The organism is Aliiglaciecola lipolytica, from assembly GCF_018860635.1.
Classification (GTDB): Bacteria; Pseudomonadota; Gammaproteobacteria; order Enterobacterales; family Alteromonadaceae; genus Aliiglaciecola; species Aliiglaciecola lipolytica_A.
The window spans coordinates 230,686-312,211 of the sequence record NZ_JAHKPT010000035.1 but is presented as its reverse complement, the minus strand read 5'-3'; the positions used below and the strand labels follow the sequence as shown (position 1 = coordinate 312,211).

Below are 81,526 nucleotides of genomic sequence, written 5' to 3'. Positions count from 1 at the left end.
CAGCTGAGCTACACACGCGTAAAAGACATTTGTTCCATTCCCGATAAAAAGGAATGGCGGAGAAGGAGGGATTCGAACCCTCGATAGGGCTACAAACCCTATACTCCCTTAGCAGGGGAGCGCCTTCAGCCACTCGGCCACCTCTCCAAATGTGGGAGCGAAGTTTACTGAATCACAAAAGGAAGTCAAACCTTTTTTTACACTTTACTACCTGTATGCTGGGATTTTAGACGATCAGCGTAAAACTGCAATAATATGATGGTATTTTGTACGAATTGATATGCTTATATTTTCGAGATAGTTAAAACAATTATTAAAAATAAAATAAAAAAAAAGGCTGGTTAACCAGCCTTCTTAGGTTTTTCACTTTACTTTATTCTACATCTTCGCTCGAATTGCCGGAACGTTCACTCGCAGTTCCATTTTTTTCTGCTTGAATGCGCATATAAATTTCTTCTCGATGCACAGATACTTCTTTGGGGGCGTTAACCCCTATTCTTACCTGATTCCCTTTAACACCCAATACAGTTACGGTGACTTCATCACCTACCATCAAGGTCTCACCTACACGACGGGTTAAAATTAGCATTCTATTGCTCCTTTTGCGTTATTCCACAATATTCCCTAATTAAAATTAGCGTATTTACCAGTTAACTCCAGAAAAATACACAATTAGCATTCCATGTTTTTGTCGTCACTTACAAAAACTCACTAATTAACACTTATAAGCGCTCTTCTAACCAACTATGTACAGAGTTAATAGCGGCATCAAGGTTTTCAGGTTGACTCCCTCCGGCTTGCGCCATATCGGGTCTCCCGCCGCCTTTACCGCCTACTTGACTGGCTACATAATTAACTAATTCACCAGCTTTAACTTTGCCAACTAGATCTTTAGTCACACCAACAATAACACTCACTTTGTTATCTGCTGGTAAACCTAAAACAATGACACCACTGCCGATTTGGTTCTTTAAGTCATCGACCATTGTACGTAAAGTTTTAGATTCTACACCTTCAACTTTAGTCGAAAGTACTTTCACCCCCTTTACATCAGTAGTCTTAGACGCCAAATCAGTTCCAGCTTGAGCAGCCATTTTCTGCTTAAGCTTAGATAATTCCTTCTCCAACTCTTTGGTGTGATCAACTACAGCAACGATTCTATTTTCTAAATTCGCAGCCTCTGACTTTAATAGACCAGAGATGCTGCTAATTAATTTCGATTGATCTTGCACATATTGTAATGCTGCTTGACCAGTAATCGCTTCTATTCGTCGTACGCCAGATGCAATGCCACTTTCGCTGACTATTTTAAATAATCCAATGTCGCCTGTTTGGTTGACATGAGTACCACCACAAAGTTCCAATGAAAACGGTCCCATCGATACTACGCGCACGTTTTCGTCGTATTTTTCACCAAACAACGCCATAGCACCGGCATTTTTAGCTTCTTCTAAGCCCATTAGTTTAGTATCTAGACGATGATTCAAACGAATGTGCTGATTGACGAGTGACTCGATTTCCAAAATTTGCTGAGGCGTAACCGCTTCAAAATGAGAAAAATCGAAACGTAAACGCTCTGCGTCCACCAATGAACCTTTCTGGTTAACATGCTCACCTAAGATAGTTTTTAACGCCGCATGCATTAAGTGAGTAGCACTGTGGTTTAACTTAATTGCTGAGCGACGTTGAGCTTCAACTTGAGCATCAACAACATCGCCAATTTTAATATCTTTATTCGCGATACCTTTGTGAGCAACAGCATCATTTAGCTTAACGGTGTCTAACACGTTAAATTCTGCAGAGTCACCTTTGAGTAATCCAGTATCCCCGACCTGACCACCAGATTCCGCGTAGAATGGCGTTTTTGAAAGCACTACAATACCAGAATCACCAGCTTTGATTTCAGTGACAGCGCCTTTGTCATTGAATAACTCGACAACCTCAGCGCGATCAGCTACTAATTCGTAACCAACAAATTCACTGCTTGATTTAGCATGAATCGCTTCATTGTAATCTTTACCGAAGTTGCTCGCTTGCTGAGCACGTTCCCGTTGTTGCGCCATCGCTTGATCAAAACCATCTTGATCGATAGTAAAACCTTTTTCACGGGCTACATCATTGGTTAAATCAGCAGGGAACCCATAAGTGTCATAAAGTTTAAATGCCAATTCTCCAGGAACAACTTCTCCCTCTAATTCTGACAATGCTTCATTGAGTATAGTCATACCTCGTTCCAAGGTACGAGAGAATTGCTCTTCTTCAACTCTGAGCACTTTTTCAAGGACCGGTTTTTGATCAATGAGTTCAGGGTAAGCTTCACCCATTTGAACTCCTAACTCGTCAATCAACTTGTAAAAGAAAATATCTTTCGCGCCCAACTTATATCCATGTCTTACGGCACGACGAATAATACGTCGCAATACATAACCGCGACCTTCATTCGATGGCATAACGCCGTCACAAATTAAAAATGCACATGAACGAATGTGGTCTGCAATCACTCGTAAGGATTTGTCTTCTAAGTCCGTTGAGCCCACAATTTTTGCTGCAGCGGCAATAAGCTTCTGAAAGATATCAATTTCATAATTGCTGTGAACGTTCTGCAAAATCGCGGAAATACGCTCAAGCCCCATACCCGTATCAATTGAAGGTTTAGGTAGCGGGTGCATGACGCCATCGGCAGTTCGGTTGAACTGCATAAAAACTAGGTTCCATATTTCAATAAAACGGTCACCGTCTTCTTCAGGCGTACCTGGACGTCCACCCCAAATATGTTCTCCGTGATCGTAAAATATTTCGGAGCACGGTCCGCAGGGGCCAGTATCTCCCATTGACCAAAAGTTATCTGAGGTTGCGATGCGTATAATTTTATCTGCTGGAATACCAATCTCTTTGTTCCATATATCAAAAGCTTCATCGTCTTCATGATAAATGGTGACTAATAGTTTCTCTTTAGGTAGGCCTAATACTTCGGTTAGGAACGTCCAAGCATGGTGAATAGCTTGTTGTTTGAAATAATCCCCAAAGCTGAAATTCCCCAGCATTTCAAAAAATGTATGATGTCGCGCTGTGTAGCCAACATTTTCCAAATCGTTATGCTTTCCACCCGCTCTGACACAACGCTGAGAAGACGTTGCTTTGTTGTAGCGTCGCTTTTCAGTACCAAGAAAAACATCTTTAAATTGGTTCATGCCTGCATTGGTAAATAAAAGCGTAGGGTCATCCGCCGGGACCAATGAAGAACTGGGAACAATTTGATGACCATGATTGGCAAAATAATCCAAAAAGGCGCGTCTAATTTCAGCGGTAGTTTTACTCATTCATTTTCCTGATTTAAAAGTTGTCGGACAAGCACAATGCTTGCTAATTAGGCTATAGGCGGCGAACGATACCACAAATGAGGGAACCTTGTTAAGCCGTGAATTTGTCAAGCTGTATTGATCATTCTCATTCATTAGGTTCGCCTTTTAAAGCAATTCGAATTTGTTCGTGATTAAAACCACGATATTGCAAAAAACGCATGCGCTTTTGTTTGTCTTGCCAATCCCGTATCGGCGTATCACCGTATTTTTTACGATAAGCTTGAATGGCTGTCTCAGCAAAATCTGTTTCACAGTCGGCAAAACTGTTTGATACTATCATTTCGTCAATATTATGTTGTTGTAACTCAACTTGGATACGTTTAAGCCCCTGCCCTTTCAACACTCTATTTCGAATAAATGCTTCGACAAAACGTTTATCACTTTGAATATCTTTTTCTGCAAATAAGGCGATTTGCTGTTTAACTAAACCGCTATCTAAGCCTTTTAATGTGAGCTTTGTGACTAACTCATGTTGACTATGTTCTCGACGAGCTAACAGACGAGTAATAGAATGATTGATGATCTTCACATCATTGTCTGACATATTAATAGCCTATCAACTTGATTCATCGGAACCTTTGTATTGTTTTTTCAATTTATTCATTCAATCGACGAAGTACCTAAACAGATCTGGGATGATTTAAATCAAAATCAAGCGCTGTTTTGTAGTTACCCATTTTTAGCGGCCTTAGAGCAATCCGGTTCTGTTGGCGGTGACACAGGATGGATACCTCATCATTTGGTAGCTTATCAGGATGAGGCGGTTATCGGTATCCTACCAATGTACAAAAAAAGCCATAGTTATGGCGAATATGTGTTTGATTTTGCTTGGGCAGAAGCATATCAGCGTTATCACAAACAGTATTACCCCAAATTAGTCAATGCAATTCCCTTTACACCTGTTACCGGTACGCGTTTGTTAACCAATAATAAAACTGACCCAGTAAAGTTATTGGAAAAAATGTACCTGTATATAAAACAACAATTGCCTGCCCTGGACGCATCTTCTGTACACTTTCTGTTCCCCTTTGAAAAAGTCAGTCAACAGTTGCAAGGCCTTGGTGCAGTGGAACGAAGAAGTGTCCAGTTTCAATGGTTTAACCGTGGCTACCAGCATTTTGATGATTTCATAGCCACCTTTACCGCCCGACGCAGAAAAAGTGTGCGCAAAGAAAGACAAAAAATTGCGCAGCAAGAATTAACCGTCAAACGCTTTCATGGCGAAACCTTAACCTCAGTAGAAATGGATTTCTTTTATCTTTGCTATTGCCAGACCTATTTAAAGCGTAGCGGTCATAGTGGTTACTTAAACAAATCTTTCTTTACAAATATTCTCGAAAATATGCGACAGAACATCTTATTGGTGATTGCTTCGCACAATGACACCCCCGTGGCTGGGGCACTTTATTTATATGATCAAACACAGTTGTGTGGTCGATATTGGGGCGCAATAGAAGACTTTGATGGTCTGCACTTTGAATGTTGTTATTACCAAGGCATTGAATTCTGTATCCAGCAAAACTTAGCCAGCTTTAACCCGGGCACTCAAGGAGAACATAAAATTCTAAGGGGATTTGAGCCGATATTTTGTTATTCAAATCACTGGTTAGATGATCCCTCCTTCCAAGACGCAGTATCACGTTTTGTTAAGCAAGAAGCCCCTGGGATTGAAGCCTATAAAATTAGTGCAGCTGAAGTCTTACCGTTTAAAAAATCACAAGACTAACGAAGTTACTACTTACGCCAGACTAACAGATGATTATTGGCCGTCATCTGAATCATATCGTCTAAGGTTAATGGCGTGGCCCAGTTTTTTAACTCAGCAATGTCACGGATACCGCCAAAACCTCTTTGTTGTAGGCTTTGGTCAAACTGCGCATTACTCTGACTAGTATATTTACCGTCAAATTTAAATGGGCCATACTGACAGAAAACCCCAGTTTCAGGTAAATTTAAAGCGACAGTTTGCATCATCAATTGGGCTTCATGAGGCTGCATAATGTGAGTGGTATTCGCACTAAAAACGCCGTTTACGTCTTGAAAAGACCAGCTATCTTTGCCAATGAAGAATTCTTCAGGAGGCAACACATTTGTGCATTTTGCTTCCTCTAACCACGCATTAATACTGGCGTGGTTGTCAGCAATATCTGTCGGTTGCCAAGTTAGATGTGGCAATGCAGGTGCAAAAAATGCAGCATGCTGCCCTGTGCCAGAACCAATTTCCAATACCTTGGTTTGATTGGCAAAATGCACAAGCAGTTGCTCTAAGATAGGTGCCTTATTATTCTCACAAGGTTGTGAAAAGTTTTTGTTATCGAACATCCGTCACCTACTATTTATAAGGTTAGCCGTTTAGATTCGGAGCAAGCCACTTCTGAGCATACTCCAAGCTCCATCCTTTACGCTGTGCGTAATCCTCAAGTTGATCTTGTTGAATTTGAGCGACTGCAAAATAGCGTGCATCAGGGTGTGAGAAATACCACCCAGATACAGCCGCGCCTGGCCACATCGCGTATGACTCAGTAAGCTGCATACCGGTCGCATTTTCAGCGTCCAATAGATCCCAAATAACTTGTTTTTCAGTATGTTCAGGACAGGCAGCGTAGCCAGGTGCAGGGCGAATACCCTGATACTTTTCGCGAATCAAATCTTCATTAGTTAACTGTTCGTCTGCAGCATAACCCCAGATTTCTTTTCTGACTTTTGCATGCAAATACTCAGCAAAGGCTTCTGCTAAACGATCAGCAATGGCTTTGACCATAATACCGTTGTAGTCATCACCATCATCAATGTAAGCTTGAGCTAATTCATCTTCACCTATGCCAGCAGTAACGGCAAAAGCGCCAATATAGTCGGCTTTTTTACTGGCTTTGGGCGCAATGTAATCGCTTAAACAGTAATTAAACCCTTTTGGCTTTTGGGTTTGTTGACGCAAATGATGAGCTACCTGAATCGTTTTCTGGCGACTATCATCGGCATAAATTTCAACATCATCACCTACACGGTTCGCAGGGAAGATGCCAACCACGCCTTTGGCAGCCAAGCTACCTTCTTCACACAGCTTTTTCAGCATAGTAGTGGCATCGTGAAACAGCTTTTTAGCTTCTTCGCCAACCACTTCATCATCTAAAATTCGTGGGTATTTACCCGCAAGCGACCAAGTTAAAAAGAAAGGTGTCCAATCAATGTAATCAACCAATTCCGATAACTCAACATTTACCGTTTGCACACCTAAAGTTTTGGGTACTGGAGGATGATATACCTGCCAATCACAATCAAAACGATTTTCTCTTGCGGCAGCTAAACTTACAGGTTTAGAACGGGGCTTTTTACGTGCATGCTGCTCTCGGACGACGTCGTATTCTTTTTGCAATTGCGCTACGTATTCAGGTCTAAATTCATCCGAAATCAACTTCTGACAAACCCCGACGGCTCGGCTGGCATTAGGCACATAAACCACAGGTCCGTGATAGTTTTGTTCAATTTTTACCGCAGTATGGGCTTTTGATGTGGTGGCACCGCCGATTAATAACGGTAGATCTAATTCTAAGCGTTGCATTTCTTTTGCGACGTGTACCATCTCATCCAAAGAAGGAGTGATTAACCCTGACAGTCCGATCATATCGACGTTTTCATCTTTGGCCACTTGCATAATTTTAGCAGCCGGCACCATTACGCCTAGATCGATAATTTCATAGTTATTACATTGCAAAACCACACCAACAATATTTTTACCTATGTCGTGCACATCGCCTTTTACTGTTGCCAACAATATTTTACCGTTGCTACTGCTTTGGTCTTTTTCAAGTTCGATGTAAGGTTCAAGGTAGGCCACAGCCTTTTTCATCACTCGGGCAGATTTTACCACTTGAGGTAAAAACATTTTACCTTCGCCAAATAAATCACCTACCACGTTCATGCCGTCCATTAATGGACCTTCGATAACATGCAAAGGTTTCTCAGCTTCTAAACGTGCAGCCTCAGTATCTTCAACGATAAAGTCGGTAATACCTTTAACTAAAGCGTGCTCTAGACGCTTACTAACTGGGAATTCACGCCACTCTAGATTCTCTTTTACAACCGCTTTGCCGTCACCTTGATATTTGGGTGCCAGCGCCAATAGATTATCAGTGGCATCTGGGTGGCGATTAAGAATCACATCTTCAACAGCGTCTTTTAATTCCTTAGGGATATTGTCGTAAACTTCTAACTGGCCGGCATTAACAATCGCCATGTCCATGCCTGCTTTAATGGCATAATACAAAAACACCGAATGCATTGCTTCGCGAACTGGGTTATTGCCGCGAAATGAAAAGGAAATATTCGATAAACCACCAGAGATATGACAGTGCGGTAGATTTTGTTTTATTTGACGAGTCGCTTCGATGAAATCAACCGCATAGTTGTTGTGCTCTTCAATTCCGGTTGCTACGGCAAAAATGTTCGGATCAAAAATAATATCTTCAGGTGGAAAGCCGATTTTTTCAGTTAATAGTTTATAACTGCGCTCACATATCTCGTATTTTCTAGCTTGTGTGTCGGCTTGACCTTTTTCATCAAACGCCATCACAACAGTCGCTGCACCATATCGTTTCAATAATTTAGCTTGCTTTAAAAAGGGTTCTTCACCCTCTTTTAAGCTAATCGAATTGACTATCGCTTTCCCCTGAACACACTTTAAGCCAGCTTCGATGACGCTCCATTTAGAAGAGTCAATCATAATAGGTACGCGAGAGATGTCTGGTTCAGAGGCAATTAGACATAAAAATCGTACCATGGCAGCTTCGGAATCCAACATGGCTTCATCCATGTTGATATCGATGACTTGCGCACCATTTTCAACTTGCTGACGAGCCACATCTAACGCTGCTTCATAGTTATCTTCGAGGATCAGACGTTTAAACATTGCTGAACCTGTAACGTTGGTACGTTCCCCTACGTTTACAAAGGTAGCACTGGTATTTTGTTGTTCTTGTGACACGAAAAACTCCTGTTAATGCACAAAGGGTTCTAAACCAGACAAGCGCATTTTAACTTCTTTTTTGACTGGAACCCGAGGCGCAATGCCTTCTACGGCTTTTGCAATTGCAGCAATATGTTCTGGCGTACTGCCGCAACATCCACCGACAATATTCACCAATCCTGATTTCGCCCATTCTTGGATATGTTCTGCCATTTCGTCTTCTTCCATGTCGTATTCCCCAAACTCATTCGGTAAGCCCGCATTAGGGTGCGCAGAAACCAGACACTCAGCTTGGTTAGCAATCTCTTCTACATACTGACGTAATAGATCCGGTCCAAGGGCACAATTGAGCCCAAATGACACAGGGTTGATATGTCGCAGTGAATAGTAAAAAGCTTCAGCAGTTTGCCCTGATAAAGTACGGCCAGAGGCATCAGTGATAGTACCTGAAATCATAACGGGTAGAGTAATACCTAACTCATCAAACACAGTGTCTACTGCGAAGGCAGCCGCTTTAGCGTTCAATGTATCAAAAATAGTTTCAATTAGAATTATGTCAGCTCCGCCCTCAATCAAACCGTGTGTCGCTTCTGAGTAGGCTGCTACCAGTTGATCAAAATTCACATTACGCTTGCCCGGATCATTTACATCGGGAGAAATTGAAGCCGTGCGGTTTGTGGGTCCTAAGACGCCCGCAACAAAACGAGGTTTATCGGGCGTTTTTGCGGTGTATTCATCGGCCGCTTTACGGGCTAACTTGGTTGCTTCAATATTAATTTCTTTGGCCAGGGATTGCATATCATAATCAGCCATGGCGATAGTGGTAGCATTAAAGGTATTGGTTTCGATTATGTCAGCGCCAGCTTCGAAATATTGGCAATGAATATCATAAATAATTTGGGGTTGACTCAATACAAGCAAGTCGTTATTGCCTTTGACATCACAATGCCAATCGACAAATCGATCACCGCGGTAATCATCTTCTTCCAGTTTATGCCGTTGAATCATAGTTCCCATTGCACCGTCAAGAATAAGAATTCGTTGCTGTGCAATGGAGTAGAGTTGTTCGGTGTTATTTTGCGCCACGCAATTACCTCTTATTTTTTACTTGGAAGATCAGCAAGATCAAACGGTGTCGTCTGATAAACATAATAGTTTAACCAGTTTGTAAACAGAAGCGAACCATGGGAGCGCCATGTTACATGATAGGGCTGACTGGGATCATCATTTTCGTAATAGTTTTCTGGAATTTTCGGCGCTAATGCATTATTACTATCACGCTTAAACTCCTGATCCAGTGTTTCAGGATCATATTCTGGGTGCCCAGTAACGCATACCATTCGTTTATCTTTTGAGGCGACTAAATACGCCCCAGTTTTTTCCGAACTGGCTAATACATTTAGCCCCTCAACACTTTTATATATGTCGATGGGAATTTCCCCAAAACGAGAATGGGGTGCATTGAACTGCGGATCAAAGCCGCGCATTAACGCATCGTGTGGTTCGTTCACATTATGGGTGTAAACACCGGAAAGCTTGTCGTTTCGAAGTTGACGATTGTGCCCGTAAAAATGAAACATGGCAGCGTGGGCCGCCCAACAAGAATATAAAGTAGACTGCACATGACGTTGTGTCCACTCCATAATAGTGGTGATTTTGTCCCAATATTTGACGTCAGCATAATCGAGGTGAGCAATGGGTGCACCGGTGATAATAAACCCATCGTAATTTTTATGAGCCACGTCATCAAAAGACAAATAAAAGGCATCCATATGGGCTTTAGGTGTATTCTTAGGTGCCTGATTATCGATGCGAATAAGATCAATATTAATCTGTAATGGCGTATTGGAAAGAAGTCGTAAAATCTGAACTTCAGTTTCAATCTTATTCGGCATTAAATTCAAAATGCCCACTTCTAGAGGACGAATGTCTTGCTTAGCAGCGGCTTCGCTGTCCATAACGAATATATTTTCCGCGTTCAAGACCCCTTGGGCGGGAAGATCACTAGGTATTCGAATAGGCATAAGTTCTCCAATGTGGTTGTAAGAAAACAAATTTCGCCTATTCACACTCAAAAGTCAACATCTTTACGTCTAGACGTCTAAACGTTTATCCGGCCTATACACTTTATACCTGAGAATTTTTATTTCACATATTCGAAATAACCTTAATTATTCTTATTCCTCACATAAAATTGGTTAACTGAAATTGGAGCAAATAATCAACTTTTAGCCATTATTGTTGTTGTTCTACACTGCTGAAATATATCCATTTCTGGTTGATAAATGCTGCTTTTTACATTGGTTAAACCTAACAGGGTGTCAAAAATATTGTCTTGTGAGAAATCAGAATTCAATTTGCTGGAAATACAGTCTTTAAAATTAGCATCCGCTAATTCAGTACTCCAGTACAACATAGGCACATGAGTTTGCTCTTCAGGGGCAATGCTGTAGGGAAAGCCATGCAAATAAAGTCCATTTTCACCTAATGACTCGCCATGGTCTGAAATGTACAGCAAGGACTTATTGGCTACATTACTTTGCTGCAGAACCGCAATAACTTTACTTAATACAAAGTCGGTATAAGCAATAGTATTGTCATATGTATTTTTTAACTGGTTTTCGCTGCAATGTTGAATATCACTTTGCGGACAATCTGGCATAAAAGGTTTAAATGTATCGGGATAGCGCCGGAAATAAGTAGGACCATGGGAACCGATCATATGTAAGACGATAAGTTTATTGTCGGATTTATGCTGGCTAATTTGTTGTTGCAATTTTTCGATAAGAATTTCATCAAAACAATAATCACCATCACACAACGGTGAGTCTTGAGTTGGATCAAAACGAATTTCACTCACTCTTTCACATACCCCTTTACAAGTACTGTTATTATCAATCCAAGTGACGTCCACGCCTGCTCGATGAATTATATCTAAAGCATTATCTTGACTACTCGCCACTCGACTTTCGTATTTGCTTCGTGGTAAACGAGAAAACATACATGGCACAGACACTGCGGTAGCAGTACCGCAAGAGCTTACCTGTTTAAAACTGAGTATTGGGGTTTGCGCCAAAAACTTATTGGTATTGCGAGTATAACCATTCAACGAAAAGTTCTGTGCACGGGCAGTTTCCCCGACCACAACTATTGTTAAGTTTTGTTGTCCTTGTTTTGACGGCTTGATCGTTGGCGATTTATCTAAAACTTTAAAGGGCAAAGGGGGATAAAAATAATTATCTCGTAAATACCTAAATCCAGAATCATAAAATGCAAAAGGGACAATATACTTAAATAAATTATGATTATTTCTGCCTACCGCTGCGTAATCTTTATACAGGAAAGTAACAGTCGAAGCAGTGACGATTAGTGCAAGCAGATTTATCGTTAACACACTTTTTATTCGGCTTTTTAAATCTCCTTTAACCTTTATTTTAAACATCAATATTGCAGGGACAACTCCCAGCAGAATAAAGTAGATAAGAAAACTAATATTCAAATAAGATGAGGCTTCACCAGAATTGGTTTCAGCAATGTTTTGAATCATGCTTTTATCAAAAATGACACCGTATTGAAAAGTTGCATAAAACAATAAGCATGACACTAGCACTGTGACCGCAGATATAGTTCTGGGAAAAACTATTCCTCCCAAAATACTAGTGATTATAATGGTTAGACTAAACAATAATAGAATAACTGAAGCGTAAAAACTCCATTGTGACAAGTTGTTAGGTTGAATGGCTGCAAATACACCATTTAAAAAACAATAATTAAATACAAATACAATAAATAACGAATTTATCGCGATAATTTGTGCGCCAGTATATTCATGTCGCATTAGCTTTAAAATTACATTCATCTTGTTTCATTTATGGTTGATTACACAAGCTATTTTAGAAGCCAAACCTTAGCTGAAACTGAAGATAAACTGATGTTTTGCAATAATTTTTTAAATAAAAACAATTCTATAATTTAATTTAAAATCTCTACTGTCTGAGTTGAACTTTTTGCAGTTATTGATATGTTTTTTTGATTCAAATAGGCACTTAGGGTTTGGGAATATACTGATATTCAATAATATTGCCCTGTGGTTTATGAAGCTGTGGTTTAGGACACCCATTTACGCGACTAGCGGTATTTAATAATACCCAATCAGTGCGGTGGGCAAACCCAAGATGTATGGCTTTATTTTTATCAAAACAAAGCCCCTCGACTAACTCAAAACTTAGCAATATAAATCGGTTTTTACTGGTTCCTATCCACTGGTAAGCCGCTTTAACTTGCTCTGCATTGTCAGTGTGATAACCAAAATGAGTAATAGGATAAGGGGAAAATAGAATAAATTGCTCGGCAAAATCGACTAGCCCAACTTCAGCATTTTGCGGAACAATATGTTGCATTTGTTGAAATATTTTTTTCGGCGTTTTAACCACTTCTAATAAACCGTATCCCCAAGTAGAGTACAAAATCCATGCCACAGATATAAATAGCGGCCAGCTCCGCCACTGCTGTTGTTTGACTGTGATAAGTGTGCCCAGGAGTCCAGCCAAACCAATTGATATAAAAAAGTACCAAGGTGAAATAGCGTATTCAGTCACTAGCTTTTGGGTAAAACTGGCATTGCTTAATCCAGCCAATGCGAAAGCTAATAAGCCTAAAGATATACCAGTCACCAGTGCCCATAAAATCCAATTGACGGCCCGTCGCTGTAAAATTTGTCGCACATAAGGTGCACTGATTAAGGCTAACATTGGCAAAGCTGGCAATATATATACGCCTCTTTTGCCTGGGCTGATACTGAAAAACACTAACACGAGTACAATCCACGTTAGCGGCAGAATTACCCGGGCATCCTGCTTTTTGATTGCGCGTATCCAATGAGGAATTAACCACGGAATGAAAATGCTTAGGGGTAACCAAAAGGCAGGGATTACGGATACGAAATAATACCAAAATGGTTTAATATGATGCCAAGAATCAGCATAACGAGTAACTGTTTGTTTAAACAAAATATTATCGCGATATTGTTCTAATAACGGATTGTGGCTTAATTCAACTAATACCAACATAGGTACAAACCACAAACCTATTGCTAAAAGCATGACCAATAGTCCCAGCACCCACTTAACAATAGACTCATTATCCGGCTTAAGTATTGAGTGATAATTGCAAATAAAGCGCATAAACATATACGGAATCAATATCAATATAGGTAAAAAGCCTACGCCTTTAGTGATAACACCGATTCCCATAAAAAAACAGGCTAAATAGAACCATCGCCATTTAGCGTCAAATAGCAAAAACCTCAAGAAACCATAACAACCAAGGGTGATCCACGCACAAACCATTGCATCAATTTGCGCACTTTTAGCTTGCAGCATAAATTGAAAGCTAAACACTAGTAGTAAACCTGCTATAAAACCAGTTTCTGGGTTCCATAGCTTACGTCCAATATCAAATACTAAATAAATAGTCAGTAGTGAACACAGCGCAGAAGGCAATAAGAAAGCTATATTTAAAGAGCCGAACAATGCGTAAAAAATCGCGATTGACCACATAAATACAGGTGGTTTATCAGGATAAAACTCTGCCGCTCTGGCCGGGAAAAACCATTGACCAGTTTCTACCATCTCTTTAGCAATTTGTGCGAAACGAGGTTCATCTGCAGGCCATGGATCGCGAAATCCTAATCCCACAAAAATTAAGATGATCGAAATGAACAAAAGTACACCCAAAAGCTGCAGTTCGCGCGCATGTTTTTGAGAAGATAAATGGAACTGAATTAAATGCGTAATCATGTCACTATTTATGACCGCTCGTGGCAGCAAATTGAGCAGTATTTTGTGCACCGGTGCTAGTGATTAAGTACTTATCAGCCTTAAACTTTTTATAGACATAAAGACTTAACAAACTGGATATGGCGAGAAATACAACACTGAGAGTGATCTTCCAATAAGATTGCACCACAACCCCCTTTCCCATAAGCGCAAAAATAGCCATCTGAGGGATGTAACCAAACATAGATCCCATCACAAATGGCCAAATTTTAATAGTGGTTACTCCCGCCGTTATATTGGTAATGAGGTTATTGCCAACTGGCAACAACCTAACAATAATTGTTTTTATAAAAACTTGATTAGTCAAAAACCGATTGAGACCGATCACTTTGTTTGGGAAAAAGTGCGTGACCACAGGTTTGGCATAAAAACGAGAAAGAAGCATGGTGAGTAAACAACTCAACGTAATCGCAAACGTCGAATAAACTACACCTTCAGCAAAGCCAAAGGCATAGCCGCTTAGAAAAGCGATGAATTGTCGAGGAGCGCCCAAAGACGCCAGTAAACCGCTAACTAAAATAAAGTTAATAATCCCCTGCCATCCATTGTCTCGAGTGTGAGCATCTATCCACGATTGATTAAATGTATTAATCGATGGGATCTGAGCTAGTAGCTCACTACCAATTAAACAAATCAATAATAAAGGTATTAGACGTACAAAAACGTTGAGAAACAACTTCAAAATTTATTGCTCATGAGTTGTTTCAAGCAAAGCAATTTTACCTCGTCGTTGTAGCCACATCACACCAAGAAGATCGACAATTCCCACTCGTAGTCTTCCCAACATATTATACTTGGAAGTGCCATATTGACGATCTCTATGGCTGACTTCAACAACCACAATCTTTCCTCCAAGACGACGCACTAAGGCAGGAAGAAAGCGGTGCATATGATCGAAGTATGGGAGTTGTAAAAAGGTACTTTTGGGAAAGATTTTTAAGCCACATCCCGTGTCAGGGGTATTGTCCCGCAAAATTCGACTGCGTATATTGTTAGCAATCTTAGACTGCATGCGTTTCCATGCCGTATCTTTACGATTTTTCCGATAACCGGCGATACAAAAATGAGCACCAACTGGAAATTTTTGAGCTTCTTTTAACAAATCTGGAATGTCAGCAGGATCGTTCTGACCATCTGCATCTAGGGTTATTATCAGCTTTCCTTTGGCAAAACTGACACCGGTGTGAATCGCTTTGCTTTGGCCAACAGAATACTTATGTCGAATAGGTTTTACTTGAGGGTAATCACTTGACGCGGCTAAACACAAGTTACTATAGGTATTATCATCGCTACCATCGTCCACATAGACAATTTCAAACTCATTATTACGATTAAGAACAGCAACAATTTCTTCTATCAACGGAATGATATTGTCTTGTTCATTTTTAGCGGGGATAACTACAGAAATATCCACAATATCAACTCTCCCAGACTTATTACTTTAAGTTTTTAGCAATATATCCGAGCAACCTTAAGATTAACTGAAGATTAGATTTAATATTGTTTAACACATACAAGTTTACGATCTTAAGTAAACCTTAAGATTGGAAGCGTAAAGTTGTCACTTACTAGCATTCAGTGGCGAACAATAAATTGTGCGATTATTACTAATTGAAGATTCGGAGTCTTTGCGACGCAGTTTAAAAATAGGTTTAGTCAAACTAGGATACTCTGTAGACACCTCAGGAGATGGCGCTGAGGGCTTAAGCATGGCCTTGATGTGTGAGTACGACGGCATAATACTTGACCTAATGCTCCCTAGTATTGACGGCATGACAATTCTCGAAACACTGCGAAAAAGTAAAAATGACACTCGCGTATTAATTTTATCAGCTAGAGCCGAACCTGAAACGAAGATCACTGGGATTTTATCAGGCGCGGATGATTATTTATCTAAACCGTTTTCGTTCGATGAATTGCACGCAAGATTAATCAACCTTATGCGACGAGGTTCAACTCAGAATCATTTTGACAAAATTAAAGTCAAGGGGTTTGAGCTTAACTTGCAATTAAAAAGCATTAGTTTTGCAAATCAAAATATTGATTTAACCCCCAATGAATACAAAGTTTTAGAGTGTTTATTTGTTAACCGAAACAGAATAACCACCGCAGAGAAACTGAGCGAATATATATCAGGGCAATACGACAGTATTTCTAAAAATGCGATTGAAGCACACCTGTCATCTGCTAGAAAAAAGGCTAGAAAACTCGGTGCTGATCTCCCGATAAAGAACAAACGTGGATTTGGTTATCAAATGCTGGAAGGTGAATGAAATCCATCCGCAAAACACTAACAAGACGGTTATCGTTTTTTATTTCACTCATTGTTTTAATTGTACTTTTAGCTGCAGATATTACTGTAGATACTTGGATATCTGACGAATTTGAGCGTTCCATGATCAACAAGGCTGGAATGCTCATGACATTTGTACGGGAGGATCACGACGGTCTTGAATTCGAATTTGCCGGCGAGTTTTTACCTGAGTTTGAAGGTACAACGGAATCAGAGTACTTCCAAATATGGCACGGAGAGGATATTTTCGAACGCTCAGACACACTGACAATGCACACAATAAGAAGTTTAGCCTACAAATCAATCCCTGTTGATTCAATCCTATCTGAAGATATCAAATTACCCGATGGCCGTTCAGGCAGGGTAATCTATTCACGTTTTATCCCACAAATTGATAGTGAATATAGAAGTGAATTACTCAACAACAAACAAGCAGACGAAAATTTTCAAAAACCCGTGTTACTCGCCTATGCAGCTTCCGTTGAAAACCTGAACTTTTATCTCTGGTTTATTGATTTAGCCTTTATCATTGCCGTAATAACTATCCCCCTACTTATCAGGTTAACCGTTAGAAGAGTGGTATCCTCGGCACTAAAACCAATCGATGAATTAAATAAAGAAATTAAAGCCATACGATTTTCGGAACAAAACCAATGCTCAAGAATAAAAGACACAGCTTCAGAACTAGTGCCTATAGTAGAAAGCTTAAATCATTTTATTAATGAAAATTACTCTCTATTTCTTCGGGAAAAAAGGCTGACATCCGATATTGCTCACGAGTTAAAAACCCCAGTTACCGAGCTGATTAACTTAGCAGAAATAGCCATTCGTTTTCCTGAAGAATATAACCTTAACTCGGAATTTAAACCGGAAGTGCTTAAAATCAGCGAACGAATGAAAAGTATCATTTCAAATCTAATGCTGATCCATAAATATAGCGTGCAAACCTTACAATGTACTGATGAGATTGACCCGTTATCGTTAGTTCAACAACTTAGTACTAAGCTTAACCAAAAGCGTATACAGATAATTAGCGCGGATCATTCACACAGCATACTAACCAATGCATTTGCATTGGAGTCAATATTAACAAACCTTCTGACCAATGCATTGCAACATAGCGTTGAAAACTCCACTGTGACAGTCGCTATTAAACACGCTAACAAAGACCCGCTAGTGATTGATATAAGTAATATTTGTATTAACCACTTAAACAATGAAGAACTTGCAGGGATGTTCGAACCACTGTGGCAAAAAGACACAGCCAGGACTTCAACCGAAAACTTTGGGTTAGGACTGACAATAGCCAAAACGCTAGCTAATGGAATTGGTGCAGAACTTACGGTGACAGGCGATATGCAACATATTACATTTCAATTAATCTTAAATCAGCAGAGCACTAATTAGAATGCCTATGCAACCTAGTAACTAGGCTGCACTTTATTCAAAAAACTTGGGGTTAAAAGTAAAGTCACTAATATGAGGCGCCCACTAAATAGCAGTTTTAAGATTGCTTTTCTTCATCACGTAATGTTAGCACTTCATATCCAGTTGGAGTCACTAACACAGTGTGTTCCCATTGGGCTGACAACTTTTTATCTTTGGTGATAACCGTCCAGCCATCTTTTTTCAATTTGGTTTTAAATGAGCCTTGATTGATCATAGGTTCAATCGTAAATGTCATACCTTCTTGCAATACAACACCTGAGTTAGGTTTTCCTATATGTAAAACCTGCGGTTCTTCGTGCATCTCGCGACCTATTCCATGTCCGCAATAATCGCGCACCACACTGAATCCATGTTTTTCTGCATGTGTTTGAATTGCATGCCCAATATCGCCAAGGGTATTACCAGGCTTGACCGATTTGATGCCTTGCCACATTGCTTGGTAAGTAACATCGACTAGTTTTTTAGCAATAGGCGATACATTGCCAATCATATACATTTTGCTACTGTCAGCAATATAGCCATTTTTCTCTAAGGTAATATCAATGTTAACGATATCTCGTTCCTTAAGCTTTTTCCCTATCGATGGTACGCCGTGACATACAACCTCATTGATAGATGAATTTAACGTATATTGATAACCGTATTGACCTTTACTGGCAGGCCTTGAATGCAACGAATTTACAATATAATCATCAACCAAATCATTAATTTCCATGGTGGTCACGCCTGCTTTTATAAAGCTATCTAAGACTGCAAAAACACTTGCTAATAGCCTTCCTGACTCACGCATAAATGCTATTTCTTGGTGCGACTTGATGTTGATATTACTCATTGACTAATTTCACTGTGGTGACATTTTGACTACGCATTTCACGCTGCAGAATTTGTTCGTAAGTTAAAGTTGGATTTTGCTCCGCTAAGCGCCCGATTTTCAGCCAAAATTCAGCCTGTGAATTGATTGACCTTTCCATTACAGCACTATTTTTTCGAACTTCTTCATGCAATTCATTCGAAATTTTTACTATGCCCATACCTCCCCCGGATATACATTATGCTACAAAACGTAGTATATCGTATATTTATTGAAAAAGTTAAGTGAAATGAATTATAAATTAGCGGATCAGGAAAATTCCCATTTCTTGGTTTTCATATAGGCTTTTGAAAACAAGCCTCTAATGTAATGACTTGTGTGAAATAAAAGGTGAAAATATACCGTCAATGATTTCCTCGGTCGGCACTTGTCCACCATACACTCTTATATAAGTTCGAAGTCCTGAAAAGTTAATCTGTACATGGCGAGCAATGTTTTTACTGTGATAATTTTTATCTAACTCCCCTAAAGATTGCGCTTCAATAATCAGTGACTCAAAACTGCTTTCCATGGCTTTTAATGACATTCTGGCTTGTTCTAATAACTCCGAATTATCATCGGTTAACTCTGCTATCGTTTTAGCCAATAAACAAATACTGCAAGGAGAAGACATTTGATTTTCAGCGACTCTGTGTAGCATAAACATTTTGAGTGCCGCCAGCGGAGAGGTAGCTTTGTTGCGACATTGTTTAAGATGCTCTGACCCTATCTGGGTGTAACGAATAAGCGCTTGTTTAAATAAACCTTCTTTGCTACCAAATGCTGCATAAATACTGCCTGGACGCATATCAATTTCATTCTGTAATGTGCGCATGGAAGTGCCATGAAAGCCTCGATTCCAATAAAGTTGTAGGGCTTTATCAATCACTTCATCTCGGTTAAATTTTGTATTACTTGCCACTTACAACCTCCTTTTGAACAACTGTTCAATATTAACTTGAACGATTGTTCAAAGCCAGATATATTGCGCTAATCAAGTTAATCGTTTTAACTTGATATTATTCAACAGATTTAAATTCGAACCGATTATGGTTGTCTTCGGTGAAATTTAATCACCCAAGTTCAACTAATTTCCCACCTAAATTAATGTAGCGAGTATCCATGTATTTTAAAGTGTTATCCCAATACTTCCGTTTTTTACTATTGAGCCTAGTTTTAGTTGGTGTGAGCTTTAACAGCCAAGGCGCAAGCAAACCTAAGATCATTGTTTTTGATGTTAATGAGACCTTGCTTGATCTGGAATCCATGCGCACATCCATTGCAAAAGCATTGCATGGAAACGACGATTTAATCAGCTTGTGGTTTTCAACTATGCTGCATCATTCACTGGTCACCACTGTGACGGGCGAATATCATGATTTTGGTAAAATTGGCGTCGCAGCATTGATGATGGTTGCAGAGAGTAACAATATCGAGATTACCCAAGAGCAGGCCTTAACAGCAATTAAAAGCCCGTTGTTATCGTTGCCACCTCATCCCGATGTGAAAGCAGGTTTAGCCGCATTAAAAGCCGAAGGCTACATGCTCGTCAGCTTAACTAATTCATCCAACAAGGGAGTAGAGACACAGTTCAAGAATGCCGGTTTAACCGAGTTTTTTGATAAACGTCTAAGCATCGAAGATATTAAAATCTACAAACCGGACTTAAGATCATATGCATGGGCATTAGAAACCTTAGGGGTAAAACCTGAAGAAACAATGATGGTTGCCGCCCATGGCTGGGATGTGGCGGGAGCTAAAGCCGCTGGCATGCAGACCGCGTTTATTGCCCGTAAAGGCAAAGCACTCTATCCACTTGCTGAAAAGCCAGATTATATTGTTGAAGATCTGCAGCAACTGGTAACGATTTTGGAATCAAAATAAAAACGTCAATAATGCAAATGAGCAATCTGAATTATTCAACAATGGGTGTTAATAGGCACTGATAACATTCGCTGATATCAGATATTACAGTTTGAATGAATAGACCTTTTTCCTTCAACTAAGCTGATATGAGCGAATAACAACACCGACCTTTGTTTCACCTAACCTAATAATGCCAGTGTTAAAACTTTTTTGTAAAGTGCATTTGTTTAAAAAGACGTTTTATCTATTTATTTCAAAAGCAGAATCTTTTCGAGTAAGCCAGTCTTTTAATATGGCTTGGGTAATTATCGGCCGATCAGAATAGAAGCCATGTGCTCCTCCTGGCACCACAGCCAGTTCAGCACCCGACGTCAGTTTGATATAGTCTTGCACGGTATCAATGCGCGCCGAGTCATATTGGCCAATCATAAAAAGAGTGCGGCTGCCATCAATCTCAGTCAATAAATGGGTGGCATCGTAGTGTTTAAGCACACCTGTAGAAGAAAACTCACTTGGTCCCCACATTTGATTATAAATAAGCGGATTAAACCCTTTTCCACCAACGTTTTCGTAGTACGCTAAAGCCGCTTCAGTGGTTGGTTTAGGCTGGTAATAAGGTGAATACAAAACGGTATAGGCATTATCACAAATATCTTTTTTCGGAGGCGAGTCAGATTCACATTGTTTAAGGGTTTCTCTTATTGTTTCCGGGGCTGCTTTTACAAGCAAGTTGGCATCCATGATCCAGTGCGGCGTAGAGATAAATGTCCCCCCCAAAACTGTGGAGACAGTATGCTGCGGGTATTTAGCCGTATATTCGAGGGCCAGCGCAGAGCCCCAACTATGTCCAACCACATGCCAGCGTTCAATTTTAAGTGCTAGGCGTATTTTATCCAATGATTCAACAAAGCGTTCAACTCGCCAATTTTCGGGATTGTTAGGCTGTTCAGATTTACCACTGTCGAGCTGATCATACATTATAACCATACGCTCATTCGCCAGCCCCAGCATTTCAGCAAAGCCGTTATGTGCGCCACCAGGCCCTCCATGAACAAAAATAACAGGATAAGCATCACTGTGAGACAGGCCATTTAGCCGGACATACACTTTACCGCCTTCGACTTCGACCATTAATTCCTGTTCAGGTGGACCAAAAGGCTCTGTGATATTTGTGCTGCTTTGGGCCTCAGTACCTGTTGCTACCAATGGCACCAGGGTGAATTGAACAGCCATTAAAAAAGCCAGTAGGTGTAAAACAGTGGTTTTCATAAATGTATATCTCATTAGAGGAATATTAGTGACTGCATAGCGGAATAACACCATGTTAAATCAACTTATCAACGATAAAGGTAATCTGCTGATATTACACAACACATTGATTAGTTATCCCATAAACCAACAACCACGACAAGGGAAAAAGGTTTTTAAGAGTAGATTGAAATAAATGCCGATAACAGAGGTTAGGGAAATTTTACTGGGATTTTTTCACCGCAATTAACAATTCAGCTTCTGCCCGTGGAAGCTCACATTCTCGCATAAGTTCTTCTACGCTTGCGCCTGCGTCGGCCATTTTAGCAGCTTGGGAATACAATTTAGTTTCTGGATCTAGATACTCAATTTCTTCTAACTTATCTTGCATCAATCCGATTTTAAGCACTAAATCCTTTACTTTCGCTGCAACACCCATGGCTCCGGAGCGCACTTCATGCAACTCTTCTTGTGCGTGTGAAATTTGCTGTTGTAGAGTGTGAATTTGCAGCATTAACTCATCGACACGCTGCTTGTTTTTTTTATCTCGATTAGCAAAAACGTAAGTAACGATGCCAATCAGAATAACCAAAAACACCAACGTTGCGATGGATGCATATTGCCAAGTAAGCATTTAGGTATGCCTTTTACACAAAATCAAACGAATTATAATCCACTAATTTCGTCCCACTCTTCATCACTTAGCAATTTATTTAAATCTACTAATATAAGCAATTCGCCGTCACGATTACTGACACCTTGAATAAATTTAGCACTTTCTTCGGTGCCAACATTGGGTGCGCTATCAATTTCAGAAGAACGTAGGTAAACAACTTCAGCGACACTATCAACCAAAATGCCCACCACTTGTTCTTCAGACTCAATAATGACTATACGGGTGCTGTCAGTGATGTCATGGGGTGGAAGACCAAAACGAGTTCGAGTATCAATCACAGTTACAACATTGCCCCGCAAATTGATAATACCAAGCACATAATCTGGTGCACCGGGAACAGGAGCGATTTCTGTATGCCTAAGTACTTCTTGTACTTGCATGACATTAATTCCGTAGGTTTCGTCACCTAATCGATATGTTACCCATTGCAGTACTTCATCGTTGCTATCGGCGGCTACATTTTTAGTACTTCTTTCATCACTCATATGACTCGCTCCCTACAAGCTGCGTCTACTTATCATTGCTATTTTGGCCCTTGTCGAGCAATTTAATCAACTGCTTCACATTAACAAGTGCACACATTTTATCTTTTACCATGCCAGCCAGCCAAGGGCGTTTATTATTCGCTTTTCGCCACTTCACATCAGTGGGTGCTAACGTCGATGTGGTAATCAAACGTTCGCAAGCCAATCCCCAGCCACTTGAATCTAGCATAATAAGATATTGATAATTTAATGATTCTGCCAGTTCATCATTATATTTTTCAGGCATTACCCACAATGCGGTATCAACAACGCTTAATTTTTCATCTCTATGCAGCATAACACCTTTAAACCATTTAGGTTTACCAAACAAGGGGCCTACTTTTTGGATTTTATGTATGCCGCCTAACTCCGTTAAAGGTAATGCTAAGGTTAATCCTGCCACTTCAAAAAATAGTGCTTGAAAATCTTTAGTCGGAATAAAAGACGCTTCAACTTCCTTTGCCTTGACTGACGAAGACTCTTTATTTTCGACCAAAACACTGGTTTCTTTAATTTCCGGCAACGGATTCGGTTCGCAGAAAGTCGGCTCTTCAAGGGATTCTTGAACGGCCGCAACATCTGCTGTGGCCAAGAGCTTAGCAACACTTTCGAGTTGCTCCCTATCCTCTTCTACCTCTTCAGTCAGTAATGATGTTAGATAATCTTCTACAACGTCTTCTTTTGCAAAGGTACCTTTACTCATGTGATGTAATCGACTTTAGTTTGAAGTTGCGACAATAAATTTTTATACGCAAAAACGCCTCGGGTTTTAGGACTAAATAACGACGGAGGAGATTGTGCCTGACTCGCGTCTCGAAAGCGCGTATCAACAGGAATGATTCCAGACCAAACTCTGCCTTTGTTATTATCGCACAGATCTTTATATGCATCTGACGCCGCGTTAACACGCTTATCATACATTGTAGGTACAATAATATAATCAAAATCGCGTTTTTGCGACCTCGACATAATTTTTAATGTATGCATCATTCGCTGCAACCCTTTAAGCGCAAGAAACTCGGTTTGCACTGGCACTATTAATTTGTCACATGCGGCTACAGCATTCACCATCAATACACCTAATACAGGAGGACAATCAATTAAAACATAATCAAATTCATCTTCAATTTTTGCAAATGCTTTTTTTAATATCAGACCCATGCCAGGCCTAGTACCCATGGTTCGATCTAACGTTGCCAGCGCCATTGAAGATGGCAAAATAAATAGCGAATCGAGTTTGGTCGAACACAAACTATCCAACACTTTATCTTTGTCTAACCCGTCACCAGCAATAAAAACATCATGGACACTATGCGATAACTCCTCAGCATCCACACCAAAATAATAGCTCAAAGATGCTTGCGGATCCGTGTCAACCAATAGAACACGTTTCCCTTGTTGTGCCAGAATTCCACCTAAAGTGACAGTCGTGGTGGTTTTCCCAACTCCACCTTTTTGGTTAGCAACAGCCCAAACTATCACAAGCGCTCTCTTTCTACTCGATATCCAATAGTGTTCATTTTATTTGCATTTCCAACACTATACTCTTGGCAATATCAAATATTGGTATGTTTCGTTCTGAGATGTTGGCTTTCGTCACGGCTTGTGGCATGCCATAAACCACGCAAGTTTGCTCGTCTTGTGCCCAAATTTTAGCGCCTTTTTGTTTTAATGCTGCGCAGCCTTCTTTCCCATCAGAGCCCATTCCCGTTAATATTATGCCCAACACATTGCCAGCGTAAACCTGACTTATCGACTGAAACGTTAAATCAACGCTAGGTTTAAACAGATGATGAGCCTGGTCGTGAGTTTCTACGATATTAACGGTGGCATTGCGACTTGAACCTTCAATTAACATTTGCTTCCCGCCGGGAGCTAAATACGCACAACCTTTGACTAAACGTTCTCCATGAATCGCTTCTTTGACGGTAATTTTACAATTGTGATTTAATCTATCAGCAAAGGCTTTAGTGAAACTACCGGGCATATGTTGTACAAGAATAATCGGATGTGGAAATGTTTCAGGCAGTTCAGTAAGTATCTTCTGTAAAGCCACTGGTCCCCCAGTAGAAGTACCAATTGCTAATAGTTCGTAACGTTTACCTGATGAACGGCGAATAGTTGAAAATGACTCTTTAACATCAGTTTGCGATGCCGCCGGTGCAACGGCAACACTTGAACTTCGCATAAATATTTGGGTTTTTGCCGTGGTTCCGGGAGAATTAAACGCTGTTTTCGAGGCTGTTGAATAACGTCTTGCCACAAGTCCACGCTTTGCAGCAAGAGTCCGTACCCTATTTTGCAACAATTCAACAGACTCTTTGCTATTTCTGGCAATGTCTTCAAACTTTTTAGGTAAAAAGTCCAAGGCTCCAGCATCTAACGCGTCTAAGGTTGCTTTCGCGCCATCAGATGTCAACGACGAAAACATTAGAATCGGTAAAGGCTGAATTTGCATGATACGCTTGACCGCGGTAATGCCATCCATTACTGGCATTTCAACGTCCATAGTGACAACGTCGGGTTTTAGCTCAGTCACCATTTTAATGGCTTCTTCACCGTTTCGAGCAATACCAATGACTTCCAACAGACGATCTTGATTTAGGATATCTTTTACGCGTCGGCAAAAAAAACTTGAGTCGTCAACTACTAATACCCTGTATGCCATCGCGAAAAAGCGTCCTCTTATGAATTTGGTTATTATTTCTTTTTAGCGTATCGCTTTAATAAGCTTGGAATATCAAGAATTAAGGCAATCCCGCCATCACTTGTAATTGTAGCGCCAGCCATGCCAGGGGTACCTTGTAGAAGCGCATCTAGGGGCTTAATAACCACTTCTTCTTGCCCTATTAAGCCATCAACAACAAAGCCGACTTGCTGGGTGCCTATTTGCACGACGACCACATGTCCTTGATTTTTATCCACCGTTCCAGGTTCTTTTCGCAACCAGTCTCGAAGATAAAAAAGCGGAATGGCTTTAGAACGAACAATCATAGTCAATTGACTATCAACCGTATTGGTTTTGCTCAAGTCCATATTAATAATTTCGTTTACCGCACCTAAAGGTAGTGCAAACGTTTGCTCTCCAACAATAATCATTAATGTCGGCAGGATAGCTAACGTCAGTGGTACTTTGATTTCTAAGCGTGTGCCTTTACCCAATTCGGAATTGATATTAACCGTGCCATTAAGCTGGTTAATCTTGGTTTTCACCACATCCATGCCAACACCACGTCCAGAAATATCAGATATCTCTGTTTTAGTGGAAAATCCTGGAGCAAAAATGAGATTGAATGCTTCTTCATCCGACATTCGAGCCGCCGCGTCAGCGTCTAACACACCTCGACTTATGGCAATATCTTTTAACTTATCGGGATCCATGCCTTTACCATCATCTTCAATGGTAAGCAGTATGTGATCCCCTTCCTGAGACGCAGCGAGCTTTACAGTGCCTAGTGACGGTTTACCTGCAGCCAAGCGTTCATCTGGCATTTCGATTCCATGATCGACTGAGTTTCGAACCAAATGAACCAAGGGATCTGCCAAAGCTTCGACTAAATTCTTATCTAAATCTGTTTCTTCACCCTCAAGGACCAAAGAAATTTCTTTTTTGAGACTACGTGCCAGATCTCGCACTACTCTGGGAAAGCGACCAAAGACTTTCTTAATAGGTTGCATGCGCGTTTTCATCACCGCGCCTTGCAAGTCACCTGTCACAACATCAAGATTCGCAATCGCTTTGGTCATGCTTTCATCATTGATATTGACACCTAAACTTAACAGTCTGTTCCTAACCAATACCAGTTCACCAACCATATTCATGATCTGATCTAGGCGCTTGGTATCGACTCTTACTGTTGTTTCACCCTGGGCACTGGCAACTGGTTTTTTGTCATCTTTTTTGACGACAGCCTTGGCAGCTGCTGGCGAATTTGCTGGTTTTACAGCCACTTCTGCTTTGGCTGCTGGAGGTGGTGGCTGTATTGATGACGGTTTTGGCGCTGGTGTAGGTGAAGGCGCTGCTGTTGGCGTCGGCGTCGGCGTCGGCGCTGGTGTAGGTGTTGGCGCTGAAGCTTGCGCTTTTACAGCAGGTCCTTTCCCTTCACCATGCAATTGATCTAACAATGCTTCAAACTCATCATCTGTAATATCTTCAGAATCAGAGGTCTCTTCTGGTGCGGCACTCACTGGTTCTGGCGTCGGCTCTGGAGCTGGCTGGACTGCTTCAAATTTATCGTTTGAGAAGCCACCTTCACCGTGAAGTTGATCAAGTAAGGCTTCAAATTCATCGTCAGTAATATCTTCATCACTGGCACCAGTGATTAAGTCGGCGGGGGGAGTAACTTCTGCAGGCATTGACTTAGCTGTACCATGCAGTTCATCCAATAGAGCTTCAAATTCGTCTTCAGTGATGTCTTCCATGTCGTCGTTCGACTCTGCACTAGAGTCGGTCTCGACTATCTCTTGAGGCGCTTCAAAGGCCGCTGGGGGTTCTACACTTGACTCATCTTTTGATTCTGGTTTACTCAATCGATGTAACGTTTCTAAGAGTTCAGGGGCGGCAGCTTCAAGTGGCACGCGTTTTTTGACATCTTCGAACATCTGCACAACCACATCTGTGGCTTGTAAAATAACATCCATTAACTCTGGCGTCAGAGTGCGTTGTCCATTACGCATGGTATCGAAGACATTCTCAGCACCATGGCAAATATCGACTAATTCTGTAAGTGATAAGAATCCAGCGCCACCTTTAACTGTGTGGTAACCGCGGAATATCGCATTCAGCAAATCAGAATCTTCTGGATTGTTTTCAAGATCAACAAGCTGCTCTTGCAGTTGCTCTAATAATTCACCTGCCTCAACTAGAAAGTCTTGTAGAATATCCTCGTCAACTTCAAAAGACATGAATAAGTTCCTCTTAAAACCCTAAGCTAGATAATAAATCATCTACATCGTCCTGATTGGACACCACATCATCGCGTATTTCAGCATCAATGATTGGACCTTCAGCTTTCACTGTATCGGACTCAGCTTTAGATTTATGAGCATTTTCATCTGCTTTTGAAATTAACGAACTTGTTTCAGAAGCACCAAAAACAGTCAACATATGCACTAAACTGTCTTCAACTTCTTTCACCAATTCGATAACTCTGCGAATAACTTGGCCAGTGATATCTTGATACCCCTGTGCCATCAATATATCTGTTAAGAATGCAGTTAATTGTTCGGTGTCTTTAGATGACTGTTCTAATAATCCATCTAAGTCCGAGCAAAGAGATTTAAATTCGCCAAGTTGTAACTGCCTAGTCATCAACTTTTTCCACTCGGGGAGCAAATTATTAATACCTGTATGCAGCTTTTCAGCAATAGGCATACTTGCTTCCACGGCATCCATCGTTGTGTTAGCCGCTTTTTCGGTCGTTTCTATAACATAGTTCAGGCGACTTTGCGCATCAGGTATTTCTTCATTGGCTAAATTCGAAATGCGATCATCAAGTTGAAAACTATTCAGAGAGTCATGGAGCTGGCGGGTTAATTTGCCCACCTCTGCAAATAATTCAACAGAATTGGTTAAAGAGGCTTCTTCGAGCAATTCGCTAGCAGCTTGGTTATCTCCGCTTTCCAGCAATTCAACTAATTTTTTAGCGTCATCAAGAGACATTGGAGCTTTATTAGAGCCGGTCATTTAGACACTCCTAATTTTCAACACAGGTTAAATCTTAACCCAGTCTCTCAAAAATCTTGTCTAGCTTCTCTTTAAGCGTAGCCGCCGTAAAAGGCTTAACAACATAACCGTTCACTCCAGCCTGAGCTGCCGCCACAATTTGTTCTTTTTTCGCTTCAGCCGTTACCATTAAAACTGGTAAATGCTTTAAACTATCATCTGCACGAATGGCTCTAAGCAAGTCAATTCCTTGCATGCCTGGCATATTCCAGTCTGTTACTACAAAATCAAAATCACCTTGTTGCAACATAGGTAACGCAGTGCTGCCATCATCGGCTTCTTGAACGCTTGTGTAACCTAAGTCTTTAAGTAAATTTTTGATGATGCGTCTCATCGTTGAAAAGTCATCAACAACGAGGATTTTCATATTTTTATCCAAAACTGCCTCCAATGAGGATTAAATCAAATGGTGTTTTATTATTCTTCGTTAACTCGCCAAGATTGCATTTTGCTTTTCAATTTTAACATTGCTTGGCTGTGAATTTGGCTGACTCTGGACTCGCTAACTTCGAGTACCTCGCCAATTTCTCTGAGATTCAACTCCTCATCATAATACAATGACAGTACGATTGCTTCTCGTTCCGGCAAAGTAGTAATAGCATGTGCTAATGCTTTTTGAAATGAACCTTGTAGTAAATCCTGAAAAGGCGTGTCACTACCTTTATTTTGCTCAGTGGTAATCACATCTTCGGTAATACCTAAATCTTCAATACCGATAATTTTTCCAGCGTTGACTTCATTCAACATCTGATGGTATTCGGGTAGGCTTACTTCTAACTTTTCCGCGATATCTATATCTCTAGCATCTCTGCCCGTTTCACGTTCTACTTGATTAATTGCTTGGGTAATTGCTCTGCCATTTTTATGCACAGATCTGGGTGTCCAGTCGCCTTTGCGGATTTCATCAAGCATGGCTCCGCGGATACGGATACCTGCAAAAGTTTCGAAACTTGCGCCTTTTGAGCCATCGAAGTTTTTTGCGGCCTCGAGCAATCCAATCATTCCAGATTGAATTAGATCATCCACTAATACACTGGCAGGTAATCTGGCTAATAAATGATGGGCAATTCGCTTAACCAAGGAAGCATGTCTTTCTACAAGTTGAGCCAAATCGGCTTGTTGTTGATAAGCTGCTGCCTTTCTAATCACCTTTGTCCACCTACCACTTTTTCGGCGACAAGTTGTTCTAAGAAAAACTCTAAGTGTCCACCAGGTTGGTTGGGAATTGGCCAATGCATTGCTTTTTCTGCAAGGCCTTTAATAGCGATAGAAGCTGGCGATCCTGGAAATGCATCTACAATTGCTTTTTGTTTTCGAACTGACTTACGAATATTCTCATCGTAAGGAACCGTTGCTACTAGTTCTAAAGCAACATCTAAGAAACGGTTAGTCACTTTAGATAACTTTGCAAATAACTCTTGTCCTTCGCGCATGTTACGTACCATGTTGGCAACGATCTTAAAGCGAAACACGCCGTGTTCTCTGTTCAGTAGTTTGATCAACGCGTATGCATCAGTTAAAGAGGTGGGTTCATCACAAACAACCATCATTATATCTTGTGATGCTCTGGAAAAACTGAGCACCATATCTGATATGCCCGCGGCCGTGTCTACAATAAGCACATCTATATTGGTACGCAACTCACTAAACGCGCGAATTAGTCCTGCATGTTCAGTGGGGCTGAGTTCGGTCATTGATTGTGTTCCGGAGGTTGCCGGTGCAATCAATACCCCATGAGGGCCCACAACTAAAACTTCATCCAGCGTACATTCACCAGATAAAACATGGGATAAGTTTTTTTCTACTCGCAAGCCTAACATGACGTCGACGTTTGCCAACCCTAAGTCGGCATCTAACACCATGACGCGCTTGCCCATTTTAGCCATCGAGATAGCCGTGTTTAAGGTAATGTTCGTTTTACCGACCCCACCTTTACCACCGGTTACCGCAATCACTTTGATTAATCGAGATTGATTCATTCGTCTTAAGCTACTCGCTTGGTCGTCAATCATATTGCTAATGCCGATTTGTTTAGTTCTGGCTTAGCAGTATGAATCAAACCATATTTTTTATAAAGCTTAGCCGCTGCAGAGATTAAAAACTTTGCGTCTGCAACTTTAATATCTTCAGGGACTCGTTGTCCATCCGTCAAATAACTAACGGCTAACTCATGTTCAATTGCCACACTTAACGCTTCTCCGAGACTATAACTCTCATCGAGCTTGGTTAAAATACATCCCTGCAAATCAATATTGCTAAATGCACTCAAAGTATGCTGCAGCACTTTGTATTGTGCATTGGCTTGAATCACAACATACTTCTTGATATTAGCACATGAATGCTGATTTAAGGTATCTAACTGCTTGATTAGTCGAGAATCTCTTTGACCAAAACCTGCAGTATCTATTAAAACCAATCGCTTGTTACGCAGTTGGAAGAGTATATCTGACAATTCTTCCGCATTTTGCGCTTTTTTTACGTTACAGCCAATAATTTTTCCATAAGTCGCCAATTGTTCAAACGCCGCTATACGATAGGAATCAATTGTTACCATCGCGATTTGGTCAGCGCCATACTTTTGCGCTGCTCTGGCCGCCAATTTGGCTATGGTTGTGGTTTTTCCTGTCCCTGTGGGACCAACTAATGCAACAACACCTTTGTCGGCCAGAATAGCATTGCCAGTGGTTTGGATACGATTAGACAATAGTTTAAGTAAAAATAACCAAGCCTGCCTTTCATCTGCGTTTTCGGGAGTATAAGAGACTATGTCATCGGCAATGTGACTACTAATGCCCATTTCAATCAGTCTTGAGGTTAAATACCCGTGCATAGGATGAGCACTTTGACGTTGTTGTTTTAGCAAACCAGAAACTTGAAATTGAAGTACATTGCGCAGCGAATTTAACTCATTTTTTATTTCACTAATGGCAGAATTCGAAACGTCTTCAGCCTGTGCCGTTTTTACCTCATGACTATTAGCTTCATTTTGTGACGTTGGCACGGCTGCTGCGGCTTGTTTTTCGAGTAACTCACGCAGGCTATCTGGCCCCGAGTCGCCAATAATTTCACTCAGACTCGGCACTTTTTGTTGTGCTGCTCGCAGGCTTTGTGGTTGATTAAAGTTTGCTGTAGTAGCTTGTCGCCCAGGATGCGCAGTTGCAGTTGCAGTTGCAGTTGCAGTTGGCTGTTTATTAATACCAGAATGCTTAATTCGTTGATTAGGTTCCGTAACAGCTTCAGGTTTTGCTTGATCGTACGCAGCAACAATTTCGATTCCTTCCGAAGTCTTCTTGTTGGACATAATGACCGCATCACCGCCAAGTTCTTTTTTTACTTGGTTAAGCGCATCGCGCATGTCTTTTCCGATAAAACGTCTAATTTTCACATTGCCCCCCAAAGAAGCATCTGGTCTAGTTTATATAAATTAGTCTGCGCCATTTTATTGACCCACAGCACTTACAATTCGAATTTGTTTGTCACTTGGAATTTCTTGATAAGATAAAACGTGCAAGCCCATCACTGAATGTTTGAAGAATTTTGATAACACAGGTCTGAGCATGCCTGATGTTAATAATACGGCTGGCTCACCTTCTAATTCTCTTTGTTGCGAAGCTTCAGACAACGAGTTTTGTAATTTTTCAGCTAAGCCAGGTTCAATACCAGCGCCGTCTTCTCCACCAGCTTGTAAAGATTGATGGAGCATTTGTTCCAAGTCAGGTGCTAGGGTAATAACCGGCAACTCTTGTTCGTTGTTATTAATCTCCTGCACGATTAAACGTTTTAACGATATTCTAACGGCAGATACCAACACATCAGGATCTTGAGTTTTAGGACCATATTCACATAACGTTTGCACAATACTGCGCATATCTCGAATAGGAACGCCTTCATATAGCAAGGTTTGCAATACTTTTACCACTGTACTTAACGGCAAGACTTCCGGTACCAAACCTTCAACCAACTTAGGACTGTTTTTAGCTAACATATCGAGGAGTTGTTGAACCTCTTCATGTCCAAGTAGCTGATACGCATTATTAGTTAGTAACTGGCTAAGGTGTGTAGCAACCACTGTTGCCGCATCTACTACTGTGTACCCTAAAGTTTGTGCGTGTTCACGTTGTTGAGGGCGGATCCAAACGGCTTCTAAACCAAAGGCTGGGTCTCGTGTTGCCTTGCCCTCTAGTTTTCCGAAAACCTGCCCTGGATTAATCGCTAATTCATCGTCATGACTAATCTCGGCATCCCCAACCGTAACTCCTAGCATAGAAATGGTATAGCTATTGGGGTTTAAATCTAAGTTGTCACGGATATGCACAGGTGGAATTAAAAATCCCAACTCTTGAGACAATTTTTTACGAACGCCTTTAATCCGGGTGAGAAGCTCACCACCTTGAGTTTTATCAACTAAAGGAATTAAGCGATAACCCACTTCTAAACCTATGGTGTCGACATGCTGCACATCATCCCAACCAAGCTCTTTAATCTCTTGCGGCTGGCTTTGTTCCGGCGTATTTTCCAATACTTGCGGTTCAGCAGCCTGCTTCTTGGCGTTCCAGAAATTGTAGTAAGCAACTGCCGCTACAAATGCACTAAAACCAAGAAATGCTATGTGTGGCATACCTGGCACTATACCCATCACGAATAAAATCGCGGAGGTAACATAAAGCGCTTTTTGGTTACCTAGTTGGCGTCTCATTTCCTGACCCATTTCTTGAGAGTCATTTTCGCGGGTAACAATAATCGCCGTAGCCACGGAAAGTAATAACGAAGGTATTTGCGCAACTAAACCATCACCAATGGTTAAAATAGTATATATTTCAATGGCTTCGCCAAAGGCTAAGTCATGTTGAATAATACCAATGAATAAACCACCAACAATGTTGATAAGCATAATGAACAAACCAGCAACGGCGTCACCTTTAACAAATTTAGAAGCACCGTCCATTGAGCCGTAAAAATCGGCTTCACTGGTAATTTCCGAACGTCTTTTTCTGGCTTCATCTTGATCAATATAACCGGCGTTCAAATCGGCATCTATCGCCATCTGTTTACCGGGCATCGCGTCCAAGGTAAAACGAGCACTTACTTCTGAAATACGTCCTGCACCAGCAGTTACCACTTTAAAATTGATAATCAGTAGGATAGCAAACACCACTATACCCACAGCGTAATTACCACCAATAACCACTTCACCAAATGCCTGTATTACTTTACCAGCAGAATCTCCACCTTCATGCCCTTCCAACAAGACAATTCGCGTGGAAGCAACATTTAAGGCAAGGCGTAATACAGTGGCAACTAACAGTACTAAAGGAAAAATACCAAAATCAACAGGCTTATTAGTAAACACAGATACCAAAATCACCATAAGTGATAAGGCGATATTGAAGCTAAAAAGAATATCCAGCAGAAATGCCGGCATCGGCAGAATAACCATGCCCATTATGGCTAGCACTACGATTGGAGCGCCGATCCCATTCATAAAGCTCTTGACCTGATTTTTATCTACCCGATTAAGGTAACCTGCAAGTTCCATAAACAATTTTTTGACGGTTGTGAATATAATCATAGGTTTTGCAACAAACGCGCCAAAAATATCGACTGATAATTGACGTTTTCCCAACTTAGAATAATCAACTAAGCCAATAGGACACGGTTGCTAAGGAAATTGGGTGGGGGGTAATTGAAATAGCACGTAATAAGCGTTTTAGTTGAGCTAGATGTGAGTGTTAGATAGCCGCGTTTCGTAGTGAGTTTGGAACAACAAACATAAAAAAACCCGGCAAAACTGCCAGGTTTTTTGAAAAATTAGTTTAGCTTACTTAGCAGCAATTTTTCTGCGCACTAATAAACCTAGGCCAGCTAACATAAGCACTAAAGCCGAAGGCTCTGGAACATAGGTTACGTCGCCAAGTGTTGCAATACCAAGGGCGTCAAGATAAGGCCCGTCAATATTGCCACTTGCATCGTACAAATATTCATCAACATAAACGAAACCATCGAAATTGCCAACATCTAACGTTAATACGTAGTCTGGCATAGCACCAAATAAAGCGAATGTTTCAAATAAAAATTCTAACCCAGCATTTGGATCAAATGGATTAATACCCGCTAAAATTGGAAGGCCAAAATCCGCTGACTCACCATCAGCCATGGTTAAAGCTAAGTCACCGATAGACAAATCAAGGTCTACAGTGCTTAAGAAACCTACTGCATCCGCGTCTTCAGTATTGTAAGTAACAGAACCTATAACCTGAGGACCTAAATCAATATTGAATGGATTAAAATCAGAAAACTGAACATCTGCATAGATATCTTGTTGAATAATTGCGCCAGCGTTAGCTGAAAGAGACATTCCCAGTGTAGTGGCAATAAGACCTGTTGCGAGCAAAACTTTTTTCAAATACTTCATACTAGTGAACCTTATTATTGTTTTAAACGATTTCGTTCATTTTTATTGTTATATTTCGGTCACAAACTAAACAGTGCGACCTCAGCAATTAAGTAAAGCAATTACTGAACCAACTTATTTTTATTATATGATTCAGTAATTTATTATTGCGTAACAAAATAAGCCTATTGAGATCGTTAAATTTTTTGACACTTAGTTGCTCGATTATTTATCGTCTTCAGTCGATTTTTTGGGTGTATCGTCGAAATCACAATCAGACTCTTCACGATCCCCAACTACATCTTCAAGGCGCACTTTATCAACACTTCGAAACGTATTTATAGGTCCTGCTAACGCATAGAGGGCAAACACTATAAACAACACTAAAGAAGGCGCCGTGGCAACAATGATGAAAATTAACATCACAATTAAAAGTCCAACAAAAGGTACCTTGCCGTGCCAGTCAACTTCTTTAAACGAGTTATATTTGAAGTTACTTACCATTAATAATCCAGCTAAGCCCGTTAACACAGCAACTACTAGACCGAAATCTTTGCCATCGACGTCGTATTCAACGCCAACCCAGACCATTCCGGCAACTAATGCAGCCGCAGCGGGACTTGCTAAGCCTTGGAAAAAACGTTTATCCGCCACACCTAATTGGGTGTTAAACCTTGCCAGTCTTAATGCAGCACCCGCCACATAAATAAAGGCAGCCAACCAGCCAACTTTACCTAAATCGGTTAAACCCCAATTATAAGCAACAAGAGCCGGCGCCATTCCGAAAGACACCATATCGGCCATAGAATCGTATTCAGCACCAAATTCGCTTTGGGTATTTGTCATGCGCGCAACTCGACCATCTAGGCCGTCAAAAATCATGGCCACAAAAATCGCCACTGCCGCGGCTTCAAATCGACCGTTCATCGATGCGACTACAGCATAAAAACCCGAAAACAGACCAGCCGTTGTCAGCAAGTTCGGTAACAAATAAATACCTTTACGTTTAGAATCCGACATTATTCCCCCTTCAAAATGAGCGCACAAGATAGCATAATCCTGAATTAGCTCAAAATCATACACACCCTTGCACGGACTAATTTTAACGCTTCTTTGCGCAAATATACTGTTTCTTTTTGAAAAATGTTTCCTATTTGAGCATTTCCTTTATAAGTAAACGCTTATATCTCAAAATACCTATGCTACGAAAGTCATACATAACTCCCTTTAATCTCGCGGTATACTGGCTTTAAGAAAGATTAGAACGATAAAATCTTACCATGTCGCCATCTGGAAACAGGTAAATTTTTTACTGTCCATTATTTTTACAGGGAGACAAATTGACCTGGGGAAATATTACCGAAAAAGCACTTAAGCTGTTGTTTACAATACACTTACAATAGTTGGTTTGTTTTTTGCTTAACTCATTCCAGTGAAGGTCTCGGCCTTTAGGTTGGAAGATGTAGGAATATTAGTTATGGTTAATAAAGTTTTAGCGGGATTTTTCGCATTAGCGGTCACAGGTTTTGCTTCAGCAAGCACGACCACGTATGAAACTCAGAATTGGAATTTCAGTTCTGGTGGAAGTTGGGGTTCTAATTCACTCAGCTATACTTCTGGCACTATTGGTATGACGGTAAGTGCTTGGTCATCAAGCGGCAACGACGACTGTCTCTCTGGTCCAGAATGTAATTCTAGCAATGTCTCTTATGACAGAGACCCGTACATTGAGAGCGCCCAGTTAAAACGTTACAGTTCAGGTCTAGGTGCAGTGAATAACGATGAAGGTGACTCTTCTCCGCATCACGCGATAGATAACAAAGGCAGTAACGACGGATGGCGTGACTATGACATGGTGTTATTTGAATTTGATACTGCTGTAGAGTTAACCAGCGTTCAAGCCGGTTGGTATAGTAATGATTCAGATGTCAGTATCGTTGGTTACACTGGTACGAAAGATCTCGGTACTACTCCATTTTCTTCGGATACCAAGTGGAGTGATTTGTTATCTGAAGGTTGGGGATATCAAACCGACAAGTTCAACATTGGCACAAACACGGCAACCATTGCCCCAGGTTTTGAATCAAAATATTGGTTAGTGGGTGTGTATAACTCTGTTTTTTCTGGCAATGCGGAAGACAGTTACTATGATGCGATTAAACTGAAAAACATCACAACCCGCAAAGGTGAAGGTCAAACACAAGTCCCTGAACCAGCAACATTTGCGTTATTTTTAGCGGGTGTGGCAGCAATATTCAGACGTAAAATGTCAGTCTAGACAAATATATTGTGACAAAAAGACGGTTCGCCGTCTTTTTTTATGTCTAAAATCTGACATTATCAACGCAGCAGTGCGCAGTAATTTATCCGCTAACAGTATAAAGTATGTGCGCTTTGCGGTATCTTGTAATGCAAAATGATAGCAATTCATAGTTACATAATTATAGAGAGATCATACGTGGTGAAACTGGCCAGAAAAATGTCCTTAGCTGCTTTTCTTTTAGTAAGTAGCCAGGTTATCGCACAAACCAGCAGTGAATTTTACGAAAAAGCTCTGGCTTCATTTGAAGATAAAGATTTTGAAACTGCTTATATCCATTTGAAAAACAGCTTACAACAAAACGAAGATAGCCTACCCGCTAAAATACTCATGGGTAAAGTACTGTTAATCAGTGGTTATATGTATGAATCAGAGGAAGTACTCGAAGAAGCATTAGCCATGGGAGCAGATCCCAGTTTAATAGTAGATACCCTCGGTAAGGTTTGGCTTTATACCAAGCAAAACGAAAAAATCATTGATAGTCAATTCAATAACCTCACTCCTAAGAGCCGAAACGATTGGCAAATTATTGTCGCCACCGCCCACTTAAACCTTAAAAATATCGACGCTGCACGCAAAGGTTATGAATTAGCATTAAAGAATGATCCAGCCAATATACGCACACTCAATGCGCTTGCGTCACTTGAAATACGAGATGAGCAGTTTGACAAAGCTCTGTCTTACATAGAATTATCACTTGCGCTAGAACCCACCAACGCTCAAACATTGCGTATCAAAGGAGATTTGTATCTTTTCCAAAAAGATATGCCAGAAGCCATAACTTACTATAAACAGAGTTACGCACTTGACGTTGATGATCCTATTATAAAACGTTCGTTAGTAAGTGCTTATCTGCAAAACCAAGATATAGATTCAGCCAAGCAGTTATTGGACGAAATTTTGCAGCAGACCCCCGGCGATCCGACTGGAATGTTATTGAAAGCTTGGTTATTAGCGAAAAATCAATTAAGTGACGATGCTGCAAAAGAATTAGAAAAATTAAGCTCTCAACTAGCAGGACTTAGTGAAGAAAGTTTGCAAGATGATCCATCTTTGTTTTACGTCAGTGCTTTATCCGCTTTTGCCTTACAGAACTATTTGCAAGCCAAAACATTTTTCATTCAATATCTTAATTTCGTGCCAGATAACATCGAAGCTATCGCACTGCTGGCGCAAACTCATTTAAAACTGAATGATCCTAAACTTGCTTTAGAAGTTATGCAGCGTCATGAAAGTAAACTCATGGAGAAGCTAGATAATGCTCTGTTACTTGCCGAATTATATTTAGCTAACGATAAAGCATTTAAAGCGGTGGAAATATCTGGGAAATTAAAACGCCAGTATCCAGAAAATCCAAATGTTGAATTATTGGAAATTAAAACCCTAAAGTCGAGAGGCAAACTCGAAGATGCTTTAACCAGATTAGACCAATCCGAATATGCGCAAACAAATCTTCGTTTTGTTATTCTGCGCAGTGAATTATTAATGGATATGGGTAGGCTAAACGAAGCGGATGAAATTGCCGATAAACTGCTACAAGCGGTTCCTGAAAATATCGACTTTTTGAATTTAAAAGCTGGCATTCAAATTCGCCTAGGTAACCCAGCAGTAGCTGAACAATATTTAGACCAAGCACTTGCCATTAACCCTGAACATTTCTCTGCACAATTTAACAAAGCCAACCTATTAAGCTCCCGTGGTGAACATCAGACAGCACTGCAGATTGTCGAAAAGCTCAACACTATTCAACCCGACAATGTGCGGATTTTAACCCTGTTAGCTCGCTGCCAATTTAATGCAAACATGAGCGATGAGGCAGAGAAGAATTTAGAGCGGGTATTACAGAAAGACATTAATAATTTAACCGCTCTAGAATTGCTGGCCACTATTTATACTCAACAAGGTGAGCTTGAAAAAGCAATTAGGCAATTAAACGTCGCAATTAAAACTGAACCTGATATGGCCGTTTATCAAATGCGTCGAGTGGAGTTATATATTGCGTTGAAGCAAATTGACCGAGCGGCGCGAGAAATTAAAAAGATTCATTATTTGGTTAAAGATGATGCTGTAGGTTTGGTTGAGTTAAGTAAACTTCAGTTTAAAGCGGGGCTTTTTGATGATGCGAAACAGAGCATAGCTGACGCTTCCGCAATACATCCTGATAATTTGTTTCTTGCCACTGAGTACATTCGCCTACATTTAGCCAGCAACGACTTGAATAAAGCTAATGATATGGTCAGTAAATGGTTACAGACCCATCCTAATGATTCAAGATTGTTGATCTTGGCTGGAGATGTGAATGTGGCTAGCGACAACTTGGATGCGGCATTTGAACACTATTTACTTGCCCTAGAGGTCAATAATTTAAACCGCACTGCAATGTTTAAATTATACCAGTTAGCTTCCAGAGGCATTAACAGTGACAAGTTTGAGCATTTTACTACTGAGTTTTTACAACAAAATCCCGAAGCACATTTCCATCGTAGTATGTTTGCGGACTTTTTGCTTAATCAGAATCGTTTTGAAGAAGCTTCGAAGCATTATGAGAAATTAGTAAAAATTCAAGATTTACCGAACAAAGCTTATATGTTCAATAACTTAGCTAACATTTATGTTAATAAAGATTTGACTAAAGCGAACCAATATATCGAAGAAGCACTAGCCCTTGGAGCAGAAAATGCGGCAATTTATGATACCCAAGGATGGATCAAAACATTACAAGGCAAACATGAAGAAGGACTAACGATATTGCGTAAATCTTTTGCAATGAATTCTAATTCGCCTTCTAATCAATATCACTTAGCCTTCACTTTGCAAAAGCTAGGAAGAACGGGTGAAGCTAAAGCTTCTTTGCAAAGAGCCCTATCTTCTGATCAGGATTTCATCGAAAAGAAGCAAGCTAAAGCGTTGTTAGAAAAACTCTAAAATCATCGTTTGAAGTAAATAAAAAACGCCGACTACAAATAGTAATCGGCGTTTTAATAAACGGCCTTACAATGGGTATAGCAACAACAATGCTGTACCCAAATTCTCGGTTTAACTAATCTTCAATGAATCACCATCCATATCGATTCGAATAGTACTTTCAGCCTGAATCTCTCCTGCTAGCAACCGTTGTGCTAGCGGATTTTCAATCTCCATCTGAATTGCTCGTTTAAGCGGTCTTGCTCCGTATACAGGATCAAAACCAGCCTCAGCGATTTTTTCCAGAGCTGCTGGCGACAAATCAAGTTCAAAGCCTTTTTCAAGTAGACGCTGACGTAAAGACTGTAACTGTATCTTAGCGATAGCTTTGATTTGTTCCAAACCAAGTGGATGAAACACCACTACATCATCAATACGGTTTATGAATTCAGGTCTAAATTGTTGCTCAACGATCTGCATTACCATATTTTTCATTTCGGAATACTGACTCTCTTGATGTTTGTCTTGAATTACATCAGAACCAATATTCGAGGTCATGATTATGACCGTATTTTTAAAATCAACAGTTCGACCTTGACCATCGGTTAGACGACCATCATCCAGTACTTGCAATAAAATGTTGAACACATCTGGATGCGCTTTTTCAACTTCATCCAACAATATGACTGAGTAAGGTTTTCTTCTTACCGCTTCGGTCAAGTATCCACCTTCTTCATAACCGACATACCCTGGAGGCGCACCCACTAAACGGGAAACCGAGTGTTTTTCCATAAATTCTGACATATCGATACGCACCATTGCTTGCTCAGTATCAAACATAAAGTTAGCAAGGGCTTTACATAGCTCTGTTTTACCTACACCGGTAGGGCCTAAGAACAAAAATGAACCAATAGGTCGACTGGGATCAGACAATCCGGCGCGAGAACGTCGTATAGCGTTACTCACTGCGTTCACCGCTTCTGTTTGACCAATCACTCGACTTTGCAAGGCTTCTTCCATGCGCAACAGCTTGTCTTTTTCCCCTTCAAGCATTTTGTTGACGGGAATGCCTGTCCAGCGCGATAACACATCCGCGATTTCGTTTTCAGTCACTTTATTTTTTAACAACTGAGTTTCTGTTTGCTCCGCTTCTGACGCTTGTTCTAATTTCAATTCAAGTTCAGGTATGCGTCCGTATTGTAACTCTGACATGCGATTAAGATCAGAAGCCCGACGCGCTATTTCCATATCTAATTTAGCTTGCTCAAGTTCAGATTTAATGTGCTGTGTACCTTGCATCGCACTTTTTTCAGCATTCCAAATGGCTTCAAACTCAGAAAATTTGTTTTCTAATTGTTCACGCTCCAATTCAATTAGTTCTAGGCGTTTATGACTGGCATCATCTTTTTCTTTAGATAGCGCCTGCTCTTCTAGCTTTAATTGAATTATTCTACGTTCTAAACGATCCATGTCCTCTGGTTTAGAATCCATCTGCATACGGATACTGGAGGCAGCTTCATCAATCAAATCAATCGCTTTATCTGGTAACTGTCGATCCGAAATATAGCGATGCGATAACGACGCTGCTGCGACAATTGCCGGATCAGTAATATCAACAGAATGGTGCAATTCATAACGTTCTTTGAGCCCACGTAAGATCGCAATGGTGTCCTCAACACTAGGTTGATCGACAATGACTTTTTGGAAACGTCGCTCTAAAGCAGCGTCTTTTTCAATGTATTGACGATACTCATCTAATGTCGTTGCGCCAACGCAGTGTAATTCCCCTCGCGCCAAAGCAGGTTTGAGCATATTACCAGCGTCCATCGCGCCTTCGCCTTTACCCGCGCCGACCATAGTGTGCAACTCGTCGATGAATAAGATCACCCGACCTTCTTCTTTAGACAGTTCATTTAGCACTGCTTTTAAGCGCTCTTCAAATTCACCTCTAAATTTTGCTCCTGCGATAAGTGCGCCCATATCCAGAGATAGCACACGCTTATTTTTCAATCCTTCAGGCACTTCAGAATTAATAATCCGCTGTGCTAAACCTTCTACGATAGCGGTTTTACCCACGCCAGGCTCACCGATTAATACAGGGTTGTTTTTGGTACGTCGTTGTAAAACTTGGATAGTACGGCGTATCTCGTCATCTCTACCTATCACTGGATCCAGTTTGCCCTGCTCTGCTCGTTCAGTAAGATCTGTAGTGTATTTTTCCAACGCTTGACGTACATCTTCGGCATTCGGATCGGTCACTTTTTGACCGCCCCGCATGGTTTCAATGCCTTTCTCGATTTGTGATTGGGTAATGCCTAGCTGACGAAGAATATCGCCTAGTTTGCCTTTATCTTCTAATGCAGCTAACACAAACACTTCAGAACTAATGTATTCGTCTTTACGTTTCTGGGCGATTTTATCGCTCAGGTTCAACAGTACAATGGAGTCTTTGCTCAATTGCACATCGCCGCCAATCCCTTCTACTCTGGGCAATCTATCAATTGCCTCTGCTAGGGATGAGCGTAAACCATTAACGTTAGCTCCTACGCTATCAAACAACGAGCGAATTGAACCACCTTGCTGATTAAGCAAAGCTGTCATTAAATGGACAGGGTCGATATATTGGTGGTCTCGGCCCAATGCAATCGATTGTGCGTCAGAGATTGCCATCTGAAATTTACTGGTAAATCTATCTAATCGCATAAAATTTCCTCAAAATTGATTTACCAACTTAATGGGTACTTTTAGTAACCAATTCAAGGTAAGGAATGATTAATGATTGATCTAGATCAGTAAATTGTCGATATACGCGAGAGAATTGCGATTTTAATTTGGAATAAGACCTAAAGTTGGATTTAGGAAAAAAAAGCTACTGAATTTATAGCAACTCAAATTACAATTACTGTAAATAAATACCGCATACAAATCGACCTGTCTGAGCTTGGCCGTGATGTTGGGCATACCGATGAGAGTAGAAGTCGCCATGATGAACATAAGTACATATACCACTTTCTACAAAACTACCCACACCTATTGAATGACACTTTTCACGGGCTATTTGGGCTAAACTACACAAGTATTTTCCCTTTTCCGTATCTTTAACAAATGCTTCAGGATACTGAGCAAATACTTTCCTCAAATCCTCAGATACTTGGAAATGTCGTTGCGAAATATGCGGGCCGACCCAAACCGTCAAAGCACCAGGCTCACAATTCATCGCAGCAATTGTGTTTTCAATAATACCATTGGCTAAACCGCGCCAGCCAGCGTGAATGGCCGCCACACAAGTGCCGGCAGTATTCGCCACAAGAATTGGCATACAATCAGCAGTCATCACAGCGCATACACTTTTTCTTTCAGTGGTAAAACTGGCGTCGGCTTTGGCAACTTCTAGAGGTAAAAAATAATCTTTTGTAATACGAATACATCGAATTCCGTGTACTTGCGTTAACCAAGCCACCGAGTCTGCACATGGCAATGCATCTCGATTAAACTGCACATCAGCTGGATTATCGCCAACATGCATTGCCAAATTATTACTCTCGTATGGGGGCTGGCTAACTCCCATTTTACGTGTGGTATAAAAAGCCTTAACACCTTCAGGCAAAGTCCAATGAGGCGTCCGAATTGGGCTTGATAACACAGCTTCAGTCATCGGCAAATCCATGTTCCTTGGTATCTTCTTTGAGAACAGATAGTAGTTCCACCATGTCATCTGGTAAAGGGGCCTGCCAACTCATCCACTCACCTGTAGTAGGATGAGATAGTTCCAATTGAATAGCGTGCAATGCTTGGCGTTTAAATCCTCTTAACATGTTAATCATATCTTCAGAACAGGCTTTAGGTAAACGTGGTCTGCCGCCATATAACACATCTCCAACTAACGGATATCGCAAATGGGACATATGGACGCGAATTTGGTGGGTACGGCCGGTTTCTAATTTTAGTCTTAGGTGCGTATGGGCGCGATATTTCTGTTTAATACGATAATGAGTGACCGCTGGTTTACCGGTTTCACGGACAGCCATACTGGTACGTTTAGTCGGATGTCGCCCAATCGGAGCATCAACAATACCACCAGCGACCATAGTGCCATAGACCACAGCTTCATATTCTCGACTAATTTCGCGAGCTTGAAGTTGTTCAACCAAATGAGTCTGGGCAGGAACTGTTTTAGCAACGACCATAAGGCCTGTTGTATCTTTGTCGAGGCGATGAACAATACCAGCTCTTGGTACACTAGCGACCTCAGGCGCGTGGCTAAGCAGAGCGTTTAAAATGGTGCCGTCCGCATTTCCTGCTCCAGGATGAACAACAAGATCCGTTGGTTTGTTAATCACTAATATATGTTCGTCTTCATACACTATATTTAATTCGATATCTTGCGCCACATGATTTTCTTGCACCTGCAACGTGGCGTCTATGGATACTTGCTCACCACCAAATACTTTTTCTCTTGGTTTATCGCACACAGTCCCATTTAGACTGACACTTCCGGCTAAAATCCATTCTTTTAAGCGAGATCGTGAATAATCAGGGAACAATTCGGCTAAAGCTTGATCTAACCGTTTACCAATTAATGTTTCTGGTACATCTGTAGAGAGTTTTATCGCTTGAGGATCGCTGGGCATGTAAAATTGTGTCCTTAAAGATCTATAAAAATATAATTTCCCGCAACTGGCGATATAATTCACATTATGCGGGTACAAATGCAAACGCCAGATATCACGATTAGGTGATTTATAACAAAACGTGCATCCCATGGATCCCTAGGGTAGAATGCCTCGGATCGATGGATTACTGAAAACAAAGTTTAGCGGATTTTTTAACGCCTGCTAAATCCCTGTATAGAATAAGAGTAACATGACATTTAAAAATTCATTCTACAAACTAATCATTCTGCTTTCTGTTGCCACTATGTATGGCTGTTCTTCTTCACCTGATGATGAAGATATTTTAATTGGGAACAGAAGCGAAAGTGCGCTGTATGATCAAGCAAAAGAAAGTATGTCGCAAGGTAATTTCAACGTTGCGACGGAAATATTAAGTACACTTGATTCTCGTTTCCCTTTTGGACCACATTCACACCAAGTGCAATTAGATCTGATTTACTCTTATTATAAAGTAGGTAAAACAGATGAAGCTATTGCCACTATTGATAGATTTGTGCGACTCAATCCTAATCACTCAGATGTGGATTATGCACTATATATGCGTGGTTTAACTAATTTAGATGCTGATAAAAACCTTTTCCAAGAACTGGTTGGCATTGATCGCTCAGATCGAGACCCGAGCCGTTCACGAGAAGCATTTTCTGATTTTCGCCGTTTAATTAATAAATTTCCCGATAGTAAATACGCTGCTGATGCTAAAAAGCGCATGGTGTTTATTAAAAATCGTTTAGCCAAGTATGAAATCGCCGTTGCACGTTTTTATATGCGCAGAGAAGCTTATGTTGCTGCTGCAAATCGTGGCAGATACGTGCTTGAATACTTCCCTGATTCTAGTGAAATTCAAAATGCATTAGAGATAATGGTTGAATGTTATGACCAACTGGAACTTGAAGAATTAAAAAATAATGCGTTAAAAACCTTGAGACTGAATTATCCAGACAGTCGCTACGTTAGCTAATAGATAAATCTAACGTACTAATTAATTTAAATCATTAAAAAACGCGCTGACAATAATTGCCAGCGCGTTTTTTTATATGGATTGTTAGGATTATACCTAGAAAAACAAGTGACTAAAGGGATTAAGCAAACGTGCGATACCAGATGTGAAGTGCAAGGGCGCATCAACAATGGTAAACACCAAACAGCCTTCACTGGCTTCAGAATATGGCGCGTGAGTATTTTCGCTATTCATCAGAATAAAGTCACCCGTATCATAATGTGAAATACCGTCACTAAACTCACCATCAATCACCAAGGTCAGTTCTGTTCCTCTGTGAGTGTGTTCCGGCACCCGCCCCTGTTTTTGCATAAAAATAAAATTAGCTTTACCTATGGGACCTAAATCAACGGGAGCTTGCCAAAGGTTTCCCAATAGATGTGACCAATTACCGGTCTTTTCAACATAGCGTTTCAAAGCTCTGGGGACAGTAAATTTGCGACCATCTAATTCTATCTGATGGGATTGAGAGATATTGCTCGGCCCCTCAGCAGCGGGTAAACAGGTAATTTCAGCTAACATAGATGCAAAATCAGTGGGTTGTTCAGCCATTCTGTCAATAGGTTGCTCAACAAGTATTTTCGCAGATGCACTTTCTAACTGAGAAATTTGCCTTTTACATTGTGGGCACATGTCAGCATGGGCGGAAATCACCAGCGACAACGCTGGAGCACTTAAGCCTTGAGCAAAATCGCTCAACTGCTGCTGAGTTGGGTGGAAATTAATCATCGTCTTTAATCAACTCTTTCAATCGTTGTAACGCCAACCTTGTACGAGACTTCACAGTCCCCAAAGGAATATCTAGCTGTGAAGCAACCTCTTGTTGAGATTTGCCCTCAATATAAATGGCTTCAATAACCACTTTCTGCTTTTCTGGAAGAGATTCGAACATGGTATTTATTTGTTGCATGGTCATTTGCTGTTCCAGCGAAACCTCGTTGACATCCGCTGTATGCTCGCACAACACTGGCCACAAGTCGTCTGAACAGATGTCTTCCTTGCGGTTTTGTTGTTTGCGCAACATGTCAAATCGTAGATTTCTAGCTATAGTAAAAATCCATGTCGAAGGGGAACCTTTTTCAGCATTGAATAAATGCGCTTTTTGCCAAACATTAGACATAGTGTCTTGCACTAACTCCATCGCCAGCGCTTCGTTTCCTGTTTGTTTCAAGCAATAAGATCTAAGCCTAGGTGCGAAGTAATTAAATACTTCAGCGAACGAACGCTTACAGCGCATTTCAGCCACTGTAACCAAGTGCTCAGACATTTCTTTAGCACATTCTTTAGGTGTGGGTATATTTGCATTTTTCGACTGCAATGGAATTCCGACCAGCATGCGTACTTTCCTGAAATCAAATTATTTCAATTTATACGCATTCAAATAGATAAGGATCACTTTACCAGTTGTGATAAAAATTCCAAGGCTGCTAGACAATCTTTCTGCTGTAAAAAGGTTTGTTTCTGATCTGCATCGACAGGGAGAAGTTCTAACCAGCGATAAACCACCCAAACCGGATCGTCGAATTTGGGGTTAGGGTAAAGCGCTTGAACTTCTGGGTATTTATCGAAAATTTCTTTTAATTTTAAATCTACATCGATATTTCGAGTTTCAACTGCCGAAGATGTCCAGTTTTCTTGCCAGCGGCACTGTCCGATTCTGAGATCGTCCTTTGCCGTCTCAACTGATTCTATACATACACAAGAATGGCCCTTGACAGTGATACCCAGCAAGCCATCTTCCAATAAATCAAAGTCTTCAACTGTGACATAAGTCCCAATTGGATACATATGTTGGTTTGATGTTTTGTCACCCATTGAATTGAGCATACTAATAACGAAGCCAGATTGTTCAGCACAAGCCTCTTTTACCATTCGAATATATCTGGGTTCAAAAATACGTAATGACATTACGCCACCTGGCAATATATGTGCAGACAATGGAAACAATGGAGAAGTAAAGGTTTCAGAAGCCAATTTGCTGTTCCTAATTATTCATCACTAACATCTACGCTAGGCAAAGCAAATTAGATCCAAATAATCTGAAATTTCATCGTTCACCGAAGTTCACCACAAACTAGACTATTTTTAGTCTAAATATGATCCCAATGAAACTGGGTCGAGTAAACCTAACTATGAGCTAACAGAAAGTATTGATCATGAGTGTATTGAAAAAATTCGAAAATTTTTACCGAAACTTGTCGTTGCAATCAATTGCTCACTTGGGCGATGTATATGCTCCCGAAGCAACTTTGATAGACCCGCTTAGCCAACATCAAGGACTTAAATGTATAAAAGATTACTTTGAAAATTTACTTACTAACACATCAAAATGTGACTGTTTGATTCAACATATCACTGAGGTTGAGGGTGATATTTTCGTAACCTGGAAAATGAGAATAGTGCACCCCCAGCTAAATTCGGGGAAAGAATTTGAAGTTGACGGTATTAGTCACTTAAAAAGCGCTAACGATAAGATTGTATTCCACCGAGATTATTACGACTTGGGAGAGATGATTTATGAGCAAGTCCCGCTGCTAAAACATATTATCAGGGCACTTAAACGAAGGTTAGTCTCATGAAAACAATTTTAATCACAGGCGCAACATCTGGCATTGGTAAAGCGCTCACGCTTTTGTGTGCACAAAAAAATTACAAGGTAATTGCTTGCGGACGAAATCAAGACGCGTTAGAAGCGCTGGCGAAATACGACAATATATCGACACTCAAATTCGATATAGCGAATCAACAGCAAGTTGCTGACGCTTTGCAAAACGTGCATCCAGATATCGCGGTGCTAAACGCAGGTGTGTGCGAATATGTCGATATAGATTGCTTTGAAGTGGCATTGTTTAAACGGGTGTTTGACGTCAATTTCATGGGTGTCGTAAATTGCACTGCTTCACTAATCAAAGCGAGCAGTCCACCACAGCAAATAGTGATTGTGGATAGTTTAGCGAGATTGCTGCCCTTCACTCGCAGTCAAGCATATGGTGCCAGTAAAGCAGCCTTACACTACTTCAGTAAGAGTATGCAAGTTGACCTAGCGCCCAAAAACATCCTCATTCAGAGCGCTTCTCCAGGCTTTGTAGAAACACCATTAACGGATAAAAATGATTTCGAAATGCCAATGAAAATTAGCGTCAATGAGGCTGCTGATGCCTTATTAGTGGGAATTGAACAGCGCCATTCAAGCATTTATTTCCCCAAAAAATTAAGTTTTATATTACGTTTTTTAAATCTTTTTCCTGCATGGGCGAAATTTAAAATAAGCAGCAAAATGAAGAATACTCAGGATACTGAATGAAAAAGCGAATCGCGATTATTGGAAGCGGCATTTCTGGCATAACATGTGGCCATTTACTCCATGAAAAGTTCGACATTACCGTGTTCGAAGCCAATAACTACATTGGCGGCCACACCGCCACTGTAGATGTTGATGTAGCCGGAAAAAGTTACGCCATAGACACTGGGTTTATAGTCTACAACGATTGGACTTATCCTAACTTTATTAAGCTACTTGCAAAAATCGGGGTGGCAGGTCAACCCACAGAAATGAGTTTCAGTGTGAAAAACCTGAGTGAAAACTTAGAATACAACGGCAATACAATTAATAGTCTATTCGCCCAACGAAGAAATATTCTTCGTCCTAAATTTCACCGAATTGTCCGCGACATATTGCGCTTCAATAAATTATGTAAACAACTTTTTAGTGAACAAACGCCCGAACAAATTGGCGATATCACTCTGGGCGAGTTTTTAATTCAACATAAATTTAGCGAAGATTTTAATCACAATTATATTTTACCTATGTGCGCTGCGATTTGGTCAGCAACGTTGCAAGATATTAAAGGCTTTCAGCTCGCGTTCTTTTTACAATTTTTCAATAACCATGGGTTATTAAATATCACTGACAGACCACAATGGTACACCATCATTGGTGGCTCCAGAGAATATATAAATCCATTAACAGAAGGTTTCAGGGACAAAATTCTCTTGAACAGTCCTATTAGTCAAGTGGAATATGTAGATGGCAAATATCGTATTACATTGGCGGCAGTCGATGGGGATCTAAGTAACAGCAACTTTGAATTCGATGAAGTGATATTTGCCTGTCATAGTGATCAGGCGCTAAAAATGATTAAAAACCCTTCTGTTGCACAACAAGATATTTTATCGGCTATGCCCTACAGTCCCAATGAAGTGGTATTGCACACTGATACCTCTGTATTGCCGAAGCGCAGATTGGCTTGGGCGAGTTGGAATTATTTACTCAAAGGTGGTCCTGACGAGGAACAAGAACCAACATCACTCACTTACAACATGAATATTTTACAACGCCTAGAGTCGGAACATACTTTTTGCGTGACACTGAATAATAGTGAGCATATCGCCCCTGATAAAATTTTAAAACAGTTCGAATACCATCATCCTCAATTTAGTTTGCAAAGCGCCAAGGCACAATCCCGAAGATCTGAGATTTGTGGCGTGGCGGGCATGCATTTTTGCGGTGCTTATTGGTATAACGGTTTTCATGAAGACGGCGTGCGCAGTGCTTTAGATGTGTGTAGTCGATTTGGGGCTGAACTCTAATGGACAGTGCGCTATATATTGGCAACGTTTTTCATGCGCGACACCTTCCGAAAAAGCATGCCTTTAACTATAAAATATTTATGTTTTGGCTCAACTTAGATGAAATAGACGAGCTTTGCGAAAACGTAAAAGGCTTTTCTACCAATCGTTTTTCAGTGGTTAGGTTTAAGCGTTCAGATTTTTTAGGTAATCCACAAGATGATTTAAAGTCATCGGTGATACAACGTATGTCTGAATTAGCGCAAAAGCCACTGTCTGGAAAGGTATTTTTGTTAGGCCAACTGCGTATGTTTGGCTTGTATTTTAGCCCAGTCAATTTTTATTATTTACAACAACCAGATGGCACATTTAGTCATCTACTTGCTGAGGTGAGCAATACACCTTGGAACGAAAGACATCACTATTTGGTTGATTTAGCGGTCCAACAAGACTGTGACAAAGAATTTCATGTTTCTCCATTTAATCCCTTAGATATGCAGTATAAATGGAACGTTAAGCAACCTAGTAAAAGACTCACATTATCACTTAGCTGCTTTAAAGAGCAGAAGCACTTTCAAGCAAATCTCAATCTTGTTCGTGAACCATTGAACTCAAAACACCTTTTACGCGTACTACTAAATATCCCAAGTATGACAATAAAAACCGTTGTCGGTATTTATTGGCAAGCATTGAAATTGTTTGTTAAAGGTGTGCCTTTTTATGGTCATCCTGGCAATAAGGAAAAAAAAGCAGATGTTAAATAGTGAAAACACCCTGACTCAGACTGAAACGTTATCCACCACAGATCGAATTTGCAGAAATATTTTGCTCAAAATTTTCAGTCAGATACCTGAAGGTATGATGACCATAAAAGAACACGGAGTCTTAGTTGACAGGTTTGGCGATGCAAATTCAGATCTTCACGCCGAAATTAACTTTCTCGACTTAAAAGCATACAAAAAATTACTATTTGGAGGTAGCGTCGCTTCGGGTGAAACCTACACGGATAATTTGTGGGAAACGCCAAATTTGACCGATGTGATTCGAATCTTCGCGCGCAATTTGCCTATGCTGGATGCTTGGGAAGCAAAAATGAGATGGATAGCCACTCCACTTCGTCAGATTAGTCATTTAAAAAATAAAAACTCTAAACATCAAGCCAAAAAGAATATCTCAGCACATTATGATTTAGGGAATAGGCTTTATACCCAGTTTTTAGATAACAGTATGATGTATTCCGCGGCTATTTATCCAACCCAAGATATTAGCTTGGAACAAGCCCAACAACTTAAACTCAAAGCGATTTGTGACAAATTGCAACTCAATGAAAATGATCACCTTTTGGAAATCGGTACGGGCTGGGGTGGTTTGGCCATATTTGCAGCTAAACATTACGGTTGCAAAGTCACTACAACAACTATTTCTGATGAACAATTTGATTATGCGCAACAATGGGTAGCTAAGGAAAATCTGACAAGTCGTATCACTTTGTTAAAGCAAGACTACCGAGTGTTAACAGGTCAGTACGATAAACTGGTTTCCATTGAGATGATTGAAGCGGTGGGCAAAGAGTACTTGCCTAATTTCTTTGAAAAGTGTTCTTCACTACTAAAAAAAGATGGTTTGATGCTGCTGCAATCCATCACCATAGATGATCGTCGTTACGAAAGTTACAGTAAAGACGTGGACTTTATTCAAAAACATATATTTCCGGGAGGATTTTTACCTTCTCAATATGAGCTAAACCGGCACTTAAAACTATACAGCGACATGATGATCCGCGATTCACATGATATCGGACTAGATTATGCAAAAACCATCAATCACTGGCATCAGCGCTTCTTAGACAAACGTGAAGTGCTCGCTAAAGAAGGATATGACGAAAGGTTTATGCGAATGTGGCGTTATTATTTTAGTTATTGTGAAGGAGGATTTTTAGAACGCACCATTTCAACAGTGCAGTTAGTGCTAAGTAAGCCGTCTTTCATCGGACAAGTAATCAGATAGCCGATGTTAAAAACTTTGGGATTTTTTTTCATATTGATGGTGAGCAGTAACACAATGAATATAGTAATGGCTAATCCAATAACAGGACTGACGAAAGTCGGTTCTGCCAAACTAGAGGTATTCTTTTTCGATATTTATTTCTCAACTCTTTATAGCAAGAATGGAGAATATGCTGCTGATAACCTGCCATTGGCACTGCAAATAAAATACTTACGTGCAATAAAAAGTGAAGACTTATTGGAGCGCACAGAACAGGAATGGCAAAAACTAGGTTATTCCTCGCAGAATATTCGAAATTGGCTGGATGAGCTTGATTCAATTTGGCCGAATATCAAAAAAAATGACGTACTGACCTTGAAGGTCAATGCGAATGGTCACAGCCAATTCTTTTTTAATGATGATCTCATTGGAGTGATACAAGACCCCAAATTTGGACCGAGTTTTCTGGCCATATGGCTCGACGAAAACTGCAGTTACCCCAAACTTCGTAAACAACTGATTGGAGGTTAACGATGAACTTTATTCAATACACAGCGGTTTGCGCTGCAATGGTCGGTTTATCTGGGTGTTCATCCTCGGTCGAGGATTATCAAGGAACCACACCAGAATTTAAACTAAAAGAGTATTTTTCAGGCAATTTAACCGCGTGGGGAATTGTGCAAGATATCAATAACAAAACGACTCGTCGTTTTTGTGTTGACATCATTGGCACTTGGCAAGGTGATAGCGGAAAATTACACGAAACGTTTTACTATGCAGATGGCGAAACGCAAATCAGACAGTGGCAACTTAATATTCAGCAAGACGGCACTGTCACAGGGTCTGCAGGTGATGTAATTGGCCAAGCAAGTGGCGAAGCTAATGGTATGAGTTTCAATTGGCACTATACACTCAGAGTGCCTGTAGATGATTCAGAGTTTGATCTGAAAGTAGATGATTGGATGTACATGTTGGATGAAAAGCGCATGATGAATCGTTCGTATATGAGTAAATTAGGTATCGGAGTGGCAGAAATTTCCATCTTCTTTGATAAAACTGAGCCGCTTAGGAAATGCCAATAACCTAGGGAGTTAGGTTAGCATCACCCTTAAGGCTCGATAACCGAAATGGGTTTTGAATACATAGGTTTACCTTGGTTAATAGCAATTTCTACGCGGCGATTACGACCTCTGTCTCCAGCGTTTTCATTGGTCGACAATGGCGCGGTATCCGCCTTCCCTACCACCAACATGCGTTGCTCATCAAAACCGTCAGCTTTTCTAATTTCTTCTGCTACAGCAACCGCCCTTTGCGCGGATAAATCCCAGTTAGAGCGATATAACTCATTGGATATTTGCTGACTGTCACTGTGGCCAGAAATCTCTATCTCACCTGGAACATCTGCAAGTAATTCACCAATCGTCTTCAAAATGGGACGAAATTGGGGTTGTAGAAAGGCAGATCCCGCGGAAAACGATCCATTCTCACGGATCCTTATGATAATTTGCTGGCCTAAAGATTCCATTTCAATAGAACCATCTAATATTTGTTTTTGTAATTGTTGAGCGACTTTTTTCATCAACTCGTTAGTTTGTTCTTGACTAGATTGTTGTTGAGCAGAAGACGACGACTGGTCAGTAGCGGTTTGTTGTGCTGCCCCACCTCGTTGTTCACCCCGTTGTTTTTGCCGTCCGCCAGCAGAATCTTCATCGCCGGCTTGGAATTCCAACATTTCTTGGGTCATATCAACAGTTTGCTGCTGGATATTTTCGATGGGTGTGGGATCTGGTCTGCCAGGTCGAAATTCCATGGCAATAACACTGGTACCTTTAGGAATATCTTTGACTTCAATTTTATTCTGCACACCAAAAGCGAATTTCATTGAACCGGCAATTTGCTTAAATTTAAGCACATCCATTTCAGAAAAGGCCAGCAACAGCACAAAGAAACACATCAGCAGAGACATTAAGTCCGCAAAAGTCCCCATCCACGCAGGGAGTCCTTCAGGAGGACATTTTGGGCATTCTTGCTCTGCCATTGACTATTCTTCCTCTGTCGCCGCACCGCGCTTATTCGCAGCAAGATAACTTTTCAATATTCCTTCGATAACTCTTGGATTTTGTCCGTCTGCGATACCTATTATGCCGTCTAACACCAGGCTTTGATTAAGTTTTTCTTCGTTCGCACGGTTTAGCAATTTAACTGACATCGGCAAACAAATAACATTCGCAAAAAAAGCGCCATATAGGGTGGTTAATAGTGCCACTGCCATTGCGGGTCCAATTGCTTTTGGATCATCCATGTTAGAAAGCATAGCAACCAAGCCAATTAAAGTACCGATCATGCCCATTGCAGGAGCAACGTCTCCCATACCTTTGTAAATTGTGGCACCAAACTCGTGACGTTCAGTGGTCATCGCAATGTCTTTAGCAAGGGTATCTCTGACCACATCGACATCGTGGCCATCTACCAACATATCGACGCCTTTTTGCATGAATGCATTTTCTATTTCAGCTTCTTCAAGGGCCAAAAAGCCACCTTTTCTAGCTGCATCAGCCATTTCTACAATTTTCTGAATTAGGTCGTCAGGCGATTCAATCTTAAACATGAATGCTTTTCCGCCGATTTTACCCGCACCGAAAAACTGCCCAAGTGTGTACTGAGATAGCACCACAAACAATGTACCACCAAATACAATAAGGATAGATGGCACGTTCATAAACATACTAATGTCGCCACCCATAACCATGGCCATGACGACGAAACCGATTGCACCAAGCATACCTATAAGGGTCGCTAAATCCACATTGTCCTCCCAAGGATTCGATAAGCTAATCGAAAAAAGACCCGAATACCTTACTCTTTTTAAGGTATTTACCCGGATAAGTCACTGAATTATTCCATTTTATCGACTGTTGAAGCCGATTCTAAAGGAGTTATATCCAAGTTATAGGAAAACATAGCATATACAATTACAGTTTGGCACAAATGAACTACCAAAATTATCAAGTTTATTGCCCGCTATGTACCTAGGTGGAGTAAAATCCATTGACCAAAAATGGTGCCTCAGGTATCGTTCCCAACTTTTAAAATATTCGCTATTAAGGACACTGTACCAGATGAGTAAAGACAACGAACTAAGTGACAATTCGTTTGAAGACACAATGCAGGAATTAGAGCAACTGGTTGCAGAAATGGAACAGGGAGATATTCCTTTAGAACAAGCATTAGCTAAGTTTGAAAGGGGCATATCACTTGCTCGAAATAGCCAAAAAATGCTCAAAGCGGCTGAACAAAGAGTGCAGATTTTGATGCAACAAGATCAAGAAGATGTGCTTCAGGAGCTAGACCAACAACGGATAGATGAGTGACCGCTTTAGTTCAAAACCAAAAGCGCTTTCACCTGCGCATTGACAATTTACTCAATCAATATTTTGTCGAGCATTCGTCCCCTGCGACACGCTTAACACAAGCGATGCAATACGCATTACTCAATGGCGGAAAACGAACACGACCTTTTTTGGTTTATGCTACTGGTGAAATGCTGGGTGTTTCTATAGATAAATTGGATGTGCCAGCCTTTGCAGTTGAATGTATTCATGCCTATTCGCTGATCCATGATGACTTACCTGCGATGGATGATGATGAACTGAGGCGGGGTAAGCCGACCTGTCACATTGCGTTTGATGAAGCAACTGCTATTTTGGCCGGTGACGCATTGCAAACTCTCGCCTTTGATGTACTTAGCTCAGCAGATTCTGCGATAAACAATCCAATTAAACAGTTGAAGCTGGTTAAATTGCTCTCTCAAGCTTCTGGAATTCACGGTATGTGTGCTGGGCAAGCCCTTGATTTAGCAGCCACCAATAAACCGATTTCCCAATCAGAGTTACAACAACTGCATAATCTCAAGACAGGTGCATTGTTTAAAGTATCGGTTTCCATGGCCACAATTTTGGCCGAAGATCTTGCTCCAGAAGTGAGTCAACTGCTTGATCAATATAGTGAAGCTTTAGGCCTAGCTTTTCAGGTTCAAGACGATATTTTAGATATAATAGGTGACTCCAAGGTGATTGGTAAACCGCAAGGTTCTGATCAAGCTCAGAACAAATCCACCTACCCTTCGTTGTTGGGATTAGAAGGTGCAAAAACATATTTGCAGCAACTTCATCAACAAGCACTTCACGCATTAGACGCTTTGCCATACAATACAACGTTATTGCGCGAATTTTCCGATTTTGTTGTTAATCGACGTTTTTAGACTCGCAAGCCACAAACATAAATAATACTAGGCAAAACATGACACTTGATTTAGCTCACTATCCTATCTTGGCAAAGGCCAATACGCCTGAAGATTTGCGTAAACTTCCACAAGAACAATTAAGACAGTGTGCAGATGAATTGCGTCAATACCTTTTGTCGTGCGTCAGTAAAAGTAGTGGGCATTTCGCTTCTGGACTAGGCACTGTTGAGCTAACGGTCGCACTTCATTATGTTTATAACACACCTTTTGATCGCCTCATCTGGGATGTGGGTCATCAGGCTTATCCCCATAAAATTCTGACAGGTCGTCGAGAACTAATGACGACCATTCGTCAAAAAGATGGCCTACATCCGTTTCCTTGGCCGTTAGAAAGCGAATACGATACCTTTGCTGTAGGTCACTCTTCAACGTCAATAAGCGCAGCCCTGGGCATGGCTGTGGCTTCTGAAAAAGAAGGTAAAGATCGTAAGGTAGTCGCGGTAATTGGTGATGGCGCTATGACCGCAGGTATGGCGTTTGAAGCTCTAAACCATGGCGGAGACATCAATAAAGATGTGTTGGTTATTCTGAACGATAACGAAATGTCGATTTCAGAAAATGTTGGCGCACTCAATAGTCATTTAGCGCGCCTGTTAACGGGAAACTTCTTCAATTCGATTCGCGATGGCGGCAAAAAATTATTAAGCAATGTACCGCCTATAAAAGAATTTGCCAGTCGAGCAGAAGAACATATAAAAGGTATGGTGGTTCCAGGCACCATATTTGAAGAGCTTGGATTTAATTATATCGGTCCTATCGACGGCCACGATGTGAAAGGGGTTGTTGAAACCTTACGTAACATGCGAAATATTAAAGGCCCACAAATTCTTCATGTGGTAACCAAAAAAGGCAAAGGATTTGAGTTAGCGGAAAAAGATCCGATTAAATTTCATGCCGTGCCTAAGTTCAACCCTGCAGACAATGGCTTACCAAAATCAGCTCCCAGTGGTCCTACTTTTTCAAACGTATTTGGCGAATGGTTATGTGATATGGCCGCTTTGGACTCAAAATTGATGGCCATCACTCCGGCAATGCGTGAAGGCTCGGGTATGGTCAAATTCTCTCAAGAATTTCCAGCACAGTACTTTGATGTGGCCATTGCCGAACAACATTCAGTGACCTTCGCTGCAGGTTTAGCCAAAGAAGGGCTCAATCCAGTTGTAGCAATTTATTCAACATTCTTACAGCGAGCTTATGATCAGTTAATTCATGACGTAGCATTGCAAAACCTTCCAGTGCTTTTTGCCGTAGACCGCGCTGGTTTGGTCGGTGCCGATGGTCCAACCCATCAAGGCGCCTTTGATATCCCCTTTATGCGCTGTATTCCGAACTTAATTATTATGGCCCCTTCTGACGAGAACGAGTGCCGTCAAATGCTGTACACCGGCCACAAACTAAATCAACCCGCGGCGGTACGTTATCCGCGAGGTACTGGGGTTGGTGCTAAAATTGAAAAAACCATGAGCGAAATTAAAATTGGTCAATCGCGGACGCTCAGACATGGTAATAAAGTAGCTATTTTGAATTTCGGTACCTTGCTGCCCTATGCTATTGAAGCGGCGGAAGAATTAGGAGCGACTATGGTAGATATGCGCTTTGTAAAACCTTTGGATAGCAACATAATCGATTCATTAGCCAAGGATTTTGAGCTATTTGTAAGCCTTGAAGATGGCGCAATTACGGGTGGTGCAGGCAGTGCAGTGGCAGAATATTTACTCAGTCAAAAGTACACGAGCAAGTTACTGCAAATAGGCTTACCTGATGAGTTCATCATGCAAGGAACGCAACAAGAAATGTATAAAGAGTTGCAGTTAGACGGTGCTGGTATTGTTGCCAAAGTAAGAGAATTTTTAGACTAATCACTGACTTTTAACTGGCTATTTAATTAGCCAGTTATTTGATATTGCTAGGGTCTTATAAGCTAAGTGACAGTCGCGGCAAAGATTCAGATAAATTTATAGAAGCTGGAAATAGTGGAAGAACAAGACGTTAAAAGTAACGAGCTATAGAACCCCGAAGTGCAGTAACAAATGTAGACTAGCAAAAGCAGCGATTCCCGCCAACACATCGTCGGCCATAATACCAAAACCACCGTAAACATGTTTATCTAAGTAGCTTATTGGCCATGGTTTGAGAATATCGAAAACGCGGAACAATACAAAACCCACCAGCATAGTCTGCCAGCTCAAAGGCACCGCAATCATAGTAATCATCATGCCTGCCACTTCATCCCAAACGATAGATGAATCATCGTGTACACCCATATCATCGGCAGTTTTGCCGCAAATCCAGATACCGGCAACACTGGCTATCAGACATAGAAATAGATAAACATTCAAGGAGACGGTTTCTAGCAGCAAGCAAACAAGTGGTACAGCGGCAAGGGTACCAAATGTTCCAGGCATTTTAGAGGCAAGGCCTGACCCTGCTCCTAAAGCCAAAAAATGTGCTGGGTTACTCAGCGTAACTCGGCTTCGTTGTTCAGCGTTCAAACGCTAAAGTGCTCAAAACATGCACCCTGTTGCTCATAAGGCTCATCATCAAAAACCAATTCAAGCTTTCGTTTTACGCCGGTAAGTTGACCAATGCAAGTTGCATTAATATTTGCGTTAGCCAAAGCAGTTTCTAAATTGCCCTTTTGTTCTTCATTAACAGTAAACAAAAGCTCATAGTCATCACCTGAACTGAGTGCATATTGGATTGCTTGCTCTAAATCGACCGTTTCTTTGAGGGCCACTGATAAGGGAAGATTTTTCACGTGGATTTTAGCACCACATTCAGATGCATTAAGAATATGTTGCAGGTCTTGCACTAGGCCGTCAGATATATCAATACAAGAGCTTGCCGTGCGTCGTAACGCCGTTCCAGCCAGCAATCTTGGTGCAGGATAATTCAGTCGGTTTAAAAGGTAATTAGCAGCAAGTTCAGAACTATCGAGTTTGCCCAATTTAATATCTAGTCCGGCTCCTGCATCACCTATGGTGCCAGTAACATATACTAAGTCGCCGGGTTTAGCAGTGCTGCGCATTAACGCATGTTCATTCGGAACAAAACCTTGAGCTGTAATGGTAATTGCCAATGGACCTTGTACAGTATCACCGCCAATTAATTGTATTGAGTAGTATTTAGATACTTCAAATAGGGATTGTGAAAAAGCCTCTAACCAAGCTTCGTCTATATTAGGGAGAGATAGCGACAAACTAAACCAAGCTGGTTCCGCGCCCATAGCCGCCAGATCACTTAAATTAACCGCCAATGCTTTATGCGCAATCGCTTCAGGTGGCGTATCCACGGGAAAGTGCACGCCACTAATTAGTGTATCAGTGGTGATAGCAAGGTTAAGGCCTTCAGGCACACGAGTGATTGCACAATCATCCCCAATGCCCTGAATTACGTCTTTACGCGACTCTCGCTCTTGTTTAAAAAAGCGATCAATAATATCAAATTCTTTCACGTTACTCTTTTGAAGATAATTCGTGTTTTCTGAGGGTTTTAATTGCTTTATCAAGCACACCGTTTACAAACTTATGGCTTTCGTCCGCACCGAAAGATTTCGCCAATTCGATAGCTTCGTTTATCACTACCTTGTAAGGGACATCAATACGTGCGGTAAGTTCATAGGTTGCAATGCGCAGAATAGCTTTTTCCACCACATCAAGTTCTTCTGGTAAACGCCCAAGGTATGGTTTGATCGTTTTATCAAGGTTTTCACTATCTTTGACAACATTTCGCAACAATTCTTGGAAATATGCCATATCGACTTTTTCCATATTTGTGCTTGTGGCAATTCCCAGTTCGATTTGCTCCACTGGGTTTTTGCTCATTTGCCAAGAGTAAACGGCTTGTACCGCAAGCTCTCTTGCTTTTCTACGTGCAGATGGCTTCACGGATTATGCCTCTTCAATTTGCGCGATGACATTTACCATTTCCAGTGCACCCATGGCCGCATCAGCGCCCTTGTTACCTGCTTTGGTGCCTGAACGTTCGATTGCTTGTTCAATGCTGTCAGTAGTGATTACACCGAAAGAAACCGGTATGCCGTATTCCAATGAAACCTGTGCTAGACCTTTATTACATTCGCCAGCAACAAAATCAAAATGGGGGGTACCGCCACGGATAACAGCACCTAAGGCAATAATAGCATCGTATTTTTTTTGCTCAGCTAATTTTTTAGCTACGATGGGAAGCTCATAAGCACCGGGAACTCGAACCAAAGTAATGTCTTGATCACTCACTTCACCCACACGTTCTAGAGTGTCTAATGCTCCGTCAACTAAGCTCTCAACAACAAAACTGTTAAACCGAGATACAACCAGCGCAAACTTTTTGCCGGTTGCGCGAACATTACCTTCAATGATATTCATGTTTGTGAAGCCCTGTAAGAAAAACGGCGCGGATTATAGCACAACACCATGGAAACCCAAATGGATTAATATACGTAATCGACAACTTCTAGACCAAAACCCGATAAGGCGTGATATTTCTTAGGTTTGCTTAGCAAACGCATCTTACGCACCCCTAGGGTAGCGAGAATTTGACTTCCCACTCCAACGGTTCGTGAAGTGCCTTGATATTTAGCTGCAGCCGCACTTCTGCCTTGATCTTCGGCTTCAAATTGTTTTACCTGCGCAATCAGATCTTCTTGCTTACCCAATAGCACCAAAACGCCTCCTTCATCGGCGATTTTTTGCATCGCCTCGAGCAACCCCATGCTGCGCTGGGCAGAGCGTTCAGATGCAAATAAATCGTTAAACGTATTATGTAAGTGCACTCTAACCAAGGTAGGATTGTCACTGTCGATTTTGCCTTTACATAAAGCAAAATGCACTTGGTCATCAATGACATCTTTAAAGGTATGTAAATCAAACTCGCCGTAGCGAGTGGGCAATTTGCAACTAGCGACTTGTTCTATGGTCGTTTCATTGAGGTTTCTATATTCGATTAAATCGGCAATGGTACCCATTTTCAAATTATGCTTTTCAGCAAATAATTCTAGTTCAGGTCTTCGTGCCATAGTGCCATCTTCATTTAAGATTTCGACGATAACCGAAGCAGGTTCTGCACCAGCTAATCTTGCTAAGTCTACTCCTGCTTCAGTGTGGCCCGCTCTGTTGAGTACACCACCCTCTTTGGCAATTAACGGAAAAATATGGCCAGGCTGAACAATATCTTCTGCTTTTGCATTTTTGTTGACGGCAGCCAAAATAGTTTGCGCTCGATCCGCCGCAGAAATCCCAGTAGTAACTCCCTTAGCGGCTTCAATTGAAACGGTGAAATTAGTTGAAAATTGGGCACTATTGTTATCGACCATTAATGGTAAATTCAAATGCTGACAGCGTTCTGCTGTCATTGGCAAACACACCAAGCCTCGAGCATGGGTGACCATAAAATTGATAGCCTCAGGAGTCGCATATTCTGCGGCCATAATCAGATCGCCTTCATTTTCACGATCTTCATCATCCATCAGGATCACCATTTTGCCCTGTTTGATGTCTTCGATTATTTCTTCGATGCTATGTAATGCCATTGTGTAGGGTACTCTGTATTTTGTGTATTTTAATAGATTAAATTTGGTTTACTTCAAATAGCCGTTTTCAGCCAAAAATTGCAGATCTATGCCTGATTTATTCTGACTGTGTGCGGCTTTATCACCTAATATCAAACGCTCCAGATAGCGAGCAATCAAGTCCACTTCTAGATTAACTAAACTTCCAACTTGGTAATTACCGATAATTGTTTCTTGTAAGGTATGTGGAATTAACGTGAGCATAAACTTAGCTCCATCCACGTCATTGACAGTTAAGCTAACACCATCAATTGTAATGGAGCCTTTTTCAGATATGTATTTAGCTAATTCATCGGGTGCTTGAATCCAGATTTCTAACCAACGGTCAATCGGATTAATGGCCACGATTTTTCCCACACCATCCACATGACCACTGACAATATGGCCGCCAAAGCGAGAGCTTGCCTGCATGGCTTTCTCAAGGTTTACTTTGTCGCCCACAGTGTAGTTAGCAAAACCAGAACGTTTGATGGTTTCAGGAGAGACATCAACGCTGTAATGTTTATCTGAAAAATCCACAACGGTTAAACACACACCATTGGTGGCGATACTGTCACCTAATGCCACGTCTGACATATCTAACTTATTCACTGCAACGGTAAGGCGAATATCATCACCCTTGGGTTGCAATTTTGCGATATGACCTACATCTTCTATTATTCCAGTAAACATTTTGTCATCCGATATTTGCAAAAATTTCAATTGAGTCAGTTATTTAAAATGTGCGACCATTTTCAAATCATTACCGACCATACGAACAGTGGACCATCGTAACATTTTAGCTTGATTCATTTGTGTCAGTTCATCCATCACAAACAAATTTTGACCTTTATCCCCCAATAGTTTGGGCGCTTGATATAAAATCAACTCATCAACTAAGTCTTGTTGAACTAACGCCCCTGCAAGCCGGCCACCAGCCTCTACCCAAACTTCATTTAATTGTCTTTCAGACAAAATTTGTAACATGGCCTGTAAATCAAGTTTATTGCCTAGGCTATTTATTTGGACTTGTTCTACGCTGGCTCTTATTGAAGGGTTATGTTTGCGATTTATAATTAGATTTCGACCATCAAGATCAAACATTTTTAAATTATCAGTAAGTTGGTTTTTACCATCTAAAATAATTCGCAGGGGTTGCCGAAGTTCAGATTCAGTTATCCACGTTTTGGCATGACTTAATTCGTTATATCTTACATTTAGACTTGGATTATCGGCTAAAACCGTTCCGGAACCAGACAATATGGCGCAGCTCCTAGCTCGATGTTCTTGCACATCAGAGCGCGCCGCCGCCCCTGTAATCCATTGACTATGACCATTCGCTAATGCTGTTTTACCATCAAGGCTTGCGGCTAGTTTCACTGTGAGCCACGGACGATTATATTTCATCCGTTTTATAAAACCGCGATTTAATAGTTCAGCCTGCTCTGTCATTAGACCATGGGAGACATCGATACCTTGTTCAGATAAACGTTTTAATCCACTTCCCGCGACCTTCGGGTTGGGATCAACCATAGCAGCAACCACACGTTTCACACCGGCGTGAATTAACGCATCAGCGCAAGGAGGAGTTTTGCCAAAATGACTACAAGGCTCTAAAGTAACATAAGCGGTCGCGCCTAGTGCTTTGTCACCTGCTTGTTTAAGAGCATGTACTTCAGCATGAGGAGTGCCTGCTTTATGGTGCCATCCTTGACCTAGTACATCCCCATTTTGATTCGCAATAACACAGCCGACATTGGGATTTGGTGTCGTAGTAAATTGACCTTTGCTGGCCAACTTTAGAGCGATGCTCATTAAATGATGGTCTAAATTTGAAAAATTATAGGCAGACATTTTGTACCAATTTCGCTAAGCGGATAAAAAAATTAAGGCTTTTCACCTAATTTGGCAATTTCTTCACCAAACTCACGAATATCCTCGAATGAACGGTAAACCGATGCAAAACGCACGTAGGCGACTTTATCTAGCTCTTTGAGCGCATCCATGATCAAGCTGCCCAAGAATTCGCTGCTAATTTCCCGCTCTCCTGTTGCGCGCAAAGATGACTTCAACTGACTAATACAATGTTCCACTTTTTCAGTGCTTACGGGGCGTTTCTCTAATGCTCGCAATAAACCGGCGCGCAATTTATCTTCATTAAACGGCTCTCTTGAACCGTCGCGCTTAACCACTCTAGGCATCACTAACTCTGCAATTTCAAAGGTAGTAAAGCGCTCATGACAAGCGGTGCACTCTCGTCTGCGGCGCACCTGATGACCTTCGGCAACCAATCGGGAATCGATAACTTTAGTTTCTTGTTCAGAGCAGAAAGGACAAAACATAGACTTATTTTCTTTTCACTATCTACAGATGCTCGCTAAACTAGCATAAAAAAGTCAAAAGGTGATATATGCAACGTCTAATTTATCTATTATCAATAGTGATAATTATACTTAATGCGCACGTAGAGGCTGCTGATTCGAAATGTGTTTCCCTAACCCAACTGCAATGGCTTGTGGGGAACTGGCAAACAACGCCTGATGGCAATACCCAAGAAAGTTGGTTGAAAATAAGCGACGACACCTTAACAGGAACAGGCAGCAGCCGAGATGCATCAGGAAAACTCCAGCAACAAGAAAGTATGCGTTTAGTACAAATGCAAACAGAGATATTTTATTTAGCAAAAGTTGGCCACAATAGCTTACCAGTGGCCTTTAGAGCGAAAAACTGCACAGCAAATACCGTTACCTTTGAAAATCCAAATCACGATTTTCCAAAGCAAATAGAATATTTACGTACGGAAAACACCCTGTTAGTAAATGTGTCAGGTAACAATGGCAGAGGGTTTAAGGTGCACTACCAATTAAAACCAAGTGCCAATTAGTCTTTGGCAAGTGATTTACTCTTCAGTGACTAATTCAAATCCTTCGTCTAACCAACCTGTTACCCCACCAATGAGTTTTTTCACTGGTCGCCCCAATTCAGCTAATTTAAGAGCGGCCTTGTCAGCGCCATTGCAATGAGGGCCAGCACAATACACCACAAATAAGGTTTCATTAGGGTAAGTTTGGATTGTCTCAGAGTTGATGTTTTTGTGGGGTAAGTTTATCGCGTTGGGTAAATGGCCTTGTTTGAAAAGCACTAAACTTCGCACATCCAACAACACAAAATCTTGACGGTTATTGCTGATGGCAAAATGTGTGTCCCAACAATCCGTTTCTAAACTTAATAAATGTGCAAAATGGGCCTTTGCGACGTCAGCTGACGCGGCAGGTATTCGTGATACTACTGATGACATATATTACTCCTCTAACAAAAGTGAGTCTTATTATCAGCAACTTAAGGGCAAAGGCAAAGTAGCTAGTAAGCCAATATTCGATGATTCTAAGACAAAAAAAAGCCGCTGTTTATCAGCGGCTATATGTAGCAGAGTGTTAGAAATTAACCGTAAACGGGGAATTTCTCACATAATTCAATCACTTCTTTTTTAACTCTAGCAATAGTTTCCGCACTTTCAATATCATCAAGCACATCACTAATCCAATTTGCCACTTGTTTAGCTTCCTGTTCGCCAAACCCACGACGGGTAATTGCTGGAGAGCCAATACGCAAGCCACTGGTTACAAAAGGAGAGCGAGGATCATTTGGTACCGAATTTTTGTTGACTGTGATATTGGCACTACCCAATGCAGCATCGGCATCTTTACCAGTAATATCTTTATCAATTAAATCCAGCAAAAACAGATGGTTATCTGTTCCATCCGAAACAATTTTATAGCCACGCTCTTGCATTACGCTAACCATAGCTTTGGCATTTACGACAACTTGCTTTTGATATTCTTTAAATTCTGGTTCTAGGGCTTCTTTAAAGGCAACTGCTTTTGCTGCAATCACGTGACACAAAGGACCACCTTGATTACCCGGAAATACAGAACTATTCAATTTTTTGTAAATAGTTTCGTCACCACAAGCAGATAGAATCAATCCACCACGAGGACCAGCTAACGTTTTATGGGTAGTAGTAGTTACGACATGTGCATGGGGTAATGGATTAGGATAAATCCCAGCAGCCACCAAACCAGCAACATGCGCCATATCAACCAACAAGAAAGCACCCACTTTATCGGCAATCTCACGGAACTTCTGCCAATCAACAATACCTGAATATGCAGAGAAGCCACCAATAATCATTTTCGGTTTATGCTCAAGTGCTAAATCTTCCACTTGCTGCATATCAATTTCGCCAGTCGCTTCATTTAGACCATACTGAACAGCATTATAGGTTTTGCCTGAAAAGCTAACATGTGCACCGTGAGTAAGGTGTCCACCATGAGCTAGACTCATTCCTAGAACGGTATCCCCAGCGTCAAGTAACGCCATAAAGACAGCAGAGTTTGCTTGCGATCCTGAATGCGGTTGTACATTGGCATACTCAGCACCAAATAGCTGTTTGGCTCGCTCAATCGCTAAATCTTCTGCGATATCAACATACTCACATCCACCGTAGTAACGCTTGTGAGGGTATCCTTCTGCGTATTTGTTGGTAAGTTGAGAACCTTGGGCTTCCAAAACTCGCGGACTACAATAATTTTCCGAGGCAATAAGCTCGATGTGATGCTCTTGGCGTTGAGTTTCTTTTACGATCGCATCGTATAACTCGGGGTCAAAGTCAGCAATATTCATGTTACGTTTCAGCATGGTGTCTCCTCAACAACTCGGCACAACGTTCAGGTGATAACGCATAATTTCACCTTCGCAGGGATAAAAAATGAGCGCTTATTCTAGTCATTTTGATCGTTTTGTACATACTTTTACTGAAAAATGATCCAAACCCTTAAGTATAATTTATACCTGTTAGAGAGGGCTATTGTGATTATTTACGAGAATCTAAACTGTTGCCCAAATACGGCTGAATATTTAATCAACAGACTCGATAAATTCTGGAAACCTTAGATTTATTTGTTGGCGAATCGCATCTAAGGTGAGCATCACACTGAGACTGTCTGCATGGTTCATTCTAGAATCGCAAGAACGCCCCAGTAATATTGACTCCATGGTTGATTCGATTTGATATTCAAAGCCATTAACTGGATGAGGGAAATCCAAGGTTTGTTGCAATTTTTCATTTTTGAATAATTGCGCTTGCCGTCCGTTCCAAAAATATGCCGGCAAAGAAATGTAACCATCTTTTCCATGAATGCTCATAACATTGGAGCATTGGGCAGCCATGGTACAGGTAAATTGACTAATGACGCCGGACGGATAAGTTAAATTCACCGCTGTATTGTGATCAATTCCATCTTTGTTTATTTTGGCTGTTGCCTGTATCTCAGATGGATTTTCGGCTAACAAATACTGACTCAAACTAACACTGTAAATTCCCAGGTCCAATAAGGCTCCGCCAGCCAACGCAGGATCGGATATACGGTGATTTTCTAGGTCTGAAAAAGCAAAACCAATTTGCGAAGTAATATATTCAACCTCACCAATTTGTTGTTGTTCTATCCACTCTTTAACCTGTTCAAAGCACGGCATGAAGCGGCTCCACATAGCCTCTTGAAATACACATTGATGTTGTTGAGAAAGACTTATCAATTGCTTAGTTTGCTGGGCATTTACCGTAAGCGGTTTCTCCATCAACACGTGTTTCCCAGCCATTAGGCACGCTTTGGCTAACGGAAAATGATGGGAATGTGGAGTGGCAATGTAGACCACATCAACGTTTGGATCGGCAATTAAAGCGTGATAATCTTCAAATGTCACAGGCGCGCGATATTGCTCTGCAAACGCTTTGGCACGCTCAATATTTCGACTTGCCACAGCATATAATATTCCTTGAACCGAACTTGCTAGTGCCGTAGCAAATTGATGGGCTATGACGCCTGGTCCAATAAGACCCCAATTCAACATAACTATTCCTAATTTCATTTCCGTTAAATTTATTCTGCAGAAGGTAAATAAAAATACAAGGGGCAAAGCGATAGTTTTAAACACGAAAACGATTCAACTAACTAGTACTTATCAGCAAATACCGTAATCTGTGGCAAAAAATATCACATCAGCATTGGACTGTGGCTCGGTCTGGATTACACTAATGTTTTACCCTTTATTAAATCGGTACTATGGCACAATACGTATATAGCATGCACAGAGTGGGCAAGATTGTCCCACCCAATAGACACATACTTAAAAACATTTCATTGAGTTTTTTCCCGGGCGCTAAAATTGGCGTTTTAGGTTTAAACGGCGCAGGTAAATCAACATTACTGCGCATTATGGCTGGAATTGACAAAGATATAGAAGGGGAAGCTAGGCCTTCTCCAGAGCTAAAAATTGGCTACCTCCCCCAAGAACCCCAATTAGATGAAAGTAAAGATGTGCGCGGTAATATTGAAGAAGCCGTTGCAGACGTTGCCCACGCTATTAAACGCTTAGATGAAGTCTATGCTGAATATGCAGAAGAAAACGCAGACTTCGATGCCTTGGCAAAAGAACAAGGCCAATTAGAAGCAATAATTCAAGCCAAAGACGGCCATAATCTGGAGAATTCTTTAGAACGAGCTGCAGATGCACTTCGTCTGCCACCTTGGGATGCAGATGTAAGTAAATTGTCTGGTGGTGAAAGACGACGAGTGGCTCTGTGTCGGTTGTTATTAGAAAAGCCTGACATGCTGCTTCTTGATGAGCCTACTAACCACTTGGATGCTGAATCAGTCGCTTGGCTTGAGCGTTTCCTACACGACTATGAAGGCACAGTAGTGGCGATTACCCATGACCGCTACTTCCTTGATAATGTCGCAGGTTGGATATTAGAACTTGACCGCGGCGAAGGTATTCCGTGGGAAGGTAATTACTCCTCTTGGCTTGAACAAAAAGACCAGCGTCTTGCCCAAGAAGAGCGCACAGAAAGCGCCCGTCAAAAATCCATTAAACAAGAATTAGAGTGGGTTCGTTCAAACCCCAAAGGCCGTCAAGCCAAAAGCAAAGCAAGAATGGCTAGGTTTGACGAATTGACCACTGGTGATTACCAGAAGCGTAATGAAACCAATGAGTTGTTTATTCCGCCCGGTGAGCGGCTAGGCGACAAAGTTATTGAAGTTACGGGGTTATCTAAGTCTTATGGAGATCGACTGTTAATCGATAATTTATCTTTTAGCATGCCAAAAGGCGCGATTGTCGGCATTATTGGCCCTAACGGTGCAGGTAAATCAACCCTGTTTCGTATGCTCACCGGACAAGAGCAACCGGATTCGGGAGAAATCGTTTTAGGCGATACAGTGCAACTGGCAAGTGTCGAACAGTTTCGCGATCATATGAACGAGAAAAACACCGTTTACAAAGAGATATCCGATGACTCGGATATTATCCGAATTGGTAATTTCGAACTAAACAGTCGAGCATATTGTAGTCGTTTTAACTTTAAAGGTACTGACCAACAGAAATTTATTAAAGATCTCTCTGGTGGTGAACGTAATCGAGTTCATTTAGCGAAATTGCTTAAAGCAGGTGGCAACGTACTTCTGTTAGATGAACCAACCAACGACCTAGATGTTGAAACCTTGAGAGCCTTGGAAAATGCAATTTTGGAATTCCCTGGTTGTGCTATGGTTATTTCCCATGACCGTTGGTTTCTAGACAGAGTGGCCACTCACATTATGGATTACCGTGATGAGGGAAAAATCAACTTCTATGAAGGTAATTACACCGATTACGAAGCTTGGTTAAAAGAAACCCTTGGAGAAGATGTGGTAGAACCCCACAGACTTAAATACAAAAAAATCAGTAAATAGCCAGTGAGACGCGCGAATATCAGTGTGTGAAAGATGTGTCCGGGTAAAATCTTGGGCGCATTCACACGCTTTTTATGCTTAACTATGGCCATTGATGGCAACTTTGGGACTTACTATGGAAAAACGTCAATTTAACCGCGTTGATTTTTCAGCGCCAGCCATTTTGTTCCAACAAAATCGTCATTGGCAAACTAGCATTATTGATATTTCTTTAAATGGCGCACTTATTGGATATCCCGATGAATTTGAGGCTGACCTAGAGCAAGAATTTGAACTCAATATAGAGATCGAAGGAACTAACCAAGTAATTAAAATGTTTGGTGAAATCGTGCATTGTGCAAATCATTGTTTAGGCTTTCATATTAAATGTATGGACATTGACAGCATTTCAGATTTACGCAGGTTAGTTGAACTAAATTTAGGTGATGCTTCACTGCTGCAAAGAGACATAACTTCTTTGGTTTCTTAATCCTAAGTATAATAAACATTAGTATAAATTTTATGTACACTCTTGTGTACTTAACATACCCAGCTCAAAAACGAACTTTATATAAGTGTTTTGTTGAAAAGCTTAAGACAGGAGTTTGAGTTATCTTCAAAGTAGTTGACAAATTATTTGAAAAAGACAAAGTTTTGATTCTGATAGTGGAAGATGAACCAATTAGTGCATTAATTGCAGCTAAAGCGCTTTCAGATAATTTTATAACCCATCATGCAGCCTCTGGGCAAGAAGCTTTAGACTTTTGCAGCCATAGACTACCTGACATCATATTGATGGATATCAACATGCCCGTTATGGACGGTTTGACTGCGTGTAGAAAGCTAAAAGAAAACGAAAGTACACAAGAGATTCCGATCATTTTTGTTAGCTCCCACAACTCGCCAGAAGCAGAAGATGAATGCTGGGAAGCGGGATGCACCGACTTTATAACCAAACCTTTTTCTGTGACCACACTGCGGCATAGAGTCAATTCACATTTAGCCGCTAAATTAATGGCGGATAAACTTACGCGATTGGCTACTGTCGATGGATTAACAGAGGTGCAAAATCGACATTATTTTGATGGCTTTTTGGGCAATCAGATGAAGTTGTGCACGCGAATGAAACATCATATTGGATTAATCCTAATCGATATCGATAATTTTAAGCTTTATAACGACACTTACGGTCATATCAAGGGAGATTATTGTTTACGGGCAGTAGCAGATGCATTGGGTAAAGTTTTAAAACGTCCCACAGACTGTCTAGCCAGATACGGAGGCGAGGAATTTGCGATAGTGCTGCCTCATACTGATTTGAGCGGCGTACAATATATTGCCGATAGCATGCTTAACGCTGTTCGAAACTTGAATTTACCACATAAGCTATCGAGTTTTAGTCGGATAACAATCAGTGCAGGCGGTATCTGTATTTCTCCTCAGGATCTAACCCCGAATGAACTTATCCAAAAAGCAGATCAAAAATTATATGCAGCGAAAGATGCAGGCCGTGATCAATTCATTATTGAGTAGACCTGCATAGACTCCACTATAACGCCTCTAATGCTTCAGATAATCGCGAAACCGCTACGACTTCAATGCCCGGAATCACCTGTTTAGGTTTGTTTCCTTTAGGTACGATTGCTCGCTTAAAGCCATGTTTGGCAGCCTCTTGAATACGTTCAGTTCCATTTGGTACCGGACGTATTTCGCCCGCTAACCCCACCTCACCAAACGCAATAAGCTCTCGCGATAGAGTATGATTCCTAAAACTGGATATCATTGCCAACAACAGGGCTAAATCGACACTGGTTTCGGCTATACGCACCCCTCCGACGACATTGACAAACACATCTTGATCATTCATTTGCACGTTGCCGTGTCGATGTAAAACCGCAAGTAACATAGCCAAACGATTAGCTTCAGTGCCCACCGCGATACGTTTAGGATTTGCCATTTGAGAATAATCGACCAACGCCTGAATCTCCACCAACAAAGGACGGGTTCCTTCCCAAACCACCATTACGATGCTGCCTGGTGATTGTTGCTCTTCGCGACTCAAGAAGATGGCGGATGGATTGCTTACTTCTTTCAATCCCTTATCGGTCATCGCGAACACACCCAACTCATTCACTGCGCCAAAACGATTTTTATTACCTCGTAATGTTCGGTATCGGCTATCACTTTCGCCTTCGAGCATCATTGAACAGTCAATACAGTGTTCCAATACCTTAGGGCCTGCCAAATTGCCTTCTTTGGTTACATGCCCCACTAAAAACATGGCAATGTGATGTTGTTTAGCAAAACGTGTGAGAAAAGCTGCACTTTCGCGCACCTGAGAAACACTGCCCGGTGCAGATTGAATATCACTCACATGCATAACCTGTATAGAGTCAATCACCATGATGTCTGGTTTATGTACTAATGCTAATTCACAAATCGTTTCGACATTGGTTTCGGCTAGCACTTTTAATTTCGCAGTAGGTAATCCTAAACGTTGAGCGCGCATCGCAACTTGTTGCAACGATTCTTCGCCGGTCACATAAAGCGTATTCCGTCCTTGAGCCAAGTGACACATAACTTGCAATAATAAGGTACTTTTACCCGCTCCAGGAGAACCACCAATAAGCATTGCTGCACCAGGCACAACACCGCCTCCGAGTACTCGGTCTAGCTCTTTAAAACCGGCACTAAAGCGCGGCAGCGCTTGTAAGTCTATTTTATCTAAGGTTTCGACCTTGGCATGAGTTTGCCCTGCATAACCTTTTAAATTTCGTTCTGGTGAATGTTTGTCAGAACTGAGAACCACTTCAGAAATAGTGTTCCATGCCTGACAATCGTTACATTGTCCTTGCCAGCGAGGGAACTCTGCTCCACAATCGGTACATACAAAAGCAATTTTACGTTTAGCCATAAGTTGTTGAACTACATTAAATTAGGGCTAGTTGAGTAAATCAACTAAACCGGTAAGTTGGGATCAAAGGTTATTTATTCGTTGCCGATAAAAGAATATCATAACGACGCCTTAACCATAGCGAACATTTGATTGGCATGAGTCAAGATTTAGAAAAGTACCACGACATTATAGAACAGTTAAAACCAATGATAAATGAACCTGAATTTAATCAGGTTCTATCGCAGGTGGCTTCAGGCATCCCCAAACAAAAACGTTTTTTAATTAAAATGGAATTAAAGCGCCTATCCCGCCCCTGCCTGCGGCTTATCGATCTCAGAGGACAAGTGGCCGGTGACTGTCGAGAATTTACCTATCAAGATAAAACCCACTTTCTAGATGATACTGCCATTGATGTGTTCGAAAAGCAGGTACGGCTTTTTGGTGAGTATACCATGGGCGTTTATGAGGCGGTCAAAAATACCGAAAACAGTTATCGAGTTATTTATCAAAAGCAAAGAGAAGAAGCTGAGAAAGAAGGGGTCGTAGTAGAAGAACGAAAACCCCACCATGCTGAAGTTCTGCGCTTTGGTGAATATGCAAAACGCAGTGAAGAGCGGATGAATTTTGCGGTGAATATTGAGTTGTTTACCGAGCTGAATAAGAGCATCCAAGCGACTACCATTGACGTTTCAGTGAGTGGTTTAAAAGTGAAAGTAGCCAACGAACATCTGTTCAAAGTTGGCGAACGTATAACAGTCCAATTCAGAGGCTTGGAAGGCGAATACACTATTGATCGCAAGGTTGGGGTTGGTTACAACATAGTCGATGTAGAAAACAGTCAGCGCGAACAACGTATTTCATTACAGAAGAATGATGAGCATGCTCCCCATTCCTTTAAAGATTTTTTTGAAAAGTTTATCCATGGCAATAAACGTCGCTATAAAGTTAATATGGACAACACGCTCACGGCGATACATTTAAAAACCTACGAGCAGTATTTCATTCCCAATGTCACCTCTGTGCCGATTTATATCGAAAAAATAAACAATATCTATGTTCCCAAATACGCATTAATTAATGACAGTAATAAAGACCCATTATATTACTGGAGCGATGAGTTATTTGAGCTGCGTTTAGGTTACGTTTTAGGACATCAACGTATTGCACGGCTGTTAACCTTGCCTGAGCACTTTCAGGAAACCATTGTGTATTCTTTTAATCACGTTAAAGATGACAAAGTTTACTTTTATTCAGCCACCCAAGAAGAATTGTTTGAGCGTCCTGATTTAATGAAGGTTTTCCTTGGTTATGGCGGCAGAAAAGCCAGTTGGCGGGTTTTCAAATTACAAATTACAAACCTAGATTTAAATCAGGTACACATGCCACTGTCTTTGCCCGACACTGTCAGTAGTGCTGTGAAGCGTCAAAATCATCCACCGGCACCAAGATTAATGTCGCGCCTTAAAAATGTCAGACATATCGCCCTATTAACAGATATAACCGATGAAGTGGGCACCCAAAATTACGAAAAAATCCCCATTCGCCGTGGCGAAATATCACAGCTTAAAGTATTTGGGCATCCTCGAAACAAACTGCCACCAGCGGTGCAAATGTTTCGATTTAAATACCATAACCAACGCAAAGAAACTCGCTATCAACTGCGCACAAAAGTGCAATTAAATTTTGGTGACATGACCATCGAAGGAAGCAGTGAAGATGTGTCTACACGAGGAATGCGCGTTGAGTTGAATGACTTTTTCCATGGCGAAGAAAACGCTCTCGTGAAACTCAGTTTCCCGCTACTACAAAATGTCACCAAAAAATTTAACCTTGCCAACTTACCTTACAAAGTGAAAGGCATTTCATACGATCGAAACGTACTGCATTTACAAGCTGTAGTAGATTCGGTTAACAAGACGGCACAACGCTTTTTTGACGAGCTGATACGCAATAACCGAGGCAAATTAAAGGCCCATAGTGAAGAAGAGGAAATTCCAGGGATGGGCTCAGCATTGCGCAATCTGTTTGCTAAGAATGTGCTCAATACCGCCTTTTTTATCCGTAAAGAAGGGATTGATTTTCTACCTGATGCGATAGTTACTAGCAATCCGAATAGTCGGTTAAATAATCTATTGGCTTTTGATGCTGAAAGCGGCCAATACAATATGCATTTTTTATATTCAACTTACGGCGTTGAACTCGACTTTATTCAGTACACCTTGAAAAAGATCAAAACAAATAACAAACCTGTAATGCGAGAAATATTTGTTGCCTTCGACCCAAGCCGTGAATTCATCAATGAGGCAATTAAGAGCCGTTTTTCAGATCAGTTTCATGGTGATAAAGAACGCAAAAACTTCATTAATCAAGCACGCGAATCGGGCCAATTTATAGCGGTTAAAGTATTTTTAGCCAGAGCAGGACGGCCTGATATTGAACGATTGCAAGCAGAAATTAGTTACGTAGGTATTTACGCAATACATCGTGCCAAAATACTCGAAGAACAACTTTGGAATATTATTGGCGTAGGTGATTTGATCGATGTCACCGACGAAGTGATGATTCGACATAACTTTAGCCAGCAACAGATTTTTGATAACCAACAGATGCCGGCTTATCACAAGGTAAATTCCGACAAAATCGAAGATTTGTTAAAGGCCTAGCCGACACTAATACTAGAATTTGATTGCATCTGCAGGTAAAACTGGTAGACTGCGCGGCGAAATTTTGTGCGGTTTTGAAAGCGATAATTGTTCAAGACTGCTCGTCCGTTCTTTTAAAAATTGGTGGTAACTTATGCATCCTATGCTGAATATTGCGGTGCGCGCTGCTCGCGCTGCTGGAAATGTGATAACTCGTGGTTTTGAAAATCGTAATGATTTGTTGTTAGAAAAAAAAGGTGAGAACGACTTTGTCACCAAAATCGACAAAGAAGCCGAAAAAGTCATTATTGAAAAAATTCAGCAATCTTTCCCAGATCACTCATTTCTAGGTGAAGAAGGCGGCATAGTTGAAGGCAGTGACGAATTTAAATGGATCATTGACCCACTCGACGGTACCACTAATTTTATCAAAGGCATTCCTCACTTTGCCGTTTCAATAGCACTCATGCACAAAGGCCGAATCGATCAGGCAGTGGTATTTGATCCAATTCGCGGTGAACTTTTTACTGCAAGTAAAGGGGCCGGAGCACAATTAAATGGTTTCAGAATTCGTACCGGAAAAGCAAAAGACTTAAACAATACTGTACTAGCGACGGCTTTCCCTTTTAAAGCGAAAGAAACTTCAGACGATGCCATTCAGCGTTTTTCAAATATTTTTAAACAGTGTGGTGATGTGCGCCGTTGTGGTTCTGCCGCATTGGATTTAGCGTATGTTGCTGCCGGCCGTTACGATGGTTACTGGGAGCGTGGTATCAAACCTTGGGATGTTGCCGCGGGTGAACTCTTAGTGCGTGAATCTGGTGGATTAGTTACCGATTATAAAGGCGGAAACGATCCCCTTGATAAAGGCGAAATAGTCGCGGGTAACCCTCGTGTTGTTCAGTCATTGGTAAGACATTTGAAATAGTTGCCGCTGTATTGACTAAAAGATTGTTATAGTTTGGTCTTTTATCTATGTGAAAAGGAAGCGCTTAGCTTCCTTTTTTAATGCCTTGAGTTTATTAAACCTCACATACCCCCAGCCGCGTTCAGCCATGTAACTGAGTAGATATTCCCCCTTCATCTATCGTTTAAAGACTGAATACCTTACCTTTACATGTATGGAAATAATCGCGACGCTGGCAGCTAAATTTGAGGCATAAAAAAGCCGGGATAAACCCGGCTTTCGAAACAGTAAAAGACTAAGGAAGAGGGTCTAGATCCGCACCTTCTTTTTCTACTACTGTAGGCATTAAATCTTCGCGACTTATTCCCAGCATTAATGCCACCAGACTTGCCACATAAATTGAAGAATAAGTACCGATTATCACACCAAACAATAACGCCGTTGCAAAACCATGTATCAATGCCCCACCTTTATAAAATAACGCCATTAATACTAAAATAGTGGTTAATGAAGTAATAATTGTGCGGTTAAGGGTCTGCGTCAAAGATGTATTAATGATATCGATCGGCTCCCCTTTACGAATTTTACGGAAGTTTTCACGGATACGATCCGAAACAACAATAGTATCGTTCAATGAATAACCGATAACCGCCAATACCGCAGCCATAACCGTTAGGTCAAATTCAAGCTGCAATACCGAGAATAAACCCAAGGTTAAAATGACATCGTGGGCCAAAGCGATAACTGAACCCAATGCAAATCGCCACTCAAATCGCATAGCCACGTAAATCAGAATACAGATCAACGCGACTAACATTGCAAGACCGCCCTGCTCTGTCAGTTCTTCACCCACATTTGGCCCAACAAACTCAATCCGGCGCATGTCAACGTTATCACCGCCTGCACGTAAAGTGCTAAGAACCTGATCGCCCACTTCTTCAGCTTTTACACCTTCACGAGGAGCTAGACGGATTAACACATCTTCACTACTACCAAAGTTTTGCACAATGGCGTCACCAAAATCTGCAGCTTCGAGTTGCTGTCGAATTTGGTTTAATTCTGCAGGTTTATCGTAGCCTACTTCAATCAATGTACCGCCGGTGAAATCTAATCCCCAATTAAGCTGATTAACCCCTAAAGATACTAATGAACCAATAATGAGTATTCCCGATATAATCATGGCGGGAATGCGCATTGACATAAAATCAATACTTTCTTTTAATTTAAAAAATCGCATGTCCCGCTCCTAAATCGACAATTTCTGAAGACGTCTACCACCCCAAACACCGTTCACTATCACACGGGTTAGAATAATGGCTGTAAACATCGAAGTAGCTATACCTATCATTAACGTGATAGAGAAGCCTTTAATTGGACCAGTACCTACTGCGAATAAGATGATAGCAGCAATGAAGGTGGTTATATTCGCATCCAAGATAGTTGAAAATGCGCTGTCATAACCATGATGAATGGCTTGTTGAGGACTTCTGCCCTCGCGCATTTCTTCCCGTATCCTTTCAAAGATCAAGACATTAGCATCTACAGCCATACCAACTGTTAATACAATTCCAGCCATTCCTGGTAGAGTCAAAGTTGCCCCAGGTATCATTGACATCACACCAACAATCATCACTAAGTTCGCTGCTAGTGCAACATTTGCAACCAAACCAAACGCGCGGTAGTAAAACAGCATGAATGACAGTACTAAACTAAAGCCCCAAAGGATGGCTTGCATGCCTAGATTGATATTTTCTTGTCCTAAACTTGGACCTACTGTGCGTTCTTCGACGATGGAGATAGGTGCTATCAAAGCCCCCGCCCGTAAAAGCAATGACAAGTCACGAGCTTCTTTGGGTGAGTCTAGGCCGGTAATTTCAAAGCGACTGCCTAATTGAGCGCGAATAGTAGCAACACTGACGACTTCTCTCTCAGGAACAAATATTAGTTTGCCTTTCTCATTTTTCTCGCCAGTTGCTTGATATTCAATAAATACGGTTGCCATTGGCTTACCAATATTACCTTTAGTCGCCAAAGACATTTTACTGCCACCAGCAGAATCTAAAGAAATGGATACTTTTGGCATACCGTATTCATCGACACCAGCATTCGCATCAATGATATGGCTACCTTCTAACATCACTTTTTTAAGTAGTAATTGTGGAACACCTTGTTGGTCTTCTACAATTTCAGAACCTGGAGGAATACGACCATTTAAAGCATCACGAATGTCATGTTCTTGATCTAGCATTTTAAATTCTAGGGTAGCTGTGGCATTTAATATTTCTTTTGCCCGAGCCGTATCTTGAATACCGGGTAATTGAACAACAATGCGATCTGCACCTTGGCGCTGAATAACCGGTTCAGCAACACCAAGTTGGTTTACCCTGTTGCGCATTATGGTGATATTTTGTTTTACTGCATAATCCCGAATCTCAGACAGTTTCTGCTCTGACATTTTGGCCACTAAAATCAAATCACCTTGATCAACAACAGTAATATCACGATTGCGATTTCTGAGGAAAAATTCGGCTTTTTCTAATGTTTCTTGATCACGAAAACGCACATGAACAGATTCATCGACAATACTCACTCGTGAATAACGAATCTTCTCTTCACGTAAAGAGGTTTTAAAATCCCCTTCCATGTCTGTCAAAGACTTGGTGATTACAGAGTTCATATCCACTTCCATCAAAAAGTGAACACCACCACGTAAATCCAGACCTAATTTCATTGGTGTACCGCCTAAGCTGTCCAACCAATCAGGAGTATCAGGGGCTAAATTCATCGCTACTGTGTAGTCTTTGCCTAGTGATTCGGCGAGGGTTTCATTAGCTAATCTTTGTGCACTGTCATCGTAAAGACGAACCAATATTTGCTCATTTTCAAGTACAATCGACTTTTTTTCGATACCGGCATCGGCCAAGTCTTGATTGACTTTATCTACCAGAGACAAATCTAGAACTGCGTCACGACCAGCAGATATCTGCACTGCATAATCTTCACCATAAAGATTAGGGGAAGCGTATAACGCGCAAACGGCAACGACCATCAACACTAAAATGTACTTCCACAGGGGAGTTTTATTTAACACTTGCTATTCCTTTCCTACTTAAACGAAAAAGGCAAACTACCGTTTGCCGTTTTCAATTTAGTTAGATTGATTTCATTGTACCTTTAGGCAGCACAGCTGTAACTGCGCCTTTTTGAATCACGATATTTGTACTGTCATTTAACGAAATCTCAATAAAGTCCTTTTCTTCAGAAACTTTTGAAACTTTGCCAACCATACCGCCTTGAGTAAGGACTTCGTCACCTTTACCAATAGAGGCAACTAGGTTTTTATGTTCTTTAACCCGTTTCGCCTGTGGACGATACAGCATGAAATAGAAGATTAATCCGAAAACACCCAATAAAATAAGCATTTCAAAGCCACCGCCTTGTGCGCCAGCGTCTTGTGCATAAGCATTAGAAATAAAAAAACTCATAAATTCCTCATATATTTTTAGTTATAAAGCCGGTACCGGCATGTCTTTTTGTGCATAAAATTGTTCAACAAACTGATCAAGTTTTTGTTCAGCAATGGCATCACGTAAACCTTGCATAACTCTTTGATAGTAACGCAAGTTATGAATGGTGTTTAATCTTGCACCGAGTATCTCATTACATTTGTCCAAATGATGTAAATATGACCGTGAATAATTTTTACAAGTATAACAGTCACATTTCTCATCTAAAGGCCCTGTATCTGTTTTATGTTTCGCGTTACGTATCTTAATGACACCATCGGTAACAAATAAATGACCATTGCGCGCGTTACGTGTAGGCATAACACAATCGAACATGTCAATTCCACGTCGTACGGCTTCAACAATGTCTTCTGGTCGCCCTACACCCATTAAATAACGTGGCTTTTCAGCAGGTATTTTATCTGCGGTATGATCCAAAACACGAATCATATCCTCTTTCGGCTCGCCAACAGATAATCCGCCGATGGCATAACCATCGAAACCGATATCTTCAAGACCTTTCAAAGATTGATCCCGCAGACCTTCGTACATACCGCCTTGAATAATACCAAATAATGCCGACGGGTTACCTTCATGGGCCTGTTTGCTGCGTTTAGCCCAGCGTAAGGACAATTCCATTGAACGTCGAGCTTCAGGCTCAGTGGCTGGATAAGGGGTACATTCGTCAAAAATCATAACGATATCGGACCCCAAATCCCGTTGTACTTCCATGGATTTTTCAGGAGTCAGGAGAATTTTTTCGCCATTAATTGGTGATCTAAAAGTCACACCTTCTTCAGTGATTTTACGTAAATCTCCCAAACTAAATACTTGAAAGCCGCCACTGTCAGTCAGAATCGGCTTATCCCAATGCATAAAGTCATGTAAATCACCATGTTGCTTCATGATTTCAGTACCAGGACGTAACATCAAATGAAAGGTATTACCTAGACAAATATGTGCACCGGTTTCTTCTAGCTCTTCCGGTGTCATGCCTTTAACCGTGCCATAGGTGCCCACGGGCATAAATGCAGGCGTCTCAACAATGCCTCGGTCAAACACTAATCTACCGCGGCGAGCTTTACCATCGGTTGTATCTAATTCAAATTTCATTTTTAACCTTTTAAAATTTCTGCATACCGGAAAACAGTCCAGTGCTGAAAAACAGCGGGGATTATAAAGGAATAATGAGCAAGCTGAAATCATCTAAGGGAGATTTCAGCTTGAAAGTTACATTAATAAGCGAAAAGGAAGGATTTATATCTCAAATTTCAACAGTAACAGCTAAGATTTTTCGATAAACATAGCATCACCGTAACTAAAAA

Annotated in this window: 77 protein-coding genes and 1 tRNA gene (1 of these 78 cut by a window edge); 23 read left to right on the top strand and 55 right to left on the bottom strand. The window is 41.0% G+C overall.

Features of this window, described 5'->3' with window-relative positions:
* Nucleotides 1-54 precede the first annotated feature (54 nt).
* The 4 genes from KO530_RS19305 to KO530_RS19290 form a co-directional block, all read right to left on the bottom strand.
* Nucleotides 55-147: transfer RNA gene (locus tag KO530_RS19305), tRNA-Ser, on the bottom strand.
* 226 nt (nt 148-373) lie between these two features.
* On the bottom strand, nt 374-589 hold the full coding sequence (gene csrA / locus KO530_RS19300; RefSeq protein ID WP_216050093.1) for a carbon storage regulator CsrA: 216 nt from the start codon (nt 587-589) through the stop codon (nt 374-376).
* Between the two features lie 133 nt (nt 590-722).
* Complete coding sequence (gene alaS, locus KO530_RS19295; protein ID WP_216050092.1) at nt 723-3,320, bottom strand: alanine--tRNA ligase; 2,598 nt, start codon at nt 3,318-3,320, stop codon at nt 723-725.
* A 127-nt stretch (nt 3,321-3,447) separates the two neighbouring features.
* Nucleotides 3,448-3,906, bottom strand: coding sequence for a regulatory protein RecX (locus KO530_RS19290; RefSeq protein WP_216050091.1), 459 nt, complete (start codon nt 3,904-3,906; stop codon nt 3,448-3,450).
* A 39-nt stretch (nt 3,907-3,945) separates the two neighbouring features.
* On the opposite strand from KO530_RS19290, the gene KO530_RS19285 reads away from it, so the two are divergent.
* Entirely contained in the window at nt 3,946-5,088 is a 1,143-nt protein-coding gene (locus KO530_RS19285) for a GNAT family N-acetyltransferase (protein ID WP_216050090.1), read from the top strand.
* 8 nt (nt 5,089-5,096) lie between these two features.
* Here KO530_RS19285 and KO530_RS19280 read toward each other — a convergent pair whose 3' ends face one another.
* The 8 genes from KO530_RS19280 to KO530_RS19245 all read right to left on the bottom strand — a co-directional run bounded on the left by KO530_RS19280 (nt 5,097) and on the right by KO530_RS19245 (nt 15,576).
* On the bottom strand, nt 5,097-5,684 hold the full coding sequence (locus KO530_RS19280) for a DUF938 domain-containing protein (RefSeq protein ID WP_216050089.1): 588 nt from the start codon (nt 5,682-5,684) through the stop codon (nt 5,097-5,099).
* 22 nt (nt 5,685-5,706) lie between these two features.
* On the bottom strand, nt 5,707-8,343 hold the full coding sequence (gene metH / locus KO530_RS19275; protein ID WP_216050088.1) for a methionine synthase: 2,637 nt from the start codon (nt 8,341-8,343) through the stop codon (nt 5,707-5,709).
* A 12-nt stretch (nt 8,344-8,355) separates the two neighbouring features.
* A complete protein-coding gene (locus KO530_RS19270; RefSeq protein ID WP_216050087.1) occupies nt 8,356-9,411 on the bottom strand; it encodes a homocysteine S-methyltransferase family protein in 1,056 nt (351 codons plus the stop codon).
* A gap of 11 nt (nt 9,412-9,422) precedes the next feature.
* The gene (gene metA / locus KO530_RS19265; RefSeq protein ID WP_216050086.1) at nt 9,423-10,349 is read right to left on the bottom strand and encodes a homoserine O-acetyltransferase MetA; all 927 of its coding nucleotides are present in this window, start codon (nt 10,347-10,349) and stop codon (nt 9,423-9,425) included.
* A 197-nt stretch (nt 10,350-10,546) separates the two neighbouring features.
* On the bottom strand, nt 10,547-12,184 hold the full coding sequence (locus tag KO530_RS19260) for a phosphoethanolamine transferase (protein WP_216050085.1): 1,638 nt from the start codon (nt 12,182-12,184) through the stop codon (nt 10,547-10,549).
* 187 nt (nt 12,185-12,371) lie between these two features.
* A complete protein-coding gene (locus KO530_RS19255; RefSeq protein ID WP_252729372.1) occupies nt 12,372-14,048 on the bottom strand; it encodes an ArnT family glycosyltransferase in 1,677 nt (558 codons plus the stop codon).
* A 79-nt stretch (nt 14,049-14,127) separates the two neighbouring features.
* Entirely contained in the window at nt 14,128-14,844 is a 717-nt protein-coding gene (locus tag KO530_RS19250; protein ID WP_252729371.1) for a TVP38/TMEM64 family protein, read from the bottom strand.
* Between the two features lie 3 nt (nt 14,845-14,847).
* Nucleotides 14,848-15,576, bottom strand: a complete 729-nt coding sequence (locus tag KO530_RS19245) for a glycosyltransferase family 2 protein (protein ID WP_216050083.1) — start codon at nt 15,574-15,576, stop codon at nt 14,848-14,850.
* Between the two features lie 181 nt (nt 15,577-15,757).
* On the opposite strand from KO530_RS19245, the gene KO530_RS19240 reads away from it, so the two are divergent.
* Both KO530_RS19240 and KO530_RS19235 read left to right on the top strand, forming a co-directional pair.
* Nucleotides 15,758-16,435 (top strand): response regulator transcription factor, encoded by a 678-nt coding sequence (locus KO530_RS19240; RefSeq protein WP_216050082.1) that lies wholly within the window; start codon nt 15,758-15,760, stop codon nt 16,433-16,435.
* A complete protein-coding gene (locus tag KO530_RS19235) occupies nt 16,432-17,862 on the top strand; it encodes an ATP-binding protein (RefSeq protein ID WP_216050081.1) in 1,431 nt (476 codons plus the stop codon). The genes KO530_RS19240 and KO530_RS19235 overlap by 4 nt, the downstream gene beginning before the upstream one ends.
* 97 nt (nt 17,863-17,959) lie before the next feature.
* On the opposite strand, the gene map is transcribed toward KO530_RS19235, so the two are convergent.
* The 3 genes from map to KO530_RS19220 all read right to left on the bottom strand — a co-directional run bounded on the left by map (nt 17,960) and on the right by KO530_RS19220 (nt 19,676).
* Nucleotides 17,960-18,736, bottom strand: a complete 777-nt coding sequence (gene map, locus KO530_RS19230) for a type I methionyl aminopeptidase (RefSeq protein WP_216050080.1) — start codon at nt 18,734-18,736, stop codon at nt 17,960-17,962.
* On the bottom strand, nt 18,729-18,935 hold the full coding sequence (locus KO530_RS19225; protein ID WP_216050079.1) for a ParD-like family protein: 207 nt from the start codon (nt 18,933-18,935) through the stop codon (nt 18,729-18,731). Before KO530_RS19225 ends, map begins: the two co-directional genes overlap by 8 nt.
* A gap of 141 nt (nt 18,936-19,076) precedes the next feature.
* Entirely contained in the window at nt 19,077-19,676 is a 600-nt protein-coding gene (locus KO530_RS19220) for a TetR/AcrR family transcriptional regulator (protein WP_216050078.1), read from the bottom strand.
* 200 nt (nt 19,677-19,876) lie between these two features.
* Here KO530_RS19220 and KO530_RS19215 point away from each other — a divergent pair, with 200 nt between their 5' ends.
* Nucleotides 19,877-20,638: a haloacid dehalogenase type II gene (locus KO530_RS19215; RefSeq protein ID WP_216050077.1), complete on the top strand. Its 762-nt coding sequence runs from the start codon at nt 19,877-19,879 to the stop codon at nt 20,636-20,638.
* A 222-nt stretch (nt 20,639-20,860) separates the two neighbouring features.
* Here the strand turns inward: KO530_RS19215 and KO530_RS19210 are convergent, their stop codons facing one another.
* From KO530_RS19210 to pssA, 15 genes are all read right to left on the bottom strand, one after another.
* Complete coding sequence (locus KO530_RS19210) at nt 20,861-21,889, bottom strand: proline iminopeptidase-family hydrolase (RefSeq protein WP_252729370.1); 1,029 nt, start codon at nt 21,887-21,889, stop codon at nt 20,861-20,863.
* A gap of 202 nt (nt 21,890-22,091) precedes the next feature.
* Nucleotides 22,092-22,502: a DUF2802 domain-containing protein gene (locus tag KO530_RS19205; protein ID WP_216050076.1), complete on the bottom strand. Its 411-nt coding sequence runs from the start codon at nt 22,500-22,502 to the stop codon at nt 22,092-22,094.
* A 32-nt stretch (nt 22,503-22,534) separates the two neighbouring features.
* On the bottom strand, nt 22,535-23,029 hold the full coding sequence (locus tag KO530_RS19200; RefSeq protein ID WP_216050075.1) for a chemotaxis protein CheW: 495 nt from the start codon (nt 23,027-23,029) through the stop codon (nt 22,535-22,537).
* Nucleotides 23,030-23,054: 25 nt separating this feature from the next.
* On the bottom strand, nt 23,055-23,771 hold the full coding sequence (locus tag KO530_RS19195) for a chemotaxis protein CheW (RefSeq protein ID WP_216050074.1): 717 nt from the start codon (nt 23,769-23,771) through the stop codon (nt 23,055-23,057).
* Entirely contained in the window at nt 23,768-24,550 is a 783-nt protein-coding gene (locus KO530_RS19190) for a ParA family protein (protein WP_216050073.1), read from the bottom strand. The genes KO530_RS19195 and KO530_RS19190 overlap by 4 nt, the downstream gene beginning before the upstream one ends.
* Nucleotides 24,551-24,584: 34 nt before the next feature.
* Nucleotides 24,585-25,736, bottom strand: coding sequence for a protein-glutamate methylesterase/protein-glutamine glutaminase (locus KO530_RS19185; RefSeq protein ID WP_216050072.1), 1,152 nt, complete (start codon nt 25,734-25,736; stop codon nt 24,585-24,587).
* A gap of 32 nt (nt 25,737-25,768) precedes the next feature.
* Nucleotides 25,769-27,973 carry a chemotaxis protein CheA gene (locus tag KO530_RS19180; RefSeq protein WP_216050071.1) on the bottom strand — a complete coding sequence of 735 codons (2,205 nt, stop codon included), beginning with the start codon at nt 27,971-27,973 and terminating at the stop codon, nt 25,769-25,771.
* A 13-nt stretch (nt 27,974-27,986) separates the two neighbouring features.
* Nucleotides 27,987-28,754 carry a protein phosphatase CheZ gene (locus KO530_RS19175; RefSeq protein WP_216050070.1) on the bottom strand — a complete coding sequence of 256 codons (768 nt, stop codon included), beginning with the start codon at nt 28,752-28,754 and terminating at the stop codon, nt 27,987-27,989.
* 34 nt (nt 28,755-28,788) lie between these two features.
* Nucleotides 28,789-29,172: a chemotaxis response regulator CheY gene (cheY, locus tag KO530_RS19170; RefSeq protein WP_216050069.1), complete on the bottom strand. Its 384-nt coding sequence runs from the start codon at nt 29,170-29,172 to the stop codon at nt 28,789-28,791.
* Between the two features lie 38 nt (nt 29,173-29,210).
* The gene (locus KO530_RS19165) at nt 29,211-29,942 is read right to left on the bottom strand and encodes an RNA polymerase sigma factor FliA (RefSeq protein WP_216050068.1); all 732 of its coding nucleotides are present in this window, start codon (nt 29,940-29,942) and stop codon (nt 29,211-29,213) included.
* Entirely contained in the window at nt 29,939-30,805 is an 867-nt protein-coding gene (locus tag KO530_RS19160) for a MinD/ParA family protein (RefSeq protein ID WP_216050067.1), read from the bottom strand. Before KO530_RS19160 ends, KO530_RS19165 begins: the two co-directional genes overlap by 4 nt.
* Nucleotides 30,802-32,178 carry a flagellar biosynthesis protein FlhF gene (gene flhF / locus KO530_RS19155; protein WP_216050066.1) on the bottom strand — a complete coding sequence of 459 codons (1,377 nt, stop codon included), beginning with the start codon at nt 32,176-32,178 and terminating at the stop codon, nt 30,802-30,804. The genes KO530_RS19160 and flhF overlap by 4 nt, the downstream gene beginning before the upstream one ends.
* Nucleotides 32,179-32,232: 54 nt before the next feature.
* A complete protein-coding gene (gene flhA / locus KO530_RS19150) occupies nt 32,233-34,329 on the bottom strand; it encodes a flagellar biosynthesis protein FlhA (protein ID WP_216050421.1) in 2,097 nt (698 codons plus the stop codon).
* Nucleotides 34,330-34,611: 282 nt separating this feature from the next.
* A complete protein-coding gene (locus KO530_RS19145) occupies nt 34,612-35,205 on the bottom strand; it encodes a PEP-CTERM sorting domain-containing protein (protein WP_216050065.1) in 594 nt (197 codons plus the stop codon).
* Between the two features lie 204 nt (nt 35,206-35,409).
* Nucleotides 35,410-36,204, bottom strand: coding sequence for a CDP-diacylglycerol--serine O-phosphatidyltransferase (gene pssA / locus KO530_RS19140; protein ID WP_216050064.1), 795 nt, complete (start codon nt 36,202-36,204; stop codon nt 35,410-35,412).
* A gap of 457 nt (nt 36,205-36,661) precedes the next feature.
* Between pssA and xdp1 the strand changes: the two genes are divergently transcribed.
* Nucleotides 36,662-37,462, top strand: coding sequence for an exosortase-dependent surface protein XDP1 (gene xdp1, locus KO530_RS19135; protein ID WP_216050063.1), 801 nt, complete (start codon nt 36,662-36,664; stop codon nt 37,460-37,462).
* A gap of 201 nt (nt 37,463-37,663) precedes the next feature.
* Entirely contained in the window at nt 37,664-40,429 is a 2,766-nt protein-coding gene (prsT, locus tag KO530_RS19130; protein WP_216050062.1) for an XrtA/PEP-CTERM system TPR-repeat protein PrsT, read from the top strand.
* Nucleotides 40,430-40,540: 111 nt separating this feature from the next.
* On the opposite strand, the gene clpB is transcribed toward prsT, so the two are convergent.
* The 3 genes from clpB to rluD all read right to left on the bottom strand — a co-directional run bounded on the left by clpB (nt 40,541) and on the right by rluD (nt 45,039).
* Complete coding sequence (gene clpB / locus KO530_RS19125) at nt 40,541-43,111, bottom strand: ATP-dependent chaperone ClpB (protein ID WP_216050061.1); 2,571 nt, start codon at nt 43,109-43,111, stop codon at nt 40,541-40,543.
* Nucleotides 43,112-43,307: 196 nt separating this feature from the next.
* Entirely contained in the window at nt 43,308-44,063 is a 756-nt protein-coding gene (gene pgeF, locus KO530_RS19120; RefSeq protein ID WP_216050060.1) for a peptidoglycan editing factor PgeF, read from the bottom strand.
* Nucleotides 44,056-45,039, bottom strand: coding sequence for a 23S rRNA pseudouridine(1911/1915/1917) synthase RluD (gene rluD, locus KO530_RS19115; RefSeq protein WP_216050059.1), 984 nt, complete (start codon nt 45,037-45,039; stop codon nt 44,056-44,058). The genes pgeF and rluD overlap by 8 nt, the downstream gene beginning before the upstream one ends.
* A gap of 232 nt (nt 45,040-45,271) precedes the next feature.
* Here rluD and KO530_RS19110 point away from each other — a divergent pair, with 232 nt between their 5' ends.
* The gene (locus KO530_RS19110) at nt 45,272-46,039 is read left to right on the top strand and encodes an outer membrane protein assembly factor BamD (RefSeq protein WP_216050058.1); all 768 of its coding nucleotides are present in this window, start codon (nt 45,272-45,274) and stop codon (nt 46,037-46,039) included.
* Between the two features lie 96 nt (nt 46,040-46,135).
* On the opposite strand, the gene KO530_RS19105 is transcribed toward KO530_RS19110, so the two are convergent.
* Genes KO530_RS19105 through KO530_RS19095 form a run of 3 tightly spaced genes read right to left on the bottom strand, consistent with a single transcriptional unit; the run spans nt 46,136 to nt 48,052 of the window.
* Entirely contained in the window at nt 46,136-46,807 is a 672-nt protein-coding gene (locus KO530_RS19105; RefSeq protein ID WP_216050057.1) for a ChrR family anti-sigma-E factor, read from the bottom strand.
* The gene (locus KO530_RS19100; RefSeq protein ID WP_216050056.1) at nt 46,800-47,414 is read right to left on the bottom strand and encodes a sigma-70 family RNA polymerase sigma factor; all 615 of its coding nucleotides are present in this window, start codon (nt 47,412-47,414) and stop codon (nt 46,800-46,802) included. Before KO530_RS19100 ends, KO530_RS19105 begins: the two co-directional genes overlap by 8 nt.
* A gap of 56 nt (nt 47,415-47,470) precedes the next feature.
* Nucleotides 47,471-48,052: an LON peptidase substrate-binding domain-containing protein gene (locus tag KO530_RS19095; RefSeq protein ID WP_216050055.1), complete on the bottom strand. Its 582-nt coding sequence runs from the start codon at nt 48,050-48,052 to the stop codon at nt 47,471-47,473.
* A 182-nt stretch (nt 48,053-48,234) separates the two neighbouring features.
* On the opposite strand from KO530_RS19095, the gene KO530_RS19090 reads away from it, so the two are divergent.
* Genes KO530_RS19090 through KO530_RS19060 form a run of 7 tightly spaced genes read left to right on the top strand, consistent with a single transcriptional unit; the run spans nt 48,235 to nt 53,715 of the window.
* The gene (locus KO530_RS19090; protein WP_216050054.1) at nt 48,235-48,657 is read left to right on the top strand and encodes a nuclear transport factor 2 family protein; all 423 of its coding nucleotides are present in this window, start codon (nt 48,235-48,237) and stop codon (nt 48,655-48,657) included.
* On the top strand, nt 48,654-49,382 hold the full coding sequence (locus KO530_RS19085) for an SDR family NAD(P)-dependent oxidoreductase (RefSeq protein ID WP_216050053.1): 729 nt from the start codon (nt 48,654-48,656) through the stop codon (nt 49,380-49,382). The genes KO530_RS19090 and KO530_RS19085 overlap by 4 nt, the downstream gene beginning before the upstream one ends.
* A complete protein-coding gene (locus tag KO530_RS19080) occupies nt 49,379-50,668 on the top strand; it encodes an NAD(P)/FAD-dependent oxidoreductase (RefSeq protein ID WP_216050052.1) in 1,290 nt (429 codons plus the stop codon). The genes KO530_RS19085 and KO530_RS19080 overlap by 4 nt, the downstream gene beginning before the upstream one ends.
* Nucleotides 50,668-51,411 carry a DUF1365 domain-containing protein gene (locus KO530_RS19075; protein ID WP_216050051.1) on the top strand — a complete coding sequence of 248 codons (744 nt, stop codon included), beginning with the start codon at nt 50,668-50,670 and terminating at the stop codon, nt 51,409-51,411. The genes KO530_RS19080 and KO530_RS19075 overlap by 1 nt, the downstream gene beginning before the upstream one ends.
* Nucleotides 51,401-52,654, top strand: coding sequence for an SAM-dependent methyltransferase (locus tag KO530_RS19070; protein ID WP_216050050.1), 1,254 nt, complete (start codon nt 51,401-51,403; stop codon nt 52,652-52,654). The genes KO530_RS19075 and KO530_RS19070 overlap by 11 nt, the downstream gene beginning before the upstream one ends.
* A 54-nt stretch (nt 52,655-52,708) precedes the next feature.
* Nucleotides 52,709-53,164 (top strand): chalcone isomerase family protein, encoded by a 456-nt coding sequence (locus tag KO530_RS19065; RefSeq protein ID WP_252729369.1) that lies wholly within the window; start codon nt 52,709-52,711, stop codon nt 53,162-53,164.
* Between the two features lie 2 nt (nt 53,165-53,166).
* Nucleotides 53,167-53,715, top strand: a complete 549-nt coding sequence (locus KO530_RS19060; RefSeq protein ID WP_216050049.1) for a DUF3833 domain-containing protein — start codon at nt 53,167-53,169, stop codon at nt 53,713-53,715.
* A gap of 26 nt (nt 53,716-53,741) precedes the next feature.
* On the opposite strand, the gene KO530_RS19055 is transcribed toward KO530_RS19060, so the two are convergent.
* Both KO530_RS19055 and pomA read right to left on the bottom strand, forming a co-directional pair.
* The gene (locus tag KO530_RS19055) at nt 53,742-54,671 is read right to left on the bottom strand and encodes a flagellar motor protein MotB (RefSeq protein WP_216050048.1); all 930 of its coding nucleotides are present in this window, start codon (nt 54,669-54,671) and stop codon (nt 53,742-53,744) included.
* A gap of 3 nt (nt 54,672-54,674) precedes the next feature.
* Complete coding sequence (pomA, locus tag KO530_RS19050) at nt 54,675-55,439, bottom strand: flagellar motor protein PomA (protein WP_216050047.1); 765 nt, start codon at nt 55,437-55,439, stop codon at nt 54,675-54,677.
* A gap of 313 nt (nt 55,440-55,752) precedes the next feature.
* Here pomA and KO530_RS19045 point away from each other — a divergent pair, with 313 nt between their 5' ends.
* From KO530_RS19045 to dxs, 3 genes are read left to right on the top strand one after another with little or no spacing between them, the layout of a single operon-like run.
* A complete protein-coding gene (locus tag KO530_RS19045; RefSeq protein ID WP_216050046.1) occupies nt 55,753-56,004 on the top strand; it encodes an exodeoxyribonuclease VII small subunit in 252 nt (83 codons plus the stop codon).
* A complete protein-coding gene (ispA, locus tag KO530_RS19040) occupies nt 56,001-56,894 on the top strand; it encodes a (2E,6E)-farnesyl diphosphate synthase (RefSeq protein ID WP_216050045.1) in 894 nt (297 codons plus the stop codon). Before KO530_RS19045 ends, ispA begins: the two co-directional genes overlap by 4 nt.
* A gap of 38 nt (nt 56,895-56,932) precedes the next feature.
* Nucleotides 56,933-58,795 (top strand): 1-deoxy-D-xylulose-5-phosphate synthase, encoded by a 1,863-nt coding sequence (gene dxs / locus KO530_RS19035; RefSeq protein WP_216050044.1) that lies wholly within the window; start codon nt 56,933-56,935, stop codon nt 58,793-58,795.
* Nucleotides 58,796-58,939: 144 nt separating this feature from the next.
* Here the strand turns inward: dxs and KO530_RS19030 are convergent, their stop codons facing one another.
* The 8 genes from KO530_RS19030 to nrdR all read right to left on the bottom strand — a co-directional run bounded on the left by KO530_RS19030 (nt 58,940) and on the right by nrdR (nt 64,823).
* Nucleotides 58,940-59,428, bottom strand: a complete 489-nt coding sequence (locus tag KO530_RS19030; protein WP_216050043.1) for a phosphatidylglycerophosphatase A family protein — start codon at nt 59,426-59,428, stop codon at nt 58,940-58,942.
* Nucleotides 59,425-60,390, bottom strand: coding sequence for a thiamine-phosphate kinase (gene thiL / locus KO530_RS19025; protein ID WP_216050042.1), 966 nt, complete (start codon nt 60,388-60,390; stop codon nt 59,425-59,427). Before thiL ends, KO530_RS19030 begins: the two co-directional genes overlap by 4 nt.
* 1 nt (nt 60,391) lies before the next feature.
* Nucleotides 60,392-60,823 carry a transcription antitermination factor NusB gene (gene nusB, locus KO530_RS19020; protein ID WP_216050041.1) on the bottom strand — a complete coding sequence of 144 codons (432 nt, stop codon included), beginning with the start codon at nt 60,821-60,823 and terminating at the stop codon, nt 60,392-60,394.
* A gap of 3 nt (nt 60,824-60,826) precedes the next feature.
* Entirely contained in the window at nt 60,827-61,300 is a 474-nt protein-coding gene (ribH, locus tag KO530_RS19015; protein ID WP_008845708.1) for a 6,7-dimethyl-8-ribityllumazine synthase, read from the bottom strand.
* 65 nt (nt 61,301-61,365) lie between these two features.
* Nucleotides 61,366-62,463, bottom strand: coding sequence for a bifunctional 3,4-dihydroxy-2-butanone-4-phosphate synthase/GTP cyclohydrolase II (ribBA, locus tag KO530_RS19010; RefSeq protein WP_216050040.1), 1,098 nt, complete (start codon nt 62,461-62,463; stop codon nt 61,366-61,368).
* A gap of 48 nt (nt 62,464-62,511) precedes the next feature.
* Nucleotides 62,512-63,174 (bottom strand): riboflavin synthase, encoded by a 663-nt coding sequence (locus KO530_RS19005; protein ID WP_216050039.1) that lies wholly within the window; start codon nt 63,172-63,174, stop codon nt 62,512-62,514.
* Nucleotides 63,175-63,213: 39 nt separating this feature from the next.
* Entirely contained in the window at nt 63,214-64,335 is a 1,122-nt protein-coding gene (ribD, locus tag KO530_RS19000; RefSeq protein WP_216050038.1) for a bifunctional diaminohydroxyphosphoribosylaminopyrimidine deaminase/5-amino-6-(5-phosphoribosylamino)uracil reductase RibD, read from the bottom strand.
* Between the two features lie 32 nt (nt 64,336-64,367).
* Entirely contained in the window at nt 64,368-64,823 is a 456-nt protein-coding gene (gene nrdR, locus KO530_RS18995) for a transcriptional regulator NrdR (protein ID WP_216050037.1), read from the bottom strand.
* A 68-nt stretch (nt 64,824-64,891) separates the two neighbouring features.
* Between nrdR and KO530_RS18990 the strand changes: the two genes are divergently transcribed.
* Nucleotides 64,892-65,365 (top strand): DUF6265 family protein, encoded by a 474-nt coding sequence (locus KO530_RS18990; protein ID WP_216050036.1) that lies wholly within the window; start codon nt 64,892-64,894, stop codon nt 65,363-65,365.
* Nucleotides 65,366-65,380: 15 nt separating this feature from the next.
* On the opposite strand, the gene KO530_RS18985 is transcribed toward KO530_RS18990, so the two are convergent.
* The 3 genes from KO530_RS18985 to KO530_RS18975 form a co-directional block, all read right to left on the bottom strand.
* Complete coding sequence (locus KO530_RS18985) at nt 65,381-65,779, bottom strand: rhodanese-like domain-containing protein (RefSeq protein WP_216050035.1); 399 nt, start codon at nt 65,777-65,779, stop codon at nt 65,381-65,383.
* Between the two features lie 143 nt (nt 65,780-65,922).
* A complete protein-coding gene (gene glyA, locus KO530_RS18980; RefSeq protein WP_216050034.1) occupies nt 65,923-67,179 on the bottom strand; it encodes a serine hydroxymethyltransferase in 1,257 nt (418 codons plus the stop codon).
* Between the two features lie 219 nt (nt 67,180-67,398).
* Nucleotides 67,399-68,391, bottom strand: coding sequence for a Gfo/Idh/MocA family protein (locus tag KO530_RS18975; protein WP_216050033.1), 993 nt, complete (start codon nt 68,389-68,391; stop codon nt 67,399-67,401).
* A gap of 212 nt (nt 68,392-68,603) precedes the next feature.
* Between KO530_RS18975 and ettA the strand changes: the two genes are divergently transcribed.
* The 3 genes from ettA to KO530_RS18960 all read left to right on the top strand — a co-directional run bounded on the left by ettA (nt 68,604) and on the right by KO530_RS18960 (nt 71,783).
* A complete protein-coding gene (ettA, locus tag KO530_RS18970) occupies nt 68,604-70,271 on the top strand; it encodes an energy-dependent translational throttle protein EttA (RefSeq protein ID WP_216050032.1) in 1,668 nt (555 codons plus the stop codon).
* A gap of 115 nt (nt 70,272-70,386) precedes the next feature.
* Complete coding sequence (locus KO530_RS18965) at nt 70,387-70,740, top strand: PilZ domain-containing protein (RefSeq protein WP_216050031.1); 354 nt, start codon at nt 70,387-70,389, stop codon at nt 70,738-70,740.
* Nucleotides 70,741-70,904: 164 nt separating this feature from the next.
* Nucleotides 70,905-71,783 carry a GGDEF domain-containing response regulator gene (locus KO530_RS18960; protein WP_216050030.1) on the top strand — a complete coding sequence of 293 codons (879 nt, stop codon included), beginning with the start codon at nt 70,905-70,907 and terminating at the stop codon, nt 71,781-71,783.
* A 16-nt stretch (nt 71,784-71,799) separates the two neighbouring features.
* On the opposite strand, the gene radA is transcribed toward KO530_RS18960, so the two are convergent.
* Complete coding sequence (gene radA / locus KO530_RS18955; protein WP_216050029.1) at nt 71,800-73,164, bottom strand: DNA repair protein RadA; 1,365 nt, start codon at nt 73,162-73,164, stop codon at nt 71,800-71,802.
* A gap of 137 nt (nt 73,165-73,301) precedes the next feature.
* On the opposite strand from radA, the gene KO530_RS18950 reads away from it, so the two are divergent.
* Both KO530_RS18950 and suhB read left to right on the top strand, forming a co-directional pair.
* Nucleotides 73,302-75,809, top strand: a complete 2,508-nt coding sequence (locus tag KO530_RS18950) for a PilZ domain-containing protein (RefSeq protein WP_216050028.1) — start codon at nt 73,302-73,304, stop codon at nt 75,807-75,809.
* A gap of 133 nt (nt 75,810-75,942) precedes the next feature.
* Complete coding sequence (gene suhB / locus KO530_RS18945; RefSeq protein WP_216050027.1) at nt 75,943-76,716, top strand: inositol-1-monophosphatase; 774 nt, start codon at nt 75,943-75,945, stop codon at nt 76,714-76,716.
* A gap of 274 nt (nt 76,717-76,990) precedes the next feature.
* Here the strand turns inward: suhB and secF are convergent, their stop codons facing one another.
* The 5 genes from secF to queA form a co-directional block, all read right to left on the bottom strand.
* Entirely contained in the window at nt 76,991-77,932 is a 942-nt protein-coding gene (gene secF / locus KO530_RS18940) for a protein translocase subunit SecF (RefSeq protein WP_216050026.1), read from the bottom strand.
* A 9-nt stretch (nt 77,933-77,941) separates the two neighbouring features.
* Nucleotides 77,942-79,786, bottom strand: a complete 1,845-nt coding sequence (secD, locus tag KO530_RS18935; protein WP_216050025.1) for a protein translocase subunit SecD — start codon at nt 79,784-79,786, stop codon at nt 77,942-77,944.
* Between the two features lie 61 nt (nt 79,787-79,847).
* The gene (yajC, locus tag KO530_RS18930; protein WP_216050024.1) at nt 79,848-80,180 is read right to left on the bottom strand and encodes a preprotein translocase subunit YajC; all 333 of its coding nucleotides are present in this window, start codon (nt 80,178-80,180) and stop codon (nt 79,848-79,850) included.
* Nucleotides 80,181-80,201: 21 nt separating this feature from the next.
* Nucleotides 80,202-81,314: a tRNA guanosine(34) transglycosylase Tgt gene (gene tgt, locus KO530_RS18925; RefSeq protein ID WP_216050023.1), complete on the bottom strand. Its 1,113-nt coding sequence runs from the start codon at nt 81,312-81,314 to the stop codon at nt 80,202-80,204.
* A 171-nt stretch (nt 81,315-81,485) separates the two neighbouring features.
* Nucleotides 81,486-81,526 carry the 3' portion of a tRNA preQ1(34) S-adenosylmethionine ribosyltransferase-isomerase QueA gene (gene queA / locus KO530_RS18920; RefSeq protein ID WP_216050022.1) on the bottom strand. The gene runs 1,000 nt beyond the window's last position, so only the last 41 of its 1,041 coding nucleotides appear in the window; its start codon lies off the right edge, out of view; it ends in the stop codon at nt 81,486-81,488.

Bases quoted from the DNA above. Each gene is read 5' to 3' on its own strand.
- KO530_RS19195 (WP_216050074.1), bottom strand. From the start codon at position 23,771: ATGAGTAAAGGTACCTTTGCAAAAGAAGACGTTGTAGAAGATTATCTA.
- KO530_RS19045 (WP_216050046.1), top strand. From the start codon at position 55,753: ATGAGTAAAGACAACGAACTAAGTGACAATTCGTTTGAAGACACAATG.
- KO530_RS19210 (WP_252729370.1), bottom strand. From the start codon at position 21,889: ATGAAAACCACTGTTTTACACCTACTGGCTTTTTTAATGGCTGTTCAA.
- KO530_RS19075 (WP_216050051.1), top strand. From the start codon at position 50,668: ATGGACAGTGCGCTATATATTGGCAACGTTTTTCATGCGCGACACCTT.
- KO530_RS19200 (WP_216050075.1), bottom strand. From the start codon at position 23,029: ATGAGTGATGAAAGAAGTACTAAAAATGTAGCCGCCGATAGCAACGAT.
- ribD (WP_216050038.1), bottom strand. From the start codon at position 64,335: ATGTCTGCCTATAATTTTTCAAATTTAGACCATCATTTAATGAGCATC.
- alaS (WP_216050092.1), bottom strand. From the start codon at position 3,320: ATGAGTAAAACTACCGCTGAAATTAGACGCGCCTTTTTGGATTATTTT.
- dxs (WP_216050044.1), top strand. From the start codon at position 56,933: ATGACACTTGATTTAGCTCACTATCCTATCTTGGCAAAGGCCAATACG.
- KO530_RS19175 (WP_216050070.1), bottom strand. From the start codon at position 28,754: ATGACCGGCTCTAATAAAGCTCCAATGTCTCTTGATGACGCTAAAAAA.
- KO530_RS18975 (WP_216050033.1), bottom strand. From the start codon at position 68,391: ATGTTGAATTGGGGTCTTATTGGACCAGGCGTCATAGCCCATCAATTT.
- rluD (WP_216050059.1), bottom strand. From the start codon at position 45,039: ATGCCCAGCGATCCTCAAGCGATAAAACTCTCTACAGATGTACCAGAA.
- KO530_RS19110 (WP_216050058.1), top strand. From the start codon at position 45,272: ATGACATTTAAAAATTCATTCTACAAACTAATCATTCTGCTTTCTGTT.
- ettA (WP_216050032.1), top strand. From the start codon at position 68,604: ATGGCACAATACGTATATAGCATGCACAGAGTGGGCAAGATTGTCCCA.
- KO530_RS18965 (WP_216050031.1), top strand. From the start codon at position 70,387: ATGGAAAAACGTCAATTTAACCGCGTTGATTTTTCAGCGCCAGCCATT.
- ribH (WP_008845708.1), bottom strand. From the start codon at position 61,300: ATGAATATCATTGAAGGTAATGTTCGCGCAACCGGCAAAAAGTTTGCG.
- KO530_RS19160 (WP_216050067.1), bottom strand. From the start codon at position 30,805: ATGATTGACGACCAAGCGAGTAGCTTAAGACGAATGAATCAATCTCGA.
- KO530_RS19080 (WP_216050052.1), top strand. From the start codon at position 49,379: ATGAAAAAGCGAATCGCGATTATTGGAAGCGGCATTTCTGGCATAACA.
- KO530_RS19105 (WP_216050057.1), bottom strand. From the start codon at position 46,807: ATGATTAATTTCCACCCAACTCAGCAGCAGTTGAGCGATTTTGCTCAA.
- map (WP_216050080.1), bottom strand. From the start codon at position 18,736: ATGAGTAATATCAACATCAAGTCGCACCAAGAAATAGCATTTATGCGT.
- tgt (WP_216050023.1), bottom strand. From the start codon at position 81,314: ATGAAATTTGAATTAGATACAACCGATGGTAAAGCTCGCCGCGGTAGA.
- KO530_RS18990 (WP_216050036.1), top strand. From the start codon at position 64,892: ATGCAACGTCTAATTTATCTATTATCAATAGTGATAATTATACTTAAT.
- KO530_RS19005 (WP_216050039.1), bottom strand. From the start codon at position 63,174: ATGTTTACTGGAATAATAGAAGATGTAGGTCATATCGCAAAATTGCAA.
- radA (WP_216050029.1), bottom strand. From the start codon at position 73,164: ATGGCTAAACGTAAAATTGCTTTTGTATGTACCGATTGTGGAGCAGAG.
- metA (WP_216050086.1), bottom strand. From the start codon at position 10,349: ATGCCTATTCGAATACCTAGTGATCTTCCCGCCCAAGGGGTCTTGAAC.
- ribBA (WP_216050040.1), bottom strand. From the start codon at position 62,463: ATGGCATTACATAGCATCGAAGAAATAATCGAAGACATCAAACAGGGC.
- xdp1 (WP_216050063.1), top strand. From the start codon at position 36,662: ATGGTTAATAAAGTTTTAGCGGGATTTTTCGCATTAGCGGTCACAGGT.
- KO530_RS19215 (WP_216050077.1), top strand. From the start codon at position 19,877: ATGTATTTTAAAGTGTTATCCCAATACTTCCGTTTTTTACTATTGAGC.
- pgeF (WP_216050060.1), bottom strand. From the start codon at position 44,063: ATGACTGAAGCTGTGTTATCAAGCCCAATTCGGACGCCTCATTGGACT.
- flhA (WP_216050421.1), bottom strand. From the start codon at position 34,329: ATGGAACTTGCAGGTTACCTTAATCGGGTAGATAAAAATCAGGTCAAG.
- KO530_RS19280 (WP_216050089.1), bottom strand. From the start codon at position 5,684: ATGTTCGATAACAAAAACTTTTCACAACCTTGTGAGAATAATAAGGCA.
- yajC (WP_216050024.1), bottom strand. From the start codon at position 80,180: ATGAGTTTTTTTATTTCTAATGCTTATGCACAAGACGCTGGCGCACAA.
- KO530_RS19065 (WP_252729369.1), top strand. From the start codon at position 52,709: ATGAATATAGTAATGGCTAATCCAATAACAGGACTGACGAAAGTCGGT.
- clpB (WP_216050061.1), bottom strand. From the start codon at position 43,111: ATGCGATTAGATAGATTTACCAGTAAATTTCAGATGGCAATCTCTGAC.
- KO530_RS19290 (WP_216050091.1), bottom strand. From the start codon at position 3,906: ATGTCAGACAATGATGTGAAGATCATCAATCATTCTATTACTCGTCTG.
- KO530_RS19225 (WP_216050079.1), bottom strand. From the start codon at position 18,935: ATGGGCATAGTAAAAATTTCGAATGAATTGCATGAAGAAGTTCGAAAA.
- KO530_RS19100 (WP_216050056.1), bottom strand. From the start codon at position 47,414: ATGCTGGTCGGAATTCCATTGCAGTCGAAAAATGCAAATATACCCACA.
- KO530_RS18950 (WP_216050028.1), top strand. From the start codon at position 73,302: ATGAGTCAAGATTTAGAAAAGTACCACGACATTATAGAACAGTTAAAA.
- KO530_RS19205 (WP_216050076.1), bottom strand. From the start codon at position 22,502: ATGCTTACTTGGCAATATGCATCCATCGCAACGTTGGTGTTTTTGGTT.
- KO530_RS18985 (WP_216050035.1), bottom strand. From the start codon at position 65,779: ATGTCATCAGTAGTATCACGAATACCTGCCGCGTCAGCTGACGTCGCA.
- suhB (WP_216050027.1), top strand. From the start codon at position 75,943: ATGCATCCTATGCTGAATATTGCGGTGCGCGCTGCTCGCGCTGCTGGA.
- KO530_RS19185 (WP_216050072.1), bottom strand. From the start codon at position 25,736: ATGGCATACAGGGTATTAGTAGTTGACGACTCAAGTTTTTTTTGCCGA.
- KO530_RS19235 (WP_216050081.1), top strand. From the start codon at position 16,432: ATGAAATCCATCCGCAAAACACTAACAAGACGGTTATCGTTTTTTATT.
- KO530_RS19060 (WP_216050049.1), top strand. From the start codon at position 53,167: ATGAACTTTATTCAATACACAGCGGTTTGCGCTGCAATGGTCGGTTTA.
- KO530_RS19145 (WP_216050065.1), bottom strand. From the start codon at position 35,205: ATGAAGTATTTGAAAAAAGTTTTGCTCGCAACAGGTCTTATTGCCACT.
- KO530_RS19070 (WP_216050050.1), top strand. From the start codon at position 51,401: ATGTTAAATAGTGAAAACACCCTGACTCAGACTGAAACGTTATCCACC.
- KO530_RS19085 (WP_216050053.1), top strand. From the start codon at position 48,654: ATGAAAACAATTTTAATCACAGGCGCAACATCTGGCATTGGTAAAGCG.
- prsT (WP_216050062.1), top strand. From the start codon at position 37,664: ATGTCCTTAGCTGCTTTTCTTTTAGTAAGTAGCCAGGTTATCGCACAA.
- KO530_RS19055 (WP_216050048.1), bottom strand. From the start codon at position 54,671: ATGGCAGAGCAAGAATGCCCAAAATGTCCTCCTGAAGGACTCCCTGCG.
- nrdR (WP_216050037.1), bottom strand. From the start codon at position 64,823: ATGTTTTGTCCTTTCTGCTCTGAACAAGAAACTAAAGTTATCGATTCC.
- KO530_RS19090 (WP_216050054.1), top strand. From the start codon at position 48,235: ATGAGTGTATTGAAAAAATTCGAAAATTTTTACCGAAACTTGTCGTTG.
- pssA (WP_216050064.1), bottom strand. From the start codon at position 36,204: ATGTCGGATTCTAAACGTAAAGGTATTTATTTGTTACCGAACTTGCTG.
- KO530_RS19180 (WP_216050071.1), bottom strand. From the start codon at position 27,973: ATGTCTTTTGAAGTTGACGAGGATATTCTACAAGACTTTCTAGTTGAG.
- KO530_RS19260 (WP_216050085.1), bottom strand. From the start codon at position 12,184: ATGAATGTAATTTTAAAGCTAATGCGACATGAATATACTGGCGCACAA.
- glyA (WP_216050034.1), bottom strand. From the start codon at position 67,179: ATGCTGAAACGTAACATGAATATTGCTGACTTTGACCCCGAGTTATAC.
- secF (WP_216050026.1), bottom strand. From the start codon at position 77,932: ATGCGATTTTTTAAATTAAAAGAAAGTATTGATTTTATGTCAATGCGC.
- csrA (WP_216050093.1), bottom strand. From the start codon at position 589: ATGCTAATTTTAACCCGTCGTGTAGGTGAGACCTTGATGGTAGGTGAT.